Here is a 115343-nt window from a genome sequence, read left to right as displayed (position 1 = left end):
GACCAGCTCTGTTTAATTGCTGCGCTGCCGCCAATCCAGCAGGACCTGAACCAATAACAGCAACGGTTTTACCAGTTCTTGTTTTTGGTGGTTGAGGTTTGATCCATCCTTCGGCGAAACCTCTTTCAATAATGCTTTTTTCGATGTTTTCGATAGAAACAGGATCTTTGATGATTCCTAATACACATGATTTCTCACATGGAGCAGGGCATAAGCGTCCAGTGAATTCAGGAAAATTATTAGTAGATTGTAAAATCTCTAATGCACTCTGCCATTCTTCCTGATGTACCATGTCGTTGAAGTCAGGAATTAAATTTCCTAACGGACAACCACTGTGGCAAAAAGGAATTCCACAGTCCATACATCTTGATCCTTGTTCTTTTATTTTATCTTTTGGTACCGGAATAGTAAATTCGTTGTAGTTCGAAACACGTTCTGCTACTGCTAAATTACTTTCATCGGCTCTGTTATATTCTTTAAATCCGCCTATTTTACCCATGACATTTTAATTAGATTTAGTTGTGAGATGTGAGAGGTAAGAAGTGAGTTGAAAACTCAAAACTTAGTACCTCAGGAACTTAGTACCTCAGAACCTTTTTAATCAGCTATTAATTCTTCTATTTTTTTCTCTTCTGCAATTCTTTGTAATGCTTTTTTGTAATCAGTTGGCATTACTTTTACGAAGTGCTGTTGTTGGTTTTCCCAGTCTGCTAAAATTCTTTTTGCTAATGGACTGCTTGTGTACAATGAATGATTTTTGATCAGTTTTCTTAGTTTCGTAACGTCCTCTTCTTCCATTGGATCGAATGCAACCATTTCCATGTTGCAAACTGTAGCGTCGAATTTCTTATTTGGATCGTAAACATAAGCTACACCACCGCTCATACCAGCCGCGAAGTTTCTTCCTGTTTTTCCTAAAACTACTACTGTACCACCGGTCATGTACTCGCATCCGTGATCTCCAATTCCTTCAACAACTGCTGTTGCTCCAGAATTTCTCACGCAGAAACGCTCTCCGGCCATTCCATTAATATAAGCCTCTCCGGTAATAGCTCCGTAAAGGGCAACGTTTCCAATAATGATATTGTCTTCAGGTTTGAAAGTTGCAGTAGGAGGTACTTTTACAATTAGTTTTCCTCCAGACAGCCCTTTTCCTAAATAATCATTACAGTTTCCGTGAATTTTAAATGACAATCCGTTTGTTGCAAAAGCACCAAAACTTTGTCCGGCAGAACCTTCAAAATCAACTAAAATAGTGTCATCAGGTAATCCTTGCGCGCCGTAGATTTTTGAGATTTCATTACTCAAAATCGCACCTACAGAACGGTCTGTATTTTTAATTTTAAAAGTTACTCTTGTTTTTTCTTTTCTATAGATAGACGGAATCGCTTCTTTAATGATGTCAAAATCCAATACATTTTCAAGTTGGTGATCTTGAGTCGTTGTATTATGATTTGGCTCTGTTTTCGCTTTTTCCGGTTTGTATAGAATTGATGATAAGTCTAAACCATTTGCTTTATAATGTTTGATGGCTTTGTTCACATTTAATTTTTGTGACTGACCCACCATTTCTTTTAAAGTTCTGAAACCTAACTGCGCCATGATTTCTCTTAACTCCTCAGCAATAAAATACATGAAGTTGATTACGTGCTCTGGAGTTCCTTTGAAGTTTTTTCTCAATTCAGGATCCTGAGTTGCAATACCAACCGGACAAGTATTTAAGTGACAAGCTCTCATCATGATACATCCAGAAGCTACAAGCGGCGCCGTTGCGAAACCGAATTCTTCTGCACCTAATAAAGCTGCGATAGCAACGTCACGACCTGTTTTTAACTGTCCGTCACATTCTAAAACTACACGGCTTCTTAAGTCGTTTAAGATTAAAGTTTGCTGTGCTTCAGCTAAACCAAGTTCCCATGGAATACCTGTGTGCTGTAAAGATGTTAATGGTGCAGCTCCCGTTCCTCCGTCATAACCTGAAATTAAGATCACGTCAGCTTTTGCTTTAGCAACACCGGCAGCGATGGTTCCAACTCCAACTTCAGAAACTAATTTTACGTTGATACGAGCTTCACGGTTTGCATTTTTCAAATCGTAAATCAACTGAGATAAATCTTCAATTGAGTAAATATCATGGTGAGGAGGAGGCGAAATCAAACCTACATAAGGCGTAGAGTTTCTAGTTTCAGCAATCCAAGGCACTACTTTTTCTCCAGGTAACTGTCCACCTTCACCAGGTTTTGCACCTTGAGCCATTTTAATCTGGATTTCTTTAGCGTTTGTCAAATAGTTGATCGAAACACCAAAACGTCCTGATGCAACTTGTTTAATGGCACTGTTTCTAGAATCTCCGTTAATTTCTTTCTGGAAACGTTTTGGATCTTCTCCACCTTCTCCAGAGTTACTTTTTCCGCCAATTCTGTTCATTGCAATCGCTAAATTCTCGTGTGCTTCTCTACTGATAGATCCGTAAGACATTGCACCCGTTTTGAATTTCTTCACAATTTCTGTCCAAGGTTCTACTTCGTCAATAGAAATTGGATCTAAGTTGTTGAATTCAAATAAACCTCTAATAGTCATTAAGTTTGAGCTTTGCTCATTAACGGCATTTGAGTATTCTTTATAACTTTCTGGGCTGTTTAAACGAACAGCCTGTTGTAATTTAGAAATAGTGGTTGGGTTAAACATGTGTTTTTCGCCACCACGTCTCCATCTGTAAATACCTCCAATTTCAAGAGAAAGCAAACTTGCTACTTTTGAATTTGGGAAAGCTTTTTGGAAACGTTTCTTCACTTCTTTCTCCACTTCCATTAAACCAATTCCTTCAATTCTTGATGGCGTGTAAGGGAAGTATTTAGATGTAAATGTTTTGTTTAAACCTAAAATCTCGAAAATCTGAGCGGCTCTATACGAATGTAATGTAGAGATACCAATTTTGTTCATGATTTTCACGATTCCTTTTGCAATCGCTTTGTTGTAGTTTACAACTGCATAATCAGCTTTTACTTTTGTAATGAAACCTTTTTCAACCTGATCGTGAATAATTTCGTTTACCATGTAAGGGTTAATCGCACTTGCACCATATCCGAACAATAAAGCAAAATGATGAGGTTCGCGTGGTTCAGCAGATTCGATTATGATTCCGAATTTAGAACGAACTTGTAAAATGTTCAAAGAGTGGTGAATGTAAGAACAAGCCAATAACATTGGAATTGGAGCGAACTGTTCACTTACACCTCTATCAGATAAAATAATGATGTTGCATCCTTCTTCAACTGCTTTAAAAGTCGCTTGAACACATTTCTCAAGCGCACGCTCTAAACCGTTAACTCCTTTTTCTATTTTATATAAAGTAGAAATAGTAGCCGATTTGAAATCTGCGTGATCGATATTTCTGATTTTATCCAAATCCTCGTTAGAAATAACCGGATTTTGGATTTTTAATTTTTTACATTGTTTTGATTCAATTTCGAAAATATTGAAATCTCCACCAATCGCTAAACTGATATCAGTAATAATTTCTTCACGAATACCATCCAACGGCGGGTTCGTAACCTGAGCAAATAATTGTTTGAAGTAATTGTACAACAACTGTGGCTGATCTGATAAAACTGCCAAAGGAGTATCGTTACCCATAGAACTGATTGCTTCGGCTCCGTCGCTACCCATTGGGTTGATGATCGTTTTTAAATCTTCAATAGTGTAACCAAACAAACGCTGTCTTGTCAAGAAATCTAATTTTTCAACAGGAGTAGGGTTGTTTGTGTAAGGAATTTTTGCTAAAGGCAATAAGTTGGCATCGATCCATTCTTTATAAGGACGTTTTGTAACTATCGCTTTTTTAACTTCCTCGTCTTCGATAATACGACCTTCGTTCATATCAACCAAGAACATTTTTCCTGGTTCTAAACGACCGTGTTGAATTACATCTTCCGGATCGATATCTAGTACACCAATTTCTGATGACATGATTACGAACCCACTATGTGTTAAAGTATAACGAGAAGGACGCAATCCGTTTCTGTCTAATAAGGCACCAATTACGTTACCATCTGTAAACGGAATAGAAGCAGGACCATCCCAAGGCTCCATGATACAAGCGTTGAATTCATAGAAAGCTCTTTTCTCTTCAGACATTGTCTGGTGTTTTTCCCAAGCTTCAGGAACCACCATCATCATTGCCTCTGGAAGAGAACGGCCTGTCATTAATAAAAGCTCAATAACCATATCCATCGAAGCAGAATCTGATTTTCCTTCTAGGATAATAGGGAATAATTTTTTGATATCATCGCCAAAAACTTTGCTCTGCATAAGCTCTTCACGAGCACGCATGCGGCTTACGTTTCCACGAAGTGTGTTGATCTCACCATTATGACACATGTATCTAAACGGTTGAGCAAGTTCCCAAGAAGGGAAAGTATTGGTAGAGAAACGTTGGTGAACTAACGCCAAACGAGTCACTAAATCTGGATCTTTTAAGTCAACATAATATCGGCTGATGTCTTCCGGCATCAATAGACCTTTATATATTATGGTAGTTGTCGATAAACTAGAGAAATAAAACATATGGCTTTCTGAGGTTTTAGATCCTCTTACGGCATGTTCAGCAATTTTTCTAGCTGCAAAAAGTTTTGCATTAAATTCTTGTTCAGTTAAATCCTGTCCGTTTTTAGAAACGAAAACTTGTTTAACTGTTGGTTCTTTTTCTGCGGCAATTTGCCCTAAATTTTCAACGTCAACAGGTACATCTCTCCAACCTAAAACCTTTAAGTTTTGGTCTTTGATAGTTGCTTCAAATGCATTGATACAAAAAGAAACTTGGTTTTTGCTTTTTGGTAAAAAAACCATTCCTACTGCATACTCACGCGTTTCAGGGATTTCAAAGTCACAAACTTTCTTAAAAAAATTATGAGGGATGTCGAATAAAATTCCAGCCCCGTCTCCAGTTCTTCCATCAGAACTAACGGCACCACGATGTTCCAATTTAATTAAGATGTCTAATGCTTTGTGAATAATATCATTTGACTTAATACCATTCAAATTACAAATAAATCCTGCACCACAATTGTCGTGTTCAAATTCAGGCAGATAAAGCCCTTGTTCTTTAACTTTCATTCTTGATATTTTTTCTACAAAAATAGAGATTTCGTTAAACATAATGTAGTGAAATTATCATTTAGCTTACATTTTTACTGTAATATTAGAAAAAGGCTTCTTAAATGATAATAATATTATATTAGGCATTGCGAAATGATAAAATCATAATAACATTTAAATAATATTAGGAAAAATCGCCGTCAGGCCCATAATTCAATAGGTTTTTTTGTTAAATCTCAAACGATATAGTGGTTTTATGTTAACTTTTTCAATGCAATTCGTTAACGATTAATTTGCTTTGAAAAAGAATCTGTAATTAATAACAAATTGACTCATTTTTTAATTGGAAAAAGATTTTACTATTAAGTTGAATTTTGCTACTTTTGTCGCACTTTTATTCTGAAATAAATTCAGAACCAGACAAATTCTATATTATGAACATACACGAATATCAAGGAAAAGAAATTTTAGCTAGTTACGGAGTACGCATTCAACGCGGAATTGTGGCTAATAATGCGGTTGAAGCTGTGGCTGCTGCAAAACAATTAACTGCCGAAACTGGTACAGGATGGCACGTAATAAAAGCACAAATTCACGCAGGTGGACGTGGAAAAGGTGGTGGAGTTAAGTTGGCTAAAAATCTTCAACAAGTTGAAGAAATTGCAGGACAAATTATCGGAATGCAATTGATTACACCTCAAACTTCTGCTGAAGGTAAAAAAGTAAACAAAGTTTTAGTTGCTGAAGATGTATACTATCCTGGTGAAAGCGAAACTTCTGAGTTTTATGTTTCTGTTTTATTGAATAGAGGTACAGGACGTAACATGATTATGTATTCTACTGAAGGTGGAATGGATATCGAAGAAGTTGCTGAGCACACGCCACACTTAATCTTTACTGAAGAAATCGATCCTAATGTAGGATTACAAGGTTTTCAAGCAAGAAGAATTGCCTTTAACTTAGGTCTTTCTGGAAATGCTTTCAAAGAAATGGTTAAATTCATCGATTCATTATACAACGCTTATGTTGGTTCTGATGCATCTATGTTTGAAATCAACCCTGTTTTAAAAACATCTGACAACAAAATTATGGCTGTTGATGCTAAAGTAAATATCGATGATAATGCTTTATACAGACAACCAAAATATGCTGAAATGAGAGATATCCGTGAGGAGAATCCAATCGAAGTTGAAGCTAAAGAAGTAGGTCTGAACTATGTAGATCTTGACGGTACTGTAGGATGTATGGTAAACGGAGCTGGTCTTGCAATGGCAACTATGGATTTAATTAAATATGCTGGTTTTGAGCCTGCTAACTTCCTTGACGTAGGAGGAACTGCTGATGCTAAACGTGTTGAAACTGCTTTCAGAATTATCTTGAAAGATCCAAACGTAAAAGCTATCTTGATTAACATCTTTGGAGGAATCGTTCGTTGTGACCGTGTTGCTCAAGGTGTTGTTGATGCTTACAAAAACATGGGTGACGCTATCAATGTGCCAATTATCGTTCGTTTGCAAGGAACAAATGCTGAAATTGCAAAAGAATTAATTGACAATTCTGGTATGCCAATCTTATCTGCAGTTCAATTCCAAGAAGCTGCTGACCAAGTTAAAGCTGCACTTTCTTAATTAAATAAGAAATCAATTATATAGAAATCCCTCCAAGAAATTGGAGGGATTTTTTTTGGAGGCTACTTAACCGCAAAGTGCGCAAGGTTTTTAATTGTAAGGTTCAATATAAACGCAAAAGTTCGCAAAGCTTTATCAATATATAGCCTTGCGAACTTTGCGGTTAAATTAATTATTTCAAAACAGTAGACAATTCTATAAGTTCAAAAGTTGGATCATGTGCAATAAATTCTCTCAGCATTGCTGTATGACCGGCACCAAGTAAAACCATTATTTTATCATCCTTGCTTTCGGTTAGTTTTTGAATTAAAGAATACGTATAAAGATTTCTTCGATACCATTCTGAAACTAAATAAGCACCTACAAAATTGTCTGTTTTTCCTGCTTTGTTGGCAGTTCCAAGATACCAGTTAATATCCTGTTTATTAACATCCAAAAGTAATTGTGTCAAGGAATATTTTGCAATTTTTGTATTAAAATCTGTTTCATGATGTTTCATTATCTCTTCATTCTTCTTGATTAAATCAAACTGATTAGCGGTTTTCATTTCTTTTACCAAACTATCATATGGAAAATCAGTACCATTATAATCAATTGCATATAACTTTTTGTGATTTAATTTTTTAGCTGATCTTAAAGCTAATTGTACTATCTCATCTGAATCGTTCGTAAGTAAGCTATCAGTGTTTTTAGCATAAAATTGATCTAATTTGGCTTGTTTTTTATAATTCCATTCAACAAAAATTTTATCTGGTCCAAACTTTTTAACTTTATCGGTAATGTTTTCCAGTTCTTCTTGGCTTTTGTCTGTCATAACATTAAAAGTATTTACTTTGGCGACATCAAGTCCGGGATTTTCAAAATGGAAACTGCCAAATAATAATATTTGTTTCTTTTTTGTCTGAGCAGAAACGGTAGTTAATGCAATTGTAAAAATGAGTAATAAAGCGATTTTTTTCATGATGATTTGTTTTAAATTCATGACAAATCTATAGTAGCTTTTCAGGTGAATTTTTAGTTTTTGATAAACATCAGTTTTCAAATTACAAACAATAGGAATTTGCTGTTGAAAATTTTTGTGTACCGTTTTTGAATGTTCGTCACATATAATATAGGTTTTGTATAAATATAGTATTCATGTAATGTCATAGTTGTATTTTTGAAGTAACAACAATATATTATGAAGCTAAAAATTCCTTTTTATTATCATATTCTTCTTTTTTTAGTAGTGTTTTTTACTTTTTATCTCTGGGATATTGGAGTAAGTAATCGAAAATTGGATTCTGTTTTCAGCAGTAAGTATTTCTTTTTTAATACAAGTTTTGTTCTATCAATTTTTATCGTTTATCTTTTAAATTTTTACCTTTTTTGCGATTGGTTTTTGAATAAAAAAAAGATTTTTCTATATTTTTTTAGCATTGTCGTTTCCTTGCTAATTTTTGCTGGAGTTCGTTATTTTTTGCAAGAAGTTGTTGTTTTTCAGATTATTGGAATGCATAATTATAGTGAAGCGTCGCGAGAATTAAACTATTATGTGCGTGATAATTTCTTTTTTGGATTACCAGCAGTAATTTTTAGCGCTTTGAGTTATTTGTTTTGGCAATTTCATAGTTCACAGCTGCAAAATCAGGAATTGCTTTTAGAGAATAAAAAAGCAGAATTTCAAATGTTGAAATCTCAGGTTAGTCCGCATTTTTTATTTAATACCTTAAATTCGTTTTATAGCCAATTGATTTTGAAAGATGATGAAATGGCATCAGATATTTTAGTATTGTCTGATTTACTGCGTTATGTTATTACGGAGACTGAAAAGGATGAAGCGGTACTTTCAAAAGAAATTCAATTTATAGAAAATTATATTCATTTACAGAAAAAACGATTTGAAGATCAGCTGTATCTTGATTTTTCTGTTGAAGGAAATTATGCAGAAGAAAAGATTTTATCATCGGTATTAATTCATTTCATAGAAAATGTTTTTAAGCACGGAAAATTGAATAATCCAGAACAAAAAGCAGTTATTTCAATTCATATAAAAGAAGACTTTCTGGAGATCTCTACTTTTAATTACATTGTTAATGGCGAACATTATTCTTCAACCGGCATTGGATTTGAGAATCTTACTAAAAGATTAGAATATGCCTATGGATCTAAATTTAAGCTTGAAAAAATAGCAGAAAATAATACCTTTAAAACGTATTTGAAAATTCCTTTAAATAAATAATATGAAGTTTAAATGTATCATTATTGATGATGAACCGCCAGCAACGCGTATTTTAAAAAACTATGTAGAGAAAGTATCTTTTCTTGAAGAAGCTGGAATTTTTAATGATTCAATAAAAGCATTAGAGTTTCTGAATTCGAATAAAACTGATGTTGTTTTTCTGGATATTCAGATGCCGCAATTAACCGGATTACAACTCTCCAGAATTATTTCTAAAGATGTAAAAGTGATTTTTACGACGGCATACCCTGACTTTGCATTAGAAGGTTTTGAATTGAATGCGATTGATTATTTGCTAAAACCAATCTCTTTTGAACGTTTTTATCAGGCAGTTTCTAAATTGAATACGGAATCAAAAATAGAGGTTTCATCCAATAGTAATTCGTCTGATTTTATATTTGTTAAAACAGATGGTAAAAATAAGTTCCAGAAGTTGTTTTTAGATGAAATTCTATATGTCGAGAGTCTTCAGAATTATGTTTGTATCCATACTTTAAAACAACAGATTATAACTCATTCTTCTTTAAAAAATGTAATAGAATCATTGCCTGGAATGGATTTTATTCAAATACATAAATCTTATGTAATTGCCTTAAAACAGATTGAATCAACAGATAGTTTTTCGGTTTTTATTAATGCGAAAGAATTGCCAATAGGAGCAACTTTTAAAGATGCTTTTTTTGAACGCATCGATCAAAATAAAATGTAGAAAAAAATCATTTAACAGCAAAGAGCGCAAAGATTTTAATTTATAAGGTTCAATATAAACGCAAAAGTTCGCAAAGCTTTATCAAATAAAACTTTGCGAACTTTGCGTATGCCTTAGCGCCCTTTGCGGTTAAACTTTATAGGCGTTAATTATTTTTTATTCTTACCGTTTTTGTAAACTACTTTTTCTACAATAGATGGTTTTCCATTTCCTTTTGGGAATGCTTTCTTTTTAGGTTTTCCAGCTGATGAACCTGATTTTGATGAACTTTGATCACCTCTGTATTTTTCTGAATCTTTTGGAGCAGCTTTAAACTCAGGTCTTTCTTTAGTACTGTCTTTCTTCGGAATTTCTGCTTTATGTTTCGCTAAAACATCATTCGGGTTTTTTGGATTTTCTTTGGTTCCTCTTAAATGAATTACCAATCCATTCAGGAAGTTACGCAAAACCTGATCACCACATTCCATGTAATTCTCATGATCTTCGGCTCTGAAAAAAGCACCTAATTCTGATTTTGAAATTCTGAAATCTACTAATTCTAAAATTTCAACTATTTGATCATCACGGAGCATCAAAGCCACGCGAAGTTTTTTAAGTATATCGTTATTTGTCATCGTTTATTTTTTACAAAGGTACATTACAATCTGTTAAAGTTGTTGTTCACATTAAATTTTAATTGTGATAATTTTTGTTTCTCATAATTAAAATTAAGAGTTTTTCGAGCTTTTTAACTTGTTGATTATTGGGGAGTTAAATTATGATTGTTACTTGTTAATGCATTTTGTTGCATTAAAATGCGTTTTTTAAGAATATTTTTAATGTTTTTTCTTATAAAAACGCATTTAAATGAAAGAAAATGTTAAATTGCAACCTTACGAACCAATTTATTAACCATTTTTTTAACTAAAATTTATGAAACAAAAGAATTTTATCTTTTCATTCGTTTTGTTCTTATTTGCTTCGAGCATTTTGTTTGCGCAAAAAATAACGGTAAAAGGAACAGTAACAGATGAGACAGGAATGCCTATGCCAGGAGTTAACATTCAAGAAGAGGGAGGCTCAGGCGGAACTACGACTGGATTTGACGGAGATTATCAAATTAGTGCCAATAAAGGTTCTGTTTTAGTCTTTTCATATATCGGGTTCAAATCAACGAAAGCTACTGTAGCTGCTACAACATTAAATGTAAAGATGCTTTCTGATGCAAAAGAGCTTGACGGAGTTGTAGTAACTGCTTTGGGTCTAAAGAGAAGTGAAAAATCACTTGGTTATGCTACGCAAAAAGTAAGAGTTGCAGATGTTGTAACGGTGAGAGAAACAGATATTAATAATGCTTTGGCTGGAAAAATTGCAGGTGTTCAATTTCAAGGTTCTCCAAGCGGGGATTTTAGAACCTCTTTGCTTAGACTTCGTGGAGACACGGGAGTATTGTATGTGGTTGATAACATCAAAGTAAGCGCTATTAGTGATATTAACCCAGAAAGTATCGAAAGTATCAATACTTTGAAAGGTTTGTCTGCAACAGCACTTTACGGACCAGAAGGTAGAAATGGTGCAATTGTAATTACAACAAAAAGAGGAAAAAAAGGCACTGCAACAGTAGAGTTTAATGTAAGTTCTTCATTAGAAAATGCTTATGGTTTGCCTGAATTTCAAAATGAGTACGGTGGAGGTTATTCTCAAACTTTTCCAAAATATACTTTTAATGCAGCAACAGATCCAGCATCTTTCGCCGCTTTTAATGGTCAAGAAATTGTAGATTATACTGCTGACGAAAGTTGGGGGCCAAGAATGAATGGTCAAATGGTACGTGCTTGGAATAGCTGGGAAGAAGGTACTCCAGAATTTGGAAAACTAACTCCTTTTTCTCCAAACAAAAACAATGTTAAAGATTTTTACAATACTGGAGTTACCAAAAGATCTAGTTTATCTGCTAGTAAAGGTGGTGAAGATTATTCTATAAACTTTGGTATCACTAGAACAGATAAAGAAGGTATTGTACCAAATACAGCTAGAACCCAATATGATGTAAATCTTACTATGGAGGCTAGTTTGAGTAAGAAATTCAAAGTATTTTCAACTGTTTTATTTCAAGATAGACAAACTACAGGATATAATGATAAAAATTTAATCTTGCCAGCGGTTGCAAGTTTGAGGCAATGGTTTCAAAGACAACTAAACATGGACGATTTAAGAAATTATCGTATGAATGGTAAAATTGTCACTTGGAACAGAACCAGTCCAACAAATGGAAAATCTATAGGTTGGAATTCGCCATTTTTTGATCAATACGAGCAACCAAACAACGAAGAACAAAAATCATTCAATGGTAAAATTGGCGGTTCTTATCAAATTATTGATGATTTGGCAGCTACTGTAGAGCTTAGAAAAACATATATTGGAAACAATTATTATGATATCTACAAAGCTTGGGGTGGTGCGGAGGTTCCTGCTTATGAGGAAAGTCTTCAAATCACTAATAAAGATGAAATTTCAGGTATTTTAAATTATAAAAAGAAAATCAACAAATTTGATATAACAGGAAATTTAGGTTTCGAATATCAATTTTACGATAGAACATACATGAACAGTAGTACTGTTGGAGGCTTAGTTTCAGAAGGATTCTACAGCATCAGTACTTCTGTAGGAACGCCGCTTATCGATAATAAAAGATACAGAACAAAAAATCGGGCCTATTTTTTAACAGCTTCTGTAGGTTATGATGATTTCTTGTATGTTGATGGTTCTTATCGTAATGATTTTGCTTCTACTGCAGATGTAAACGATAATAAATTAGCTACTTATGGTATTTCTGGAAGTTTCGTTTTCTCTAAATTTATTCCAGAAAATAACGTTTTCACATTTGGTAAAATAAGAGCTGGTTATGCAATGGCACCTCAATTTCCTGGAGTTTATTTGACAAACCCTATTTACGGAATCGGAACGGCTTATGGTACTTATCCAACTTCATCAACACAATCAACACCTAGTAACCCAAGGCTGAAAGGTGGAAATCGTGAAGAAAAAGAATATGGTATAGATTTGAAATTCTTTAATAATAGACTTTCATTAGATGTTTCTTATTTTGACAGATTGGATAATGAATTACCATATAGAGTAGATTTGGATGCTTCAACAGGAATTGGTGGCGTTTTTCTAAACGGAGGAAAACAAACTTACAAAGGTTTTGAAATTGCATTATCTGGAACACCAATTAAAACAGATAAATTTGAATGGAATATTGGTGCAAACTATGCAACTCTTGACAGACAAGTACTAGCTATTGCTCCAGGAATTACAAGAAATATTATTCAGTCTGGAAACTCAAACATGGGTAACGTTCAGTTGGTTGAGCAAGTAGGTGAAAAATGGGGATCTATTTACGGAAGTAGAATTGCAAGAGATGAAAACGGAAAACCAAAATTAACTACTGCAGGAGCATACGTTAGAGAATTAGGTGTATTTTTAGGTAATGTTTTGCCAAACTATACAGGAGGGCTCACCACTTCATTTAAATACAAAAATTTTGATTTAAGTTTAGGATTTGATTTCCAGGAAGGTGGTAAATACTATTCTGTGTCTAACTCATTGGTTAATAGAACAGGAGTGGGTATTGAAACGGTTGGTGACAATGATTTAGGAAATCCCAAAAGAGATCCTATCGTAAACGCTACTACTGGCGCAAGTATTGCTACAGGTGCAATGCTAAATGCTGCAGTAACTCCAACTTCAGGAGGACTTTTGGTAAAAGGTGTAGATAGTACAACTGGTGCTGATGTTGCTTATCGTGTGAGTACTAGAACATATTGGTCAAACATTAGAGCAATTACTGAACCTTTCTTAGAAGATGCCTCGTATGTAAAATTAAGAACGCTTAGAGTTGGATATACTTTGGAAAGAAGCACTTTGCAAAAAACACCTTTCCAGAAAATTAATATTGCTGTTTATGCGAATAATCTTTGGCTGATTTATGCCGCAAATCGTGACATAGATCCATCTGAACTTCAATCGTATAATACATCAACTACACCATTTATAGAAACGGCTCAATTGCCAAACTCTAGATCTATTGGTTTAAATGTTGTTTTAACTTTATAATTATGAAAATGAAAAAAATAGTAATAACCTCAATTTTAGCACTAATAACTGCTTTGGTGTCAGTTTCTTGTGATAATGCTGACTTTGGCGATACCAACTTAAACCCAAATTATCCTAGTATCGCAAATACAGCTTCGTTACTTACAGGAGCCGAAAGATCAATGTCGCCTATTCTTACTGCAACTGAGCCGCTTTGTTATGTGCAGTATATCACAAATGGGCAATATCCTAAGGAAACGATTTATGATGTAGTAAATTTTGAATATACCAGCAATTATGTATCTATTCTAAACAACTTACAAGCTGTTATAAATTTAAACAAAGATGCTGCAACAGCTGGAGCAGCGTTAGCTAATGGTTCAAACAATAACCAAATTGCTGTAGCAATGATTTTGAAAGCTTATGTTTTTCAGCATATCACAGATCGTTGGGGAATGGTACCCTATACTGGAGCTTTACAAGGGTTAGATAATGCATTTCCGAAATTTGATACACAAGAAGCTATTTATGATGGATTGTTTAAAGATCTTACTGATGCAGTAGCACTTATGGATGCTGGTGCAGGACCAAAAGGTGATGTGATTTTCACCACAAAAGCGACTCAGATGTCTGAATGGAAACGTTTTGCAAATACTTTAAAGTTAAACATGGCGATGCGCTTATCAAAAAGATTTCCAGCTGCTGGAGGTTATGCTGCAACAAAATTTGTCGAGGCTTTAAACGCTGGAACTATTGCTTCAAATGCACAAAACTTTACATATCCTTATATTACTGATGAGGCTTATGATAATCCTTGGGAAGACCGTTTTGAAACTAGAACAGACTATTTAGTAAGTGAGCCTTTTGTAAATTTATTGATTGGTACAGGAACAAATCTTGCGCCACAAGATCCAAGATTGGCAAAATTTGCAGAAAAAGCGGCTAACGGTGGTGGAATTTACAAAGGTGGTCTTACTTCGGCTGTAGGAAATACAACCGTTGCAAATTATTCTTTTATAACGAATACTATTATCAAAAATAAAACTGCTCCTGCATTTTTCTATACTTATGCGCAAGTTTCTTTTGCTAAAGCTGAAGCTGCATCTTTAGGATGGATTCCGGGCTCAGCAGCAACTTTTTATGCTGAAGGTATTAGAGCTTCTATGGCACAATGGGGCGTTGCAACTGCGACGGCTGATGCTTATGTTTTGCAATTTCCTTACGTAAATTTAAAATCTATTGCTTACCAAAAACACATTGCTTTGTATATGCAAGGTTATGAAGGATGGAATGAATGGAGAAGATTTGGAAATGATGCTGTTGCTCTAACTGTTCCTGCAGGAGCGATTGGTTCTGCTACAATTCCGCAAAGACAAGCGTACGGAGCGAGTGTAAAAACATTGAATTTAGAAAATTACAATGCTGCAATCGCTACTCAAGGAGCTGACAAAATGGAAACAAAGGTTTGGTGGGCAAATTAATTTAGTGACTATAATTAAAAATAAAAAAGAGGAAATCTCACTATGAGATTTCCTCTTTTTTATTTTATAATTTGAAATAATTTCGAAATTAATGCGCATTTAATACCTCAATAATTTTATCTAAATCTTCTTTAATATGATTAGCAGTAATCACAATTCGATTTAATGGCTCGGCATCTTTGGTATATTTAAAACTGGCAATAATTATCTTTTCAGATTTTAATTTTTCAACTAAGTCATTTGATAAAAGGTAAATTAACGGATAGTTTTTATCAAATTTAATAGTACTATTTTTGATTAAAATCGAATCAATATAACTCAAATTCTCTTTAAGTTTTTGATACTGCTTTTTATAAATTTCCGAAGCATCAGAAAGCGTCTGTACAAATGCAGGATTCATCCCACCGGCGCTTGTAAAAACTTCCATTTCTTTTATTTGAGTAATGAATTCAGCATCACTTGCGATAACGCCGCCCGTTAAACCAAAAGCTTTTCCTAACGACGAAACCATTATTTTCCTTTTAATCGGATATTGAATCGAAGCATAAATTCCTGAACCATTTCTACCAACAATTCCTAATGAGTGCGATTCATCAACAATTAATGTGATTTCTTTATGATTCGGAATCTGTTCTAGAAAAGAGAAATCAACAGGTTTTATTTCAAAAGAAGGAATTCCATCAGTCAGAATGGTAATTTTTTCCGATTTTGAATCTAATAAACGATTGTTGAGCTTGCTATTTTCAAATAGAGGAAGACTGTTTTCTGTTTTGATCGCGGCATGAATATCATTAAAATGAAAAAAGCAATCTGTTTGTTTTTTCATTAAATCTACAACCAGTTTTCCGGCAAGCATTCCTGAAGAAGCCGTAACGGTACTTTCTGCATCAATGTGAGAAGCTAAAAATTTTTCGCCTGCATCATAAGCCGTTAATTGGATATTAGCCGTTCTCGAACTTCCGTAAGTAGTTCCCCATTTTAGAATGTTTTTTATCACAAGATCTTGAAATTCTTTGTTTGTTGGAAGCCCCAAATATGCAGTTCCGCCAAAATACAAATACTGTTCTTGGTCAATTTCAATAATTCGATCAGGAAATTTTTCGACTTTCATTTTTATAGAAGTGTAACTCCGGTTCCGTTAAGATTAGAATAATGTATAACACCGTCTTTTATAGTTACTCCTGTTGCAATATCTTCAGACAGAAGAAGTGCGCCGTCCATATCAACATAATCCAGTTGAGGCAGTAAATGAGCAATAGCAGAAATTCCTACTGTCGATTCGGTCATACAGCCCACCATAGTTTTTAAGCCTAATTTTTTGGCTTCTTCAATCATTCGTTTTCCTGGAGTTAAGCCACCGCATTTTACCAGTTTTACATTTACACCATGAAAATGATTGAAACATTTGGCAACATCTTCCTCGATAATACAGCTTTCATCAGCAATTACGGGAAGTACCGAATGTTTAAAAACTTCTTTATGTCCTTCCCAATTGTCAGCTTTCATAGGCTGTTCTAAGAATTCGACACCTAGTTTTTTTAGTTCAACAGCGTTATTAATTGTTTCTTCAACACCCCAGCCACAGTTGGCATCAATTCTAAAAATAGCATCAGTATGCTTGCGAAGTTCTTTGACAATCGCAATATCTTCTTTGGTTCCTAATTTGATTTTATAAATAGGCCAAGGAAGTTCCTGCATTTTTGAAACCATTTTTTCGATAGAAGCAATTCCGATCGTATAATCGGTCAGCGGATTTTTTTCAGTGCTATAATTCCACAAATCGTAAAGTTTTTTGCCTTTTATTCGGGCATATAAATCGTTATAAGCCAAATCAAGTGCGCATAAAGCAAACATATCGTCTTTTAAATACGGATGAATTTTAGACCAAAAAACATCAGGAGTTTCAATCTCTGAATTTTCAATAATCGATCTGATTTTTTCCAAATCTTCCATCATCATTGAAACTGTCGTTTTATAGTATGGATTTGAAGTGGCTTCACCAAAACCAGAATAACCATTGCTTTGTAATTCAACAATTAAAGAAGGCTGAAAATCAATAGATTCTCTTGAAATCGTGAAAGTATGTTTTAGTTTTAAGTTATACTCTCTTAAAATTAGTTTCATAATTTATGCTGTTTTTTATTTTTTTGCTCAATAACCAAGCCAAAGAACTGCTTTTACAAAGCCATCTCGCCAAAGTTTTTCGTTATGTTCGCCGCCTTTTACAATTTTTGTTTTGCTGAGATGAAGACAGTAACAACGATTTTTATCTAATAAACGTTCCATTTTTTCCAGATCTTTTACCATTTCGTCACTTTCTTTGTCGCCACATAAAAAGTAAAATCGGGTTTTGATTTTTGGCGACTTTTCTGTAAAAGTGTAAATTTCATTTGAAAACCAAAACGAAGGTGAAAAAACGCCTGCGTTTCCAAAAACTTGAGGGTATTTTACGGCTGCATAGTAGGAAACCAAACCGCCAAGAGAACTTCCCATGATAGTAGTATTTTTGGCTTTTGTTTTAGTTCTGTAATTTTTGTCGATATAGGGTTTTAATGTATTTACAATAAAATCAACATAATCATCAGCTTTTCCGCCTCCATATTTTTCGTTTTTATAAGGCGTCAGTTCGTCCATTCTTTTTTCATTTCCATGCTCAATTCCAACGACTATTACAGGCGCTTTCAAACTATCTAGTTTTTCATCTACATTCCATTCGCCGACAAAAGATGTTTTGGCATCAAATAAATTCTGGGCATCATGCATATAGATTACGCTATATTTTTTTTTGACAGAAGTCGAGTAGCCTTCGGGAAGATAAAGCCAGATTTTTTTAGTGGTTTTAAGTTGTGGCGATTCAATAGTAAAAGTGGATACGTTTTTAGATGCTGTGCTTTCCTGTGCATTTCCGATAGTAGCCAGCGACAATAGAATAAAAAAGAAGAATCCTCGAATCATTAGTTATTGTGTTTTAGATTTAAAGTAATATTTTAGCTAAAAATAACAAATTTGATGAATACCGAAGAAGAAAAAATTGGTTTACTTTTAGAAATGATTGCTTTCTCAACAGTTGATGGGCAATTGCATAAACGCGAACTGGAATTTTTGTGGAAAGTTGCTCAGGAACTTAATGTTAAGCAAGACCTTTTTCAGGATTTATTTCATCAGGAACATACAGTAAAAGTAATAAAATCTGAATTTCAGCGTATTCAGCAATTTTACAGATTAGCTCTGATTATGCATTGCGACGGCATTTTGCACGAAAAAGAATCAAAAGCAATTTATCAGATTGCACTTGAAATGGGATTAAATCCAACTGCCGTAAAGCGAGTTTTAGAATTGATGAAAAATGCACCAAATGCAATGATTGATCCTAAAATATTATTGAGGGTTTTTCAGGAACAGCACAATTAAGGCAGTTGTTCCTGAAGTTTTTTAATATCGTCACGAAGCTTGGCGGCCTGCATAAAATCTAGTTCTTTTGCTGCTTTTTCCATTGATTTTCGTTTTTCGCGAATCAGTTTTTCTAAATCAGTTTTTGACATATAAGCCGTTTCTGGTTCGGCTGCAACTGATAAAGTATGTCCTAATTCATATTCTACCAAAGGATTTTTTGTAAACGCGCTGTCGATTTTTTTGTTTAGAGCCTGAGGCGTAATGTTATTTTCTGTGTTGAAATTTATTTGTTTTGTTCGTCGATAATTTGTTTCATCTATAGTTTTTTGCATGCTTCCGGTCATTTTATCGGCATATAAAATGGCTTTACCGTTTAAATTTCTTGCAGCACGTCCAATAGTTTGTGTTAAAGATCTATGATTTCTTAAAAAACCTTCTTTGTCAGCATCGAGAATGGCAACAAGCGAAACTTCGGGTAAATCTAGACCTTCACGAAGTAAGTTGACACCAATCAAAACATCAAAAATACCTTTTCGTAAATCTTGCATAATTTCAATACGTTCTAATGTATCAACTTCAGAATGAATATAGCGACAACGAACACCTACTTTGGTTAAATATTTGGCCAATTCTTCGGCCATCCTTTTGGTCAAAGTTGTTACTAAAACACGTTCATCTAATTCGCATCGAACCTGAATTTCTTCAATCAGATCATCAATCTGATTTAAACTCGGACGAACTTCAATAATTGGATCTAATAGACCGGTTGGACGAATAATTTGTTCTACATAAATTCCGTCAGATTTCTGTAATTCATAATCGGCAGGAGTTGCCGAAACGTAAATTACCTGATTTTGAAGTGCTTCAAATTCTTCAAATTTCAAAGGCCTGTTATCCATTGCGGCAGGTAACCTGAAACCATATTCAACTAGATTTTCTTTACGGCTGCGGTCACCTCCGTACATGGCATGAACCTGCGAAACGGTAACGTGGCTTTCATCAACAACCATTAAAAAATCGCTCGGAAAATAATCTAATAAACAGAAAGGTCTCGTGCCGGCTTGTCTTCCATCAAGATAGCGGGAATAATTTTCAATTCCGGAGCAGTATCCTAATTCGCGAATCATTTCTAAATCAAAATTGGTTCGTTCTTCCAAACGTTTGGCTTCTAGATGTTTTCCTATTTCTTTGAAATAATCAACTTGTTTTACCAAATCCTGCTGAATTTCCCAGATTGCGCCTTGCAGAACTTCTGGCGAAGTCACAAACATATTGGCTGGATAAATAGTCAGCCTTTTAAATTTTTCAATTACTTGTGAAGTTTTAGCATCAAATGCTTCAATTTCTTCAATTTCATCTCCAAAGAAATGAATTCGATACGCATCATCAGCATAACTTGGATATACTTCGACAGTATCGCCTTTAATTCTGAAAGTGCCCGGATTAAAATCGGCTTCTGTTCTGGCGTATAAACTTTGAACCAGACTATGTAATAATTTTGTTCTCGAAATAACCTGATCTCGGGCAATCTCAATCACGTTTTTCTTAAATTCAACTGGATTTCCAATACCGTACAAACAAGAAACCGAGGCAACAACCAAAATATCTCTTCGTCCTGAAAGCAGGGAAGAAGTGGTGCTTAATCGCATCTTTTCAAGCTCTTCATTGATAGATAAATCTTTCTCAATGAAAACTCCCGTTACGGGCATAAACGCTTCCGGCTGGTAATAGTCGTAATACGAAACAAAGTATTCAACAGCATTATTTGGGAAAAACTGCTTGAATTCTGAATACAACTGTGCTGCCAAAGTTTTATTGTGGGCCAAAACTAAAGTGGGGCGCTGTACTTCCTGAATAACATTAGCAACGGTAAATGTTTTACCAGATCCTGTAACTCCTAATAAAGTTTGATATTTTTCTCCGTCGACTACGCCTTGTGCCAATTTTTGTATAGCTTGTGGCTGATCTCCTTTTGGACTATATTCTGAAGATACTTGAAAATTCATTTCTTACTGATGAAAAATTAGTTTTGTAAAGATACAAAGTTTACAGGCTTTTCAAGAAAATTAATAATCGCATCATTCGTAAATTTTGATTGATCGATACTTAAAAAATGACCAGCATCTGTAATCATTATTGTTTTGCTGTTCGTTAAATGTTTTTTTGCCCGTTCTAAACTTTCATCAGAATTTATGACGTCGTGATCACCAATCAAGACTAAAACAGGATTTTTTATCGACTCTAATTCAGTATCTGAAAAGGGCGTCATTTTGAGCATGCTTGAGTTGGATTTAGCATATTTATTGGCTAAATAAAATTGTCTGTTATAGATAGGGCTAATTTTTTCTGGATGCGTCGAAAATGTTTTTAATGTTTTGCTGAATTTCTTTTCACTAGGAAAAAGTTTTAAAAGTAAAGCCGATGATGTTTTTCTTGGCTTATCTATAAATTTAAAAGTCTGCGCTGGACTCAGCAGAACAATTTTATCAATTGAATTGTTTTTTTGAACGGCTAATAATGTCGCAATCCAGCCTCCGCGCGAAGCACCGACAATATCAAATTTCTTTAATTTGTAATGATCGAAAATTTCATTGTACAAGGCAACAATTTCTTCTGATGAAAGTGGTTTTGCAGTTAAAGTAGATTTGTTGGGTTCCATTAAAAAATCGATGGCATAAACGCGATGATTTTTGGCCAAAACTTTAATATTAGGATACCACATGGTAGAACTGGCATCCATTCCGTGAAGAAGCACTAGGTCTTTTCCGTTTTTTGGTCCGGCAATTACAACGTGGGCAGTTCCAAAACTAGTTTTTACATTTTCTTCTGTCAAAGGAATTTGCCAAAGTTTAAGGGCTTTATCGTAAGCGACAGTGTAATTTTGTTTGTCGCTTTTTGTTTTAAAAACGTAATCTTCAAATTTAGTTTTTTTTGAAGAAGCACAGCCTGCGAGAAATAAAATAAGGAATAAACCAACAAATGTTTTTGAAGTACTCATAAAATTTAATTTACTTTAAAGGTACGACAATCTAAATTCGAAGAAGTTTCAGAATTTTGCTCTAAAATAGCATAATTATAACTTCTAATTTTTTTTCACTGTCAGATGATAAACCTGTACAAAAGCTAAAATTGCATTCGGAATGATTACAGGCAAAAGCCATTGATTAAAATCGCGGTAATCTTTTAAGAAGATGCCATAAATTACAAAACAGATACAGCCAAACATATTAATAAATCGGATTGTTCTGAGATCTTTCAGCAAAAAAACTCCAACAATAAAAACGGATGCTAGGTAACCAATATACTCTGCCATGTCTTTGATATTAAATGAATTAGAATCAAATCTACCAAAAGCAAATTATAAAATCAAGTTTTGATCTTGAAAATCAGTATTTTAGATTTTCCAGGATTTTTGCTGTGCTTCACTTAAAAAAGTCCACGCTACAATTCGGCTTGTTTTTTGACCTTGAGCCATATCGATAGTTTTGATTGAAGCTGCGTTTACTTTATTTAGTATTTTGTAAATGCTGGAAAGATTTTCCTTTTTAGAAACCAAAGTGGTAAACCATTGACATTGCATCGCGTATTTAGCACTTTCGTAAATCATTTGAGTTACAAAACCAATTTCACCGCCGTCACACCATAATTCAGCGTTATGACCTCCAAAATTTAAAACCGGATTTGTTTTTTTCTTCTCTTTCGGATTCAAGTTTGAAACTTTACGAACCGTGCTTTGATTTGCATCTTCTGCAGAAGCATGAAAAGGAGGATTGCACATTGTGAAAGTAAAACGATCTTCTGGAGTAATAATGTTTTTGAAAATAAAGCGAGATTCAGTTTGTTGTTGTAAACTGATTGCATCTATTAATTTAGGGTTTTCTTCAATGATTTTTGCGCAGTTTTGAATTGCTTTAAGATCAATATCAGTTCCCACAAAACTCCAGTCGTAAATTGTATTTCCTAAAATAGGGTAGATGCAATTAGCACCCGTTCCGATATCTAAACCTAAAACAGAAGAACCAGTTGGAATAACTCCGTTGTTTGTTGCAGCTAATAAATCGGCTAGATAATGAATATAATCTGTTCTTCCTGGAATTGGCGGACAAAGATAATTTTTCGGAATATCCCAGTTTTGAATATTGTAATAGGTTTGTAATAAGGCTTTGTTAAGCGCTTTTACGGCATCTGGATTACTGAAATCAATTGTTTCAATTCCGTGAGGATTTATTGCAACATACTTTTTAAGTTCAGGACAATTCGTGATAAGAAGTTCGAAATCATAACGCGAACGATGAAGATTTCTTGGGTGTAAATTGTCTTTTTGTGAATTATCGTTCGGTTTCATTTTTATAGATTTCGTGCAAAGATAGGTATTCCTTTTTTGGAAAGAGCTTAACTAATTTTTATGCTTTTTTATTCAGATTTGCTATCCGATGGATAGGGAAGAGGCGAGCCACCCAAGCGACAGCGAATAGACGAAGTAAATCATCCTAATTACAAGAGCATTTTTCATTAAGATAATTGCTTAAATCAGTTGTAGGAGCTGTTCGTGATATTTTTTACCAATTTGGTTTGTCGTATGTCATTCCTTCTATTTTAATTTTTTTATAAATTTTCGGATTAAGGTTTGCTCTAAAAACAGATATTTCATTAATTTTTTTTCTAATTGCTTTTTCTGAATACCCAAGACAGAGGTCTGTTCTTGGATTTTCGTTTAACAAAATTAAGTCACTATTTTCATCAATAATTCCAAATTCCAATTGGTCTGAACCTGCATTAATATCCGTGTAAATTTGAAGTTTAACTACATTGCCTTTAATTTTAAAATACCCAACAATTCCATAATTCACATTATTTATCTCATCAATTTTAGGATATGTTTTTGATCCCTGCATTTTGAATTTTCCATTGGCATAAAAACGAATGTATCCGTCATTATTTTTGTACGCATCACTATCTCTGTAATAATTACTATTTGTCAAATAATATATTGCAGTTGTGTCAATTATTTTAGTGCTGGTTAGTTTTGCAGATTTTTTTTGATAACTAAATTTATAGTTTTTTGGTGGACGAGTAAATCCTTCATTATTCAGTAAATAATGTGAACAACTTGTCAATAATATTAGTAAAGTTAGTCCGAAAATTTTATTCATTTTTTTATAATATTATTTACAATGTTCTGTTACTACAGCGGGTTTGGGATTAAATTAATGCCATTCTTCAACACTATCTTTAAATTCAGCCTAAAACCCCAATCTCACTAAATGGCTTTTAGCGGATATTTTTTAACTTCCAATGTTTAACTATATAGTAATTCCAAATTCCTTTTTGTATAGTTATTTCTAATTCATAATCTTTTGGATTACGATTATAGTTTTCTCGATTCGTTTCAGAACTAACATTAAAAACTTCGGTTTGATTTTTAAATTCAAAACTCACATCTGGATTTTTTTTAGTGTAAAATCCTGTGACTTTACAAAATACTATTTCTGTCGGATTTTTTTCTGCTTCATTTTTATTTATGTAATTCCAAATTACGCCTGCAAGTTGTCCAAAACTTAAATAGGAAACCAAAATTCCTTGCAATAAATAAAACCCAATCACATATATTTTAGCGTATGTTTCTTTAAAACTTAAATATTTTTTAATTAAAAATTCTTTTCTATAAATTCCGAAAAATATTATTCCAATAATTGTCGGCAATAAAAATATATAGATTTCATATCTGTTATCGCCTCCAATCGTTTTACTTTCGATAAAAGATAAATTTACAACAGAAAAAATCATAGCGAAAATTAAAAGAGAGTAATGTATTCGCTCTGTTTTTTTTTCTTTGATTTTGAGTTTTCTCTTTTCTCTTTTGTTTTGGCTTTGTTTATCTCTCAAAAAATATTGTATTAATTATTTACTTTATAATAGGTTTTTGTTTTTTCGGTTTCTCGAAAATATCCGGTAACGTTCTTTTACTATAGCGGCACTAAATTAAGACTCATGCTAAATTAAAATTAAGCTAATTACCCAAATCAATTGTAGCAGTTTTAGAGGTTCGGGCTTTTTTCAATTGCTATTTTTAGTTTACTTATTACTAAGTTGTCTTCACTTTTGCATAAATGTCAAGACTTATAAACTTGCCATTTTTTATTTCACATTCTTTCATTGTTCCTTCGTGTTGGAAGTCCAGTTTAGCCATTGCGTTTTTACAATTCTTATTTTCTGAATCTACAAACCCTTCAATTCTATGAAGTTCTAAATTGTTAAATCCATAATTACAAATTAACGGCATTGCTTCTTTCATTATTCCGTTACCCCAAAACTCTGAAATTAACCAAAATCCTATTTCTGCTTTTTTATGTTCTTTATTTAAATTGTTTAGTCCACCTGCTCCGTAAAATGTCTTGTTGTCTGCGGAGCAAACAGCCCACCAAATTCCCGTTTCGTTTTTTTCAAGGTCAGCGAAAAAAGTCATTTGTTCTTTCGTTGCTTCCAATGTTTGAAAACTCACTCCGTAATATTTGATAATGTTTGGGTGCGAAAGTCCTTTGAAAACATTTTCAAGGTCGCTATCAACAAATTGTCGAAGTAAAAGTCTTTCGGTTTTTATTATTGGAAATTCTGTTGTCATTATACTTCTTTTCTTCAATTGATGGTTGTTTGCTTGGTCATCAAAGCTTGACCGCCAACGTTATGGCTCTTGGAGAGGTTGCGAACTTCGGAACTGATTATCTGCTGTTAAAGATAAAATTTCTTACGAAACGTAAATGTGAATTTATCACAAAATTCGCAATCTTGCCATACGGCTGTTGTGTGCTGTATTTTTATGAAACGATACAATCTGTAGACTCGAAATAAATTCCATTACTTTTGGATGAAAATTTTCCAGTTGTATCAATATTCGCTTTAATTGATTCCATTTTTACAGGACAATTATAATACTTCATTAAATAAAGCTCATAGCCATTTTTTGTTTTTTTATAAGCACCAGCTTTTATTTCTTCCGAGTCAAACCATAAATCATTTAATTTGGCAATCAAAATTGCTTCTTCAAGACTATTAATATTTCCAATGAAGTTTTTTAAGCCTTGTTCATCTGTGACGTAATTGACTTTGCCATTTTTTACATAAGCAATATATGAATAACACCAACTAGGCATACATTCATTAAAAAAGCCTTTTTTTGGATTTATTATTTTATATCTGCTCTTAATTAAACTATCACCAACATTTCTAAGAACTTTGTCTTTCCCACTTTGTAATCCCGGATTAGAAAAGACAAATTCCCAATATTGGTATTTTTCATTAGGCTCAATCTTATCAATTAATTTATTTCTATCTTGAAAATTTCTATCAATTTTTGTAAATCCTTTTTCGATATCAACATTGTATTTATGACAAGAGAAAAAAGAGAAAACTACAATTATTATGAATTTATTCATCGTTTGTGTTATTTTAATATGGTGTAAACGTACTGTTAGTCGATGTTTTTCTGATCTCAAAATGTTCTCGAACTACAGTCGGTTTAGTACTAAATTAAGCCCATTCTTCGGATTTGCCAAATGTCTCAAATACAAAATCAACTTTCAATTAAGTTAATTTCCCAGATCCTTTGTATTAGCTATTTTTTTTATTTCGAATTATACATTGGCATTTTTTATTTCTTTTTGTAGGCTCTTAGCTCTAATATTATATGTTTGATCAGATAAATAATCGTTACTATAAAAATTCCAATAAATATTGTGATTACGGTATTAGACCCGCTAAATGTACTATCACTTAAAAATAAAAAGAGGGCTTTTAATGAGAAATATAAACTAACTGTTAAAAATGCAATTGTAGAAAGTCCGGTGATAAATTTTAGATTATTTTTTTTGATAGAAATTCGAGGAAATATTAATAATAGTAAAATACTCATTATAGCAACTATAATTATTAAATAATGGTAGTAACTAAAAGTTGCTTTATGTCCATCACTTGCTTCACTAAGGATATACATAAAAAAGATACAGAATAGTACTATTCCGCTATATATTACAAAACTAATTTTATAACCTTTTTGCATTTTTGTTAGATTTCTTTATATGTAGTCGAAACTTGCCACCAACGTTGTAGAAGGTTTTACATGCAGGCCATTTGTTCATTTATCTTGAAATTAAGTTTGACCAAATTATGTTTTTCTTTTTCCGCTGTTCTATGAAGTCAAAGTCAAATTTTTTTTGATTGCTAGATACTTTCATTAAGTTGAAGCCAATTTTGAATTTTATTTCAGAAGCATTAATTCTCTGGCTTATTAATAGCCTATTTTCCACTGTTCTTGATTGTCTTGGTGCAAGTGTCAAAATTGTCGGGATATTTTTGTCGCAATCTTTTCCTTCAACTTGCAATTTATTACTATCAACCGAATAAAACTCTTGCCATGAACAAGACATGCTGTAATACTTTAATGTATCCTTAGTGTTGTTGGTCAGAGTTGTAGGGATTATCCAAAATGTTTGCTTATTTTCTTTTATAATTTTTCCTTTTTTGATTGTCAAAGCATAATTCTCTTTTTTTGCAGTTTGAGAAAAAGTCAAATAATTAAAAAGCAAAACCGCTATTGTCAATATTATTCTTGTCATTTTTACTTCATTCAAAATCATCAGCCCATTTTACAATATCAGTATTATGAGTTGAAAATATTATGGTCGCACTGTCACCAACGTTGTAATTTTTAGGATCTAAATCGTTAGTGTATTTTTTTCCATCCAAATAGAACTCGAAAAATGCATATCGACTTCCCTTTCCTTTGTAATGAATGTCATAAATCCTCACTTTTTGTAGACGCCCAAAGTTTTTTAATTGTTCTTTTTCGTATTTATTTAGAAAAGTAAATAAACCATATGCAGTACTTCCAAATATTATTAATGACAAAGAACAGTAAATTGTATTTATAACTTTTACTTTAGAAAAACCAATTGTTTCTTTTAGAATTTGATATTTTTTTGGGTTAGAAAGCGTTGTGAAATCAAAGTCTGTTTTGGTTGAAATAATAATTCTTGTTAATGAAACACCTAAAAGAAAGGAACCAAACGCAATAATGAAATAGCCAATAATGCCTAAATATTTTGCACCATCGTGTGTCCACCAAACTTTATAAAGAATGAAAACACCAATTAAAATTAGTAGGGAATTAAGTATTGAATATTTTATTGCTTGTCTTTTGGTCATTATTATGTTTTAGTTGCTCGACGGTTACCGTTAACGTTCTGGCGCTAAAGCGGGTTTGGCACTAAATTAAGCACTATTTTTTGGATTTGCTAAATTATTACAAATACAAAACCAAGTTTCCATTAAACCTATTGCCAAAATCCGTTGTAGTGGCTGTTGGCCGTAGTTTTTTATTCTACTTTAAAAGTGTCGTTGTCCTTGTTTTCAACCCAGTTATATTCTATTTCAAATGTAATTCGTCTTGCAAATTCAATGCCGTGTCGGTCGCTTATGAAACCCAATACCATGTCTATTCCAGCACTTACACCTGATGATGTATAATATTTATCGTCAATTGTCCAGCGCGCTTTTTTGTTCCAATTTACATTTATCCCATTTGTTATTACCCAGGCAAATGCTCGTTTATTTGATGTTGCTGTTTTGTGGTCTAAAAGCCCAGTCCGTGCAAGTAGCGCACTTCCCGTGCAAACTGTCAACACGAATTTGCTGAATGTTGAAATTTCTTTTATTTTGTCTATGAGTAATTTGTTTTCAACTTCTTTTCTTGTACCCAAGCCACCCGGAATTATAAATATTTCCAAGTTGTCGTTAAGGTCTTCCAATTTCTCGGTCAAGGCAGAAACCCCATGTCTGTTTTTTATTTGCCCACCATTTAGCGAATAAAACTTAATATTATATAATTCACCAAGTCGTCCAAAAACTTCTACTGGACCATAAACGTCTAAGGTCTCAAAGTCGTCAAATAATAAAACTGCTATGTTCATAGTCTGGTGTCTTTTAAAATTATCTCCAACGCTGTAGTAGATGTTATGTCTTCGCGCTTTCTTTTTCGATATTCATTTTAAGGTCAATAAGTCTCTGTCTTACGTTTGTTTGCAAAATTCTTTTTATAAATTTCTCTAATAAATTGAACGGAAATCTAAGTGAAAAAGAATATAGAAAGATAACTTCTGTTTTGTCGTTATGTATTTCTTTGAATGTCCAGGAACCCAAAAATGATTTAAATAGAAATGATTTATCTATCATTTTTATTGCGGTTACCTTTGGTCGATTATAAGTAACATATTCCGTTACCATACCAAGCCCATTTTTTGCCACACAATATGCTTTAACTCCTTTTTCAGCGGTTGTTGCACCGTCAATTAAGTCAGCTTTTCTCAAAAATGTGTCCCATTTTAATCGCTTATTATAATCTTGAGTAAAATCAAAAACCTGTTCTGGATTCTCGTTAATTAAAATAGTCTCTGTAAATTTAGTTGTTTTCATTATTCAGAGTTTTTTTTAATTGAAGTTAAAAGATAGCGCTGGAATGCTTTCAAAATTAGTCTTACTGGAATATTGAATAAAAAATAAAGTCGTCTATCAATACTATATGTTGTTGTAAGTTTTAAAGTTGTCGTTTGTCCAACTGTTGTTAAATAATAAGCGCCAAATGGTATTCGGAAAACTCCCTCCGATAGTTCAAAAAAGTAACAAACTCTGAATCCTTTTTCGGGATTAAATGAAAATGAATATTCAGTCAAAGGCTTCCAAACTAAAATTTCTTGCATGAATTTTTTCCCACTGTCAAAATATGCAATTCTTGTACCTCCTTGGCCTTCGGAAATAATCTCGGCTTTTAATGGTTTTGGTATGTCAAGAATTTTAAAAATAGTGGGATCCGAAAACTGTTCAATTTTTACATTTGTAATATTATCCCAAATAGTTTTTGGTCGTCCATTGATGTCAATTGCAGAACCAAGTGTCTTAACAATATGTTTGTTTTTGTTTATCAATTTAGCTTTGGTTAAGGTAGATCGCGTGAAGCATAACGCTCTTGTACTACAGCAGGTTTGGGACTAAATTATGCCCTATTATCGGATTTGCCAAATCATCCCAAATACAAGACCATTTTTTCCATTAAGCCAAATGCCCAAATCTGTTGTAGTGGCTGTTGGTGGCTGGCTTTTTATTTATCAATATATTTCCATTTTTCCATTTACTAACCATTCAGGAACAATAAATGATTTGGCGTGAGGATGTTGCTGAAATATATGTCTTAAATTTCTAAAAGTATGATATGCGTCTTTTATCATTTCTTTTTGTTTTTCTACAAATTTAAGGTCATATACGTTTTCGTCAATTCTGTGTGCGGGATTTTGTCTTTCTCTTCTTATTTTTTTTAAAATTTTGAACAAATCACTTAATGAATCATCGCCTTTAACTTTAAAAATAGAAGTTAACCATTCTTCAAAAAGTTGAAGTGTACCTTTTGAAATTCTTTCAACCATTCCATTTTCAATATCTTTTAAAATATAAAGTTCTACTTTTCCTTCAAAAAAGTCTTTATTGATATTTTCAGAAATCATTTTGTCTAATAGTAAAATGAAATCATTGTAGTTTTTTAAAGTTGGTGTGAAGAAAAATGTAAATTCTTTTGGTCTATTTTCGTTTTCAAATGTTTTGCGGAATAGTGGTTTTGAAAAAATTAATTCGGTTAAATCATTTAAACATTTGAGCTCGCCTAAAAAACCTGAAAAGATTGAATATGAAAATGTCCAATCTCCTTCAATTGTATTTTGGTAGTATTCTTCAAGCATTTTGCAGTTGCCGTTTTTTTCTCTACTTTTCCAAAACACCTGATGTTCACTAGTTAAGTCTTTTAAATATCTTAAATAAACTACGGCTAATCTATTTCCATTTTCATCAGCTCCCAAACCAAATGTATTCAAAAATATTTGGTCTTCTTCTCTTACTATTGGATTATTATTTTCGTCATATTTACAAGAGATTTTACCTGAATAGTCTTCAAAATTAAAATCAAATCTAGGGTCATTAAAATATCTATCTAAAACTTCTATTTCAAAGAATATAGGTTTCAAATGAGGTTCTCCAAGAGAAAGTTGTTGAGTGTATTTCGAATTGTTAAATTCCTCTAAATCTCTATTTTCAAGAAGATATTTTTTTGAAGGATAAAGACAAATTGGATAATCAGTGTTTTCAGAAACTATCGTTATACTGCCAATTTTTCTTTTTGTTTGTATATTTTTTTTTGCATCTTCAAGTATCTTGATTTGAATATCAGTAGGATAATGTTGAATTCTAATAATGTGAGGATTGCCACTCGATTGAATAGAAACTATTTCTTCGTTTACAAGTTCTTTTATTATATCTATGGAATCTTTATATTCAATGTTAAATTCTTCAGAGATATTTCTCAAAGAAATTCCGTTAAAATCAGAGGATGTTATAAAGAATTCATAAATTCTATTTCTAATTATTTCTTTCATTTCACGATTTCTGTTTTTGCTTGCCACCAACGTTCTGGAACTACAGCGGGTTTGGGACTAAATTAAGCCCTATTTCCGGATTAGCCAAATCGTCCCAAATACAAGACTATTTTTCCATTAAGCCAATTGCCCAAATCCGTTGTAGTGGCTGTTATGAGCAGTTTCTATTCTCTCAATGTTTTTTCTAATTCCTCAAACTTTAAATTTTCTCCAAACACTAAATCAAATTTCGGAATAATATTTTCAAACTTTTTAAGTTCTGTTTGGCTTTCTATATTCAAAGGCTCTTCTGGGTGGTAAATAATGTCGTATCGTTCTAATTTATTTGTTCTGTGCACATCTTGATTGTCATAAGCATAAAAGCCTAATTCCGCATACTTTTTCCAGTCATCATAGATACCGTCACTTTCTGTTTTTTGTATTGGGTTTGCTATTTTCGGTAACGTTTCCATGAACTCATCCAATTTTAAGAAATCTTCGAAAGATTTGGTCACAATCTTTGGTTTAAATCCTCTATTAAATGTGCTAAAAATTGCAAGTTGACCAATGCTATCAATTGCGACATAATCAAACTCGATATCACACCTTCCATTAACGATGTGTTCCCATTCCGTAATTTGTCGGTTAAATAACATCCGTTCTATTTTAGATTAAAGTTCTGTGAAATTGCTCATAACGTTCCGATACTACAGCGGGTTTGGGTCTAAATTAAGCCCATTATTCGGATCTGCCAAATCATCCCAAATAGAAAACCAACTTTCCATTAACCTATTGCCCAAATCCGTTGTAGTAGCTGTTATGGGCTGGTTGTTTTTGTCGAAATTACGATTTTAATCAGAAACTTTTCAGGTTTCTGTTTTGTGAATATTAGATGGAAACAAATGTTTAAGTTTCGCTCCTCAATCGTTTTATAATTTATTTAAACACGAATAAAAAAATTAATAATACAAACGTTCCAGATAGATGTTTGTTATGTATCATATTTTACTTTAAATTTTTCAAAAATATAAAAATTAGTAGTGAGATAAATGAAATAGTAATGCAAGTTTTTTTTTCGTTTTTCCATTTTTCTAATTCATTATTTATTGTTGTCATTACTATTTTTGAATTTCTAAATTTTACAACATCAATTTTCGTGACTTTATTTCCAATATCTGGATATGCATTATAAATTAGGTCTATTTCATCGTCAAATTTTGTAAAATAAACATTTTTATTTTCTACGATTCCAGAAAAAGTAATGCTTTTTCTTTTTGAAGAACTGTTATATTCTTTATTATTTACTACCATTTTTTTAACGGAGAAATCGTTTTTTAAATAATCTTCTATAATATTATATTCAAAAATAATGTGGAATAATATAATTATAATTGGCATTAAAAAGGTTGTAATTTTAAAAAATAGTAAAAATCCAGTTTTATTTTTCAATTCTTAGTTTTTTTTTGGTTAATGTTCTATATCCGCGTAAGTTCGGCACAACTAGCCCATAACGTCTTGGTACTACAGCGGGTTTGGGACTAAATTAAGCCCTGTTCTCGGATTTGCCAAATATTCCAAATACAAAACCAACTTCCCATTAAGCCCAATGCCCAAATCCGTTGTAGTGGCTGTTATAAGCCGTTTTTACTAGTGGAAACGAATTGGACTAAGAAAAACATTTTCTTTCTCTAATTTCATTTTTATGTTTTTATTTATTTTTATTCTTTTGTTTTCTACCATCAGTATCATCAAAAGTTCTATCTCTATATTTTCTGGTTTATCAGCTATATCGAAACTCCAGCTATAATCAAAATATGCTCTAATATCTTTATTGACAATCTTTAAATGCTCTGGCAGTTTATCAAAGGTTTCTGCTTTTCCATTTTTTTCTTCTACCCAATTGTAAAACCCATCTGTTGCACTAACTTCTTTTAGTTTTAAATCCTCATTGTTCAGAATATTAACTTTTGCAGAATCTAATAATATTGTTCTTTTCAAATTATCAAAAACTACATTTACGGTTAAAGATGAGTCGCTCGGCGTAGCATAAAGTTGTATTCTAAAATCGGAATTTTTGACTAATTCTATATTTTCTGTTTCAGCTACACTTTTATAAGAATATCTTGTTTCCAAACCAGAAATATATAACCATACAAGTGATAAAAGTATCGTCGAAATTATAATTAGGAATAGTTTTTTCATAAAATGGCTTATAACGTTGTGGCGCTACACTAGGTTTGGGATTAAAAATGCGAGGTTTTTCGGTTAAACACAAATTTTCCAAGTACAAAACCATCTTTAAATTCAACCTAATGCCCAAATCTTGTGTAACGGCTGTTAGCGTATGTTTTTTATTACCATTCTCTCCATAAGTCAGCAATTCCTTCACCGTCGGCATAATCTTTTGGTTTTAAACCTGACGCAAGAGTTATTTGGTCAATAAGTTCACATAAATCTTCTCTTTCACCTGTTTCAATAATTCCTTCATCTTTCCCATTCAATTTGTTTAGTGATTTAATCGCTATTTCAAAATATTGTTCCTTTTCATTCTTGTTTCCATTTTCACCTAATGTGATAAGTTTGAATATTAAATTGTCAAATATTCCTTTTGCTTCATTACAATTTTCCTCTGTATATTGTTCCATTTGATACTCAAAAAAATTCTCTCTCCATTTTGCGAATGGATATAATTCTTTGGTTTTGTTTAGTTTTTCAGAGTAAGTTAAACTATCATTTAGAGGATTCTCAAATTCAGTTCTAGGTTGAGCTTTTTCTGTTAAGTTATTTTCAACTTCAGGATTGTTGTTTGTTTTTTTTGAATTAGTATACAAATAAGCTATCACGCCGATTATTAAAGTTCCAATAATTAAATAAGTCATTTTTTTCATTTTTAATTTCGTGTCGTTTTTTCAAAATATCCGCTAACGTCTTGGCACTACAGCGGGTTTGGGACTAAATTAAGACCATTCCTCGGATTTGCCAAATCATCCCAAATACAAAACCATCTTTCCATTAAGCCAAATGCCCAAATCCGTTGTAGTGGCTGTTATGGGCAGTTATTCTTTTCGGTACTCAAATGTTCTTTTACCTCGAATCTTGAATTCATTCTCACTTAATACTCTTCCCAAATCTCTTATCTCAATGATTGAATCATTTTTATCATAATAGTATTCAGTAAGAAATTCGACGTATTCATTTGGATTTGTAGTTTTTGCATAACTACTATCTCTTTTACTAAATAACTTATTGTTTGAATAATACTTGTAAAAGCTTTTCATATCATATTTTTTACTGAAAGTCCAATTTTCGGTAACCAGCTTTCCAGTTTTATTATAAAAATAATTTGAAACTTTGGAAGTGTCATTATCTTCGATAATTATTTTCTTTGAGTTAAGATTGTCTTTGTACTCATAAATTATTTCTTCATAAGTATAAGCTTCTTTGATTATTTTTTGGTTTGAATTATAAGTGTATTTTGCGATTGTATCCTTATCACCTAATATAAATATAAGGTTTCCAAATGAATCATAAAATTGTTCTCGATTTATAATTTTCGCTAAACCTTTTCCTTTTCGTTTGTATATGGATTTGGTATTTATAAGCTTGCCATTTGAATTGTAAAACATAAATGAATTATCATTTATATTGATTAATCTATTAAGTTTATCAAAGACTTTAAAACTTTTCTGCTCTGATAAAAGAGAGTCTTTTTCTGTTAAGTTCCTTACAGTAATTACAATTCTAAATTTTTCGTCATTTTTTGAATTTGCAATAAGATAGTTTTCTTCAATGTTTCCACAAGATGTTAGAATTAAAAGTAAAATGGTAAAGACTAAATTTCTTTTCATTGCAGTTTTATAATTGCCCATAACTTGTATATATGTATGACAAAATCATACAAAGCCATCCAGTTTTGGATAGATAAGAATGACAGATGACATACTTTATTTAAACCAAATATATAGATAATTCCTTATAATTCATCAAAGGGACTTTTAATTTGTTGAATACTTTTCGTACTTACATGAGTGTAAATTTCAGTTGTTCTGCTACTGTTATGACCTAATAATTCTTGTATATAGCGAAGATCAGTTCCGCTTTCTAATAAATGCGTAGCATAGCTGTGGCGCAACCAATGAAGAGTGACTGGTTTTGTGTATCCAACTTTTTGAAGGGCTTGTTTCAAAACACTTTGTAAACTTTGTTCTGAATATTTTTCTCCAGAATTTTGACCTTCAAACAACCAAATGCCAGGTTTGAATATTCTATAATATTCTCTCAGCATTTCTAATATTTTAAGAGACAAAGGAGCAATTCGGTCTTTTTTGCCTTTACCTTGTTTAATGATTACAATTCCTCTTTTAGAATCAATATCGGCAGGTGTTAAATTTAAAAGTTCGCTTCGGCGTAACCCACAACTGTAAATCAACGAAAGCATTGTTTTGTGTTTGATGTTGGAATGGGCATTCAAAATCAATTTTATTTCTTCTTTACTCAAAACGTTAGGCAAAATTTTTGATCGTTTGGGACGATGAATTTTGTCAATCTCAATCTTGGTGCCTCTTATAGTACTGAAAAATAATTTTATAGCATTGACAATTTGATTTTGATAAGAAGAAGAAAGGTTGTTTTTAAGTATATATTCGTTGTTGTAAATAACTACATCTTCATTGGTAATTTCGGTAATCGGTTTCTCTCTATAAAATATCAAAAAAGATTTTAAAGCTTCAGAATATGTTTTGATGGTGTTTAGGCTGTATCTCTTAGAGGAAAGCCATTGGATGTATTTTTTTATCTGCTCAATACCTTCTTCTGATGGCAAAGAATAGGAAAGGGCAGCCAAATGAAATCGCTCCCTGTTTTCAACTGTATCGGGTAGGTGCCAAACTCCTAAAGCTTGACTCCACCGCGAGCCTGAGAGTTTTTTCATTCGAACTATTAATTCGGCATTTTTCTCAAAATATACTGCAATTCTTTTTTCTTTGTTATAAGTAATAATTTTGGCTTCCCATTTCATAGCGATACAATTTTATTGCTAAAATAAGAAAATAGCCACAAATTAAAAACAAGAACAACTGCGTTATTTTTTTGGCTTTTTTGAATTAATTATTTAAAAGTACATTAGATTCTCACATTACCAAAAAAAGACTTCTCCTGAAGCAATCGAAATGCTTGCTAAAACAATTTAATCAAAACATTCCATCATCAAAAGATCACCTTCACGATGAGATATAGTTACAATGCCATCTTGTTCAACAGAGTTGCTGCTTCCGGTTCTGTATCCCATTGTGAGTGTATCATTCTGCAGTTCGTATTTTAAATTATCAGAATAAATTCCGTTTACAATACCTATTGGAATTAGGGAAATTGGAGTTTTGGCAGTGTACCATTTTTCGAATTTCGCTGGCAGTAAAAATATTTTTGAGTGATCGTCAAGAATTACAATTTTAAGCAACTCGCGATAACGAACAATGTTGGTAAGGTTTGTAATCGTGTGATCGGCTCGTTTTCCTGTTGCCCAGACAACATTTACAGCCGGAATTTTTCTTTCAATTAAATAATCAAATGCTTTTTCAAGATCGGTTTTGTCTTGATCTGGTGTATGCACAATTTCTATAGGATATTGTGAAGTTTTATAAATTTCTGGATCAAAACCTCGGTCAAAATCGCCCAAAAGCACATCGATTTTTATGCCTAATTCAATAACGCGCTCAATTGCAGAGTCTAGAACAACAACAAGAGGCGACCACTCAAGTAATTGCCCCAGTAATTCACTGCTGCAGGAAGCACCGTTGGCAATTATTAAGGCAGGTTCCTGATCGTCGCGAACTATATGGTGTGATGACATGCTGAATTGTTTTTTTGAATGTGATGCAAAGGTACAGTTAGTATTTTAGATTTTAGGGTTCAGATTTTAGATTTAATGAAGAATCTACAATCTAAAATCTGAATTCTAAAATTTAATTTATTAATCGTCTATGATAATTGATTTGCCCTAAATGATAAGCCAAATGCGTTGCAAGATGTACTAGAAAAAATCCGGTTGTCATTTCTTTTTCAAAAACGATCTGTGGGTAAATTTCATTTAAATCGGCTTCAGATAGAGAATCTAATGCTGTATTTACAACTATAGTGGTTTCTTCAATTTTATTGATTAGCTCTGTTTTAGGAATATCTTTTGATGAAAATTCTAAAGGACGATTTCTAACATAGCCCGTTTTTCCAATTTCAGCTCCAATGTAAGTATTTAGGTTTCCAATTAAATGCAGACAAAGATTTCCAGCCGAATTTGAAATATTCTGATCAATTTCCCAAAGTTTCCTTTCGTTTTGATAGGATTCGATTTCTAATTTCAGTTTCTTTAAGTCTCGTTCAAATAACGATTTAAGAGTTTCTGTCAGCATATTGATTTTAATTGAGGAATTATTTGATTAGTCAAAACGATAAAAACTAACCTCTATTTTTTATAGGAATCCAGATTTCTTCTTCAGAGTCTGGATCGTCTTTTTTGTATTTTTCGTCCATCACAGCAAAATGCGGTCTGTCATCGACCGTGTATTCCGAATTTGGAAGCCATTCAGCAAAAATGGTGTGATAGGTTTTATGCGCATCACTGGCTGGGCCTTTATGAATAAAAACAGCATAAATTCCAGTTGGGAGTATCAGTGTTTCCATTTCCTGAGGCATAACAGGAAAGTTTTTGACTTCAACGGCCGCCCATTTTTGGAAGGTTTTACTAGCATCAAAATTGTCGAAATAGCCATTTGGAAAAACTTCAAGCGAGTATAAGTTTGAATTAATTGTATTTTTGATTTCCTTTCGCCTTGGCATAAATCCATTCCATAATTGAAAAGTATGATTCTCAATAAACGACATTTCAATATGTTTGCCGACCAATTTTTTTTCGGTTAAAATTTTAATTTGGGCTTCCATTTCAGTAAGTTTATTTTATGGTGTATTTTTTTAAATCGGTTTCACTGAGTGAAAAATAACCAAGCGGATAATTTTCTTTGGCAGTTGTATTGATGATATTTCCTTTTACGGTTGCCGGAGGTGATTGAAATGGCCCGCCAACGTTAGTGCCTGCAATACTTACCAAAATACTCATGTAATTGTAATATTGCTTTGAGATTCCGAAATGTGTAATTTCAATTTCGTCTCCAGATTTTAATTCGTCATCATCAGAAAGACTGAAAAATTCGTTGCCTTGAAAAAACGTATCATCGTCAACATAGTAGTTGGATTTAATTTTATTTGAATACACGTATTTGTACAAATAGAAATTAGCGGCATCTCCAGGATCATTATAATAGGCTCTTATTTCAATATCTTTTCCCGTAAATCCACCTTCGTTATTTTGCTCAATATGCGTTATAGGCGCAACAGATTTCATAGTTTCGACGGCAGTGTAGGTTTGTCCGTTAGTTTTTACAGTCAAAGTATATTCTGTATTTAAAACTGGTTTGAAGTTATTGCAGACATAACGGCCCGTTTTAGGGATTTCTGTAAAATTAAACTGTTCGTTAGCGCTGTTTTTTATAAAAATGGTCGCTCCAGAAACGGTCGGAATTACATTTTCAAAATAGCCTGTTGTCGTAGTCAGTTTAATGGTTTGTTGTCTGCCCGTAGTGCCTTTTTGCCAGTTTATAGCGGCTTCAATAACGAGTTTTGGTGGCGCTGTATCTAAATCAACATCAACAACTTCTTCACAGCTTGTAAAGAAAATGGATATAAAAAATACAATTAATAAAGCTGTTTTTTTCATAATATGCTTTTTAATAAAAAGGAATATTTTAAAATTTAAAATTGTAACTCACCGCAGGCACAATCCCAAAAATGGACGTTTTTACTGCTTCATTTTCGCCGGTATCAACATTTTGGCGGAAGTTTATTGAAGCGGCATTTTTACGGTTATATAAATTATAAATACTAAAAACCCATTCGCCTTTCCAGTTTCTGTCTTTGTTTTTTCTCGGAGTTAAAGTTGCCGAGACATCTAAATGATGATAAGCCGGCAATCGGTTTACGTTACGCAGGCCATAACTCGGAACCGTAATTCCTAAATATTCGTATTGACCGTTTGGGTAAGTGACTGGTTGTCCAGACTGTAATGCAAAGTTAGCACCAAAAGACCATTTTTCGTTCAAATTATAAGCCGAAGTTATGGCTAAATTGTGTGTTTTGTCGTAAGCCGAATTGTACCATTGCCCATTGTTGATTCCGGTTTCCTCTGGAGTCCTGCCTGGGGTCTGTTGTTCAGATTTTGATAAAGTATAAGAAATCCATCCGTTAAATTTGCCTTCATTCTTCTTTACCATAATTTCTAAACCATAAGCGCGCATCTGTCCGTTCAAAATTACTTGTTCAATGGCATTATTCGCAATTAAATCAGCTCCGTCAATATAATCTAATCTATTTTGAATTTCTTTATAATAGGTTTCAACTTCAAGAGAGTAAGCGCCGTTATTGATATTTCTGAAATAACCCACTGCAACTTGATCTGCAATTTGTGGTTTGATATAATTGTCGCTTGGCATCCAGACATCAAGTGGAGTAGGCGATGAGGTATTTGAAATCAGTTGAAGGTATTGCGCCATTCGGTTATAACTTGCTTTTAAAGCTTGCTCATCATTCAACTGATAGGAAATAGAAAAACGAGGTTCTAAATTATTATAACCTTTGATGGATTTGTTTTTGCCGTAATATTCTGTGCCAATAGGCGTTGCTTTTTCATAAATCTGCATGTCAGTATCGAATATAACTGGATTGTTGTTTTCGTAAAGATTTACCGAAGAAGGACCTAAACGATAAAACAAACTATATCGCAATCCGTACGCAATCGTAATTTTTTTCGAAAGTTGATTTTCGGCATCGATATAAATTGAAGGCTCAAAAGCATATTTTTTATCCAATTGATCGGGATTAATTCCTGAATCTGGTCCGCTTGGCTTAATAGTTCCGGGATTGAATTGGTAGTAAATTCCGTTTAAGCCATAACTCAATTTGAATTTATCTGAAATATAATGTTTGAAATCGTACTTAATGTTATAGTTTTTGATACCCGAATCCCATTTAAAACCAACAAAATCAAGATCTAAACCGTAATAATAATCACTATAAATCAAAGATAAATTTGAGAATAATTTGTCTGAGTATAAATGATTCCAACGAAGATTTAAAGTTGAATTTCCGTAAATATTAGTGAAGCTTTTGTTTAAACTGAAAACATCTCTTCCAAAATAACCTGACAAATACAAGCTATTATTGTCATTTAATTTGTAGCTCAATTTCGTATTCAGATCATAAAAATAAGCCGCATTATCTTTTTGATCTTCCGATAATTTTAAAAATAAATGGGCATAAGAAGCTCTTCCTCCAATTAAAAAAGAACCTTTGTCTTTTACAAGTGGGCCTTCAGCTAAAAGACGGCTTGAAATTAATCCGATTCCTCCGTTAATATGAAAATCTTTGCTGTTTCCGTCTTTCTGATAAATATCCAATACCGAGGAAGCTCGTCCACCAAAACGCGCCGGAATTCCTCCTTTGTATAATTTTAAATCTTTAATTGCGTCAGGATTAAAAACAGAGAAAAAGCCAAAAACGTGAGAAGAATTAAAAATCGTTGCTTCGTCTAATAAAATTAAATTCTGATCAGCGCCACCGCCGCGAACATTAAATCCAGATGCGCCTTCTCCTGCATTTGTAACACCGGGTAGCAATAAAATAGATTTCAAAACATCAACTTCTCCCAAAACTACTGGCATTTTTTTGATGGTTGCAATAGAGAGCTTGTTGGCACTCATTTCTGGAGACTTAATATTGATTTTGCCTTTGTTGTCTTTAATGACAACTTCCTGAAGTTCCTGGCCTTCGCCTTCGCTGAGGCTTAAATTCAGTTTAGTATTTTGGTTTAATAGTACAGTTTTCTGAAGTGTTTGGTAGCCAACATAACTAATTTCAACTTCGTATTCGCCTTTCGGAATTGTAAGGGAATAAAATCCGTATTCGTTTGTCGTAGTTCCAATTTTTAAAGATGGAATATAGATATTGACAGCAATTAGAGTTTCATTGCTTTTATTATCTTTTATAATACCGCTCAGAGTGAATTTTTCTTGAGAAAATGAAGTAAACGCCGTTAAAACTAAAATAATAAGGATGCCAAACTTTTTTATAATCATCTTTTTGATTTTGTTTTACATAGTTAAGAATTCTTATTAATATTTAGCACGGAAAATGTGTTAAACATTGGTTAAGATAAGCAAAAAAGACAACCTTTTAGGGTTGTCTTTTTTTATTTATCTCCAGCAATACATTTAGTTCTGCTTTGGAATTATTTGATTTTAGCAATAATACTATTGAATGTTTCACTAGGACGCATTGCTTTGCTTACTAATTCAGGAGTTGGCTGATAGTATCCTCCAATACTTTGAGCTTTTCCTTGAGCACCAATTAATTCGGCATCAATTTTAGTTTCGTTAGATTCTAATTCAGCTGCAATTGGAGTGAAGATTGCTTTTAATTCAGCATCTTTATTTTGAGCAGCTAAAGCCTGAGCCCAGTATAAAGATAAATAAAAGTGAGATCCACGGTTGTCAATCTGACCAACTTTACGAGCTGGAGATTTATCGTTTGCCAAGAATTTATCATTAGCCTGATCTAAAGTTTCAGATAAAACAATAGCCTTAGAATTGTCTAAAGTTTGTCCTAAATGCTCTAATGAAGCACCAAGAGCCAAAAATTCACCTAATGAATCCCAACGTAAATATCCTTCTTCAGTAAATTGCTCAACGTGTTTAGGAGCCGATCCTCCAGCACCAGTTTCGAACAATCCGCCACCATTCATTAAAGGAACGATAGATAACATTTTAGCTGAGGTTCCTAATTCTAAAATTGGGAATAAGTCAGTTAAATAATCACGTAATACGTTTCCTGTTACAGAGATAGTATCTAAACCTTTAATGATTCTGTCTAAAGTAAATTCAGTTGCAGCGATTGGGTTTAAAATACGGATATCTAAGTTTGTAGTATCGTAGTCTTTAAGATATTTTTGAACTTTTACGATCAATTCTCTATCGTGTGCTCTGTTTTCGTCTAACCAAAAAACAGCAGGCGTGCTAGATAAACGAGCTCTGTTTACAGCTAGTTTAACCCAGTCCTGAATAGGAGCGTCTTTTGCCTGACACATTCTGAAAATATCATTTGTTTCAACGTTTTGTTCCATTAAAACAGTTCCGTTTGCATCAACAACACGAACAACTCCGTCAGCTTTCATTTGGAAAGTTTTATCATGAGATCCGTATTCTTCTGCTTTTTGAGCCATTAAACCAACGTTTGGAACACTTCCCATTGTTTTTGGATCGAAAGCTCCGTGTTTTTTACAGAAGTCAATCGTTGCAGTATAAACTCCCGCATAGGAACGGTCTGGAATAACTGCAATTGTATCTTGTTGTTTTCCTTCCTTATTGTACATCTGTCCAGAAGTACGGATCATTGCCGGCATAGAAGCATCAACAATAACATCAGAAGGAACGTGTAAGTTTGTAATTCCTTTATCAGAGTTAACCATTGCAAGAGCTGGTCCGTTTTCGATAGCTTTAGTAATATCAGCTTCAACTTCAGCCTGTTCAGGTCTTCCAGCAATTTTTGCATAGATATCACCTAAACCATTTCTAGTGTCAATGTTTAATTCAGCAAATAAAGCTTCGTATTTTTTGAAAAGAGCAGCAAAATATACTTCAACGATAGCGCCGAAGATAATTGGATCTGACACTTTCATCATTGTAGCTTTTAAGTGTACAGAAAGCAATACACCTTCTTTTTTTGCTTCAGCGATTGCCTCAGCTGCAAAAGATTTTAATGTTTTTACGCTCAAAACAGCGCTGTCAATAATTTCACCCGCTTTAAGTGGTGTACTTGCTTTAAGAACAGTTGTAGAACCATCTTTAGCAACGAATTCGATTTTTACATCATTAGCTTCAGCAACAGTAAGTGATTTTTCGCTTCCGTAGAAATCACCGCCTGGCATAGAAGCAACTTTAGTTTTTGAGTCGGCAGACCAAGCACCCATTGAATGCGGATTTGCTTTTGCAAAGTTTTTAACTGCTCTTGGAGCTCTACGATCAGAGTTTCCTTCACGTAAAACTGGGTTTACGGCAGAACCTAAAACTTTTGCATATTTAGCTTTAATTTCTTTTTCAGCATCCGTTTGAGGATCTTCTGGGAAATTAGGAATATTGTATCCGTGAGATTGTAATTCAGCAATAGCTGCTTTTAATTGCGGTACAGATGCAGAAACGTTTGGCAATTTGATGATGTTAGCTTCAGGTTTTGTAGCTAGTTGGCCAAGTTCAGATAAAGCATCTCCTGTTTTTTGAGCATCTGTTAATGATTCAGGAAAGTTTGATAAAATTCTTCCTGCTAAAGAGATATCTCTGGTTTCAATAGCAATACCTGCTGTAGAAGTAAATGCTTGCACAATTGGTAACAAAGAATAAGTCGCTAATAATGGCGCCTCATCAGTTAAGGTGTAAAAAATTTTTGAATTCTGTGTCATTTTTTTTTTTTTTTTTATAAGCGTGTCGTCAAAAGATGACGATATGAAAAGTATAGTCGGCTCAAAATGAGCGGAGCAAATATAATAAAAACAGTCCGAAATCGGTGTAGTTTTACTCAGAAATACAGGAATTATCAGATTGTCATTTCGTGGTCTTTAAATTGTCAAATCAATTGTTTTGATATTAAAAAATTACGGTTTTGATATTGGTTAAAAAGAAGGCATAAAAAAAACTCGTTTCAAATGATATGAAACGAGTTTTTTATAACAAAGAGATAAATGATTATCTTCTTTTATCTTTAATCTTAGCTTTTTTACCAGTAAGTTCTCTGAAGTAGAAAATTCTAGCTCTACGAACTGCACCTTTTTTGTTGATTTCGATTTTTTGCAAAGCTGGCAAGTTTACTGGGAAGATACGCTCAACTCCAACAGCTCCAGACATTTTACGAATCGTGAAAGTTTCTGTGTTACCAGAACCTCTTCTTTGAATAACAACTCCTTTAAAAAACTGAGTTCTTGTTTTTTCACCCTCTTTAATTTCGTAGAAAACTGTGATAGTATCTCCAGCTCCAAAAACAGGGAAATCTTTTTTAGCAACGAATTCGTTTTGAACGAATTTTAATAAATCTGCCATGATAATTTTATTATTATAGTTTTATATAGAGTAACATTCACGGATCTCGCCAGAGGTTAGTCTAATTCGGGTGCAAATGTAGAAAATAATTATAAATTATGAATTATAAATTTGAAATTATTTTTTAAGTCATAAAGTTGAAAGTCATAAAGTCTTAATGATCTAAAAATGAAGATGCTAAATTGTTGGCTTTATGACTTTCGACTTTAAAAACTTTAAGACTATTCAAGTAAATCCGGACGTCTGTTTTTAGTATGTTCAAAAGCCATGTCTTCGCGCCATTTGTCAATTTTGGCAAAATGACCGCTGGTTAAAACTTCTGGGACTTTCCATCCTTTATAATCTGCCGGCCTTGTATATATAGGTCCAGAAAGCAAATTATCCTGAAAACTGTCAGTCAAAGCCGAAGTCTCGTCACTTAAAACGCCAGGAATCAATCTAATTAATGCATCAGATAAAACGATAGCACCTAATTCTCCGCCAGACAAAACATAATCACCAATCGAAATTTCTTTGGTAATAAAATGATCTCTTACTCTTTGGTCAACACCTTTATAATGGCCACATAAAATGATGATGTTTTCATACATTGACATGGTATTGGCCATTTTTTGATTCAGCGTTTCTCCGTCAGGCGACATATAAATTATTTCGTCATAATTGCGCTGACTTTTTAAATGTGTGATACAGTCGTCTATTGGCTGAATCGTCATCACCATTCCTGCGCCTCCACCAAACGGATAATCGTCGACACTTTTTTGTCTGTTAGTGCTATAATCACGAAGATTGTGAAAATGTACTTCGACTAAACCTTTGTCAATGGCACGTTTCATAATCGAAGCCTCAAACGGGCTTCTTAATAATTCAGGTAAAAGTGTAATAATGTCAATTCGCATTTTTCTCTTTCAAAAGTTTTAGGTGCAAAGATACAAAGTAAATATGGAAGAAATTTAGAACTGGAATTTAAAAAAATACCAGCCAAAATGAACTCAAATATTCATTAGAATTATATTTTTAATTTGTTGTTTTTCAATTAAATAAATAATAATTATATAACATTTGAAAGTTTTTATGTAATACTTTTTTTAGTAATTTTAAGTAGAATTACATGTTTTTAATATGTAAAACTTTTGCCTTAAATCTAAATCTTGATCTAATGAAAAAAATAATGGTATTGTGTGTTATAATGGTATTATGCGCATGCGTGAGTTCAAAAAACACTGGCGACAAATGGATTGGTAAATCAAAACAAAATCTAATAAAAAGCTGGGGAACTCCAATAAGGACATTTGACAACACAACAGATGGCGAAATACTGATTTATGCAGATCAAGTTTATGAAAAAGATAAAGATAAAGATTCTAGAATGGCAGGTCCATTATCTTGGAATTACGTTTATATTTATGTAGACAAATATGGGAAAGTAGTTTTGTATAGAAATGAAAAACAAAATTATTCACCGCAATCTATTGATTCTGATAAGTTAACGGGTATGGGTTTATTGACAGTGAAGTAAATGAAGTCCCTAACGGGACAAAATAACTATATCGCAAAAAAAAATGTTTCTACCGATATTTTGTTCCTAAAGGAACTTCGTCCAAACAAATCATTGTTTGGGATATTCTTTCAAAATTCAGAATATCGGATTTATTATAATTATTTTTTTGAATTGTTTCTTTTCTGTTTTCGACCAACTGGACTTATTCCCTTAGGAATAAAACATTGGCAGTTTCTAAGGAGATTTTGTTTGTAAAGGAACTTCGTCCAAACAAATCATTGTTTGGGATATTCTTTCAAAATTCAGAATATCAAAGTTATCACAAGATAATTTTTTGAGCGAAATTTCTTTCTTTTTTGTGTTTTTGACCAACTGGACTTATTCCGTTAGGAATAAAATATTGGTAGAAAAAAAACAATTAAGAATCAATGTCCCGTAGGGACTGCATACATAATAATGGCAAATACATACACTCAAATACATATTCATTTTGTCTTTGCTGTTAAATATAGAAAGGCAACAATACACAAAAGCTGGAAAGAGGAGTTGTACAAGTATATTTCAGGGATTATTAAAAATAATAATCATAAACTTTTGGCTATAAAAGGAGTTGCTGATCATGTTCATATTTTAATCGGAATAAGACCTGCGCAGTCTATATCTGAATTAATGAAAAGTGTAAAACAAAATTCATCGAAATGGATAAATGACAATAAATTTATTGGTAATCATTTTGAATGGCAAGAAGGATATGGAGCATTTTCGTATAGTAAATCACAGCTAAATGCCGTTGTAAATTATATTCAAAATCAAGAATTGCATCATAAAAAGAAATCATTTAGAGAAGAGTATATTAATTTTCTTAAAAAGTTTGAAGTAGATTATGATGAAAAGTTTATTTTTAAAGAATTAATTTAAAATTTTTAGCCTGAAAATGTCTTCTCAAAAAATAAAAATTTTTGCAATAAATGGCAGTACCAGAAAAAATGCCAGTAATTTTAAAATTTTAAAACATATTTCAGAAAATATAAAATCGGAATTTGAAATAGAAATTTTTGAAAAATTAGATCAGTTGCCTCATTTTAATCCCGATCTGGATCAAGAAAATCCACCAGAAAATGTGATTGATTTTAGAAATAAAATTGCTCAGTCAGATGGTGTTTTAATTTGCACACCAGAATATGTTTTCAGTTTGCCGGGAAGTTTAAAGAATGCTCTAGAATGGTGTGTTTCGAGTACTATTTTCTCAGGAAAAAAGACTGGTCTTATTACTGCTTCTGCTTTAGGAGAAATGGCGCACGAACAATTAATTTTGATAATGAAAACCTTGGAAGCGCAATTTCAAAATGAAAATTTGCTTTTAATAGAAGGTGTTCGTGGGAAAATTAATGAAGATGGAAAGATTATAAATGTTGAAACACGTACCGCTCTAAATCAACTTATTGAAAACTTCGAAAATCAATTTTTGATTGATTTGTAAAGAGTTTTAATAAAAAGAGTAGTTTTACTTTTAGATTTTTTAAAATTAAAATGATAACAAGAAGAAACTTTATTATAAATACAGGCTTAGTTGCGACTGCAGTTTTGGCCTTGCCTTCATTAGCTTTTACTATGAACAAAAATGAAATAGGTTTACAGTTATATACGTTGCGCGATGAACTTCCAAAAGATGTAAAATCAACTTTAGAGAAAGTGGCAAAAGCAGGATATACAACTGTCGAAACTTACGGCTTTTCTATAAAAGACCAATTTTGGGGATTGGCTCCAATCGAGCTAAAAAAAATCTTAGATGCAAATAACTTAAAAGCAGTAAGCGGGCATTATAATTTAGGAAGCTTTTTGTATGATGGAAATTTAGAAGAAGTTAAAGAAGCCATCGAAGCGGCTAAAATTTTAAAAAACGAATATTTGACCGTTCCCTGGGTTGATGAACCTTTTAGAAATGATTTTCATAAGATTGCCGCTCGTTTAAACGAAGCCGGAAAAATGTGTGCCGATGCGGGATTGAAACTAGCGTATCATAATCACGATTTTGAGTTTAAAAAGCAGGACGGTATCACAGGTTATGAGATTCTATTGAAAGAAACAGATAAAAATTTAGTTTGGTTTGAATTAGATTTATATTGGGTAGTTCGTTCCGGTAATGATCCACTTAAATTATTTAAGGAGAATGCGGGACGCTTTAAAATGTGGCATGTTAAAGATATGGATAAGATTAATCCTGCTTTGAATACTGAAATTGGTTCTGGTTCTATTGATTTTAAACCGTTTTTTGCAGAAATAAAACAATCAGGAATGGTTCATTTTTTTGTTGAACAGGAGAATAATTTTGCTGTTAACGCTTTTGAGTCCATTAAAACAAGTTGTGATTTTATTTCCAAAAATCTAATTTAATTCAGTTGTTAATTTATGAAGAAACTTCTTTTTCTGATAGTTGCAATTTTTTGTTCATGTCAATCAAATAAAAAAGAAAATTTAGGAACAAATCCAGAATTAAATTTACCTCCAAATCCCTATTTTGCCGAAATTAAAGTCAATGACGTAAAGCTTGGTACACCAGTTTTTGGTGATTGGCTATATTCTCATAAAGAAAAAGGACAGAGTTTTGAGCAATTTATAAATACACAACACATTGTACCAACAAAAGAAGAGAATATTATTTATTTGCAGCCAATTGGAGAATTCAATGCATTGCAAGTCAAGCAAATTGAATTGGTACGTCAATATTTAGAAATATTTTTTCAGTTGGAGACAAAGGTTTTGAAAGAGGTTTCAAATGATATTATTCCAAAACATGTTAGAAGGAGCGGAGAGCTTGGACAGGAACAATTTTTGGCGGGATATATTTTAGATAGTGTCCTAAAGAAAGAAAAACATAAAAATGGAATTGCTTTAATGGCAATAACAGAAAAGGATCTGTATCCAAAACCAGAATGGAATTATGTTTTTGGGCTTGCGTCTTACAGAGATAAAATCGCAGTAAGTTCGATTCATAGATTATATGACAAAAAAGTTGAAGGAGCAGATTTTAGTTTGTGTTTAGAAAGATTGCTTAAAATTTGTTCGCACGAAATTGGACATATGTTTGGTCTGCATCATTGCATTGAGGCAGATTGTGCTATGAACGGCACCAATAGCTTATCAGAAACAGATGAACATTCACTTAGATTGTGTTCGCTTTGTCAAAGAAAACTAAATTCCGGATTCAAATATGATAATGTAAAAAGGCTAAAAGAATTGGAAATGTATTTTAAAGAAAATAACTTAGCAGAAGGATTAGCATTAATGAAAAAAGATATTGAAAAAATTAAAAATGAATAAAATGGCAACTAGCAAAGAATTTATAAAAGGTGACGATATAGAATGGGAAGTAGTAGGAGAGGGAATTAAACGCAAAATTTTGGCCTTTGATGACCGAATTATGCTTGTAAATGTTCATTTTGAAAAAGGTGGTATTGGCGTTTTACACGATCATTACCATTCGCAGGTAACGTATATTGCCAGCGGAAAATTTGATGTAACGATCAGCGGTGTAACACAAACATTAAAAGAAGGCGACAGTTTTTACATTCCGCCTCACGCTGTTCATGGTGTTGTTTGTCTTGAAACCGGAATGCTGACGGATGTTTTTAGTCCGGTTAGAGAAGATTTTTTAAAAGCTTAAAAGTCAGTAATATTGATGCAGAAATATCCAGATCTTAACTTGAATTTGAAAAATTTATAGATTTTTTAAAGTTTTGATAAAGATTAGATTGGTATTTTTGCATCATGAATTTATCTAAAACCAATGTCTTGTTTATGGCAGTTTGCACTGGTCTTATAGTTGCAAATCTTTATTACTGCCAGCCTTTGATTGTTTTAATTGCCAACGAATTTAAAATTCCCCAGGCCAGTGCCGGAACAATAACGTATCTGACACAGGCTGGTTATGCGATAGGTCTCTTTTTTATGGTGCCTCTTGGTGATAAATTAGAACGCAAAAAACAAATTTTGATTACCACTTTTGCTTCTGTAATTGCTTTAATTTTAGCAGCTACAGCGCAAAGTTTCTTTCTTTTGCAAGTTTCTTCTTTATTAATCGGAATTACTTCAATAGTACCACAGCTTATTTTGCCTTTAGCTGCTTCCTTAAGTTCAGTAGAACAACGCGGAAAAGTTATCGGAACAATTATGAGTGGTTTATTGGTCGGGATTTTGCTTTCTAGAACTTTAAGTGGCTTTATTGGGCAAGTTTTAGGCTGGAGGTCGATGTTTTATATTGCTGCAGGGATTTGTCTTTTGATCTTTTTTGTGATTCAAAATAAATTCCCAGTTAATAAACCTCAATTTGAGGGAACTTATGGACAATTGATTCAATCATTATTTACACTTATAAAAACACAGCCCGTTTTGCGTGAAGCTACTGCAATCAATGTTTTCAGCTTTGCTCAATTTGGCGCTTTCTGGACAACTATGGTTTTACTGCTTTCAGGCGAACCATTTAACTTTAATAGTGCAACAATTGGTTTATTCGGTATTGTGGGTGCTTCTGGAGCTTTGGCGGCGCCTTTGGTTGGTAAAATTGGAGATAAAGGAAATTCTAGAATTGCAGTTGGATACGGCTGTTTATTAATCTTAATAAGCTTTTTGATTTTTTATTTTTCGATAGAAAGTGTAATAGGAATTGCAATTGGGATTGTATTTATTGATATAGGAATTCAGGGCGTTCATATTTCAAACCAAACGCGAGTTTATTCCTTATTGCCTGAAGCCAGAAACAGACTAAACACAGTTTTTATGTCGTTTAGCTTTTTAGGAACTGCAGCTGGATCTGCATACGGATTATTGCTTTGGAAACTTGGCGGATGGCATGCAGTCGCTCTAGGATGCGTTGGCTTATCGGCTTTGGCATTTACAGTTTATGGACTTACTTATAAATCCAAATCTAAAAATAGAAAGACAAATTGATAAATAATTAATTTGTAAATTTGCATTCGAATAAAAAAAAATACAACAATGGAAAACGGAATATACGCTAAATTTAATACTAGCAAAGGTTCGATTTTAGTAAAATTGACACACGATTTGACACCAGGAACTGTAGGAAACTTTGTAGCTCTTGCAGAAGGAAATATGGAAAATAAAGTGAAACCTCAAGGACAAAAATTCTATGACGGATTAAACTTTCACAGAGTAATTCCTGATTTCATGATTCAGGGAGGATGTCCTAAAGGAACTGGAACTGGAGATCCTGGATATAAATTTGATGATGAATTCATTCCAAGCTTGAAACACGATCGTCCGGGAGTTTTGTCTATGGCAAATTCAGGCCCTGGAACTAACGGTTCTCAATTTTTCATTACGCACGTTCCAACTCCTTGGTTAGATGGAAAACATACTGTTTTTGGCCATGTAGTAGAAGGACAAGATGTAGTTGATGCTGTTGCTCAAGGTGATGCTCTTGAAACTTTAGAAATTATCAGAGTGGGTGAAGAAGCTCAAAAATGGAATGCTATTGAGTCTTTTATTGGTTTAAAAGGTGCTCGTCTAAAAAGAGAAGCAGCTTTAAAAGCAGAATCTGAAGCAAAAATGGAACAATTAGCTGCTGGTTTTGATAAAACAGAAAGCGGTTTACGTTATAAAATGATTCAAAAAGGAGAAGGTAAAAGAGCTGAAGCTGGAAAAACAGTTTCTGTTCACTACGAAGGTTCTTTAGAAAACGGAAAAGTTTTTGATTCATCTTACCCAAGAAAAAAACCAATCGAATTTAAATTAGGGATTGGACAAGTTATCGAAGGATGGGACGAAGGTATTGCTTTATTGCAAGTTGGAGACAAAGCTCGTTTTGTAATTCCATCTGATTTAGGATACGGACCAGCAGGAGCAGGAGGAGTTATCCCGCCAAATGCAACTTTGATTTTTGACGTTGAATTAATGGATGTTAAATAAGAGTATAAGAACAATTTAGTATTGTTTTAAATAGTAATCCCATATGTCGCGGCATATGGGATTTTTTTATATTTACTTAAATTAAAAACGAAACCAAGCAATGAAAACAAAAATCTTAAGTTTAATGGTTGTAATGTTGCTTTTAGCATCATGTGGTACCAAAAAAACAGCTGTTGCATCTGCAGAAACTCCTCCTGTTAACAAAGAAGTTAAAGCAGCAGAATTAACGCCGGAATTAGCAGCAGGTAAAAATCTATATGAAAATAGCTGTGCAAAATGTCATAAGCTTTATGAACCAACTAAATTTTCAAAAGAAGAATGGCAACCAATTTTAGTTCGTATGCAGAAAAAAGCAAAACTGGACGACACTAATATGGCTTCAATAACAAATTATATTCACTCGCAATTATAATATTTGCATTTGATAAACATAAAAAAAAACTATTCAGTGTTGGTATTGAATAGTTTTTTTGTTTTTAGACAGATATAAAAAAACACCTTCATACAAATGAGGTGTTTATAAGTTTATAAAACTCGAACTTCGGCATTATTAACTGCAAGTATTTTTAAAGTTTTGATTCCGGCCGGCAATTCCCAATCGACTTGATCATTCTCTTTAAAACCAATAATGGCTACACTTAAAGGCGCGAGAATCGAAATTTTAGATTGTTTTAGATCAGCAGAGGAAGGCAGAACAATTTGTATTGTCATTTGTTTCTTCGCATTCACATCTTCAATAGTTATAACGGAATTGATTCTGATGACCGAAGGATCTAAATCAATTTCCTTGCTTATAACGGCTCGATCTAGCTCTTGCGACAGCTGATTTGCTTCTTTAGCATTTGTTGAATTTTTGCTTTTTAAAATCAATTCTCTAAGAAATTGATGTTCTGATTTACTGAAAGTGGGAATTGGTTTCATATCTGTTTGAATTTAGTATTATTTTTTTTGAATGAATTTTCTTCTTTTGAAATAGAGAAAGCAAGGTATTTCATAACCTGCGAAAGGCCGAAATCTTGAAATGCTTGAATGTGGAAAAACAAAAAAATACCTGACCAAAATTTGATTTTGTCAAATAAGATAAAGTTTTAAAAAAATGTAAATCCTCCGCCTGAAAGAAGAAATGAAATAGACGGAGGCCTAATTAATAAAGGCCTTACTATGTGAAATAAATACAGCCGAAAGCGGTTTTCTTGGAGAAGAAAACAGTAATGACAAAACTGTAAATAGTATTAGAGTGCTCACAATGAGTAATTTTTTGCTTGTTTTACAAAGATAACAAACTTTTTTGAAAGTCTATTTCCATTTAATATTACAGCCAATGCTTGGTTTCTGAATTTCACTCAAAGTTCGGTTGTAGATTAAAGCATCTATGGCGCTTCTTAAATCACTTCCGCTTAACGGAATACCGTTTCCTGGTCTTGAATCGTCTAATTGTCCTCTGTAAAAAAGTTTATTTTGGCTATCAAATAAAAAGAAATCGGGCGTGCATGCGGCATTATAGGCTTTTGCAATTTCCTGATTTTCATCGAAAAGATACGGAAAATCGATTTTGTTTTTAAAAGCAAAATCGGTCATCATTTCGGGCGAATCTTCAGGATACTTTTCAATATCATTGCTAGAAATGGCAACAATTCCTAATCCCTGAACACGATAATCATTGGCAATCATTACGATTTCTTTAATTACATGAAGCACAAAAGGACAATGATTGCACATAAAAATCACAAGCGTTCCTTTTGAACCTTTCAAATCTTCAAATGAATAGGTATTATTTGAATTGGTATCTTTTAAATAAAATTCGGGAGCTATAGTTCCAAGCGGAATCATATTTGAAGGAGTTCGTGCCATTTTTACAGAGAATTAAGTTATCAAAAATAGCTTTAAAAATCTGTAAATAAAAGAGCACAAGATAAAATGTCAGTTAGACTGCAGGTAATTTTTTTTAGCCACAGATTAGAGAGATTAAAAGTTTTTTTTGCACATTGTAATCTGCATGAAATTAAATAATCCAAATTAATCTATGTAATTTGTGGCTAAACTTATTTTTATGAATTCAAAAATTCAAGTAAATCTTTGTTTAATTTGTCTTTTTCGGTATAAAATAAGCCATGTGGTGCGCCTTCGTAAACAATGAAAGTATTGTTTTGAATTGCTTTTGCTGTTTTTTCTGAACTGATTTCAATAGGAACATTTTTATCATCGGTTCCATGAATTATCAAAGTTGGAACTTTAATAGTATGAAGTTCATCTCTAAAATCAGTCGTATTTAAAGATTCTGCACATTGCAAAGTTGCTCTTGGTGAAGCTACTGAACACAAATTTCTATAATATTCTAGTAAAGGCGTGCTTAAAGGTTTGTTGATAATATTTACCCCAAAAAAGATTTTGCCAAAATTATCTAGAAAACCAATTCTGTCTTCTTTTATTGAAGCGGCGGTTGTTTCGCTTTTTTCTTTTGGACGCCCTTCAGGATTATCTTCTGTTTTCAATAAAAATGGAATTATAGAAGAAATCAAAACGGCTTTAGTAACTCCTTTTCCATGATGTCTGCTAAAATAACGTACCACTTCTCCGCCTCCCATAGAAAAACCTACTAAGGTTACATCTTCTAACTGTAACTGCTCAATGATTTCGCTTAAATCATCAGTCAATGTATCATAATCGTATCCGTCCCAAGGCTGAGATGATTTGCCAAAACCACGTCGGTCATAAGCAATTACCCTGTAATTATTTTCGACCAGAAATTCGATTTGATACTCCCACATTTCGTTTGAAAGAGGCCAGCCGTGAATTAAAATGACTGGTTTTCCTTTTCCATAATCTCTTACATATAATTTTACATTTTTTGCAGTTTCAATATATTTATCGCTATTTGATTTATTAACCTCATAATCAAAATCTTTAAGAGAAATACCAGGAGCTATTATACTATTTTCCATTTTATATGTTTTTAGTGTTAGTTCATTATATTATCTAGTAAAATTAAATGTGACATCAGAAAAAACAGTTATAGAATTAGTGCAATTCATTACAAAATTATAGGTTTGTAAATAAACTAGATAGATTGCAAAATGGATTTAACTTGGAGTGAATTTGAAAGGACAGATATGCGTATAGGAACCATTGTTGAGGTAAATGATTTTCCGGAAGCAAGAAAACCAGCATTTCAATTAACAATAGATTTTGGTTCTGAAATTGGAATCAGAAAATCATCGGCACAAATTACCAAACGCTATCAAAAAGAAGATTTGATTAACCGACAAATTGTTGCGGTTGTCAATTTTCCTAAAAAACAAATTGGAAAATTTATGAGTGAATGTTTGGTTCTCGGCGCTGTAGGCGAGGAGGGAGATGTTATTTTATTAGCACCAGATTTTAAGATCCCTAATGGACTACGTATCGGTTAGTCTTCAGTCTCAGTCTTCAGTCTCAGTTTAAAACTGTAAACTGCGACTAAATACTGCGACTGCGACCGTATACTACTTAATTTTCTCAATTAACTTCTGTAAAATCAACTGTCCTTCTTCCCAATATTTTAAATCAGAATCAGAGTTGATATGTCCTTGTTTTCCAACGTTTACAAAATCACTTCCCCATTTTTCAGCAAAATATTGTTTTCTTTCGAAAGAAGCGTAAGGATCATTTTGGCTGGCAACAACTATTGAGGGGAATGGTAATTTGTAAAGAGGCATTGGCGAAAAATTCCTGATAATATCTGGAGTATGCTGAGGTGAATCAACGTCAGCTGGTGCAACTAATAATGCGCCGATAATATTTTTATTCGAATTGATTTCTGCCCAATGCAATACTAAAGAAACTGCTAGACTGTGCGCAACTAAAATTGTTGGATTTTCTAGTTTAGCAACTTCTTCATTCAAACGCGAAATCCAATCCTCGCGAAGTGGTTCGTCCCAATTGTCTTGAACTAAACGAATAGAATTTTTAAATTTTTCATGCCAAAAGGTCTGCCAGTGCTTGTCTCCAGAATTTCCCAATCCGGGTAAAATCAATAATTGTATGTCCATTGCCGTGGATTTTTATTGTGTTTATTTTTTGGTTTGTTTTTCTTTTAAAATTCGGTTTACTTCGTTTACAAGCAACGGAAAACCAGGTTCTGTCATACCATGACCGTAACCATCTAATTCATAAAGTTTAGTTTGTGTATGACCAACGAGTTTCATCATGCGTGCCATATAAGCGTTTTCTTCATAGCGTCCAAGCATTTCCAGCTCACGATCTCCAGTAATCAGTAAAAGCGGCGGTGCATCGGCACGAACGTGAAATAAAGGAGCAAAAGTATCTATTGTAGGTTGTTTTTCTGGAATTCCGTTTTCACGTCTAATCTCAAAATGCGTAATACATTGTCCGCTAAACGGAATAAGTCCAGCGATTTTATTGGCATCAATTCCTTCTTTTTGGAGCCATTTTTTATCTAATCCAGTCATTAAGGCTAAATAACCGCCAGCAGAATGTCCTGAAACGAAAATCTGCGAAGCATCACCTCCATAATTAGCAATATTGTTAAAAGTCCAAGCTATAGCCGCTGCTGCATCTTCAATAGCTTTTTCTGCTTTTACTTTCGGCGAAAGCCTGTAATTAACGCCAATAATGGCAAAACCTTTATTTTTTAAATCTTCTGGAATTTCTTTGCTTCCTCCAGTCAATCCTCCGCCATGAAACCAAATTATTGTAGCAAAGTTTTTAGTGTTTTTTGGGTAATAAATATCTAAAATACATCTTTCGTTAATGTAATTATCAGATTTATTGACTGCAACATTATAATATTGAATATTTGATTTGGTGTCGTATTCAATTTTTTGAGCAAAAGAATTTGCATAAAGAGAGAACAAAGTAAATAAGAGAATTATCTTTTTCATTTTCTAAAGTATTAGCTAGCAATTATGGTTTTAGAGAGAGTCTAAAAATCTAACAGTCTAAAATCTAAAAATCTAATTAAATATATAAAAAAAGTCCAAAATGCTGGACAAATTGGACTCGTACTTTTTAAAAAGCTATTTGGGACTAAATATCATCAAAATCAATATCAGTAAAACTAGATCTTTGTCCTTCAGTTTTATCAGAACCGTATTCTTTTTTAAAATCTTTTTGGTGTCTTTCAGAGATTACTTCTTCGCCTTTGTGGTTCAAGACGTATGAAGTCATTTCTTCTAGTATTTCGGCAAAAGCACTAAAATCTTCTTTGTACAAGTAAATTTTGTGTTTTTTAAAATGAAAAGAACCATCTTCTTCAGTAAATTTTTTACTTTCGGTAATTGTGATGTAATAATCGTCTGCTTTAGTAGCTCTCACATCAAAGAAATAAGTTCTTCTTCCTGCTCGTAATACTTTAGAAAAAATCTCTTCTTTTTCTAACATGTCATTTTCTCTCATAATACGTTCTATCATTTTTTGGAATTAATAGTACTCAAAAATCATAAAAAATTATCTATTACACAACAATTAAAGTAATTCTTTTTCCGAAAGTTGTTTTAAATATAACGATGAATAATAGCCTTCCTGATTTATTAATTGATTATGAGAGCCTTGTTGAATTATTTTGCCATCCTCTAAAATGATAATCTTGTCAGCATTTTTAGCCGATGAAACTCGGTGGCTTACAATTATAGTAGTTTTATTCTTGCAAATTTCAAACAAATTATTTAAGATCGTTTCTTCCGTTTCGGTATCTACTGCAGAAAGACAATCGTCAAAAAGTAAAATCGCCGGATTTTTAATTATAGCACGCGCAATTGATACGCGCTGTTTTTGTCCGCCCGAAAGCGTGATGCCTCGTTCGCCCAAAATAGTATCATATTGTTTGTTGAAAGCAATAATATTGTCATGTACTACAGCGTTTTTAGCAGCTTCAATAACTTCTTCATCTGTGGCATTTTGATTGCCAAATTTGATGTTGTTTTTAATAGTGTCTGAGAATAAAAAAGCATCCTGAGGCACAATTCCAATATTGTTTCTCAAATCATTTAGATTCAAAGTGCTGATTTCATTTTGGTCAATTGTTATTCTTCCTTCCGTAACATCATACAAACGCGAAATCAAAGATAGTATAGTCGATTTTCCAGAACCCGTTTTACCCAAAATGGCTAATGTTTCTCCGTTTTTAACTGAGAATGTTACATTTTTTAAAGCTTCAATATTTGTGTCTTCATATGTGTAACTTACATTTTCAAACGCAATTGAACCTAGGATTTCTGATGAATTTGGATTGTTATTTTTGATTTCTGGCTCAATTTTCAAAAATTCATTCAAACGTTTTTGAGAGGCTTCGGCTTCCTGAACCATCGATGAAACCCAGCCTAAAGAAGCTACTGGCCATGTTAGCATGTTTACGTACAGAATAAATTCGGCAATTGTTCCAATATTCGGAATCGTGCCATTGATGTACATGATACCGCCAAAATAAATTACAACCAAATTACTGATTCCGATCAATGCAATCATAAGCGGACCAAACAAGGACTGAACTTTGGCTAAATCTAAACTTTTGCGCTTGCTTTCGTCAGACAAATCAATCATATTATTTTGATGCTGATTTTCTAATGAATAGGCTTTTATAACTCTGATTCCAGAAAATATTTCCTGTGTAAAGCTCGAAACTTTTGAAAGATATTGCTGGAAAGTTGTGCTTCGTTTGTTGATTTCAGAACTTAATTTAAAAATGCAGTACGAAAGAATTGGAAGCGGAAGAATCGTATATAAAGTCAACAACGGCGAAACATTATACATATATATAATGACGATCGCAAAACGAATAAAAGTATTAATCGTGTACATAACGGCCGGACCAACATACATACGCACTTTTGAAACGTCCTCGCTAATACGGTTCATTAAATCTCCGGTACGGTTTTGTTTGTAAAAATTCTGCGAAAGCGTTTCGTATTGTTTAAAGACTTCATTTTTTAAATCGAACTCAATATGCCGTGACATTACAATTAAAGTCTGACGCATTAAAAAGGTCAGAAATCCAGCTACAATTGCACTTCCAATGATTAACAGCACATTATCAATCAAATCTTGTCTGTAAAAATTTCTGATGATAGCGGATTTTTGATCTGCCTCAGAGAGTTTTAGAAAGCGCTCAATAACGTCAAAAGAGTGGCTGACTAGTTTTGGTGTAAATAAAAAGAATATTTGTGCGATTATTGTGATTAAAATTCCGAATGAAAAACTGAATTTATATTTGACAAAATATTTATTTAAATAGCTTAATTCTTTCATTTTTTTAAGAAATGTGATATTGAATTGATTTAAAATTATGAATTATTATTAATTAAAATTATAATAAACTGCGTTTTAATCAAAACAATTATATTGTAAAATTGTTATTTTAAAGATAAAAAATTAGCACATGTGTATTTTTTAATTATGTTTGAGAAGTCTTTTTGACAAATTCATAATTTTAACTAATTAATACTAGCGCTATGGATGCAACTTTCGCAACTGGAAAGGAACTTCAAAAAATGGATCCTGTTTTTGGTCAATTATCTTTTGACGATCACGAACAAATTGTATTTTGCAATGACAAAGATACAGGTTTAAAAGCAATTATTGGTATTCATAATTCGGTTATGGGGCCAGCTTTAGGAGGTACTAGAATGTGGAATTACAATACCGAGTGGGAGGCACTAAACGATGTTTTGCGTCTTTCTAGAGGGATGACTTATAAATCTGCCATTACCGGACTTAATATTGGCGGTGGTAAAGCTGTTATTATTGGTGATGCTAAAACGCAGAAAACTCCTGAGTTGATGCGTAAGTTTGGAGAATTTGTTCACTCTTTAAGCGGAAGATATATTACTGCTGAAGATGTTGGAATGGAGACAAAAGACATGGACACAGTGAGAGATGTGACGCCTTATGTTACAGGAATCTCTGAAGAAAGAGGCGGTTCTGGAAATCCTTCTCCTGTAACAGCTTACGGAGTTTATTTAGGAATGAAAGCCGCAGCTAAAAGTCAGTTTGGTTCTGATGTTTTAGATGGCAAAAAAGTTTTGGTTCAGGGAATTGGACACGTAGGAGAAGCTTTAGTTGAGTATTTGACTAAAGAAGGAGCTAAGGTTACAATTTCTGATATCAATGAAGAAAAGTTATATGAAGTTGCTCAAAAATACAACGCAACAATTTATACAGGTGAAGATTTGTATACTGCTGATGTTGATATCTATGCGCCATGTGCGATGGGAGCAATTATCAATGATAATACTGTAGATAAAATTAAAGCTAAAGTTATTGCTGGTGCAGCAAATAATCAATTAGCAGACGAAAATGTTCACGGAGCAAGATTACAGGAAAGAGGAATTTTATATGCTCCTGATTTCTTGATCAACGCTGGTGGAATCATCAATGTTTATGCTGAATTAGCCAACTACGGTAAAGCCGAAATCATGACTAAAACCGAAAATATCTATAATACTACTTTAGAAATTATCGATTATGCTGTGAAAAACGGAATGACAACGCATAAAGCAGCGCTTACAATTGCTCAAAATCGTATTGATGCGAGAAGAATTGAGAACGCAGCGAAATAATTTAGTGTTCAGTGTTCACTTTTTTAGTGTTCAGTTTATAGTCTCAGTCTCAGTTTACAGTTTGTTTTGTAAACTGAGATTTTTTTTATAGGTATATTGTAACTGATCACTAAATGCTGAAAACTGACCAGTAAAAATGGAGACTGATTACTAAATTCTGAAAACAGACCACTAAAATCATGACTTTTTTATCGATTTAATTTTATTATAAGAATTGAAATACTTAATTTTGCAGACTAATTTTTAAAAGTTCTTACAAGGTGGTAAATAGAAGACACATACGCGTTAAAGTAATGCAATCCATTTATGCAATGCATCAAAGCGGTTCTGATAATATGGAAAAAGAAGAAAAATTTCTTTTTTACAGCATAGATAATATTCAGGACTTATATCTTATAATGCTTTCTTCATTGATTGAAATTTGCAAAAAAGAATCTGTTTTTTTACATCTTTCAAGCAAAAAACACCTTGCAACTGCAGCAGAACGTAACCCGAATGAAAAGTTTGTTAAAAACAAAATTTTTCAGCTTCTTGCCGAAAGCAACTCTCTTAGCATTGCTTTAGAAACTCGTAAAATCAATAACTGGTCTTTAAATGACGATTATATCATTTTGCTTTTAAATGATATTAAAGCAAGCGATTTGTATAAAAAATACATGAGCAATACTGTGAATACATTTGAAGAAGACAGACAATTTATAATTGATTTGTTTGAAAATGTTATTGTTCCGAATGAGAAATTATATGAATATCTTGAGGATGATAAATTGACTTGGGTTGATGATATTCCGGTAGTAAACACACATATCATCAAACAATTAAAAGCGATTAAAACGGAAGATCCAGATGCTTTTAGAGTTCCGAAATTATACAAAGATGTTGAAGATAAGGATTTTGCAAAAGATTTATTTAGACGTACTGTTTTAAACGAATCTGTTCTTGCAAAAGAATATGATGATAAAACGCCAAATTGGGACAGTGAAAGGATTGCTGAAATTGATACGATTATCTTGAAAATGGCAATTTGCGAATTTTTGAAATTCCCTTCGATTCCAGTAAAAGTAACTCTTAACGAATATTTAGAAATTGCAAAAGAGTATTCTACACCAAAAAGTAGTATTTTTATCAATGGAATTTTAGATAACCTTGTCAAAGAACTTGAAGCCAATAAAAAAATGGTGAAAGTAGGAAGAGGGTTAATGTAAATTTAAACTAAAAAATAAATTTTGGCTGTCAATCTGAGCAAAGTCGAAGTGAAAATATTAATATAAATCAAAAACAAACTTAAATTATGGGACAATTATCTCAATTTGCACCTTTTCTTTTAATGTTCGTGGTAATCTATTTCTTCATGATTAGACCACAGCAAAAAAGAGCAAAAAATGAAAAAGAATTTGAAAGCAGTCTAAAAGTTGGTGACAAAATAATTACAAAAAGTGGTTTTCACGGTAAAGTTGTTGAGCTTGCAGAAACTACAGTTGTCATTGAGACAATGTCTGGAAAATTAAAACTAGAGCGTTCAGCTATTTCTTTAGAATTAAGTGCTACTTTGAATAAAAAAGCTTAATTTTTTAGAAATTTCAAATAAAATATAAATCCCAAATTCCAATTATGGAGTTTGGGATTTTTTTTGTTTTAACTCGCGCGTTTTGTCATTGCGAGGAACGAAGCAATCTCATGTTGGTTATCACGAATACTTACATTAGTGTGGTTGCTTCGTTCCTCTCAATGACAATAGGACGAAAGAAAAAACCTTTGTCAAAGTTTAAAACTTTGACAAAGGTTTCGTATAGTTTGGAATTTGGAATTTTTAAATATTGGAATTTTCAGATAATTTACCTGTATTTATCATTCAACCCAACATTCGCTAAAATCATCGGAACTACTTTCTCGATTCTCGAAAGTTTCGTTTTTTCCTGTTTAGCGGTTTCAATATATTCTAAAAACTCGTATTGTTTATAAGGAGAGAATTTTTGAAAAGCTTCTTTTAAAGCTGGATTTTGCGCCATTTCTTTTTCAAGAAGTTCGGAAATAATCGCTTCTTTTTTTGAAGGTTTAATGACTTTTCCTTGTTTTTCATTTTCAATTGCTTCCGCAATATATTCTAGAATGACTGCCTCGTTTATTTCTTCTTTAGATGTAAATCTCCACTGACGCAAGGATTTCGTTACTTCTTCCTGTGCGTTTATTAATTTCTTTTTCTCATCTTTTAGAAAAACGCCGTTGAAAAACCACAAAGCAAAATAGTCTTTAAACCCTCCAATTCCAACAATATTTTTTTTGTCATACACATAAACGCATCCTCCCCATTTTGTGGTTTCGGTTAAGATTGTTTTGTCAATAATAGCTTTAAGCAGGATCAATTCTTCTTCCCACTGTCCGCCATATTTCCACATGCCTTTATTTTCTGGTTTAGGTTCCAATTATTTTGTTCTTTTAGGTTTTTCTGCAGTATCAAAAATTCCTGGAATCGCAGTCAATTCTGCAATTTTTACAATTACTTCTGTTGCTTTTTGGATGCTTTCTGCAGGAACATATTCGTATTTTCCATGAAAGTTATGTCCGCCCGCAAATATATTTGGGCATGGCAATCCCATAAATGACAATTGAGAACCGTCGGTGCCGCCTCGAATAGGTTTAATGATTGGTTTGATATTTAATTCTCTCATTGCTTTTTCGGCAATATCAACAATATGCTTTACAGGAAGCACCTTTTCTTTCATATTGTAATATTGGTCTTTTACTTCGGCTGTTACAATATCCTCACCAAATTTCTTCGCGAATTTTTTGTTGAATTGTTTAGCGATTTTATGAATCAGTTCTTTTCGTTTTTCGAATTTCTTTTTATTGTGATCGCGAATAATCAATTCTAAAACAGTTTCTTCAATATTTCCTTTTATATGATGAACGTGAAAAAAACCTTCGTAGCCTTTAGTTTCCTGTGGCGTTTCTCCTTTTGGAAGTTCGTTGATAAATTCATTTGCCAAAAGCATAGAATTGATCATTTTTCCTTTTGCATAACCCGGATGAACGCTTTTTCCTTTAAAAGTAATTTTGGCACCGGCCGCATTAAAATTTTCATATTCTAGTTCGCCAATCTGGCTTCCGTCCATGGTGTATGCCCATTGTGCGCCAAATTTTTCAACATCAAAATGATGTGCACCTCGGCCAATTTCTTCATCAGGAGTGAAGCCGATTCTTATTTTTCCGTGTTTAATTTCGGGATGTTGAACCAAATATTCCATTGCCGAAACAATTTCTGTAATTCCGGCTTTGTCATCGGCACCTAATAAAGTTGTTCCGTCCGTAGTTATGATGGTTTGGCCTTTATATAAAAGTAAATCTTTAAAGTAATCTGGAGATAAAATGATGTTTTTTTCAGCGTTTAAAACAATGTCTTTTCCGTCATAATTTTCAACGATCTGAGGTTTTACATTCGCTCCGCTGAAATCTGGAGAAGTGTCAAAATGAGAAACAAATCCAATTGTAGGCACTTCATGATCAACGTTGCTTGGCAAAGTAGCCATAATGTAGGCTTTGTCATCAATTGTAACATCTTGTAAACCAATTGCTTTTAAATCTTCGACTAATTTATTGGCAAGATTCCATTGTTTTTCTGTACTTGGAGTAGTTTGTGAATTTGGATCTGATTCTGTATCAATTGTTACATAACTGATAAAACGATCTATTATATGTTGCATTTTTTTGTTTTTTTAGCAAATATAGAAATTTTTCAATGGTATGATTTTAAAATTTTATTTGCAGTTTTGGGATAAAAAAAGAGATTTATAAATTTATAAATCTCTTTTAATTTGTCTGTTATTTGCTTTTGACGCATCTAAAGCCAAGATGATTGGCAGCAGATCGAATTTCGCCTTTTCCGCGGGTTCCAACCATGTAGCGTGTGCAGTATTGGTCGGTGCATAAAAAAGAACCTCCTCTATGAACTTTTTTTATCTGAGTTGGATCATTCGGATCATTATAAGCGCTCGGTCCTTGCGGATTTTTTGTTACTTCTCCGTTTTCGGTCAAAGTTTTATAGTAATCAACACTGTACCAGTCATTGACCCATTCCCAAACGTTTCCTGCCATATCATATAAACCATATGCATTTGGAGCAAACTGTCCAGTAGGAGCAATCCCTTTAAAGCCGTCTTCGCCAGTATCGCCATCTTTTATAGGGAAATGTCCTTGATAAATATTTGCTTGAAATTTTCCATTTGGTTTTAATGAATTTCCCCAAGCATAAAGATTTCCGGTTTTTCCGCCTCTTGCTGCAAATTCCCATTCCGCCTCCGTTGGCAGTCTTTTTCCTGCCCATTTTGCGTAGGCTGCTGCATCTTCATAAGCGATATGCACAACAGGATATTTTTCTCTTCCTTTAATACTGCTTTGCGGGCCTTCTGGATGTTTCCAGTCAGTATTTGGTTCGTAACGCCACCACTGCAAAAAGTCATTTAAATTAACCGCAGCAGGAGTAGGAGTAAAAATAACCGATCCCGTTACTAAGTCTTCTTCATTAGCAGTTGGGAATTCCTCTCTTGTTGGTTTTTGCTCAGCTACCGTAACATAGCCAGTCGCTTTTACAAATTTTTCGTATTCTTCATTTGTAACTTCCGTTTGGTCCATATAGTATCCATCAACATAAACGCGATGAATAGGAGCGGCGTCTTTTGTAACCCCTTTTATACTGCATAAGCTTTCATCTTCAACATTTGATCCCATTGAAAATTCACCGCCTGGAATCCACACCATTCCTTTTGGAGCTTTTCCCGCTGGCTTATTTTTGTTTTCAATAGTGGGTTTAAAAGCTGAGGCTTCTGCGGTATTTGGAGTTTCTGCACAATCCATTGCTATAGGTTTTTCATGCGTTGGAACAGCTAATTTAGTGTATCCGTAAGCAATCGAAATAATTGAAATGGTCAGCAGTGCAAAGATCCAATAGGTTTTATTGTTCATTATAGTAGTTTTTAATATAGAGTGGTTGTTAATTGGGAGATAAAATTATAAAAATAACATTATAATAGTCTATTTATTTTATAGAATTTATAGACTAATTTATTCTTAACTGTCTTTTTCAACCGAAACAACTTCATATTTATCTTTGCCATCAATTTGTACGGGCTGATAATACGTTTCACCAAATTTCACATATTTAGCATCACCAATCGTAACTTCTTCACCACCTTCGGGTAGATTGTCTACTATTGTTCCCGCTGTTGGTGCTACTACAGTGTACTTGCCTCCGTCTTTTTCATAGTACGTTCCTCCGTAATAATAATTATTAACTGTTCCTGTATTAACGGTTTCAGCGCCGCTTGGAATATTATTTACTGTACCGCCAACTGGAGCCGGAACTGCTGTATAACCTCCGCTTGTTGAAGAGTACCAAACGCCTTGGTCGTAATGATACTTCTGGTTTTCAACACTAACAATGATTGCTGTAGTTGCTAAGGTTGCTACGAAAAATCCCCATGGGTGCCAAACAGGTCCCCAATAAAATGGTCTATATGGGCGTGGATAATAAGGATGGTAGCAATTGTATCTATAACCGCCATGCACATAGGGAGGTCGAACGTATGGTCTATAGCCAGGTCTAACAACGGTGTTTCGATTGTTGCGTACGTGAACGCTGTTATTAACGTTAATATTTACATTGTTTCTGTTTCTATTAACTGTATTACCGCTTATGTTTGTATTTCTATTTCCGGAATTATTGATTTTGTTTCCGGAATTAGAATTTCTATTATTTACGGTATTTCTATTGTTATTGATTTTTGTATTAGAAGCATTAGATGGTCTGTTTATTTTTGTACCACTATTATTAGCTCCCGGTCTTGAAGCAGATTGGCTTATTGCTGGTCTGCTCTGTGTGGCTGGTCTCGCTTCTCTGGTTGGTCTGGCTTGAGATGCGTTGCCGGCTCTGTGTGTAGCGCCACCGCCACCAGCTCCGTGAAAACCGCCACGGCCACGTTGTGCAAAACTGTCAATTGAAATCATACAAAGCGATCCTACGAAAAGCATACAAACCGTTTTTCTAATTGTTTTGGTTATATTTTTCATTTTCAGAGTTTTAGTTTTATAAAGTTATTAAAAAAAAAATTCTTCGGTAAAATTTAACTATAATTCATTTAATATATCTTGCGTGTTATAATGAAATGTCCCATTGAATTCTAAAGCGCCAGCCTTGCTCTAAAGGCAATGTTTTATCTTGAAAACTAAAATAACTGACCTCTGAAGTCAATTTATTTTTATGACCGTTAAAAAACCAGTTAAAAGCAATAGTCGTTTCCTCTTGCGAGTTTTGTTTGATTGAATTATCGGGGCGATATCCTGCATGTCTAGCCGCCATTTCAAGTTTTTTGGGCCACCATTCAAACGCATTGCTAAAGAAATAACCCGCTTGAACATAATAACCTCTTAGTGTTGTAGTATCATCAAAATTTAATTTGTCGATGATCTTTTTTGTGTGCAATTCGCTTTGCCAAGAAAAACCACGATACATAAAAGCACTTTCTATATTCCATTGGTTTACGCGGTACTGTCCGGGAGCACCATTTTCAAAACCTTCTAAAGATCCTCCGCCAGATTGCGAAAAACGGGTATAAGGACTTCGGTTTGTTAAACCTGAGATGGCGATAATTGGAGTTGGTTTTTCGTGAAACTCTAAATCACTGCCTTCAAAATCTAGAAATCTTCCTAGGAAATTCCATTGTGCTCGACCAAAATACATCAAATTTGAATCGTCATTAGCTGTATTTCCTCGCCCAGTTCCCGTAAGTGCCGCGGCCCAATAATTAAAATCGGCAATTCCGGCGCCTTTTAGATGTCCGTAAATTTCAACTCCCATTTGCCTGTCGGCGGTGAAAGGACGGTTTATTAAAGATCGGTCAACGGTTTGTTGTTCACCGCTGCTTATAAAACGTTCTCGAGTGTATTCAACTTTCCATTGTCCGGCTTTAAAACTGAGCCATTCCCATTTTTCAACCATGAGTCTAAAATCTAATAAATTGGACTGACTAAGTTCGTATTCCCAATAATATTTCAGCCAAAGATGAAAAGCATGCCCGCCCACTTTTAATCGGGCTCTGTTAATTTTAAAAGTTGTTTTTGCTGTCTGACTATAGTCATCGTAAGTTAAAGGATCTGTATCATTGGGTGTAGAAAATCGGAATTGAAGTCTGCTCTGTAATTGGAAAAGAAACTTGTTGTCTCTGGTTCTTAGTTCGATTCCTTTTTTTCCGTAGCTTACATTGATCAGTTTGGTAGTGTCTTTTTCTAGTTGTGCATTAGAGCAAATGGGAATAAGGAACAATAAAAATGCAGGCAGGTATTTTTTGATTTGGTTATACATATGCTTGATTTGATTATTGAGTCTCTTTTTTTTGTCTGCTTGGTTATTTTTCTATCCAAATTCAAACTTTGGAATTGAATATTAGCTATTAAAATTTCTTCAATATTTCAAAATTAAATAGAAAAGACTTTAATAAGTTCAATATAAAGACTGACTTTGTTTCATTTTATAATTTGAAACGTTTTATAATTTGTTTTCAGTAAAAAAGCACCTTATTAAACTATAATATTTAAATTTGCATCCGAAAACAACACAACAAAATTCTTATGTATAAATTGATAATTCGTCCGATACTTTTTTGGTTTGATCCAGAAGAAGTGCATTACTTTACTTTTTCATTTGTAAAATTCATTTCAAAAATCCCAGGAGTTTCGTCAATTATAAGAACAATTTATGAAGTAAAAGACGCTCGATTAGAAAGAGAAGTTTTCGGAATTAAATTCAAAAATCCCGTTGGACTTGCTGCAGGATTTGATAAAGATGCCAAGCTATACAAGGAACTTGGAGATTTTGGTTTTGGTTTTATTGAAATTGGAACAGTTACCCCAGTTGGCCAGGAAGGAAATCCTAAAAAACGTTTATTTCGCTTAAAAGAAGACCAAGCCATTATTAACCGAATGGGATTTAATAACGGCGGTGTTATTGAAGCTGTAGAACGTTTGAAAAAGAATTCGGGAGTTTTGATTGGAGGAAATATTGGAAAAAATAAAGTAACGCCAAACGAAAATGCGGTTGATGATTATATCATTTGTTTTGACGCATTGTTTGATCATGTTGATTATTTTGTGGTCAATGTGAGTTCGCCGAATACGCCAAATTTAAGAGCGCTTCAAGATAAAGAACCTTTAACGGCTTTATTGCAGACATTGCAGGACAGAAATGTTGAAAAGCAAAAAACAAGCACTCAAAAAGTAAAACCGATTCTTTTAAAAATTGCTCCAGACTTAACAGACGAGCAATTATTGGATATTATCGACATTGTAAAAACGACTCAAATTGCAGGTGTAATTGCTACAAATACTACCATTTCTAGAGATGGTTTGCAATCTGCAAATCAGTCAGAAACTGGAGGATTGTCTGGAAAACCATTAACAAAACGCTCTACAGAAGTGATTCGTTTCCTTTCGGAAAAAAGCAATAATGCGTTTCCAATTATTGGAGTAGGAGGAATTCATTCAGCAGATGATGCCATCGAAAAACTAAATGCAGGTGCAAGTTTAGTGCAGCTGTACACTGGTTTTATTTATGAAGGGCCAGCTTTGATTAAAGCAATAAACAAGAAGGTTTTATCACAATTGTAAAAGAAGCGCCTGAATAATAAGTCCGGCCACAATTGCAATTCCGAAACTGATTAAAGTTCCAATCATCACATATTCAGTAAGTTTTCTGTCTTTGGCTTCTTTTAGATCTCCAAATCTAAAAATAGATTTCGCAGCCAATAAAAACCCGATTGCCTCAAAATGATTGGTTAAAATAAAACAAACGATAAGCAGACGTTCTAACACGCCAATGTAATTTCCTGCATTGGCAAGCGAATTATCTTGATGGCTGTTTTGACTTTCTGGACTCCAGATTGAAATTATCGTTTTAATGAATATAGAAGTAGGTTTGGTTACCAATAAAAAGCCGGTAAGCAAAATCCAAAATTCGTTAAAATTCAAAATAGGAATAATGCTATTTCTTTGATAAACGAGTGCAATTCCGATTAAAATCAAAAGATGTGCAATTTGATCCACCACAAACCAGGTGCGTTTTGTTTTTGCTTTCTGAAAATTCAATTTGATTAAATCAATAATTCCATGTGTGACAGCGATGAATATTGCATAAGGAATAAAACCGAAGTCAGCGACTAAAACTGCGGCTAAAACTCCATGAAGCAAAATATGGAGATACAAGTAAATACTTTTATGTTTCTTGATTTCTTTATCAGCAACCCATGAATTTGGCTGCCAGATAAAATCGCCGAGTAAATGTGCTAAAAGAAGTTTTACGAATAAAATCATGGGGCAGGTTGTTTTATTTGAGTTCTAAAATATCGGTCTAAATTCATGACTAAGTCATATTGAGCACGTTTTTGTCTTCGGCTTACAGCGGCTTGATTAATGCCTAATTTTTGTCCAAGTTCCTCCTGTGACAATGTCGGATTTTCAATTGCCAAGGCAACAAATTCTGCTGATTGTACCAGCCAGCTGTCCATAAATGTAAGCGCAAGCTGCAACATCAAATTCATTTTTTCATCAAAAGAAAAATCGCCAGTTCGCATGGCTAAAGTTACTTTTTGTTTTTTTAAAGTTTCAAAAAGTTCCCCCGAATTTATAAAAGCCGAGCCATTACTTTCGGATATTTTTTCAGCATGATGTGTTTTATCTCCAAAACCAATGCTCATGCGAGCATCTGATTTTATTGCGCGTAAATGTGCTTTTACTAAAATAGCTGTTAGTAAAGCATCTTCAGGATTTTTGATTTCAATTTGAAATTCATCGCCCCTGTAAATTTCCCATTGACTTGGTGATGCACCAAAGGGAGCTAAAATTTGTTTTAGGTCATCGACCCAATGCTTTGATTTCTGCTGTCTTGAACCAATAATGTCGCCTGTAATTACACTAGTCATAACCAAATATAATTAAAAAATAATAAACTTTCTATTACAAATATAAGTAATATTTTTTATTATTACGCTTTTTGGTAATATTTGCAGTTATTACGCTTTTTGGTAATTTTTTATGTTATTGCGGTTTTGTGTAATAATTTTGGATTGTGGTTAAATTGCTTTTATTTCTTTAAAAAAGAAACTAACTTAGCCTCTACAAAAGAAAAAGTTTTGAATAAAGAAATCAAGATTATCGAATGTCCGCGGGATGCTATGCAAGGCATCAAGGATTTTATTCCAACAAAAAATAAGGTTACTTATATTCAGGCATTGCTTCGCGTAGGTTTTGATACCATTGATTTTGGAAGTTTTGTATCTCCAAAAGCAATTCCGCAAATGCAGGATACCGCCGAAGTTTTAGCACAGCTGGATCTTTCGCAGACTTCGAGTAAATTACTTTCTATAATTGCCAATACACAAGGGGCGGCTTTAGCTTCAGAATTTGAATCTATTCAGTATTTAGGATTTCCTTTTTCGATATCTGAAAATTTTCAGATGCGTAATACACATAAAACCATTGCCGAATCGCTGATTACTTTAGAAGAAATTCTGGAGATTGCCGATAAAAAAAATAAAGAAGTGGTGACTTATCTTTCAATGGGTTTTGGAAATCCATATGGAGATCCTTGGAATGTTGAAATTGTAGGAGAGTGGACCGAAAAATTGGCCGGAATGGGCGCTAAAATTTTATCGCTTTCAGATACCGTAGGAAGTTCTACACCAGATGTAATTACGTATCTTTTTTCTAATTTAATTCCGAAATATCCTCAAATTGAGTTTGGAGCTCATTTGCATACTACCCCAGAAAGCTGGTTCGAAAAGATTGATGCTGCAGCAAAAGCTGGATGTACACGTTTTGACGGTGCGATTCAAGGATTTGGAGGTTGTCCTATGGCAACAGATAAATTGACAGGAAACATGCCTACAGAAAAACTAGTTTCGTATTTTACTGCCAATAAAAAAATAACAGGCTTAAATTCGTTAAGTTTTGAAAGCGCTTATAATGAAGCTTCAAAATTATTTGGTAAGTTTCATTAAAAAAAATCTTATATTTACTTATCTAAGCAATAAAAGCAACAGTCCCCAGTTGTTACTATTATTTTAAATTCTTTCAACCATGAAATTGAATTGCATCAATAGTATTCTAAAGATTTTTGCAGTAGCGACCTTGTTCTTTTCATGTTCAAGTGATTTAGATTTTGATCAGGTGAAAGATTTAAAATTGGAACCTGTTTTTGTTGCCAATCTCGTCTATTTTGATGTTCCCGCAAATGAATTAGCAGATAATGGTGGCAATCAGATTGGTTTTGATTCCAGATATTTTGACGTTTTTAAAAAACAGTTTCTTAAAGATTATTTAAGCAAAGCTGAATTTAATGTCGAAATCGATAACACTATTGAGCGCGGTTTTGTAATAAACATGCTGCTTCTAAATTCAAAAGATGAAATTCTTGTGACTCAAACTTTTAGTGTGCCCGCTTATAAAGGAAGTCCAAACGTTATTACATATCCTACTGTAGTTTTTGAAAATCAAAGATTAGAACTTTTAAAACAAACCGAGAGAATTGGTTTTGTTGTCCTAATGATGTCTGGTACCCCGCTAGACGAAAACAGTTTAGGAAACTTAAAGTTACGATCAAGTGCAACCGCTTATTTTGAGATCCAATGAGGATAAAACATTTAGTTTTGGGACTCCTTTTGCAGTTTTCTTGTTTTTCTCAAAATAAGGAAGTGCTGTACAATTTTACTACAATTCCTCAATCTTCATTGGTAAATCCCGGTGCCGACGTTTCTTATAAATTTTATTTTGGTTTTCCAGTATTGTCTGGAGTTTCTCTTAATACAGGATCGAGCAGTTTTTCAGCTTATGATTTATTTGCAGATAACGGAGTTGATTTTAATGCCAAAGTGAGAGATGTTGTCAATAAATCTTCGCGAAATGATAAAGTAGTTACGAATGAACAGTTGGAAATATTCTCTGGCGGATTCAGAGTTGGTGGGAGAGAAAGCCGTTCTTATATTTCTTTTGGACTTTATCAGGAATTTGATTTTTTTATGTATATGCCTAAAGATTTGGCAATATTGGCTTTAGATGGCAACAAAGATTACATTGGGAGGATGTTTCATCTGGACGATCTGAATGTTAAAGCGGAAGTTCTTTCCGTTTTTCATGTAGGTTTTCATAAAAAACTGAATGACAAATTAGTTCTTGGAGGTCGTGCTAAACTTTATTCCAGCGGTGCAAATGCAGTTTCGACTCACAATTCAGGTTTTATATATACCAATCAAGAACCGGGAACACCTAATCTTTATAATCAAATTATTTCATCTAATTTAGAGCTTAAAACTTCTGGAATTGCTCCTTTTACAAAAGATGAATATGATGGAAATATTGCAGAAGATATTGCACATAATACTTTTTTCAACGGAAGTTTGGGTTTAGGCCTAGATGCTGGAGTAACCTATTATTTAAAAGAAAATCTTCAGGTAACAGCCAGTGTAATTGATCTTGGTTTTGTAAAACAGTCAAAAGATATTGAAACCCTGACCTATAAAGGAACGTATCAATATCAAGGTGCAAATCCTGATTTTATGAATCCAGATGATCCAGAAAATGTTTTTGATGAATTTAAAAAAGCAATTCCCCGCGATACATTATATAATAAATATACCACTTGGCGTCCAACAAAAATATATACATCTGTTGAATATTCATTTGGAAAGTCTCGTTCAAATGAAGACTGCAACTGTAAAGAACAAGCAAAAGATCGATATAAAAATGCAGCCGGAATTCAGTTTTTTGCAATGTCGGCACCAAGAGAGCCGCTTGTTGCTCTAACTGCTTTTTACAAAAGAAATATTTTTGAAAAATTAGATTTAAAAGCAACTTACACGTTCGATACATTTTCGAGTACAAACATTGGTTTGGGACTCTCCGGGACTATTTGGAAACTAAATATTTATGCTTTGGCAAATAATGTTTTAGAATATAAAGATGTCTCAAAAGCCAGCAGTGCAGCGTTTCAGGTTGGTATAAATTTTGTTTTTCAAGACAAAGAAGAGTAATTTTTTTTCTTACTTCTAAAATAATAATTAGAAGCAATTTCCAGCTGTACATTTCAAGCACTCGAGCTAAAAAACTTTTTTTCAAGGTTTAAAAAGAGCTTCCGCTGGTCGCTTTTTTAAACCAAAAAAAAATGTTTTTTAGCTTTTCGTGGCTTTCCATTTCAATCTGGGCTAGGTTTTAAATTTTTGTAAGATGATTCGTGTAAATACAATTTTATGAATTAGTTAGTATTCAAGTTACCAATTTATTCACTATATTTGCACGCAATTCAACTAGAAATTGCACCATGATAGCACACAACTCCAAGATTATCGGCGAAGGTTTAACTTACGACGATGTATTATTAGTACCTAACTACTCGAATGTGCTTCCCCGCGAAGTGAGTATCAAATCAAAATTTTCAAGAAACATAACACTAAACGTTCCTATTGTATCTGCAGCTATGGATACAGTAACCGAAAGTGCAATGGCAATTGCTATGGCGCAAGAAGGCGGAATTGGTGTTTTACATAAAAATATGACCATCGAGCAACAAGCTGGAAAGGTTAGAAAAGTAAAGCGTGCAGAAGCTGGAATGATTATCGATCCGGTAACTTTGCCAATGAATTCTACTATTGCTGACGCTAAAAATGCTATGAAAGAATTCGGGATTGGCGGTATTCCAATCGTTGACGAAAACAGAATTTTAAAAGGAATTGTAACCAATCGTGACTTGCGTTTCGAAAAAAATGGTGCAAGACCAATCGCTGAGGTAATGACAAGTAAAAACTTGGTTACTGTTGCTGAAGGAACTTCACTAGAGCAAGCAGAAGTAGTTTTACAAGGACATAAAATTGAAAAACTGCCAGTTGTAAACGATAAAAATGAATTAGTAGGTTTAATTACTTTCAGAGATATTACAAAACTTACTCAAAAACCAATCGCAAATAAAGATTCTTTTGGACGTTTAAGAGTTGCTGCAGCTATTGGAGTTACTGGAGATGCGGTTCAAAGAGCTGAAGCTTTAGTAAACGCTGGAGTAGATGCAATTATTATCGATACAGCACACGGGCATACAGAAGGTGTTGTGAATACCTTAAAAGAAGTAAAATCAAAATTCCCTCAAATAGATGTAATTGTTGGAAACATTGCAACTCCAGAAGCGGCTAAATATTTAGTAGAAAATGGAGCTGATGGTGTAAAAGTTGGAATCGGACCTGGTTCTATCTGTACTACACGTATCGTTGCAGGTGTTGGTTTCCCTCAATTCTCAGCAGTTTTAGAAGTTGCTGCAGCTATCAAAGGAACTGGCGTACCAGTTATTGCTGATGGTGGAATTCGTTACACAGGAGATATTCCTAAAGCAATTGCTGCAGGTGCTGACTGTGTAATGTTAGGTTCATTATTAGCTGGAACTAAAGAATCTCCAGGAGAAACTATTATTTTTGAAGGAAGAAAATTCAAATCATACCGCGGAATGGGTTCTGTTGAGGCAATGCAAACAGGTTCTAAAGATCGTTATTTTCAAGATGTTGAAGATGACGTTAAAAAATTAGTTCCAGAAGGAATTGTTGGACGTGTTCCTTATAAAGGTGAATTAAACGAAAGTATGCTTCAGTTTATTGGTGGTCTTCGTGCCGGAATGGGATACTGTGGTTCAAAAGATATTCCGACTTTGCAAGAATCAGGACGTTTTGTTAGAATCACGTCAAGCGGAATTACTGAAAGTCACCCTCATAACGTAACTATTACAAAAGAAGCTCCAAATTATTCTAGATAATTTTTAGTTTTTATATAAAACAAAAGGCGTAAGATTTAAATCTTACGCCTTTTTTTATTTGATTTTCGCTATTATCGCTGTCTGTTTAAAATCGCTTTTTGATTTTAGCTGCAAAGCAAAATCGGTATGTTTTAAATCGAGATAAAAGTCCATCGCTAAATTATTTTCGGTTATAAAGTGATTTGAAATATCATAAATTAATGCTCCCTTTCCAGTGCCAGCTCCCTTCGTTTCAAATCTGCTGTCAGACATTTTCATTGTATAAATTTGGGTGATATCAAAAAAAGCATTTTTAGAATTCACACTTTTTAAACTGTACGTTGTGGTAATCAGCATTTCAATGCTAATTCCAGCAATTGGTATTACCAATGGGCTTTCCTGAACAAAAGATTCACCGATTTTTAATTTTTTTTGTGGCATAACCAATTGTGAAAAAGTGCTCTTAACCATCTGAAAAATGGTGTTTTTCAAATTTTCATCCATGCCTTTTGCCACAATTGAATCCATCTCAGGCATATTGAATAATGAAGTTTTACCATAAAGCAACGTTCCGTTTGGAATTATAGTTTTTCCATTTGCATCAGTAGATTTTACATACTCAATTGTTATCGGAAAATTTCCATTTTTATCTATTTTGCCAGTTTTAGAAAGTGTTTCTATATTAAAAATGTTTTTAATTTTAGTCGGATTTGACACTCCATTTTTCTCTAAATTTTCTAAAAGCTTTTCTGATCCTGAATAAGTAGCTTCATAGTCTGAAGAATTAATTGTTGTTTGATGGTAACTGGTTTCGGGAGAATAGCCTGATTTAAAGTCTATAACTTGATTCGACTGACTATAACTTAGAAATGTTAGAGAACTAAAAAGAAGTAGAAATATTTTTTTCATAAGTGCTTTCAAACGGCTTTTTCCGTTTATTTAAAACGAAAATAATAAATTAAAACGACTTTAATCATGTAGAATAGTTTTCTTTGAAAGTAAGATTATTCTTTTTTTTAAGCTATGGAAATTGTATAGTTTAATTGTCAATTCGGCTATTCAAAATATCTGCAGCTGAAATATCAGAATGCAATAAATCTTCCATTTTTTTTGTCATGCGCTGTGCTTCCAATGCGTAACCAAACATCTTTTTCTCATAATCAGCAATAGCATCATCAATTGTTTCAAATTTTCCATTGGTCAGGTTTTCAGTTAAATGAAAAGCATCAAATAAACCCATATTTACACCTTCACCTGCAAAAGGAGGCATTAAATGCGCGGCGTCGCCAACAAGCGTAATGTTTGAATGTTCTTTCCAAGGCTCTTCCAGTGAAAACAATCTAAGCGGTAAACCTGAGAATTCAGTCGAAACAGAAAAGAATTTTTTGTAATCATCACTCCAGTTTTTAAATTTTTCATTTAAAAAAGAAATCACAGCTTTGTCATCTTCAAAATTGATTCTGTTATTTAAAACCCAATCTTCATCGGCTTTAAAAGAAACTCCAAAATGCACCGAGCCATCGCCCATAGTATGTGTATAAAACATTTTTTGCTCGCCCATTGCCATTACATTTCCGTTGCCATATTTGGGTTTGAATTCTGGATAATCTTTGTTTGGATTTACAATTTCTCCCTGAATAATGTAAGTTCCAGAAAGTTGTGGTTCTTGATCGCTTACAAATTTTCGAGCATTTGATCTTCCGCCATTTGCAACAATGACAAAATCTGCTTTTGCTGTTTTACCATTTTTAAATTCTAAAAAATATTGATTTTCTACTTTTTCAATGTTTGTTAATTGGCTGTCCCAAACAACTGTATTTTCCTTAAGATTTTCAAGCATAATTTTTCGCAGATCATTGCGGTCAATTTCCGGTCTTGAATAGGCATTTGTTTCGTCTGGCATTTCATCAGAATTGATATTTCCATGCATATCAGCCATTTTCTCGCCAGTCGGACGCGCATATTTATAAAATTCTTCCATCAATTCGGCTTTCTGAATCGCATATTGTCCTGAGCCTGAATGTATGTCTAAAGTTCCACCTGAAGTTCTGGCCTGTGCATTGCTATCTCTTTCGTAAACTGTAACATCTGCGTCATTAATTTGTAAAATTCGAGCTGTTGTTAGTCCGACCGGGCCACCACCAATGATGGCAATTTTTTTATTTTCTATAAGTGAAGTTTTCATTTTGTTGTATTATGATATTATGATTGATATTGATTTTACTAAGGAACAAGCGCCTTTAAAACCACATTAAAAGCTTCTTCTCTAATTTCGTCTGTGAAAACAAAAGGCTTTCCAGACATCGATTTTCCTTCTCTGTGAAGTTCTAAAAGCGAGTAAAGAGATCCATAAGCAATGCTCCAGAAAATCTCAAATGTCATAGGAAGAAGTTCTTTTTTTTCAATCGATTTTGTGATGAATTTTGTCATTTCATCTCTGAAATCGGAAGTAATGTCGGCTAGAATTGCATCTCCGTAAGTTGAATGTTTTAAAAGTTCAAAACAGGAAGTTTCGAGAGAATGATTAATCGTGTAATTTGAACGGTTTTCCCATTGTTTGTGTAATCCGTCAACAAAAGACATTTCTGAAGAAAATCCGACCAACATTTCTTCGAAGAAATTTTGGCCTATTTCAGTTCCGATTTTCTTTATCAAATCTTCTTTATCTGAATAATAAATGTAAAGTGTTGCCACAGAAACCCCACATTCTCTTGCGAGCCGATTCATTCCGAAGCCTTCTACGCCTTGTGAAACCAGCATTTCTATTGCTTTTTGCTTTACAATTTCTTCTTTATTGGTATCTCTTGTTCTCATTTTATGATTTATTTCGGTACAAAGATATAAATAATAAATGAACGTTCGCTTATTTATTTTTTGTTTTTATTTTGTTTCAGCTTTTCTTTGTTTCAGGTTTTATGTTTTGTCTTTCTTTAACCGCAAGGTTCGCTAAGTTTTACGCAAAGAGCGCTAAATTATTTCACGCAAAGTCGCGGAGTCGGAGAGAAAATAAACTTTGCGCCTTTGCGACTTTGCGTGAGATTGCATTTGTATAAAAAAAAAAATCAGCCAAAACAATTGCTTTAGCTGATCTTAGAATGATATATTTATGTATAAATGAAGATTTATGACGTTGGAGTTTGATCTCCTTCTCTAAGTTTTTGATTGTCTAGAATCTTTTGTAAAAAAGGCTGAACCTGGCTTTCAATTTCCGATTCTGAAATATTTAAGGCTTTCGGATCATTCACTAATTCAAACCAAGGTTTTGGTCCGTCAAAATTATAACTTCCAAAAACAATTACTGGCGTTCCTTTGACTTTCACATTTTCACTGTCTTTCAAAATCCATTCATCGGCAAATTTATACAGGTATTTTGCATCTTTTTCCTGAAGTCTTAAGCAGGAATGTGAAGCTGGATAACCTGGTAATTCATATTGGTGAAAACCAACTCCAAGTTTATTTTCGATATTGAAATTCCATTTTAAATCCCATTCGTCATTAAAGGTGCTCGTTGTTTTTTCTGCTTTCCAATTGGTAAAAAACAAACCGGTTGGCGTAGGATCTTTTTTTCTTCCCATGTTTGTTGGTCCTGTATAAACTAGGTTTCCATTTTCGTAAGCACCAAAAGTTTGAGTAGGATAGGAGAAAATAATAATTTTTGAAACTTCTTCTAAAGTAGCGACATGAAGCGGAAACGGCATATAATAAACCAAATCACCACTAAAATCAGTCGGAATTACAACAGAATCCAGTTTCTTGAAATTTGCTTTATCGGTTCTGTTTATAGCGTAAGCAATATCCATTTTACTGCTGTCGGCTTCATTGATTTTTAGCCATTCTTTAGTATTTTGAATTTGATAAGAAATAGCAGAAGCAGGTTTCTTGTATTCAATTACTTTTTTTTCTTTTTTATTTTCAGATAGATGTACAGTTTCACTTTTTTTACAAGAACCTAGTAAAACAAGCATCAATAGAAGTAGGGCATTTGCTGAGTAATATAACTTTTTCATAGGTAGTAATTTTATATAAGTAAAGTTATAAAGAGGATAGCCGAAAAGGGTTACATAATTTTTTGAATTGGTTTCGGGATTTTCATCTCATAAGAGAAAAGCCAATTCGGATAGTTTTTATATTATATTTTCCTGATGAAGCGGCGAATAGAAAAAGCATTTTTACTTGATAATTAAATATTTTATAGGAAAGGTTTGATTACGTACAGTGGCTGTTCCATAAATAAAACCATCCTTTATTTTTTCAAATTTTACTTTCATAATTTCTCCCGGCTTGAAAGGGAAATTTGGCAAAGTGATTTCTGTCATTGTTGCATTATATTCACAGTCACTAATCCACTCCAGATCTGATTTTATGAAATATTTCCCATCTTCTAAACTTTCAACATGTTTATTGCCCTTTATAATGATGTAAGAGCGATCATCTTCTTTATGTGCATATTTTAATTTAATATCCTTAAGGATTTTACAGTCAAAGTTTTGATTGTTCTGAGCCATTGAAAGTGTTGTTGTGAGAAATAAGATTAAAAGAAGCAATGATTTGAATAATTTCATTTTTATAATATTAGATTGTTTTTTTATTTGCTAGAAAATCAGAAACATCTTTTTTCCATTCGACTTTGTTATTGATCAAATAATTTTCATGCCCAGTATTTTTGTAAATGCTTATTGTTTTAGAGCCTTTTAAATTAGAATATATTTCATCAATTTCTTTTCGGCTTACACTTTTATCTTTTTCGCCATAAAGTAATAAAGTTGGGCAATATATGTTTTTTGCATATTCAGTTGGGTTGTGATTAAATCCCCAAAATCCATTTTGAATACCGCCCCAGAAAAGTAAAATTCCTGCCATAAGAAAAGTTGGCGCATTCATTTTTTTAAATCTCGCACATACTGTTGTGTACATTGAACCAAATGGACATTCAATTATTATTCCTTTTGGTTTTATTTTGGTATCATTAATACATTTCATGATGGCCACAGCTCCCATTGAAGTGCCAAAGAGATATATGTTTTCTTCGCCTGATTTTTGCAAATAATCAAATGTTGTTTTTACTTCTTCAGCTTCTTTGTAGCCAATTGTAGTTTGATTTCCTTCAGAATTTCCGTTTCCCATAAAATCGACAAGCAAAGTACTAAAACCTAGTTTTATAAACTCATCCGATTTCGTAATCATCGAAGATTTTTCTCCGCCATAACCATGGAATAGGATAACTGTTCCTCTTGATTTTTCATTCTTAATGAACCAACATTCAATTTGTTTATTGCTGTGAAGACTTAAGGTTTTATATTTTTGAGAAGGAAATTTAGTATTCCTTGGTTTTGGATTATTCACACCAAAAAATAAAGTCTGAATTTTTTCAAATGAAGATAATCGCTCTGGACTTTTTGTTTTTTCAGATTTATCACTTGTAAAATGGGTGAATTTGTAAGCATGAAAAAAAGCGACAGTATTTATAAGTATAAATAGTGTCGCTATTATTATAAGTAGTATTTTTCGACTTTTAAGTATTTTCATTTGCTAAATTTCAGTAAACTAAAATACTTATTTTTTTTAAATCAACCCTTTTATTTTAGCATGCTGTAGCAAAATAATAGTTTTCGCATCCACAATTTCTCCAGATGCGATCATCGCATATGCTTCATCAAAAGAATATTCAAGAACTTCAATGTTTTCTTGTTCCAAAGCTAATCCTCCGCCTTCGCTAACTTTCATGCTTTCGTCGTATTCTCCGGTAAACAAATATAAAATTTCCGTAACAGCTCCGGGAGACATATACGTTTGTGTTACTTTTTCGACTTGTTTGATTCGGTAACCTGTTTCTTCTTCGGTTTCACGAATAATGCATTCTTCTGGATTATCTTCGTCTAAAAGTCCGGCGCAGACTTCGATCATCATTCCTGTTTTATTTCCGTTCAAGAAAGTTGGCAGACGAAATTGTCTTGTTAGAATAACCGTTTTTTTATTTGAGTTATATAATAAAATTCCAGCTCCATTGCCACGATCATAAACTTCACGAACATGTTTTTGAGGATTTTCATTTTCTTTCTGATAGCTGAAAGTAACTTTGTTTAAAACATACCAATTATCTGATAGTAAAGAAGTTTCGGTAATTTTGATTTCTGGATTTTTCATAAGGCGAATAGATTTGTATAAAAAAACGCCCTGATTATCAGAGCGTTTAAAATGTATTATTTTGTTATTGTTTGCTTTCTGTCTGGTCCAACCGATACAATTTTGATTGGCACTCCAACTTCAGCTTCAATAAATTCGATATATTCTTTTAGCTCAATTGGCAATTGATCATAAGTAGTTAAACCAGTTAAATCTGCTTGCCATCCTTTGAACTCTTTGTAAATAGGAGTTACATTTTCTGGTTCAATGTTGTAAGGGAAATGAGAAATGTTTTGTCCTTTATAGTTGTATTCCGTACAAACTTTTAAAGTTTCGAATCCAGAAAGAACATCGCCTTTCATCATCATTAACTGAGTAACTCCGTTAACTTGAACAGCATATTTTAAAGCAACAAGGTCTAACCATCCGCAACGTCTTTGTCTTCCTGTAACAGATCCAAATTCGTTACCAACTCTTGCCATTGTAGCGCCAACTTCATCAAAAAGTTCAGTTGGGAAAGGTCCGCTACCAACACGTGTAACGTAAGCTTTAAAAATTCCGTAAACTTCTTTGATTTTGTTAGGAGCAATTCCTAAACCAGTACAAGCACCTGCAGCAGTAGTATTTGATGAAGTTACGAAAGGGTAAGTTCCAAAATCAACATCTAACAATGAACCTTGAGCTCCTTCGCAAAGAATAGATTTACCTGCTTTTTGAGCTTGGTACATATATTCTTCACTGTCAATGAAATCTAATTTTTTAAGTTCTTCAATAGCTTCAAAGAATTCTTTTTCTAATTCAGCTAAATTATATTGAATAGCAACATCATAAAAAGCAATCATTGCCTCATGTTTATCAGCTAAAGCTCTGTAGCGTTCTTTAAAGTCTTCTAATTCAACATCTCCAACACGTAAACCGTTTCTACCCGTTTTGTCCATATAAGTTGGACCAATTCCTTTTAATGTAGAACCAATTTTTGCTTTTCCTTTTGATGCTTCAGAAGCAGCATCAAGTAAACGGTGCGTTGGTAAAATTAAATGCGCTTTTCTCGAAATGATCAATTTGCTTTTGATGTCAAGGTTGAATTTCTCTAAACCTTCAATTTCTTTTTGAAAAACTACAGGATCAATTACAACACCATTTCCGATGATGTTTACTGAATTTTTATGGAAAATTCCAGAAGGAATAGTTCTAAGTACGTGCTTAATTCCATCAAATTCTAATGTATGTCCTGCATTTGGTCCTCCTTGAAAACGTGCAATAATATCATAATTTGAGGTAAGAACGTCAACAATTTTTCCTTTACCTTCATCTCCCCATTGTAATCCTAGTAATAAATCTACGGTCATTCTGTTTTAATTTGCGTTGAGACAATTTAAGTTGCCCTACTGATTAATGTAGTTAATTTTCTTTTTTTTTATTTTTTTGAATAATTCCTTTCTGGATTATTGTTTTTGCTTTTTGTTTCCGTAGAAATAAAGTGAATGATTCGTAATTTCGATATCAAATATTTCTTCGATTGTTTTTTTGATGGTCTGAATTCTTGGATCGCAAAATTCAATAACTTCTCCAGAATCAGTCATGATAATATGGTCATGCTGTTTGTCGAAATACGATTTTTCGTAATAAGCCTGATTTTGTCCAAATTGATGTTTTCTAACCAAAGCGCAGTCTAACAATAACTCAATCGTGTTGTACAAAGTAGCTCTGCTCACACGATAGTTTTTGTTTTTCATTTTGATATATAAGTTTTCAATATCAAAATGCTCTTCGCTATCGTAAATTTCCTGAAGTATAGCATAACGCTCAGGAGTTTTGCGATGCCCTTTTTGTTCAAGATACATTGTAAAAACATTTTTTACAATTTCTTGATTCTTAGTGTTGTCAGTTGAAATGAGTGTCATATCCGGCAAAGATAATTTTTTATTTTTAATCAATAAAAGTTTCGGCTTTAAAGTTTAACGTTCAAAATCATATCAGAGTGGTAAAAACACAATATTTACAGGCTTTAGCAGTGATATGTTTTGGAGAATCTAAAAAACCTTAATTAACATAAATATTTTTAATTACAATAAAATTAACAAATTTCTATTTGCTTTTCGTCATGTACATGTACCAATTCCATTCCCAGGTTTTTCCGTTGTCATCAGACATTGCCTGACTCCAAACGGGATTGTACTCATCTCTGGCATCCCAGCGAAAAACCTGAATCACATTTTTTTCTTCAAAAATATCTTTTGAGAAAAAATGTCCAATATTATTTTCGAATGAACCAACAACAGGTTTGTCTAAAACTCCGGTATTCGAATCTGACCAATAAATGCTCCACAATCTCGTTTTTAGATTAAAAAGCCTAACGGTCATTCCTTCAAAAGGTTCTCCGTCAAAAGTGGCCAGGAAATTATCGATATTTCCAATTCCGTTCAGGATTTTATACATTTCCTGAGTCGATGGAAACTCAATCCATTCGCTACAATTTGCAAATCGTTGTTTTAATTTTTTATTTCGAATGAAAGACTTTCCCTGAAAAAAATCAAAATCATCTTTTGAAGAAGAATTAGAAGCGATTATGATAAGTTCGCCATTTTCATCAAAATGTATTTCAGGAATTGCTAAGTTTTCATTTTCCATAAAAAATATTTAAGTTCTTGCTTTCACTTTGAGCGTAATTATTTTAAACACATAGAAACATAGGTTTTATTTCTAAAAAAGTGGACAAAAAGAAACTAGTTTCTAACACATAGTCTATGTTTATAAGTGAAACGCCTTTTTTGCGCGTTCCAAATCTATGTTTCTATGTGTTAGAATATTTTTCATACACTCTTTAGTCGTGAATATTTATGTTCGATATTCTCTTGTAACTTTATCTACACCATCTATTTTCTTGATCGCATTAATCATTTTTTTCAAAATGGTGTTATTTTTCACAATGACAGCAACCTGTCCGTGAAAAATTCCAGCATCTGTACTCAAAGAAATGCTTTGAATATTCACGCTCATATTGTTCGAAATTACTTTTGTCAATTGATTTGTAAGTCCCAAAACATCCATTCCGGTAATGTTGATAATTGCTTTGAATTCTTCCTGAGAGGAATCAATCCATTTGGCGCTCATAATTCGGTACGCATAATTTGACTGCATTCCAATTGCATTTGGACAATCTTTTTTATGCACTTTTATTCCTTCGTTTATTGTAACAAAACCAAAAACATCGTCGCCCGGAATTGGGTTACAGCATTGCGAAAGCTTATAATCGAGTTTGTCATGTTCGGTTCCAAAAACCAACATGTCGTAATTGCTGCTGATAACTGGTTTATGAATATCCTCGTCTGCAGTATCTTTATTTCTTTTGATTTTATTTTTGAAGAAATTGATAAACGAATTGCTTTTTTGAGCGGCATAATCTTTTAGTTGCTGATTTTCAATTGCGCCAATTCCAACTCTATAAAATAAATCTAAGCTTGTTTTTAATTTAAAAAAGTTTACCAGCTCGTTTGTAACTTGCTCGTTAAGAGTGACTTTTAAATGTTTTAATTTTCGGGTAAGAAGTTCTTTTCCTTCCTCGCCAATTTTTTTCGTGTTCTCGTTAAGAACGTTTTTGATTTTATTTTTTGCTCTCGAAGTGGTAACATATTCCAGCCAGTTCACCGTTGGCTTTTGATTGGCAGATGTAATAACTTCAACTTGATCACCACTTTTTAATTCATGATTTAACGGAACGAGGCGTCCGTTTACACGGGTTCCTCTTGTTTTGATTCCAATTTCAGAGTGAATACTGAATGCGAAATCCAATGAAGTAGCGCCTTTAGGCAATGATTTTATTTCTCCTTTAGGTGTAAAAATGAAAATTTCTTTGGAATATAAATTCATTTTGAAATCTTCAACAAAATCTACGGCATTTGTTTCTGGATTTTCCAATGCTTCGCGAAGCAAGTTTAGCCAAGTATCAAGACCGCTTTCTTCGGTTGCACCATTTTTGTATTTATAATGTGCAGCATAACCTTTCTCAGCAATTTCATCCATACGTTCACTTCGCACCTGAACTTCCACCCAGCGACCTTTTGGTCCCATAACTGTAATGTGAAGTGCTTCATAACCAGTTGATTTTGGAGATGAAATCCAGTCGCGCAAACGACTCGGACTTGGTCTGTAATGATCCGTTACAATTGAATAGATTTTCCAGGCGATAAATTTTTCATCGTGAGGATCTGATTTATAGACAATTCTAAGTGCAAATTTGTCATAAACTTCATCAAAACTCACATTTTGAGCGCGCATTTTTCGGCGGATCGAATAAATAGATTTCGGACGGCCTTTTATGATGTAGTCAATATTTTCGACATCCAGAGATTTTTTCAAAACGTCCGAAATATCTTTTATGTAAGCATCTTGTTCCTCTTTTGTTTCCCTGATTTTGCTTACGATATCATTGTAAACAGCAGGTTCTGTATATTTTAAACCTAAATCTTCTAACTTGGTTTTTATATTATAAAGTCCTAAACGATGGGCAAGAGGGGCATAAATATAAAGCGTTTCCGAAGCAATTTTCGTTTGTTTATATTCAGCCATCGAATCCATGGTCTGCATATTATGAAGCCTGTCGGCCAGTTTTATCAAAATAACTCGAACATCATCATTCAGTGTCAAGATCATTTTTCTAAAATTCTCCGCCTGCATTGAAGCATTTAAATCTTTTTGAACCAAAGAGATTTTAGTCAAACCTTCAACTAATTGGGCCACTTTTGGGTTGAATAAACGCTCAATTTCTTCAACAGTCATTGGTGTATCTTCGACAACATCGTGTAATAAGGCCGCAGCAATAGAGGTCGCACCCAGACCAATTTCTGAGGCAACAATTTTCGCAACTGCAATAGGATGAAAGATATACGCTTCGCCAGATTTGCGTCTTTGCTCTTTGTGAGCGTCAACGGCAACATCAAAAGCTTTCCGAATCAGTTTTTTATCGGCGGGGGTTAAAGTTTGATAACTTATTCGAAGTAATTCCTTGTATTCCTGCGCAATCGCTTTGTTTTCTTTCTCAATATCTATTTCTATCATAACGGCATATTCAAGTACTAAAAATAAGCATTAGTTTGAATATACGCAAGGAATCTACAGAATGAAATTATTTTGTTTCAGGTTTCAGGTTTCAAGTTTTTGACCACGGCATTCAACGTGAAACCTGAAACCTGAAACCTGAAACAAAAACTATTCTTTAGAAAAATCTAAATCTTGAAAATCATAACTAAAATCAGTCAGCTCAGAAATTGGAAGCATTTTTAGATTAGTGGCTTTTCCGTTTTCGTCGTATTTGAAAAGTAAATGGGCGTCAGCATGAAAGAAAGCATTATTCCATTTTACGACATAATTTCCATCTTTATAAAAAGAAACTTCGCCTGCCAATTGCGGGGAGCGTTTAGAGGCAAAATATAATTTTCCTTTTTTCTCTGTAATCGTAACTTCTCCAAACCAATTGTCTTTATAAGTACCAACTATTTTAGAAAAATCAGTTTTTATTTTGTCTTTTTTATTCTTAGCAACAACTGCCCAAACTTCGTCTGTAACTTTATCGGCTTTTTCTTCGTTGGCCTTCATTTTGTTGCTGTAAACCGTCACATAATCATCTGATTTAATGCCTAAATAACTGTCTTTTATAGTGTTTGTAATTGCATTAAAAGCAGCTCCAGACTGCTGATTTGTTAAAACAATAATTCCTAAACCAATTTCAGGAATCAAAGTTGTCTGTGTAACATTTCCTTCTAAACCTCCCGTATGCGAGACTTGCTTGTATCCTTTTACATCACTCAAAAACCATCCTAATCCATAGCCAGAAAAATGAGTGTTATAAGGCGGTCTTGTTTTAGCCGGAATAATAGTTTGCAGCTGCCACATTTCGTCATGTTCTTTTTCTGAAAACAACTGTTTATTATCGCCGTATTTTCCGTTATTGATTTGTAAAATGGCCCATTTGCTCAAGTCGTTTACACTGGAATAAATTCCGGCAGCGCCATCAAAAAGCTGATTTTCGTAGCGTTTTATCGTTTTTAGTTTTCCGTCAATAGGAACATGAGGCGTAATTACATTTGAAGTGTCTTTTAAGCGCTTAATTGAAGCGACGCTGTTGTTCATTTCCAACGGTTTCATAATGCGCTCTTCAACAAAATCGGCCCAGGTTTTGTCGCTTACAACGTGAACAATTTCACCTGCAATAATATACATTAAATTGTCATAATCATATTTTGTTCTAAAGCTAGAAACAGGTTTTAAATAACGTAGATTATGAATAATATCTGTTGCTTTAAAATCACTTCCGTCAGGCCAGATCATTAAATCTCCTGCACCAAGTCCAAGTCCGCTTCTATGTGTCAGCAAATCGCGAATGGTGAATTCACGCGTTACATAATCATCATACATTTTAAAATCCGGAAGGTATTTAATGACTTTGTCGTCCCATTTAATTTTACCTTCGTCAACCAACATTGCTAAAGCTGCAGAGGTAAATGCTTTGCTATTTGATGCAATTCCGAAAAGTGTATTGGCATCTACTTTTTGCTGTGTTAGAGTTGATTTTACGCCATAACCTTTTGCCAGAACTACTTTTCCATCTTTTACAATCGCAACTGCTATTCCTGGAACATCAAAAGTTTTAATAGTTCTGTTTACCAATTCATCAACTTCCTGATTAGTGATTTGAGCAGAAAGGGAAAAACAGAAAAATAATGCTAAAAGTGATAGTTTAAAATTCATAGTTTTTAATTTATAATTAATTAAATCCTCTTTGGCGTTTTGCCTCGAAAATTAAAATGGCAGCCGCAACCGAAACGTTCATGCTATCAATTTCGCCCTGCATTGGGATAATGATGTTTTGAGTTGCTTCGTCACGCCATTGCTGTGTTAGGCCTGTCGCTTCAGTTCCTACAACTAAAGCCGTTGGAGCGGTAAAATTTTGTGTATGATAGGAAGTTGAATTTTGTAAAGTTGCGCTGTAAAAATTGATCTTTTTTTCTTTTAAAAAAGCAATAATTTCTTCTGATGTTCCAGTTGCAATTTGGTTGGTAAAAAGACAGCCAACGCTTGAACGCACGATATTCGGGTTGTATAAATCACTTTTTGGATTAGCGATTAAAACAGCATCTAGATTAGCCGCATCAGCAGTACGTAAAACAGCGCCAATATTCCCTGGTTTTTCCAAAGATTCAACAACAAGAATTAATGGATTTTCAGATAATTTCAAATCAGATAATTTCAGCGATTTGGTTTTGGCTATAGCCAAAATACCTTCGGTAGTATCACGATAAGCCAGTTTTTGATAAACTTCTTTATTAATTTCGATGATTTGAAACGGATTCTGAATCAGTTTGTTTATTTCTTTTTCAGAAATTAATTCGGGTAAAAACAAAACCGTTTCAATTTCGTAACCGCCTTTTATGGCTAATGAAATTTCACGTTGTCCTTCAATTAAAAATGTTCCGGTCTGTTTTCTTGCTTTGGATTTTTCCTGAAGTAAAACAAGTGATTTTATAAACGGATTTTGTACTGAAGTGATTTGTTTCATTTTTTTAAGGCTCAAAGTTGCAAAGAAGCAAAGGTACAAAGGTATATGAGTTCCTGCAAGGTTTTTAAAACCTTGTAGGTTTATGAAAAAAGTTAGCCACGAATTTCACAAATTTCCACTAATTTTTTTTTAATAATACAAAAGAATTAATTCGTGAAAATTTGTGGAATTCGTGGCAAAAAAAACTATTCCTCAGTAGAATTGTTTTCTTCTAAAAGAGCTGTTTCTTCTTCAGGTTTTCTTGCAACTTGATCTTTGCTTCCAAAAAAGAATTTCTTTACAGCTGCAAAAGCGGCTACAATTCCAATCACAATTACTTTTGCGAATTTTGCCACAATAGCAAAGAAACCAACTTTAGCCAGTACTTTTCCCGCAACTAAACCGCCAATTGTCCAGGCAGCAACAGTGTCTGTGTCGGCATCAAAATCTAGGTATTTGTTTCCGTCATTAAATTCAACACTTTGAATAATTCCCGGAATACTTGCTTTTACTTCCGCAAGCTGGTTAACTCCTGCTACGGCAGAAATATTGTACATTCCTTTTCTTCCCAAGACTCTTAAATCGTAGTTAAGAGTATGCTCTTTATCTTGACCAAACTGCAACTCTTTTGCCCAGTGAAGCACCTTTAAAGTATTGTCATAATAAGGTTTTGATGCCCACCCAATTAATTGAACTTCTGGATAGCCGCCTTTTTTTCTTTCGGCATTTTCAGTTGCAACGTCTTCTTTCATAGTTTTCAGAAGATCATCATAATCAATTTCGCCCGCATCGTCGTCTTTTACATAGCCATCTCCTTGATAGCTTATTACAAACATCCAGCTGTCCGCGTGTGTAAGTCCTTTTCCGTCAGGAACAAGGGAACCAAGTATTGTTTTGTCCTCTGGATTTCCCCATAAGTTGCTTAAAACATCTTGAGTTTGTTTGCCGTTTAGGAATTTAAATCCTTTAGGAACATTTAAAGTTCCGTCGCCTTCAGGAAGTTTAATTTTTCCAGATTCATAAGTAAAAGATTTTTCAATCTTGTCATAAAAAGCAGCGAGTGTATCTGCTTGTGCATTGATTTTAGAAATGGAAATCATCCATAAAAATAGAAAAAGAACAGTTTTTTTCATTTGGGGTTAGTTAAAAATGGTTAATTATTTTTGGTTTTATTTGGTTTCGAATAATTCTGAAATCTCTTTTTCGACAGGATGTTCAGCAGTAAAATTGTAGCCTAAAATTTTTGCAATAGTCTGAGCAAATTGCTTTTGATAAATTTGAGATTCCGTTATGATTTCGCCTTTTGGAGCAATTTCAGGTCCGATTGCGGCAAACCAAATTTGAGATGCGCCTGCAACATCAGCACCATGATCTGTCCATTGCGTTTTTACTTTGTCGCCACGGCCGTGATCAACCGTTATAAATATTGTGGTTTTGTTTTTGTATTGAGGATCGCTCTGAACAAAATTCCAGATTTCCTGAAGCCATTTATCAACTTGATTTGCAGCATCCAGATACGAACGATATTGCCCATGATGTGCCCATTCATCGGTTTCGCCATAGGCGATATATAGGATTTTTGGTTTCTTGGTTTTGAGTTCGTCCATTGCCTGATAATGTGTAAAAACATCCAGACACTCATCTTCATGAAAAGGCTTAAACGAGTTATCGCGCATTTCATTCAATAAATTTTGAGATGCAGTTGGTTTATTTCCGCCCACTTTATCAAAAGCAGAAATTACTGGAAAACCGCTTCGTTGTTCATTTAATATTCGGTCAAAAGCATCCCACGCGCCAAAAGCGGCCACTTTTCCTTTGAGCTTGGACTGATGATTTAAAAACTCTAAAACATTTACATTCGGATTGGCTTTATAACCGTTTGAATTCACTTTTAAATCAACATTTCCGGTCATGATTTCGCTGTATCCCGGATAACTGAACCAATACGGATTGGCAACATCAACTTTATTTCCTAAATCCCTGTTTCCATAAATTTGTCCTTTCGAAGCTATTTCTGTCCAAAGAAAAGGCATTAATTTTTTACGCGCTTCTTTGATTTCAGGACTTCCATATTTTTTATAAATATAAGCGCTGTCTCCCTGATTGAATTTTTTGTCATTGGCAATCGCAGGATCTAAACCTTTAAAAACTTCTTGCCATCTAAAACCGTCAGTAGTTATGATGATTATATTTTCTGTTTTCTGTGCAAAAGATTTTCCACTTAATAAAATGAACAGAAATAGGATTGCTTTTTTCATTTTTTATTAGTTTGAAATTGTAAATTTTATTTCAAAACTAATTAATTTAATCAAGCAATTTTTACGGAATGACGTAATGTAACGGTAAATTAATAGAGGGTAAAAATCAGATAAAAACAAAAGCTTTTAAAGTTATCTTTTTCATGATCTGTTTTTTTTAACTAATTTTTCATTTTACATTTCACAAAAAACATTTCACAACACCCTACAAAATCCCACGCGCTTTAATTTCCAAATATTTATTAATAGCGTCCAAAGTCAGATTTTCAGGCTGGGTTAAAACCGAATGAATTCCGTATTTCTTTAATTCATTTGCAATTAGGCGTTTTTCGAACATGAATTTTTCGGCAATCACTTTATCATAAACTTCCTGAATAGTGTCTGTCTTTTTATTGATGATCGCATTTAATTCTGTATTCTGAAAGAAAACGACAACTAATAAATGGCTTTTCGCAATTCCTTTTAAATAAGGCAATTGTCGGTTTAAGCCGTCCATAGTTTCAAAATTAGTATAAAGAATAATCAAACTTCTCTGATTGATATTTTTCTTAATATCAACATATAATCGGCTGTAATCGCTTTCAAAAAAGTCAGTTTTTATATTGTAAAGCGTTTCAAGGATTTTTTGCATCTGCGAACCTCTTTTTTCGGCATAAACTCGGTTTTCTACTTTTTTAGAGAAAGAGAAAAGACCCGCTTTATCTTGTTTTTTCAGAATTACATTAGATAAAACCAAAGTCGAATTTATCGCGTAATCCAATAAACTTAAGCCGTCAAAAGGCATTTGCATCACGCGCCCTTTATCAATCGCCATATAAACCGACTGCGATTTTTCGTCTTGAAATTGGTTAACCATCAAGGCATTTTTCTTCGCTGTTGCTTTCCAGTTTATAGTTCGCAAATCGTCGCCCTGAACATATTCTTTAATTTGTTCGAATTCCATTGTATGGCCAATTCGGCGGATTTTCTTGATTCCGTATTGATATAAATTATTTGAAAAGGCCAATAAATCGTATTTTCTAAGCTGAATATACGAAGGATACGTAGGAACCATCTGTTCATTATTAAACGTAAATCTTCTTGAAATTAATCTCAAAGGCGAAGAAACGTAAATATTTAGATAGCCAAAATAATATTCACCACGTTCGGTTGGACGCAGGTCGTAACTGATTTCTTTTTGTTCCGAAGCTTTTACCGATCTTATAAGTTTAAAATCACGAACCTGAAACTGAACTGGAATTTCATCAATTATTTTTACTGAAACCGAGAAAGTATAATGATTTTTCAGAATGAGCGTTATTGGATTCAAATCGCCATTTGATAATTTTTCAGGTGTAACCCGATCCGCTTCAAATCCTGTTCTGGTCAAATACAAAAGCAAAATATCGAGAGCCAAAAAAGTAATTAACACCAAAACCCCAAACCAAACCGCATTATAGATATTCGGAAAAATAAAAGCACAGACAAACAATCCTATAATGCCCGCAAACACATAGAAAAAGAAGTTGTTGAGATATAGACTTTTTATGAATTTCACTTTTTTGTTTGTTTAATGTTTCAAGTTTCAGGTTTCAAGTTTGCTTCGACTTCGCTCAGCATGACAAAAAATAAAAAGGTTCATTAAAAACAGCTGTCATCCTGAGCAGAGTCGAAGGCTCGTTTTTCTTTTTACCATTCATCATTAACAATTCACAATTAATAATTAACAATTACCTAGGTATTTCTACAGTTTCAATAATCTGTTTAATAATTTCTGAACTTGTAATTCCTTCCATTTCTCTTTCTGGTGCAACAATTACACGATGCTGTAAAACTGGAATTGCAGCATCTTTAATATCTTCAGGAGTTACAAAATCGCGTCCTCTAATTGCTGCGAAACCTTTAGCCGCGTTCAAAATCGCGATTGAGGCACGAGGCGAAGCTCCTAAGTATAAAAACGCATTTTCTCTCGTATTTACTACAATTCGAGCAATGTATTCTAATAAATTTGGTTCTACTCTGATTTGTTTTACCAAAGCCTGATATTCTTTAATTTCTGAAGCAGAAAGAACAGCTTTTATAGCTTCTAATTTGCCGTGATTCTGCAATAAATGCTCACGCTGAATAATCAGAATTTCTTCACTTAATTTTGGATAATCAATCGCAATTTTGAATAAAAAACGGTCTAATTGGGCTTCTGGCAAACGATATGTTCCTTCCTGCTCAATTGGGTTTTGCGTTGCGATTACTAAAAACGGAGCATCCAGCTGATAAACAGAACCATCAATTGTAATTTGACGTTCTTCCATAACTTCAAAAAGAGCAGCCTGTGTTTTTGCCGGAGCACGATTTATCTCGTCAATTAAAATTAAATTCGAGAAAATCGGGCCTTTTTTGAATTCAAATTCCGAACTTTTTAAATTAAAAATTGAAGTTCCTAAAATGTCTGAAGGCATTAAATCAGGCGTAAACTGAATTCGGCTAAAATCAATATTTATAGCTTTTGCCAACAGTTTTGCTGTAATTGTTTTAGCAACTCCAGGAACACCTTCTAGTAATACGTGTCCGTTTGATAAAACAGCAACCAAAAGCTGATCAACCATTTTATGTTGTCCCACAATTACGGTTTCGATTTCTTTTTTAATAGCAGTAACGTGCTCTAAAAGCGGTGCTAAATTTATTCGGGTTTCAAAATTCACATTTTCGTTTGTGATTTCGTTTTCTGTGATGTTATTTTCGTCCATGTTTGGTAGGTTTTCTTATGAATTTATTATTTTCTTTTTGCCACAGATTAAAAGTATCAAAATGATTTTCAGCCTTTTAATCGGAGACAAAATTTTATCTAATGTATAATTTTTTCGATCGCATTATTAATTCGTATTAAATCTTCTTCAAGACTTCCGTGATAACTTTTTCTATGTTCATTGATTAAAAAAACAAGATCTTGAATATCGGCAATGTTTTTCCCCGTTTTAAGATGCAGTTTTTTAATAAAATCGTCATCAAGTTTTGCGGTATCAATTAAATATTCATTTCGCATTTTTTCAAGGAAATAGATGATTTTCTTATCAATAATAGTAGTGTGATCACCTTCCTGATAATATAAATTCCCGATTGTTTTGGTAAAATCAACTGTTAAATTACTGAGCGGTTTTATAATTGGAACAATACGTTGTTTTCTTTTCGCATTGAAAAATATGAAAATTAAAAGCCCGAATAAACTCAGTAAATATGCCCATTTTAACGCCGGCTGGCTAAAAATATAGCGCAATGGCGAATTTGAAACCGACTCATTATTTTGTCCTTTGGTGTACCAAAAAACGTCTCCTTTTGGAATATAGGACAACACATCCTCAGCATATTGATAATGATTGTCTTTTAACAAATGATAATTTGTAAAAGTAGCAGGCTGGGTGTGCAGATAAAAATAACCGCCGTTGTATTTGACTTTTATAAAATTAACATGCTTTTTATTTTTTTCTTTGCTTTGATAACCCAAAACAGTAGTCTGTAAAGTATCGATTTTTGAAAAATAATCTTCAACGGACTGTTTAAAAAGATATTTTTTACCGCTTATTTTCGGATTTGCCACCCAGATTGATGTATTATTGTAGCGTTTCAAATCTGTTTGGGTCTCCAATTTTAAGCTGTCGAGCAAAATTTTAGGGAAAACCCTCATGCTTAAAAAGGCATTGTTTCCTCTCGATACAAAATAAAAAAGCTCTTTTACTGATTGTTCATCAATATCGCCTTCTGCAGCAATGTTCAAAAATGTACCTTTTATCCGGTAATCTTCAACTAATGAATCAGCATTGTATTTTGAATCTAAATATTCGTAAGGAGTGATGGCTGAGATTCTTTCAATTTTTTGATTCTTCAAAAGGCCTTTAATTTCATGGTCAAAAACATATAGTCCATAAGGGATTTTGTCATGTACAGAAAAAGTAGGACGCCAGTCAATTGGTTTTGGCTCTCCTTTGTCAACGATTAAAATTAAGGCCATAAGAAAAACCAGAACGCCTATGTAAATTTTGATAGATTTATTCATGGCTAAAGGTTTTTATGGCATTTTTAAATCGGTTTTCGGCTTTTAAGAAAATGGATGTGTTAATGTCAAATTCACCATACCAAATGTAATTATACAAGTAGGATAAATAAGTGAATTCTTCTTTATGAACAGGACTTTGAATCTCGTATAAATAATCTGAATTTGTTTTTTCGATATCCCATTCGATATAATGATTTTGCGCCATTACTTTCAGCAACCATAAATAATAGTAGCGAATAGCAATTCGTTTTTGATCTGACTCAATATTTTCCTTAATCAGTTTTTCGAAATCTAAAAGATGAATATTTTTCTCAGTGTCTGAATAATAAATAGTTCGTTTTTGCGAATTTTTGCCAAAAATCCATTGGCCTTCTCTGTTGATTAAGGCTTTTACAATCAGAAATATGACAACGATAACAAGTATAGCAGCCAAGGTTTTAAAAAGAATAGCGACAAAATTAACTGACGCCTCAGGATTGCTAAAAGTGAATATTCTTCTAAAAATGCTCGCCAGCCATTCCATAAAATCGTCCCAAAATGTTTTTTCGGGAGTTTTAGTCTCGTAAACAAAATCAGAGCCTTTATAGTTTTCTTTGAAATCTTTTTTAAATGTTTTTACAGGAATTGCAGCCGAATCAACCTGAATATCTTTTTCGGTGTATTTAATAGAAAGGACTTTTGGCGGTTCTTCGGTAACAAGAGAATCTTGTGCATTTGAAAAACTGCAGCAAAAAACAAAAAGTAAAATGAAGAAAATTTTATTCATTATGGTTTCCGGTTAAGTCGATTTAGGCTGTTAATTGTTGTGTTTTTTTGTAGACGATAAAAGGATAAACCAAATAATAAAATGAAATTATTCCTAACGTAAATAATATGATAAAACTGCTGAGCCAATTTGGCATATCAATAGAATATCGAGTAATAAAACCTTCTAGAAAACCCGCAGCAATTGTAAAAGGAAACGTGCTTAAGTAGATTTTGAAACTGTTTTTGAAACCAATTTTAAAAGAATTTATTCTCGAAAAAGTCTTTGGGAATAATATGGAAGCTCCTAGAATAAATCCGGCAGCGGTTTCGATTACAATTCCGAAGATTTCCATTGCGCCGTGAATCCAAATTCCTCTCACACTTTTCCAGAAAACGCCCTGTTCATAAAAGAAATATTGAAAAGATCCCAGCATAATACAGTTGCTTAGACAGATATAAAAAGTTCCTAATCCGGCAAAAAGTCCGAAAAAGTAGCATTTTGCACCCACAAAAAGATTATTCATTGTAATAGAAATAAAACTTCCCCAATTGCTTCCAGAACCGTAAACAGCCATCGGATTTCCTTTTTTTATATTTTCTAAAGTTTCATTAACGTAATTATCGCCAAGAATAAGACGAACAAAATTAGGATCATATTTTGCCGAAATCACGCCAATAGCAACCGTTGCAAAAAACAAAACGAAAGCGTAAACTAAATAGCGCCTGTATTCGTAAACAAGAAGCGGTACTTCGGTGACAAAAAATTCTGCAATTCTGTTTTTTTCAGTTCTTTTGGTTTTATAAATCTTCTGATAAATTTGCGACGCAAGGTGGTTTAAGTAAATAACTGTTTTACTTTTAGGGTAATACGTTTGCGCGTACGACAAATCATTCATCATTTGAATGTATAAATTAGCTAACTCGTCAGGATTTTTTTTAGCTTTACCAAAAATAGCTAGCTCAAATTCCAGCCATTTTTCTTTATTTTGTTTTATAAAAGCAACTTCTCTCATTGCAGGCTAAAATATAAAATATGTCAGAATTATCTATTAATACAACACAAAATGTTAAAATAAATTTTATCGCAGCTTCTATTGGCGAGCGATTAGGGGCATATTTTATTGATGCATCGATAAAAATAGCCTATATAATTATAGTTTGGCTTGTGTTTTTTTATTGGCTCAAAGTGGGTATTCTAATGGATGGATTAGATGACTGGTCGAGTAGAGCCTTGATGTTATTTTTTGCTATTCCTTTAATGTTTTACTCCCTTACCTTAGAAAGTATTTTTGAAGGGCAGTCAATAGGAAAAATTCTGCTCAAAATAAAAGTGGTTAAAATTGACGGCTATCAGGCAGGATTTGGCGATTATTTAATTCGTTGGTTTTTTGGAATCATTGATTTTTTTATTCCAATAATTTACGGACTTGTAGCTTTAATTACAGTAATATCAAGTAAAAATGCACAGCGTTTGGGCGACATGGCGGCAGGTACGGCCGTGATTACTTTAAAAAACAATATCAATATTAGTCATACTATTTTAGAAGAAATTGGAACCGCATATGTGCCAACTTATCCTCTTGTTATTAAATTATCGGATAACGATATGCGAATTATCAAGGAAACTTTCAATAAAGCAGCGGAGAAAAACGATCATGAAATCATCGCCAAGCTAACAGCAAAAATTGAAAGCGTTACCGGCATTAAAAATCAGTCAGGAAACAACAGTGATTTTATTAGAGTAGTTTTAAAAGACTATAACTTTTATACTCAGAATATGTAGTTTTTAGAAGATGCTAAGATTCTAAGATACTAAGTTCTTTGGTTTATAAAACTTTGCGATTTTGCGTCTTTGCGAGATTTTTTCATTAGTATTTTTCATTTTACAGCGAATCCTTGACATTGCTTTGGATTTAATTTTTTAAATTTAACAAGTTTAATATTTAGAAAAGGAGTATCCGAAAAGCCAAAGAGTAGGACAATTTAAACGTAAATACCATGAAAATTAAAAAAAATGCCGCGTTATTAATACTGTTTTTTGTTTCTGTTTTTTCTTTCGCTCAAGGCGGAAAAAAATTGGATAAAATTATAAAAAGAGATTATACAATTATTGAAGGTACAGTTTCTAAAATATCTGATAAAACTGTCGAATATTCATTGCCAGGAGAAACGCTTCTAATAGTTTTAGATGTTTCACAAGTTGCCCGAATTGATTTTGCAAGCGGACGATCGCAGACATTTGATGTAAGTCAAGGAAGCAGTTCGCCATCAGCATCAAATTCGGCTGTCGCTGTTTCTTCAGAAATGAAACCAAATACAATTGCTGTACTGCCGGTTCCGTATGTAAATTCAGATAATCAGGAAGGATCTGAGGATATGGCTAAATTTGCGCAAAATGATATTTATAATAAATTATTAGACAAGTCATCTAATATTTTCCCGCTTACAGTTCAGGATTTAAGAACAACTAATACGCTGCTTCATAAGGCTGGAATTGATCATAATAATGTTGATGAAACTTCGATCGAAGATCTTCAAAAAATATTAGGTGTTGATAATATCATAGCTGCAAAAATCTCCTATACAATTGGATCTGCCACAACAGCAACTACTTACAATAGCGGAAATGCAAAAGTGAGCGACAATAATAAAAAGGTCACTACAAATGATTATTCGACAACTACAGCAAATAATCAGCTTTATTATTACTACACAGTATATTTTGATATGTACAAAAATGCTTCAAAAATATACTCACAAACCCGTAAACCATTTTTGGCAGTAAAAGACAGCTGGATAGATTCGGTTCAGTATTTATTGAAAAGAAGTCCTATTTATGTAAAAAAATAAATCGAATTAATTACAACTTTATAGCTAGAAAACCTTTGTACCTTTGCTCTTCTGAACCTTTGCAACTTTAAACAAAAATGTTTCATATTTTAGATCTTATTGGTACGATGGCTTTTGCCATGTCTGGCGCTTTAACGGCAATGCACAAAAAACTCGATCCTTTTGGGGTTTTTATTATTGCATTTGTAACTGCCGTTGGTGGTGGAACGCTTCGCGATGTTTTGATTGGCAGAACTCCTGTAGGCTGGATGCGCGATATGCAGTATGTTTATGTAATTATTTTAGGTTTTTTTCTGGCCATAATTTTCAGAAAAAGATTTGATAAATTGAGAACGTCTTTGTTTTTATTTGATACAATTGGTCTTGGCGTTTTTACTTTAATTGGTCTTGAAAAAGGACTTACAACGGGGCTTCATCCTGTAATTTGCATTGCTTTAGGAACTATGACAGCCTGTTTTGGCGGTGTAATCAGAGATATTTTATGCAATGAAATCCCAAATGTTTTTAGAGAAGAAATTTATGCGACAATTTGTATTTTGGGAGGAATAGTTTTCTTTGGTTTACGAAAATTAAATCTAAATGTTGATGTTTTATATCTAGTGACTTCATTGGTTATTATTGTAGTTCGATTAATGGCGGTTAAATACAAATGGCATTTAAAGGCATTTGATCATAAATAACTTTAAATATGGCATTTACCGTAAAAATATACGATCAAAACGATTATAAGCTTTGGAACGATTTTATCACCGAAGCCAAAAATGCTACGTTTTTGTTTCACCGCGATTTTATGGATTACCATAAAGATCGTTTTGACGATTTTTCCCTTTTAATTTTTGAAAACGAAAAATTGAAAGCGATTCTTCCAGCTAATAAAAAAGGAAAATCAGTTCATTCGCATCAAGGTCTTACTTACGGCGGATTGGTTTTTTTATCTAAATTAAAAGCAGAAAAAGCGGAAATTATTTTAGATGAAATTTTATTTTTTTTGAAAGAAAACAAAATCGAAACCTTTCATTATAAACCAATTCCCGATTTTTATTTTTCGAAAGGAAATCAGGAAATTGACTTTTTTTTGTTTAAAAGAAATGCTGTTCCGGAAAGAAAAGAAATGAATCTGGCCGTTAATCTGCAAGTACCATTAAAGATTTCAAAAAGCAAAATGAAACATTTCAGGCGAATTGAAAATCTTGATTTGGATATAGTCGAAGAACAGGATTTTCAGCCTTTTTGGGAATTGATTCTAGAACCAAGATTATTAGAAAAATTCGATTCAAAACCGGTTCACAGTAAAGAAGAAATTACGCTTTTAAAACAAAATTTTCCTCAAAATATCAGACAATATTCTGTTTATCAAAACGATGAAATTATTGCCGGAATAACGATTTTTGAAACCGAAAATGTGATAAAATCGCAATACGGCGCAACTTCAAAAAAAGGTGAAGAAGTTAGAGCGCTTGATTTTTTATTCATTAATCTGATTCATAAATACAAACGAAAAGGCAAGCACTTTTTTGATATGGGAATTGTCAATGAAGACAACGAAAGCGGTTATCATCCTGGACTTTTAAAACAAAAAGAAGAATTGGGCTGTGCGGTTTACAATCAGGATTTTTATAAAATCGATTTAAAATGATACCATTTCTCGATCTTAAAAAAATAAACGAACTGTATGAGACTGTTTTTCACGAAAAACTGAAATTAGTTTTAGAGAATGGCTGGTACATTTTAGGAAAAGAAGTAGAAACTTTTGAAAAGGCTTTCGCCGAATACAATCAAACGAAATATTGCATAGGAGTAGGGAATGGTTTTGATGCTTTAGTTTTAATTTTCAAAGGCTTTTAAAGGTCACGCGCAATTCGGAAAAGACTATTTTGTTTTTATTGGAGAAAATGGATATTGCGAATTTGGAAATATGTCTTCAATGGCATCAAACGCAAAATTGATTTGTCTGGAAAAAGTTGTTTTAGGAAATTACGTTCGTTTAGGCGCTGAAAGCCAGATTATAGATACTAATTTTCATGATATGATTGATACCACAAATGGTGAAAAACAGAAAAAAACGGCTCCAGTTTTTATAGGAAACTATAATTTTAGCGGAAGCAGAATTTCGATAATGAAAAATACCATAACGCCTGATTTTTGCAGTATTGCGACTAATTCCTTCTGTAATAAAGATTATACTTCTTGGGGACATAATATTTTAATTGGAGGCATTCCTGCGAAGTTAATACGTGAAAATATTTCAAGAGACTGGGAAGGCGAAAAACAACAATTAGATGATTTTTTGACAATATAAAAATGGACTCAGATGACACAGATTCGCTAAAGCGAAGACGCGGATGAAACGGATTTTTTTAATGCATTAATCAAAAAAAAATCTGTTTTTATCCGCGTCTTTACGAAGTAAATCCGTGTTCTGTTATAATATGGATACGTTGTTTAATTTCCAATAAAATATATTTCAATAGTAATTTAAAATTCGAAGTTTTAAAAGCCAAAATCATTTCAAAATGTATTCGTTTCAAAATGGCTTTATGCTCTTCTTTTGTCTTATTTAAAGCAATCGCTTTTTTGATAATCAAATAAGTAGAGTAATTTATTTTCCTGGATCTTTCGTCGTTTTTGAGAAAAAAATGAGTTCCCAAAGAAGTTGTTGAGATTCTTTTTTTGATTAAAATTTCATCAATATAATCAAAATCATATTTTCTTGAGGCCCGAATCCAAAGGTCTAAATCTTCATAAGCCAGATTTTCATCATAACCGTCCAGATCATCAAAAACCGATTTTTTAACCATTGAAGAAACGGAGCAAATACTATTTCCACCAGAAATAACGCTTAAATAAATATCTCCGGTTTGCCTTTTTTCGATTGTCTTTTTCGATTCATCAACAGGAAAATAATAAAAATAAAAATTTCCTTTTTCATTGATTAATTCGGCATTTCCGTAAACAATACCAAGGTTTTTAAAACAGGTTTCGCCGAACGCTTTTAGCTGTAATGAAACACAATTTGGCAACAAAATATCATCGCAGGCCAGATCAATTATAAAATCGCCTTTTGCCAGTTTTAGTGCTTTATTGAAAGATTTTGTACTACCTAAATTTTTTTCATTGGCAATAAATTGGATTTGAGGATAATCAACAAGCCAGTTTTCAATCGTTTTTTTAGAATTATCGGTACTAAAATCATCAACAATAATTAACTCAATAAACGGATAATCCTGATTTATTGCCGAAAATAAACTTTCAGCGACAAACTTTTCCTGATTATAGCACAAGCAAATAATAGTTACTACTGAATTATCCTGCATATTGTTTTTAGAGTGTTTACTATTCTTATTTTTAATCTCGCAAAGTCGCGAAGTCGCAAAGATTTTTCTTTTTTTAAGTTTTATAAAACTTTGCGTCTTTGCTACTTTGCGAGCAATTTTCGTTACTAAAGAAAAAAGATTTATAAAATGATCTCGTTGACATTGAATACTTTTTTGCACATTTTAATCTATGTTTCTATGTGTTAAAAAGATATATTTGATACGAAAATAAGAAATCACGAATGATATCGACTCACAAAAAAAAGAAAATTGCTTTAATTGGCTATCGCTTGAGCGGAGGCGGTAGCGACAGGGTGATGGCAAATTTGTCAATCTTTTTTCAGCATCAAGGTTTTGAAGTCGATATTATTATTGTTTTAGACGAAGTAAGTTTTCCGTATTTGGGTAAATTGGTAAATCTCGGTTTACTCAAAAATAAAAGCAACGGAATTTTTAATAAAGCCAAAAGATTATGGGCTTTGCGAAAATATTTGAATGAAAATGAATTCGATTTTATTATCGATTTTCGTTTTCGAACCAAGATAATTCAGGAACTTGTTCTAGCTCGATTTATTTATAATACCAAGACGATTTTTACCGTTCACAGTTTTTTGATCGATCATTATATGCCGAATAATTCGTGGTTGACGAGATTAATGTACAATCATTGTTTTGCCAATGTGGCGATTACAAATGAAATGAAAACATTGATTGAAAAAAAGCATCAGTTAAAAAATGTCGTCACGATTCATAATCCAATTTATTTAGAGGAAATTATAAAAAAACAAAATGAAAAAATTGATTTAGAATTTGATTTTATAATTGCTATTGGTCAATATGAAAATGAAATAAAGCAGTTTGATAAACTTATTTCAGCTTACGCTCAATCTGATTTACCTCAAAAACAAATTCATTTTGTGATTATTGGAAATGGCGACGAAGCGAAGCTTAAAAAAGCAATTTTAGAAAATAATATTTCAGGATTTGTACATCTTTTGGGCTATCAAAACAATCCTTTTAAATACCTAAGCAGAGCAAAATTTTTAGTTTTAAGCAGTAAAAATGAAGGTTTTCCGAATGTTATTTTAGAAGCTTTGGCGTGTGAAATTCCTGTTGTTTCTTTTGACTGTAATTTCGGGCCGAGAGATATGATTTCTTCTTTTAAAAATGGCATTTTAGTAGAAAATCAAAATTGGAAGAAGCTTTCAGAAGCAATGAATTTATTGATTTCTGATACAGTTTTGTATCAAAATATCAAGAAAAATACACTCAAAAGTATTGATCCTTTTTTATTGGAAAAAATTGGACAACAATGGTTAAATTTGTTGCAAGCACGTTAAAATATGTAATGATGATTTTTCGACTTTGGACTTACGACTTTACGACTTACTTATGACAACAATTCAAGATATAACATTACTTCAAATTCCGGTTGTAGAAGATCTAAAAGGAAATTTGGCTTTTATTCAAAATGATATTTTGCCATTTGAATTCAAGCGTGTTTATTATCTTTTTGATGTTCCGAGTTCTGCTTTTCGCGGAGGTCATTCGCACATTGAACAACACGAAGTTTTAATCGCTTTAAGCGGCAGTTTTGAAGTGAAAGTCAATGACGGAATCGATAAAAAAAGCTTTTTGCTCAACAAACCCAATATTGGATTGCATTTGCCAAAAGGAATTTGGAGAGAACTAGAAAACTTTTCTTCGGGCGCTGTTTGTCTCGTTTTAGCTTCGGATGTTTTTGAAGAATCAGATTATATTAGGGATTTTGGAACTTTCTTGATTTCCAAAAAATGAAACTGCTTTACTTTGTTCCCAAAATTAAAAATGCTGGTGGCGTCGCCCGCGTACTTTCGATAAAAGCGAATTATTTTGTCGAAAATTTTGGATATGAAGTTCATGTTTTATCTCAGAATGAAGAAGATGATTTGTTTTTTTATGAATTTAATTCTAAAATTGTCTTTCATAATGTGACTTTAAACGGAAAAGGTTTTACTTTTTTTAAAGCTTTTCGAGAACAAATAAATCGACAAATAAGCGAAATAAACCCAGATATTATTTTAGTCGCAGATAATGGTTTAAAGGCTTTTAGCTTTCCTTTTATTACGAAAACAAAAGTTCCAATTGTATTTGAATGTCATGGCTCTAAATTTATCGAAGAGAAATTTCAGAAAACTGATTTACTATCAAAATTTGTTTCAAGTACAAAATATCGTTTTAAAGATTTTAGTGCCGGAAAGTTTACCAAAATAGTTGCTTTATCTGAAGAAAGTTTGAACGAATGGAATGTTGAAAATGGAATTGTAATTCCGAATCCGTCATGGATTCAGACAACAGTTGTTTCTAATTTAAAGGAGAAAAGAATAATTGCAATTGCTAGAAATTCTTATGAAAAAGGATTAGATAGATTGCTGTTAATTTGGGAAAAAGTAATCAAGAAACATCCGGATTGGACTTTAGATATTTATACGGATGATGTTGAATCTTTAAAAAATACAATCATTGATGTAAGAATACAATCAAACACAAATATTTGTCCTTTCGTCAAAAATATTGAAGAAAAATACCTGGAATATTCGATTTACGCCATGACTTCAAGAACAGAAGGTTTTCCGATGGTTTTGTTGGAAGCAATGGCCTCCGGTTTGCCTTGTATCGCGTATGATTGCCCAATTGGCCCAAGAACGATTATTACAAATGCCGAAAACGGCTTTTTGATTCCGGATAATAATATTGAAATGTATGTTGAAAAACTTTCTTTTTTAATTGAAAATGAAGAAGTTAGAATGAAATTTGGTCGTGATGCAAAAGAAACATCTGAAAATTATTCGGTGGAAAAAATAATGGAGCAGTGGGAGGAGTTTTTAGAAAAACTTTAGTTCCGTTATCGTGCAAGGTTTCCAAAACCTTGTAGGTATGTTATCTTCCACATATAAAGTAGTTTATACCTACAAGGTTTTGGAAACCTTGCAGGAATGCAAAAAACAAAAACATCCCAATTTATAAAGATCAAAAAGAAATAAAGACGGTTTTTCAGAAAGTAAATTTCGTTCGATTTTATTTTTATTCTTTTTGAAAACAGAAACCGTAAAACGAATCAATTTTAGCTTTTTTAGAAACTCAAAAGCTTTAATTATTTTACTTTCTTCCGAAGAAATTTTCCCTGAATTATAAAGAAAAACTAAATTTTCTAAAGCTGTTTTTGTCTTCTTCAAAAAGAATTCGGAAGTTTCTAAATTCAGATGAAAAGTTGGATTTTCGATTTGAGAAATTCTGAAATTGTTCTTTCTTAAAATAGAGAAAAAACACAAATCTTCATAGCCATATTTTGTAATAGAATCGTCGAAAGGATATTGTAGAAAAATTTCTTTTTTAATCAATAAATTAGAAGTCAAAATTGACACAGTTTCTCTTTTTTGACCGTAAATCCAACGTAAAAGTTGTTCTTTTTCTGGCTTTTTATCTTCATAAATAATACCGCCAAAAATGATTTTTTCCTCGGAATTTGAAATTGTAGAAATATAGTTTTGAATAAAATTGTCTTTCGCAGGAAATGTATCGCAATCTAAAATTAACAGCCAATCGTATTTTGCTTTTTGAGCTAATAAATTGATGTTTTTTCCCCTTCCTAAATTGATCTCATTTATAAAAAAGGAACAATCATAAAAAGAGTTAATTTCTTGGTTTAGAGTATTTTCATTTGAATTTGAAGCGTCGTCCTGACATAGAATTTCAAAAGCAATTCCGAATAAATTACATTGCTTTACAAGTTCTTCAACAAGAGGAAAAGCATTATAATGATAAACCGGAATTAAAATGGAAAGCATTACACCGAACGTTGCACCACTTCGAAGATTCTTTCATCCTCGCACTTCAATGTTTTTGATGGAAATTTCATCAACAAAGCATAATCGTGCGTAGCCATGATAACCGTTTTACCAAGAGCATTAATGTTTTTTAATACTTCAAGAACTTCAGAACTCGTTTGTGGATCAAGGTTTCCTGTTGGTTCATCGGCCAAAATAAATTCAGGATCATTAAGCAAAGCACGAGCAATTGCAACACGCTGTTGTTCACCGCCAGAAAGCTGATGAGGCATTTTATTAACGAAATCTTTCATGCCAACTTTATCTAGAACTTCGTCAATTTTGCGTTCCATTCCTTCTTTGTCCACCCATCCTGTTGCTTTTAGAACAAAAAGCATATTGTCTTTTACGGAGCGATCTGGAAGCAATTTGAAATCCTGAAATACAATCCCGATTTTACGTCTTAAATACGGAATGTCATTTTCTTTTAAAGTTGCCAAATCAAATTCAACTATATGACCTTCACCTTCTGTAAGAGGCAAATCTGCGTATAAAGTTTTTAAGAAACTACTTTTTCCGGAACCTGTTTTCCCAATGATGTAGATAAATTCACCATGTTCAACATCTAAATTAATATGAGATATAATTTTTCTTCCTTCTTGATATATAGTGACTTCTTTAAGAGACAGTACGGTTTGTGACATAATAAAATTGATTTGATTGGTAAAAGTAATAAGATAACGGTTGGATTCAAAATAAATTTCAATCATTTCTTATAAAATATTAAAATGAGAATTTTCACCATATAAGCCATGCAAGGCCATTTTAGCAGATAGTGGAAAAGATTTTATTGCGAAAAATTTTCACCATATAAGTGATATAAGTTCATTTTAATGGAATTTGATATAAGTTTTTAGTTCGAAAAACTTATATGACCTTCGGAGTTGCATAAGTTGCTAAAAACGGCTAGCTTATAATTACTTATATGACTTATATGGTGAAAAATCGCTATTACGAATAAGAGTAATTATATTGCTAAAAATCTCTAACTTATAATTACTTATATGACTTATATGGTGGAAAATCGCTATTACGAATAAGAGTAATTATATTGCTAAAAACACCTAGTTTATAATTACTTATATGACTTATATGGTTGAAAAATACCATTTCAGAAGCTGTTAAATAACGCTTGTTAAATTTTTTGTTCATAATAAATGCGCGAAACGTTTCGTTATAAACGGTATAAAATGATAAATTTGAATACTAAATATAATTAAAATGCGTAGACTTTCCTGGTTCTTATTATTCCAAATTATCCTCCTTTCGACCACGGTTTCGGCACAAAAATCAGCAATATATACATATGATTTAAAAGATTTTGATAAAGCCTTGTCTTTATACAATGATAAGCAATACAAGTCGGCACAACATATTTTTGAATATGTAAAAAATAATACGGCGCCAACTGAAGAAGTGAAATCTGACTGTGCTTACTATATAGCAAACTGTGCTATTAGAACCAATCAGCCAAATGCTGATGCTTTGATGGAAAAATTTGTTGACGATTATCCAACAAGTACAAAACAAAATCAAGCTTATATTGAAGTTGCTCAATATTTCTTCGAACAAGGAAATTATCCAAAAGCTTTGCAATGGTTTGATAAGGTTGACGAAAGTTATATGAGTAAATCCGATTCGGATAAATTTAATTTCCAAAAAGGGTACAGCTATTTTACTGCAAAAAAGAAAAAAGAAGCCACAACGTATTTCAATAAAGTCGTAAATTCTCCTGAATTTGGTTCGCAAGCCAAATATTATTTAGGATTTATGGCGTATGAAGGCGACGATTATAAAGAAGCAACCAAATATTTTGATGAAGTTTCAGGAGAAGAAAAATACAAAGAAAAGCTTTCGTATTATCAGGCCGATATGAATTTCAAACTAGGAAATTTCCAAAAAGCAATTGATTTGGGCCAAAAAGCAATGGGAAAATCCAATGAAATTGAAAAATCAGAATTGAATAAAATTATTGGAGAAAGTTATTTCAATTTAAAACAATATGGAAAAGCGATTCCGTTTTTAGAACAATATGCCGGTAAAAAAGGAAAATGGAATAATACCGATTTCTACCAATTGGGTTATGCGTATTATGAACAAAAAGAATACGAAAAAGCGATTTCTCAGTTCAATAAAATCATTGAAGGAAAAGATTTCGTTGCTCAAAATGCCTATTACCATTTAGGTTTAAGTTATTTAAATACAGGCAAAAAACAAGAAGCTTTGAATGCTTTTAAAAATGCTTCTGAAATGGAATTCAATGCTCAAATTCAGGAAGATGCTGCGTTGAATTATGCAAAATTGAGTTATGAAATTGGAAATGCTTACCAAACTGTTCCTGGAATTTTGCTTGATTTCTTAAAAAAATACCCTAACAATTCAAGCAAAGCCGAAGTTGAAAAATTATTAGTTGATTCTTATATTTCGACTAAAAATTATAAAGAAGCTTTGGTTTTATTAGAAAAAAACAGATCGGCTGAAAATAAAGCGGCATATCAAAAAGTGTTGTTTTACAGAGGATTGGAATTGTACAATGAATCTAATTATACCGAAGCTGGAAAAATGTTCAAAAGCGCCATCAGCGAACAAAAAACACCTGAATTTACTGCACGCGCAACTTTCTGGAAAGCAGAAACTGAATATTTAAATGACGATATGCAAAATGCATTATTGACTTACAAGCAATTTGCAGGTCAAGCAGCGGCAAAATCGACAGAAGAGTATAAAAACATCAATTATAATATTGGTTATACGTATTTTAAATTGAAAGAATACGATCAGGCAGCAAACTCATTTCAGGCACAAATTGATAATTCACCATCAGATAAAGTTCGTTTAAACGATTCTTATTTACGTTTGGGAGATTGTCGTTTTGTGACTTCAAAATACAGCGCAGCAAACGAAGCATACGCAAAAGCGATTGCTGCAAAAGGTGTTGATGCTGATTATGCGCAGTTTCAAAAAGCACTTTCTTACGGATTCATGTCAAATAATGCGAAGAAAGTGGAAGAATTGAACAACTTTATTCAGATGTACAAAAAATCATCTTACCGTGATGATGCTTTATTTGAATTAGGAAACACTTATGTTGCAGAAAAGAAAAATGATCAGGCGATAAAAACGTATGAGCAATTAATTTCAGAGTTTAAAGAAGGATCTTTTACCTCTAAAGCAATTCTAAAACAAGGTTTGATTTATTATAATTCAGATCGCGATGAATTGGCTTTAGCGAAATTTAAAAAAGTAGCTGCAGAATTTCCAAAAAGTCCAGAGGCTTTAGAAGCTGTTTCGACCGCAAGATTAATTTATGTTGATTCAGGAAAAGTAGATGAATATGCAACCTGGGTTAGAACACTGGATTTCGTTTCGGTTACAGATGCAGAATTGGATAATGATACTTATGATGCCGCTTTTAAGCAATACAGCCAAAATAATAGCAAAGCTGCAATTACTGGTTTTACTGGTTATGTGAGCAAATTCTCCTCTGGATTGCATGCTTTAGAAGCTAATTTTTATTTGGCACAACTGTATTATGCTGATGGATCAGAAATGAAATCGGTTTCAAATTATCTATATGTAATTGATCAGCCAAGAAATGAATTTACAGAACAAGCATTGAACAGATTAGCTCAGATTTTCTTAAAAGCAAAAGATTGTGATAAAGCGATTCCAGTTTTAGTCCGTTTAGAAAAGGAAGCTGATTTTCCTCAGAATAAAACTTTTGCTCAAGCAAACTTGATGAAATGTTATTACGACAAAAAAGATTATGATAATTCGGTTATTGCTGCTGAAAAAGTTTTAGAAAACCCAAAATCAGATGCAGGAGTTAAAGCCGATGCACAGATTATTGTTGCCCGCGCCGCAATGCAGACAGGAAATGAAGACAAAGCAAAAACGGCTTATGCTAAACTTTCGGCAACGTCAAAAGGAGAATTAGCTGCCGAAGCGCTTTACTATGACGCCTATTTTAAAACTAAAGAAGGAAAATTTGATGCGTCGAATGTTTCTGTACAAAAACTGGCAAAAAGTTATTCGGCTTACAAATATTACGGAGCGAAAGGTTTGGTCTTAATGGCTAAAAACTTTTACGGATTAAAAGACAGCTATCAGGCAACTTACATTTTAGATAATGTAATAAACAATTTTACAGATTATCCAGATGTTGTTGAAGAAGCAAAAAGAGAATTGAGCGCGATTAAATTAGAAGAGTCTAAAACGAATTCGTCGATTAATAAATAAGAATAAAGAAGCAAGAATAAAGAAGCAAGAAGCAAGAAGCAGGAAATCTATTGTCTTGCATCTTGCATCTTTTCTCTAAAAAAAAAAAACAAGAACAATGAGTTTACCTTTTTATATAGTTGATGTTTTTGCCGATAAAAAATATGCCGGAAATCAGTTGGCAGTTTTTATGGATGCAGGAAATTTGAGTTCAGAAGAAATGCAGCAAATCGCGCGCGAAATTAATTTTGCCGAAAGCACTTTTGTTACCAAACTTGACAAGGAAAATAATAAAGCAGAGATTAGAATATTTACTCCGGCTCATGAAATGCAGTTTGCAGGTCATCCGATAATTGGGACTTCATGGGTTTTGATGAACAAAATTTTTGAAAATTCAACAAACGAAATTAAACTAGAAGTTCCGATTGGGCCAATTGCGATTCATAAATCGGATGATTTGATTTGGTTAAAAGCAGCGCAGCCAAAATTTTGGGATGTTTTTTCGAAAGAGGACTTTACGTTATTCAGTAATTTGAAAGTGAGTGATTTTGAAAACCAATTTCCAATTCAGGAAGTTACGACAGGAAGTGCTTTTGTAATGGTTGGACTGAGCAGTAAAAAAGCTTTAGAAAACTTGGCTTTAGATAAAGACAAAGCAGATCAGTGGATGAAAAATCATTGTAAAACAGATCATAGAGGCTTGTATTTTTATTATCTGGAAGGTTCAAAACTTTTTAGCCGAATGTTATGCGTTGAGCATAATCAATTGGTAGAAGATGCCGCAACAGGAAGCGCAAGTACTTGTTTGCAAGCTTTTCTTTTAAAATATCACATACCTCAATTTGAATTGATTAATTATCAGGGAGATTATATTGGACGTCCGTCACAGATTTATTTTAAAGGAAAACTAACCGATACTAATTTTGATATTAAAATAGGCGGGAAAGCGCAGTTTGTTGCTAAAGGCGAGTGGGAAGCTTAGATTTTAGAAAATAGAGAAAAGAACAAAGAAGAAAGATATTAGAAAATAGAAGAAAGATTAAAGAGTCAAGAAATTGAAAGAGAAAAATTAGAAATGTGGAAGAAGTCTTTCTTCCTTTCTTCTTTCTTCTTTTCTCTAAAAAAGAAAGAAATATGAAAATTAAGTGCCGAAATAAAATCATCGTTTTACTAGTGTTGTTTGCCTGTCAGCTTTCGTTTTCTCAAAAGAAAAATGAAACTATTGGAACTGAAACGGTAAACGTAGTAAAACCTTATTCGCCAACAATATCAGATGCTTTTAAAGTGAAAGAAACTCCTTCGCTTGATGATTCTGGAAATCAGCCAAAAGAAACTATTAAATATAGTATTTTGTCGGTTCCAGTTGCATCGACTTTTACACCTTCAAAAGGAAATGCACAAGCTGTTGATAAATCTAAAAAAGAAAGATTATTCAATAATTACGCGACCTTGGGAGTTGGAAATTACGGAACATTAAATGCGGAATTATTCGTAACACAGGATTTGGGGAATAATGATTATATAGCTGGAATGCTTCGTCATCATTCCTCACAAGGCGGTATAAAAGATGTAAACTTGAATGATGAATTTTATGACACAGCCTTAAATGTTGGTTACGGAGTAATCAATCGCGATATGTCTTGGGGTGTTGATTTAGGTTATCAAAATCAATTGTACAATTGGTATGGTCTCCCAACTGATTTCGGAATGACTTTGCCACCAGATACACAGGAAGATTTGATAAGAGGAATTAACCCAAATCACTCTTATAATACAATTTCATTAGGCGGAAATGTTGCATTTAATGAAGGGATTTTTAGCAAAATTTCATCTCGTTTTACGCACTTTTCAGATAGTTTTTCATCTTCTGAAAATCGTTTTTACCTAAAACCGACTTTTAAAGTTGATGTGATGGATCAGTCAATAAACACAAATGTAATCGTAGATCATGTGAGCGGTTCTTTCGAGCATAATTATGCATATGACAATACTGAACCAGTGAAATATAGTTTAACTAATTTCGGGATTGAGCCAAGCTTTGTGATTCATGAAAATGATTGGACACTTGAATTAGGCGCTGGTTTATACTATGCTTTGGATTCTGAAAACAGCGGAAACAAGTTTTATATTTATCCAAAAGTAGATGCTTCGTATAAATTAGTAGGCGATTTGATGATTTTCTACACGGGTGTAAACGGAGGTTTAAATCAGAATTCTTATGCTGATTTTGTGACGGAAAACCCATTTTTATCGCCGACTTTAAATATGAGGCCGAGCAGTACGCAATACAATGTTTTTGCTGGATTAAAGGGTAAATTGGCAAATAATATCAGTTATAATTTGACAGGTTCATTCTTAAATGAAAAAGAAAAAGCACTGTTTAAAAGCAATGATTATACAGAAGATTTTTCAAACCAGAATTATGCTTTCGGGAACTCTTTTGGAGTGGTTTATGATGACGTAAGAACCTTGCGTTTTTATGGAGAATTAAAAGCTGATTTTTCTCAAAATGTTTCTTTCGGAATCAACGGAACTTTTAATAGTTATAAAACAGATGGTTTAGAAGCTTGGAACTTACCATCGATGAAAATAAGTTCAAATTTAGATGTAAATATTACCAAACAATGGTACGCGGGTCTGAATGTTTTCTTTGTGGGAGAACGTAAAGACATGCAGACTAATTTTGATGTTGCAACTATTGGCGTTCCAGTTACATTAAAAAGCTATTTTGATGCCAATGCGCATTTAGGATATAAATATAGTGAGCGCTTGACTTTTTTCTTAAAACTAAACAATATTGGAAATCAAGCTTACGAAAGATGGCTTAATTATCCTGTTCAGGGATTCCAGGTTTTAGTGGGAGGAAATTATAAATTCGACTTTTAGGTTTATTGTTATAAAGACATTAGGGCACAAAGTTTTATACAAGTGCCTTTTTTAGCCATGTTTTCATGAATTTTTTGGAGTAAATTCGTGAATTCATGGCTAATTTTTTTGCATCAACAAAAAACTTTGCACCTTTGTCACTTAGAACCTCAGTACCTTAAAAAAATGACTTTCAAACAAAAAATACATTCTCATTATTCACAAATGGTTCAGGACCGAATCGATGTTTTTAAAGACATGATATCGGGATTGACAGAAGATTCTAAAAACGATGCTAAAGGTTCTGCCGGCGACAAACACGAAACCGCTTTGTCGATGATGCATATCGAACAAGAAAAACTGACTAATAAATTAAAAGAAGCTATTGCTCAAAAAGCGATTTTAGATAAAATTGATTCTTCAAAAAATACAGAAAACATTATTTCTGGTAGTTTGGTAAAAGCGAACGGAATCTATTTATATGTAAGTGTAGCGCTTCCTAAAATTGCAATCGACGGTATAAATGTAATTGCACTTTCTCCACAATCTCCATTAGGAAATCATTTAATGGGAAATAAAGTCGGGTTTCAATTTGAGATTAATAAGACGCATTATACAATTCAAAGTGTTGAGTAGTCTATAATAGCTTTGTCAAAGTTTTTCACAATCTTGTTATTTCGATTTCTATGAGAAACTGAATGTGAATATCTAATGGTAAGATTGAACATAGAATAATTTCTGAACAGCTTTTTATGTTTTGTTTGTCAATCTTTCATGAATACTCGAATATCTCAAAATTTAATTCAAAGATTTCTTTAAAACATTAAATTTTACTCGCATTTCCTCTTCAAAATTGAAATTTTCAAGTTTAGACCTTTTTTTTGTGTTAAAATTTTACATTTTATATGTAAAATTAAAATTATGGTTTTAAATTATAACTGAAATAAGTATTTGTGTTTTTCAATTATAACCATTACCGCATCTTTGCCTTGTCAAATTAAAATTTACAAAATAAAAATATATAATTATGTGTGGAATCGTATGTGCCTTTGATCTAAAACAAAAAGCCGAAACCTTAAGACCTCAAGTATTAGAAATGTCTAAAATCATTCGTCACCGTGGACCAGACTGGAGCGGGATCTATAGTAATGATAAAGCAATTCTTTCTCATGAGCGTTTGGCTATTGTTGATCCAGCGTCGGGAAAACAACCTTTATTTACAGAAGATAAAAAGTTGGTTTTGGCAGCAAACGGTGAAATTTACAATCACAGAGATCTTCGCAAACAATTTGAAGGAAAATACAACTTTCAAACAGAAAGCGATTGCGAAGTTATTTTGGCACTTTATAAAGAAAAAGGACCTCATTTTGTTGATGAAATGAACGGAATCTTCGGATTTGCAATTTATGATGTTGATAAAGATGAGTATTTTGTTGCTCGTGACCATATGGGAATTATTCCATTATATATTGGTTGGGATCAGCATGGAACTTTTTATGTAGCATCAGAATTAAAAGCTTTAGAAGGATATTGTACAAAAATCGAATTATTTCCTCCAGGACATTATTTATCAAGTAAAGACGGCGAATTTGTACAATGGTACAAAAGAGACTGGGTTGATTATGATGCGGTTAAAGACAACGAAACAAGTATTCCTGAAATCAAAAAAGCACTTGAAGCTGCAGTTCACAGACAATTAATGAGTGACGTTCCTTACGGAGTTTTACTTTCAGGAGGTTTAGATTCTTCTATTACTTCGGCTGTAGCAAAAAAATATGCAAAAAACAGAATTGAGTCTGATGATACAACAGAAGCTTGGTATCCGCAATTGCACTCGTTTTCAGTTGGTTTAGAAGGTTCACCTGATTTAGCAGCTGCAAGAAAAGTGGCAGATCATATTGGAACCATCCACCACGAAATTAAATTTACTATTCAGGAAGGTTTAGATGCTGTTCGCGATGTAATTTACAACCTTGAAACATATGATGTAACTACAGTAAGAGCTTCAACTCCAATGTGGTTAATGGCAAGAGTTATCAAATCGATGGGAATCAAAATGGTACTTTCTGGTGAAGGTGCAGATGAGTTGTTTGGAGGATATTTATATTTCCACAAAGCGCCAAACGCTAGAGAATTTCACGAAGAAAACGTTCGTAAATTAAGTAAACTTCACATGTATGACTGTTTGCGCGCAAACAAAAGTTTAGCTGCATGGGGAATTGAGGGGCGTGTTCCTTTCTTAGATAAAGAATTTATGGATGTTGCCATGCGCATCAACCCACAGGATAAAATGATCAACAAAGAACACCCAATGGAAAAATGGGTTGTTCGTAAAGCTTTTGAAGAAATGCTACCAGAAAGTGTTGCATGGAGACAAAAGGAACAATTTTCTGACGGAGTTGGATACAGCTGGATTGATACTTTAAAAGAAGTTGTAGGAAGAGAAGTTTCGGATGAGCAATTAGCAAATGCGAAATATAAATTCCCATTACAGACACCAACTTCAAAAGAA

Annotated in this window: 109 protein-coding genes and 1 pseudogene (2 of these 110 only partly in view); 38 read left to right on the top strand and 72 right to left on the bottom strand. The window is 33.0% G+C overall.

The window, feature by feature from the left end; all coding sequences use genetic code 11:
* Both EV145_RS10805 and gltB read right to left on the bottom strand, forming a co-directional pair.
* Window positions 1-499, bottom strand: partial view of a glutamate synthase subunit beta gene (locus EV145_RS10805; protein WP_133525231.1) — the 5' end (the start) only. Its footprint begins 956 nt before the window's first position; only the first 499 of its 1455 coding nucleotides appear in the window; it begins with the start codon at window positions 497-499; its stop codon lies beyond the left edge, outside the window.
* Window positions 500-597: 98 nt separating this feature from the next.
* Window positions 598-5115 carry a glutamate synthase large subunit gene (gltB, locus tag EV145_RS10800; protein WP_133525230.1) on the bottom strand — a complete coding sequence of 1506 codons (4518 nt, stop codon included), beginning with the start codon at window positions 5113-5115 and terminating at the stop codon, window positions 598-600.
* A gap of 416 nt (window positions 5116-5531) precedes the next feature.
* Between gltB and sucC the strand changes: the two genes are divergently transcribed.
* The gene (sucC, locus tag EV145_RS10795) at window positions 5532-6725 is read left to right on the top strand and encodes an ADP-forming succinate--CoA ligase subunit beta (RefSeq protein WP_133525229.1); all 1194 of its coding nucleotides are present in this window, start codon (window positions 5532-5534) and stop codon (window positions 6723-6725) included.
* 172 nt (window positions 6726-6897) lie between these two features.
* On the opposite strand, the gene EV145_RS10790 is transcribed toward sucC, so the two are convergent.
* Window positions 6898-7686 carry a DUF5694 domain-containing protein gene (locus EV145_RS10790; protein WP_133525228.1) on the bottom strand — a complete coding sequence of 263 codons (789 nt, stop codon included), beginning with the start codon at window positions 7684-7686 and terminating at the stop codon, window positions 6898-6900.
* Between the two features lie 468 nt (window positions 7687-8154).
* Here EV145_RS10790 and EV145_RS10785 point away from each other — a divergent pair, with 468 nt between their 5' ends.
* Both EV145_RS10785 and EV145_RS10780 read left to right on the top strand, forming a co-directional pair.
* Window positions 8155-8946, top strand: a complete 792-nt coding sequence (locus EV145_RS10785) for a sensor histidine kinase (protein ID WP_243739246.1) — start codon at window positions 8155-8157, stop codon at window positions 8944-8946.
* A gap of 1 nt (window position 8947) precedes the next feature.
* Window positions 8948-9655, top strand: coding sequence for a LytR/AlgR family response regulator transcription factor (locus tag EV145_RS10780; protein ID WP_133525226.1), 708 nt, complete (start codon window positions 8948-8950; stop codon window positions 9653-9655).
* A 149-nt stretch (window positions 9656-9804) separates the two neighbouring features.
* Here EV145_RS10780 and EV145_RS10775 read toward each other — a convergent pair whose 3' ends face one another.
* Window positions 9805-10269: a DUF1456 family protein gene (locus tag EV145_RS10775; protein ID WP_133525225.1), complete on the bottom strand. Its 465-nt coding sequence runs from the start codon at window positions 10267-10269 to the stop codon at window positions 9805-9807.
* 298 nt (window positions 10270-10567) lie between these two features.
* On the opposite strand from EV145_RS10775, the gene EV145_RS10770 reads away from it, so the two are divergent.
* Entirely contained in the window at window positions 10568-13753 is a 3186-nt protein-coding gene (locus EV145_RS10770; protein WP_133525224.1) for a SusC/RagA family TonB-linked outer membrane protein, read from the top strand.
* An 8-nt stretch (window positions 13754-13761) separates the two neighbouring features.
* Complete coding sequence (locus EV145_RS10765; protein ID WP_166638437.1) at window positions 13762-15213, top strand: SusD/RagB family nutrient-binding outer membrane lipoprotein; 1452 nt, start codon at window positions 13762-13764, stop codon at window positions 15211-15213.
* Window positions 15214-15301: 88 nt separating this feature from the next.
* On the opposite strand, the gene EV145_RS10760 is transcribed toward EV145_RS10765, so the two are convergent.
* The 3 genes from EV145_RS10760 to EV145_RS10750 are packed head-to-tail and all read right to left on the bottom strand — an operon-like array spanning window position 15302 to window position 18168.
* Window positions 15302-16324, bottom strand: a complete 1023-nt coding sequence (locus tag EV145_RS10760) for an aminotransferase class I/II-fold pyridoxal phosphate-dependent enzyme (protein ID WP_133525222.1) — start codon at window positions 16322-16324, stop codon at window positions 15302-15304.
* 2 nt (window positions 16325-16326) lie between these two features.
* Window positions 16327-17337 (bottom strand): dipeptide epimerase, encoded by a 1011-nt coding sequence (locus EV145_RS10755; protein WP_133525221.1) that lies wholly within the window; start codon window positions 17335-17337, stop codon window positions 16327-16329.
* Between the two features lie 27 nt (window positions 17338-17364).
* On the bottom strand, window positions 17365-18168 hold the full coding sequence (locus EV145_RS10750; RefSeq protein ID WP_133525220.1) for an alpha/beta hydrolase: 804 nt from the start codon (window positions 18166-18168) through the stop codon (window positions 17365-17367).
* Window positions 18169-18222: 54 nt separating this feature from the next.
* Here EV145_RS10750 and EV145_RS10745 point away from each other — a divergent pair, with 54 nt between their 5' ends.
* Window positions 18223-18624: an excinuclease ABC subunit B gene (locus tag EV145_RS10745; protein ID WP_133525219.1), complete on the top strand. Its 402-nt coding sequence runs from the start codon at window positions 18223-18225 to the stop codon at window positions 18622-18624.
* On the opposite strand, the gene uvrB is transcribed toward EV145_RS10745, so the two are convergent.
* From uvrB to trmD, 28 genes are all read right to left on the bottom strand, one after another.
* Entirely contained in the window at window positions 18621-20612 is a 1992-nt protein-coding gene (gene uvrB, locus EV145_RS10740) for an excinuclease ABC subunit UvrB (RefSeq protein WP_133525218.1), read from the bottom strand. The genes EV145_RS10745 and uvrB overlap by 4 nt on opposite strands.
* Before the next feature lie 17 nt (window positions 20613-20629).
* Window positions 20630-21604 carry an alpha/beta fold hydrolase gene (locus tag EV145_RS10735; RefSeq protein ID WP_133525217.1) on the bottom strand — a complete coding sequence of 325 codons (975 nt, stop codon included), beginning with the start codon at window positions 21602-21604 and terminating at the stop codon, window positions 20630-20632.
* 84 nt (window positions 21605-21688) lie between these two features.
* Window positions 21689-21919: a uroporphyrinogen decarboxylase gene (locus EV145_RS10730; protein ID WP_133525216.1), complete on the bottom strand. Its 231-nt coding sequence runs from the start codon at window positions 21917-21919 to the stop codon at window positions 21689-21691.
* An 81-nt stretch (window positions 21920-22000) separates the two neighbouring features.
* Window positions 22001-22951: a 23S rRNA (adenine(1618)-N(6))-methyltransferase RlmF gene (gene rlmF, locus EV145_RS10725; RefSeq protein ID WP_133525215.1), complete on the bottom strand. Its 951-nt coding sequence runs from the start codon at window positions 22949-22951 to the stop codon at window positions 22001-22003.
* Window positions 22952-23165: 214 nt separating this feature from the next.
* Window positions 23166-23759 carry a hypothetical protein gene (locus EV145_RS10720; protein WP_133525214.1) on the bottom strand — a complete coding sequence of 198 codons (594 nt, stop codon included), beginning with the start codon at window positions 23757-23759 and terminating at the stop codon, window positions 23166-23168.
* Between the two features lie 118 nt (window positions 23760-23877).
* Window positions 23878-24492 carry a hypothetical protein gene (locus tag EV145_RS10715; RefSeq protein ID WP_133525213.1) on the bottom strand — a complete coding sequence of 205 codons (615 nt, stop codon included), beginning with the start codon at window positions 24490-24492 and terminating at the stop codon, window positions 23878-23880.
* Window positions 24493-24691: 199 nt separating this feature from the next.
* Window positions 24692-25228 (bottom strand): GNAT family N-acetyltransferase, encoded by a 537-nt coding sequence (locus EV145_RS10710; protein WP_133525212.1) that lies wholly within the window; start codon window positions 25226-25228, stop codon window positions 24692-24694.
* A gap of 193 nt (window positions 25229-25421) precedes the next feature.
* Window positions 25422-26039, bottom strand: a complete 618-nt coding sequence (locus EV145_RS10705) for a hypothetical protein (RefSeq protein ID WP_133525211.1) — start codon at window positions 26037-26039, stop codon at window positions 25422-25424.
* A gap of 702 nt (window positions 26040-26741) precedes the next feature.
* On the bottom strand, window positions 26742-27218 hold the full coding sequence (locus EV145_RS10700; protein ID WP_133525210.1) for a hypothetical protein: 477 nt from the start codon (window positions 27216-27218) through the stop codon (window positions 26742-26744).
* Between the two features lie 7 nt (window positions 27219-27225).
* A complete protein-coding gene (locus EV145_RS10695; RefSeq protein WP_133525209.1) occupies window positions 27226-27807 on the bottom strand; it encodes a hypothetical protein in 582 nt (193 codons plus the stop codon).
* A 170-nt stretch (window positions 27808-27977) separates the two neighbouring features.
* Window positions 27978-28571 (bottom strand): DJ-1/PfpI family protein, encoded by a 594-nt coding sequence (locus EV145_RS10690; RefSeq protein WP_133525208.1) that lies wholly within the window; start codon window positions 28569-28571, stop codon window positions 27978-27980.
* Window positions 28572-28614: 43 nt separating this feature from the next.
* The gene (locus EV145_RS10685; protein WP_133525207.1) at window positions 28615-29073 is read right to left on the bottom strand and encodes a type II toxin-antitoxin system RatA family toxin; all 459 of its coding nucleotides are present in this window, start codon (window positions 29071-29073) and stop codon (window positions 28615-28617) included.
* Window positions 29073-29582, bottom strand: coding sequence for a hypothetical protein (locus EV145_RS10680; protein WP_133525206.1), 510 nt, complete (start codon window positions 29580-29582; stop codon window positions 29073-29075). The genes EV145_RS10685 and EV145_RS10680 overlap by 1 nt, the downstream gene beginning before the upstream one ends.
* Window positions 29583-29762: 180 nt before the next feature.
* Window positions 29763-31076 carry a hypothetical protein gene (locus EV145_RS10675; protein WP_133525205.1) on the bottom strand — a complete coding sequence of 438 codons (1314 nt, stop codon included), beginning with the start codon at window positions 31074-31076 and terminating at the stop codon, window positions 29763-29765.
* Between the two features lie 164 nt (window positions 31077-31240).
* A complete protein-coding gene (locus EV145_RS10670) occupies window positions 31241-31711 on the bottom strand; it encodes a hypothetical protein (protein ID WP_133525204.1) in 471 nt (156 codons plus the stop codon).
* Between the two features lie 349 nt (window positions 31712-32060).
* Window positions 32061-32504 carry a hypothetical protein gene (locus tag EV145_RS10665; protein ID WP_133525203.1) on the bottom strand — a complete coding sequence of 148 codons (444 nt, stop codon included), beginning with the start codon at window positions 32502-32504 and terminating at the stop codon, window positions 32061-32063.
* Window positions 32505-32702: 198 nt separating this feature from the next.
* Complete coding sequence (locus EV145_RS10660) at window positions 32703-33257, bottom strand: hypothetical protein (RefSeq protein ID WP_133525202.1); 555 nt, start codon at window positions 33255-33257, stop codon at window positions 32703-32705.
* Window positions 33258-33409: 152 nt separating this feature from the next.
* Window positions 33410-33934 carry a hypothetical protein gene (locus EV145_RS10655; protein WP_133525201.1) on the bottom strand — a complete coding sequence of 175 codons (525 nt, stop codon included), beginning with the start codon at window positions 33932-33934 and terminating at the stop codon, window positions 33410-33412.
* A gap of 177 nt (window positions 33935-34111) precedes the next feature.
* Window positions 34112-34903: a hypothetical protein gene (locus EV145_RS10650; protein ID WP_133525200.1), complete on the bottom strand. Its 792-nt coding sequence runs from the start codon at window positions 34901-34903 to the stop codon at window positions 34112-34114.
* A 125-nt stretch (window positions 34904-35028) separates the two neighbouring features.
* A complete protein-coding gene (gene xerA, locus EV145_RS10645; protein ID WP_133525199.1) occupies window positions 35029-36072 on the bottom strand; it encodes a site-specific tyrosine recombinase/integron integrase in 1044 nt (347 codons plus the stop codon).
* Between the two features lie 168 nt (window positions 36073-36240).
* Window positions 36241-36903, bottom strand: a complete 663-nt coding sequence (locus EV145_RS10640; RefSeq protein ID WP_133525198.1) for a thiamine diphosphokinase — start codon at window positions 36901-36903, stop codon at window positions 36241-36243.
* Window positions 36904-37015: 112 nt separating this feature from the next.
* Window positions 37016-37459: a DinB family protein gene (locus tag EV145_RS10635; RefSeq protein ID WP_133525197.1), complete on the bottom strand. Its 444-nt coding sequence runs from the start codon at window positions 37457-37459 to the stop codon at window positions 37016-37018.
* Window positions 37460-37505: 46 nt separating this feature from the next.
* On the bottom strand, window positions 37506-37988 hold the full coding sequence (locus tag EV145_RS10630; protein WP_133525196.1) for a GyrI-like domain-containing protein: 483 nt from the start codon (window positions 37986-37988) through the stop codon (window positions 37506-37508).
* 10 nt (window positions 37989-37998) lie between these two features.
* Window positions 37999-38820 carry a DUF4249 domain-containing protein gene (locus tag EV145_RS10625; protein WP_133525195.1) on the bottom strand — a complete coding sequence of 274 codons (822 nt, stop codon included), beginning with the start codon at window positions 38818-38820 and terminating at the stop codon, window positions 37999-38001.
* 28 nt (window positions 38821-38848) lie between these two features.
* Window positions 38849-41233 carry a TonB-dependent receptor gene (locus EV145_RS10620; RefSeq protein ID WP_133525194.1) on the bottom strand — a complete coding sequence of 795 codons (2385 nt, stop codon included), beginning with the start codon at window positions 41231-41233 and terminating at the stop codon, window positions 38849-38851.
* Window positions 41234-41385: 152 nt separating this feature from the next.
* A complete protein-coding gene (locus EV145_RS10615) occupies window positions 41386-43608 on the bottom strand; it encodes an NADP-dependent isocitrate dehydrogenase (RefSeq protein WP_133525193.1) in 2223 nt (740 codons plus the stop codon).
* A 283-nt stretch (window positions 43609-43891) separates the two neighbouring features.
* A complete protein-coding gene (gene rplS, locus EV145_RS10610) occupies window positions 43892-44242 on the bottom strand; it encodes a 50S ribosomal protein L19 (RefSeq protein ID WP_133525192.1) in 351 nt (116 codons plus the stop codon).
* A 221-nt stretch (window positions 44243-44463) separates the two neighbouring features.
* A complete protein-coding gene (gene trmD, locus EV145_RS10605) occupies window positions 44464-45138 on the bottom strand; it encodes a tRNA (guanosine(37)-N1)-methyltransferase TrmD (RefSeq protein WP_133525191.1) in 675 nt (224 codons plus the stop codon).
* A 260-nt stretch (window positions 45139-45398) separates the two neighbouring features.
* On the opposite strand from trmD, the gene EV145_RS10600 reads away from it, so the two are divergent.
* The 9 genes from EV145_RS10600 (at window position 45399) to EV145_RS10560 (ending at window position 52080) form a co-directional block, all read left to right on the top strand.
* Window positions 45399-45758, top strand: a complete 360-nt coding sequence (locus tag EV145_RS10600) for a hypothetical protein (RefSeq protein WP_133525190.1) — start codon at window positions 45399-45401, stop codon at window positions 45756-45758.
* Window positions 45759-46196: 438 nt separating this feature from the next.
* Window positions 46197-46658: an IS200/IS605 family transposase gene (gene tnpA / locus EV145_RS10595; RefSeq protein ID WP_133525189.1), complete on the top strand. Its 462-nt coding sequence runs from the start codon at window positions 46197-46199 to the stop codon at window positions 46656-46658.
* Window positions 46659-46674: 16 nt separating this feature from the next.
* Entirely contained in the window at window positions 46675-47220 is a 546-nt protein-coding gene (locus tag EV145_RS10590) for an NADPH-dependent FMN reductase (RefSeq protein WP_133525188.1), read from the top strand.
* A gap of 50 nt (window positions 47221-47270) precedes the next feature.
* Window positions 47271-48134, top strand: a complete 864-nt coding sequence (locus tag EV145_RS10585; protein WP_133525187.1) for a sugar phosphate isomerase/epimerase family protein — start codon at window positions 47271-47273, stop codon at window positions 48132-48134.
* 15 nt (window positions 48135-48149) lie between these two features.
* Window positions 48150-49061, top strand: coding sequence for a Zn-dependent protease (locus EV145_RS10580; protein WP_133525186.1), 912 nt, complete (start codon window positions 48150-48152; stop codon window positions 49059-49061).
* Entirely contained in the window at window positions 49054-49404 is a 351-nt protein-coding gene (locus EV145_RS10575; RefSeq protein ID WP_133525185.1) for a cupin domain-containing protein, read from the top strand. Before EV145_RS10580 ends, EV145_RS10575 begins: the two co-directional genes overlap by 8 nt.
* A gap of 134 nt (window positions 49405-49538) precedes the next feature.
* A complete protein-coding gene (locus EV145_RS10570; RefSeq protein ID WP_243739245.1) occupies window positions 49539-50687 on the top strand; it encodes an MFS transporter in 1149 nt (382 codons plus the stop codon).
* A gap of 48 nt (window positions 50688-50735) precedes the next feature.
* Window positions 50736-51668, top strand: a complete 933-nt coding sequence (locus tag EV145_RS10565; protein WP_133525183.1) for a peptidylprolyl isomerase — start codon at window positions 50736-50738, stop codon at window positions 51666-51668.
* A 100-nt stretch (window positions 51669-51768) separates the two neighbouring features.
* A complete protein-coding gene (locus tag EV145_RS10560) occupies window positions 51769-52080 on the top strand; it encodes a cytochrome c (RefSeq protein ID WP_133525182.1) in 312 nt (103 codons plus the stop codon).
* Window positions 52081-52193: 113 nt separating this feature from the next.
* Here the strand turns inward: EV145_RS10560 and EV145_RS10555 are convergent, their stop codons facing one another.
* The 3 genes from EV145_RS10555 to EV145_RS10545 form a co-directional block, all read right to left on the bottom strand.
* On the bottom strand, window positions 52194-52589 hold the full coding sequence (locus tag EV145_RS10555) for a GreA/GreB family elongation factor (protein WP_133525181.1): 396 nt from the start codon (window positions 52587-52589) through the stop codon (window positions 52194-52196).
* A 375-nt stretch (window positions 52590-52964) separates the two neighbouring features.
* Window positions 52965-53519 carry a thioredoxin family protein gene (locus tag EV145_RS10550; protein ID WP_133525180.1) on the bottom strand — a complete coding sequence of 185 codons (555 nt, stop codon included), beginning with the start codon at window positions 53517-53519 and terminating at the stop codon, window positions 52965-52967.
* 197 nt (window positions 53520-53716) lie between these two features.
* On the bottom strand, window positions 53717-54610 hold the full coding sequence (locus tag EV145_RS10545) for an alpha/beta fold hydrolase (RefSeq protein WP_133525179.1): 894 nt from the start codon (window positions 54608-54610) through the stop codon (window positions 53717-53719).
* 132 nt (window positions 54611-54742) lie between these two features.
* Here EV145_RS10545 and EV145_RS10540 point away from each other — a divergent pair, with 132 nt between their 5' ends.
* The gene (locus EV145_RS10540; protein WP_133525178.1) at window positions 54743-55078 is read left to right on the top strand and encodes a tRNA-binding protein; all 336 of its coding nucleotides are present in this window, start codon (window positions 54743-54745) and stop codon (window positions 55076-55078) included.
* Between the two features lie 72 nt (window positions 55079-55150).
* Here the strand turns inward: EV145_RS10540 and EV145_RS10535 are convergent, their stop codons facing one another.
* The 4 genes from EV145_RS10535 to EV145_RS10520 form a co-directional block, all read right to left on the bottom strand.
* On the bottom strand, window positions 55151-55696 hold the full coding sequence (locus EV145_RS10535; protein ID WP_133525177.1) for an RBBP9/YdeN family alpha/beta hydrolase: 546 nt from the start codon (window positions 55694-55696) through the stop codon (window positions 55151-55153).
* 21 nt (window positions 55697-55717) lie between these two features.
* Window positions 55718-56548, bottom strand: coding sequence for an alpha/beta hydrolase (locus EV145_RS10530; protein WP_133525176.1), 831 nt, complete (start codon window positions 56546-56548; stop codon window positions 55718-55720).
* Window positions 56549-56693: 145 nt separating this feature from the next.
* The gene (locus EV145_RS10525) at window positions 56694-57062 is read right to left on the bottom strand and encodes a PUR family DNA/RNA-binding protein (RefSeq protein WP_133525240.1); all 369 of its coding nucleotides are present in this window, start codon (window positions 57060-57062) and stop codon (window positions 56694-56696) included.
* 69 nt (window positions 57063-57131) lie between these two features.
* Window positions 57132-58910 carry an ABC transporter ATP-binding protein gene (locus tag EV145_RS10520; RefSeq protein WP_133525175.1) on the bottom strand — a complete coding sequence of 593 codons (1779 nt, stop codon included), beginning with the start codon at window positions 58908-58910 and terminating at the stop codon, window positions 57132-57134.
* Window positions 58911-59113: 203 nt separating this feature from the next.
* Here EV145_RS10520 and EV145_RS10515 point away from each other — a divergent pair, with 203 nt between their 5' ends.
* From EV145_RS10515 to yajC, 3 genes are all read left to right on the top strand, one after another.
* The gene (locus tag EV145_RS10515; protein ID WP_133525174.1) at window positions 59114-60220 is read left to right on the top strand and encodes a Glu/Leu/Phe/Val family dehydrogenase; all 1107 of its coding nucleotides are present in this window, start codon (window positions 59114-59116) and stop codon (window positions 60218-60220) included.
* A gap of 293 nt (window positions 60221-60513) precedes the next feature.
* Window positions 60514-61425: a transcription antitermination factor NusB gene (nusB, locus tag EV145_RS10510; protein WP_133525173.1), complete on the top strand. Its 912-nt coding sequence runs from the start codon at window positions 60514-60516 to the stop codon at window positions 61423-61425.
* Window positions 61426-61511: 86 nt separating this feature from the next.
* On the top strand, window positions 61512-61787 hold the full coding sequence (gene yajC, locus EV145_RS10505) for a preprotein translocase subunit YajC (RefSeq protein ID WP_133525172.1): 276 nt from the start codon (window positions 61512-61514) through the stop codon (window positions 61785-61787).
* A 268-nt stretch (window positions 61788-62055) separates the two neighbouring features.
* Here the strand turns inward: yajC and EV145_RS10500 are convergent, their stop codons facing one another.
* The 5 genes from EV145_RS10500 to EV145_RS10480 all read right to left on the bottom strand — a co-directional run bounded on the left by EV145_RS10500 (window position 62056) and on the right by EV145_RS10480 (window position 67574).
* Complete coding sequence (locus EV145_RS10500; RefSeq protein WP_243739244.1) at window positions 62056-62643, bottom strand: YdeI/OmpD-associated family protein; 588 nt, start codon at window positions 62641-62643, stop codon at window positions 62056-62058.
* The gene (pepT, locus tag EV145_RS10495) at window positions 62644-63921 is read right to left on the bottom strand and encodes a peptidase T (RefSeq protein ID WP_133525171.1); all 1278 of its coding nucleotides are present in this window, start codon (window positions 63919-63921) and stop codon (window positions 62644-62646) included. It abuts the gene before it with no gap.
* A 118-nt stretch (window positions 63922-64039) separates the two neighbouring features.
* Complete coding sequence (locus EV145_RS10490) at window positions 64040-65179, bottom strand: formylglycine-generating enzyme family protein (RefSeq protein WP_133525170.1); 1140 nt, start codon at window positions 65177-65179, stop codon at window positions 64040-64042.
* Between the two features lie 105 nt (window positions 65180-65284).
* A complete protein-coding gene (locus EV145_RS10485) occupies window positions 65285-66283 on the bottom strand; it encodes a DUF6515 family protein (RefSeq protein WP_133525169.1) in 999 nt (332 codons plus the stop codon).
* 85 nt (window positions 66284-66368) lie between these two features.
* A complete protein-coding gene (locus tag EV145_RS10480) occupies window positions 66369-67574 on the bottom strand; it encodes an OprO/OprP family phosphate-selective porin (RefSeq protein ID WP_133525168.1) in 1206 nt (401 codons plus the stop codon).
* Window positions 67575-67840: 266 nt separating this feature from the next.
* Here EV145_RS10480 and EV145_RS10475 point away from each other — a divergent pair, with 266 nt between their 5' ends.
* On the top strand, window positions 67841-68875 hold the full coding sequence (locus EV145_RS10475) for a quinone-dependent dihydroorotate dehydrogenase (protein WP_133525167.1): 1035 nt from the start codon (window positions 67841-67843) through the stop codon (window positions 68873-68875).
* On the opposite strand, the gene EV145_RS10470 is transcribed toward EV145_RS10475, so the two are convergent.
* On the bottom strand, window positions 68864-69577 hold the full coding sequence (locus tag EV145_RS10470) for a DUF3307 domain-containing protein (RefSeq protein WP_133525166.1): 714 nt from the start codon (window positions 69575-69577) through the stop codon (window positions 68864-68866). The two genes, EV145_RS10475 and EV145_RS10470, sit on opposite strands and share 12 nt — an antisense overlap.
* Window positions 69574-70185, bottom strand: coding sequence for a hypothetical protein (locus EV145_RS10465; protein WP_133525165.1), 612 nt, complete (start codon window positions 70183-70185; stop codon window positions 69574-69576). The genes EV145_RS10470 and EV145_RS10465 overlap by 4 nt, the downstream gene beginning before the upstream one ends.
* Window positions 70186-70395: 210 nt before the next feature.
* Here EV145_RS10465 and EV145_RS10460 point away from each other — a divergent pair, with 210 nt between their 5' ends.
* From EV145_RS10460 to guaB, 4 genes are all read left to right on the top strand, one after another.
* Complete coding sequence (locus EV145_RS10460; protein WP_133525164.1) at window positions 70396-71262, top strand: hydroxymethylglutaryl-CoA lyase; 867 nt, start codon at window positions 70396-70398, stop codon at window positions 71260-71262.
* Window positions 71263-71341: 79 nt separating this feature from the next.
* Complete coding sequence (locus tag EV145_RS10455; protein WP_133525163.1) at window positions 71342-71893, top strand: hypothetical protein; 552 nt, start codon at window positions 71342-71344, stop codon at window positions 71891-71893.
* Complete coding sequence (locus EV145_RS10450; protein ID WP_133525162.1) at window positions 71890-73290, top strand: DUF5723 family protein; 1401 nt, start codon at window positions 71890-71892, stop codon at window positions 73288-73290. The genes EV145_RS10455 and EV145_RS10450 overlap by 4 nt, the downstream gene beginning before the upstream one ends.
* Window positions 73291-73577: 287 nt before the next feature.
* Window positions 73578-75050 (top strand): IMP dehydrogenase, encoded by a 1473-nt coding sequence (gene guaB / locus EV145_RS10445; RefSeq protein WP_133525161.1) that lies wholly within the window; start codon window positions 73578-73580, stop codon window positions 75048-75050.
* 54 nt (window positions 75051-75104) lie between these two features.
* Here guaB and EV145_RS10440 read toward each other — a convergent pair whose 3' ends face one another.
* From EV145_RS10440 to EV145_RS10345, 20 genes are all read right to left on the bottom strand, one after another.
* Window positions 75105-75938, bottom strand: a complete 834-nt coding sequence (locus tag EV145_RS10440; protein WP_133525160.1) for a hypothetical protein — start codon at window positions 75936-75938, stop codon at window positions 75105-75107.
* Window positions 75939-76068: 130 nt separating this feature from the next.
* Complete coding sequence (locus tag EV145_RS10435; RefSeq protein ID WP_133525159.1) at window positions 76069-77214, bottom strand: FAD-dependent oxidoreductase; 1146 nt, start codon at window positions 77212-77214, stop codon at window positions 76069-76071.
* A gap of 38 nt (window positions 77215-77252) precedes the next feature.
* The gene (locus tag EV145_RS10430; protein WP_133525158.1) at window positions 77253-77843 is read right to left on the bottom strand and encodes a TetR/AcrR family transcriptional regulator; all 591 of its coding nucleotides are present in this window, start codon (window positions 77841-77843) and stop codon (window positions 77253-77255) included.
* Between the two features lie 308 nt (window positions 77844-78151).
* Complete coding sequence (locus EV145_RS10425) at window positions 78152-79036, bottom strand: L,D-transpeptidase (protein WP_133525157.1); 885 nt, start codon at window positions 79034-79036, stop codon at window positions 78152-78154.
* A 162-nt stretch (window positions 79037-79198) separates the two neighbouring features.
* The gene (locus tag EV145_RS10420) at window positions 79199-79591 is read right to left on the bottom strand and encodes a hypothetical protein (protein ID WP_133525156.1); all 393 of its coding nucleotides are present in this window, start codon (window positions 79589-79591) and stop codon (window positions 79199-79201) included.
* Window positions 79592-79601: 10 nt separating this feature from the next.
* Window positions 79602-80555 (bottom strand): alpha/beta hydrolase, encoded by a 954-nt coding sequence (locus EV145_RS10415; protein WP_133525155.1) that lies wholly within the window; start codon window positions 80553-80555, stop codon window positions 79602-79604.
* Between the two features lie 36 nt (window positions 80556-80591).
* A complete protein-coding gene (locus EV145_RS10410; protein WP_133525154.1) occupies window positions 80592-81173 on the bottom strand; it encodes an NUDIX domain-containing protein in 582 nt (193 codons plus the stop codon).
* 56 nt (window positions 81174-81229) lie between these two features.
* Complete coding sequence (locus EV145_RS10405; protein ID WP_133525153.1) at window positions 81230-82501, bottom strand: adenylosuccinate synthase; 1272 nt, start codon at window positions 82499-82501, stop codon at window positions 81230-81232.
* Between the two features lie 96 nt (window positions 82502-82597).
* Entirely contained in the window at window positions 82598-83056 is a 459-nt protein-coding gene (locus EV145_RS10400; protein WP_026981862.1) for a Fur family transcriptional regulator, read from the bottom strand.
* A 184-nt stretch (window positions 83057-83240) separates the two neighbouring features.
* Complete coding sequence (locus EV145_RS10395; protein WP_133525152.1) at window positions 83241-83783, bottom strand: hypothetical protein; 543 nt, start codon at window positions 83781-83783, stop codon at window positions 83241-83243.
* A 207-nt stretch (window positions 83784-83990) separates the two neighbouring features.
* Entirely contained in the window at window positions 83991-86210 is a 2220-nt protein-coding gene (locus EV145_RS10390) for a RelA/SpoT family protein (RefSeq protein WP_133525151.1), read from the bottom strand.
* Between the two features lie 150 nt (window positions 86211-86360).
* Window positions 86361-87899 carry a serine hydrolase gene (locus EV145_RS10385; RefSeq protein ID WP_133525150.1) on the bottom strand — a complete coding sequence of 513 codons (1539 nt, stop codon included), beginning with the start codon at window positions 87897-87899 and terminating at the stop codon, window positions 86361-86363.
* Between the two features lie 16 nt (window positions 87900-87915).
* On the bottom strand, window positions 87916-88707 hold the full coding sequence (locus EV145_RS10380; RefSeq protein ID WP_133525149.1) for a TrmH family RNA methyltransferase: 792 nt from the start codon (window positions 88705-88707) through the stop codon (window positions 87916-87918).
* A 185-nt stretch (window positions 88708-88892) separates the two neighbouring features.
* A complete protein-coding gene (locus EV145_RS10375) occupies window positions 88893-89819 on the bottom strand; it encodes a DUF2167 domain-containing protein (RefSeq protein WP_133525148.1) in 927 nt (308 codons plus the stop codon).
* Window positions 89820-89855: 36 nt separating this feature from the next.
* Window positions 89856-90944: a phosphoglyceromutase gene (locus EV145_RS10370; protein ID WP_133525147.1), complete on the bottom strand. Its 1089-nt coding sequence runs from the start codon at window positions 90942-90944 to the stop codon at window positions 89856-89858.
* Between the two features lie 205 nt (window positions 90945-91149).
* Window positions 91150-92481 carry a DUF58 domain-containing protein gene (locus tag EV145_RS10365; RefSeq protein ID WP_133525146.1) on the bottom strand — a complete coding sequence of 444 codons (1332 nt, stop codon included), beginning with the start codon at window positions 92479-92481 and terminating at the stop codon, window positions 91150-91152.
* A 172-nt stretch (window positions 92482-92653) separates the two neighbouring features.
* Window positions 92654-93667 (bottom strand): AAA family ATPase, encoded by a 1014-nt coding sequence (locus EV145_RS10360; RefSeq protein ID WP_133525145.1) that lies wholly within the window; start codon window positions 93665-93667, stop codon window positions 92654-92656.
* A 98-nt stretch (window positions 93668-93765) separates the two neighbouring features.
* Entirely contained in the window at window positions 93766-94971 is a 1206-nt protein-coding gene (locus tag EV145_RS10355; RefSeq protein ID WP_133525144.1) for a DUF4350 domain-containing protein, read from the bottom strand.
* On the bottom strand, window positions 94964-95737 hold the full coding sequence (locus tag EV145_RS10350) for a DUF4129 domain-containing protein (RefSeq protein WP_133525143.1): 774 nt from the start codon (window positions 95735-95737) through the stop codon (window positions 94964-94966). The genes EV145_RS10355 and EV145_RS10350 overlap by 8 nt, the downstream gene beginning before the upstream one ends.
* Window positions 95738-95759: 22 nt before the next feature.
* Window positions 95760-96731 (bottom strand): stage II sporulation protein M, encoded by a 972-nt coding sequence (locus tag EV145_RS10345; protein ID WP_133525142.1) that lies wholly within the window; start codon window positions 96729-96731, stop codon window positions 95760-95762.
* Window positions 96732-96751: 20 nt separating this feature from the next.
* Here EV145_RS10345 and EV145_RS10340 point away from each other — a divergent pair, with 20 nt between their 5' ends.
* The 6 genes and pseudogenes from EV145_RS10340 to EV145_RS10315 all read left to right on the top strand — a co-directional run bounded on the left by EV145_RS10340 (window position 96752) and on the right by EV145_RS10315 (window position 100867).
* On the top strand, window positions 96752-97501 hold the full coding sequence (locus tag EV145_RS10340; RefSeq protein WP_133525141.1) for an RDD family protein: 750 nt from the start codon (window positions 96752-96754) through the stop codon (window positions 97499-97501).
* A gap of 215 nt (window positions 97502-97716) precedes the next feature.
* Window positions 97717-98568, top strand: coding sequence for a hypothetical protein (locus tag EV145_RS10335; protein WP_133525140.1), 852 nt, complete (start codon window positions 97717-97719; stop codon window positions 98566-98568).
* 77 nt (window positions 98569-98645) lie between these two features.
* Entirely contained in the window at window positions 98646-99248 is a 603-nt protein-coding gene (locus tag EV145_RS10330) for a trimeric intracellular cation channel family protein (protein WP_133525139.1), read from the top strand.
* An 8-nt stretch (window positions 99249-99256) separates the two neighbouring features.
* Window positions 99257-100204 (top strand): GNAT family N-acetyltransferase, encoded by a 948-nt coding sequence (locus EV145_RS10325; RefSeq protein WP_133525138.1) that lies wholly within the window; start codon window positions 99257-99259, stop codon window positions 100202-100204.
* Window positions 100201-100410, top strand: a pseudogene (locus tag EV145_RS10320) (DegT/DnrJ/EryC1/StrS family aminotransferase); the annotation flags it as partial. The gene EV145_RS10325 and the pseudogene EV145_RS10320, both read left to right, overlap by 4 nt.
* 82 nt (window positions 100411-100492) lie before the next feature.
* Window positions 100493-100867 carry a hypothetical protein gene (locus EV145_RS10315; protein ID WP_133525137.1) on the top strand — a complete coding sequence of 125 codons (375 nt, stop codon included), beginning with the start codon at window positions 100493-100495 and terminating at the stop codon, window positions 100865-100867.
* Window positions 100868-100967: 100 nt separating this feature from the next.
* Here the strand turns inward: EV145_RS10315 and EV145_RS10310 are convergent, their stop codons facing one another.
* Entirely contained in the window at window positions 100968-101882 is a 915-nt protein-coding gene (locus EV145_RS10310; protein ID WP_133525136.1) for a glycosyltransferase, read from the bottom strand.
* A gap of 242 nt (window positions 101883-102124) precedes the next feature.
* Here EV145_RS10310 and EV145_RS10305 point away from each other — a divergent pair, with 242 nt between their 5' ends.
* From EV145_RS10305 to EV145_RS10295, 3 genes are read left to right on the top strand one after another with little or no spacing between them, the layout of a single operon-like run.
* Window positions 102125-103222, top strand: a complete 1098-nt coding sequence (locus tag EV145_RS10305; RefSeq protein WP_133525135.1) for a glycosyltransferase — start codon at window positions 102125-102127, stop codon at window positions 103220-103222.
* A gap of 52 nt (window positions 103223-103274) precedes the next feature.
* Window positions 103275-103679, top strand: coding sequence for a sugar 3,4-ketoisomerase (locus tag EV145_RS10300; RefSeq protein ID WP_133525134.1), 405 nt, complete (start codon window positions 103275-103277; stop codon window positions 103677-103679).
* Window positions 103676-104761, top strand: a complete 1086-nt coding sequence (locus EV145_RS10295; RefSeq protein WP_133525133.1) for a glycosyltransferase family 4 protein — start codon at window positions 103676-103678, stop codon at window positions 104759-104761. Before EV145_RS10300 ends, EV145_RS10295 begins: the two co-directional genes overlap by 4 nt.
* Window positions 104762-104830: 69 nt before the next feature.
* Here the strand turns inward: EV145_RS10295 and EV145_RS10290 are convergent, their stop codons facing one another.
* Complete coding sequence (locus EV145_RS10290; protein WP_133525132.1) at window positions 104831-105709, bottom strand: glycosyltransferase family 2 protein; 879 nt, start codon at window positions 105707-105709, stop codon at window positions 104831-104833.
* Window positions 105709-106392 carry a cell division ATP-binding protein FtsE gene (locus EV145_RS10285; protein ID WP_133525131.1) on the bottom strand — a complete coding sequence of 228 codons (684 nt, stop codon included), beginning with the start codon at window positions 106390-106392 and terminating at the stop codon, window positions 105709-105711. The genes EV145_RS10290 and EV145_RS10285 overlap by 1 nt, the downstream gene beginning before the upstream one ends.
* A gap of 577 nt (window positions 106393-106969) precedes the next feature.
* On the opposite strand from EV145_RS10285, the gene EV145_RS10280 reads away from it, so the two are divergent.
* The 5 genes from EV145_RS10280 to asnB form a co-directional block, all read left to right on the top strand.
* Window positions 106970-109987, top strand: a complete 3018-nt coding sequence (locus EV145_RS10280) for a tetratricopeptide repeat protein (RefSeq protein ID WP_133525130.1) — start codon at window positions 106970-106972, stop codon at window positions 109985-109987.
* Between the two features lie 97 nt (window positions 109988-110084).
* Window positions 110085-110948, top strand: a complete 864-nt coding sequence (locus EV145_RS10275; protein ID WP_133525129.1) for a PhzF family phenazine biosynthesis protein — start codon at window positions 110085-110087, stop codon at window positions 110946-110948.
* A gap of 152 nt (window positions 110949-111100) precedes the next feature.
* Window positions 111101-112852, top strand: coding sequence for a TonB-dependent receptor (locus EV145_RS10270; RefSeq protein ID WP_133525128.1), 1752 nt, complete (start codon window positions 111101-111103; stop codon window positions 112850-112852).
* A gap of 165 nt (window positions 112853-113017) precedes the next feature.
* Window positions 113018-113467: a hypothetical protein gene (locus EV145_RS10265; RefSeq protein WP_133525127.1), complete on the top strand. Its 450-nt coding sequence runs from the start codon at window positions 113018-113020 to the stop codon at window positions 113465-113467.
* Between the two features lie 391 nt (window positions 113468-113858).
* Window positions 113859-115343 carry the 5' portion of an asparagine synthase B gene (gene asnB / locus EV145_RS10260; protein ID WP_133525126.1) on the top strand. The gene runs 192 nt beyond the window's last position, so 1485 of the gene's 1677 nt are visible here — the first part of the coding sequence; the start codon lies at window positions 113859-113861; the stop codon falls past the right edge of the window.

The organism is Flavobacterium sp. 245 (assembly GCF_004362055.1).
In the GTDB taxonomy this organism is placed as follows: Bacteria; Bacteroidota; Bacteroidia; order Flavobacteriales; family Flavobacteriaceae; genus Flavobacterium.
Note: the sequence above shows the minus strand (reverse complement) of the source record. Positions and strands in the feature narration are given on the sequence as shown.

Excerpts from the sequence above, each read along its gene's own strand:
- EV145_RS10710 (WP_133525212.1), bottom strand. The coding sequence starts at position 25,228 with ATGACAACAGAATTTCCAATAATAAAAACCGAAAGACTTTTACTTCGA.
- EV145_RS10540 (WP_133525178.1), top strand. The coding sequence starts at position 54,743 with ATGGATTTAACTTGGAGTGAATTTGAAAGGACAGATATGCGTATAGGA.
- EV145_RS10720 (WP_133525214.1), bottom strand. The coding sequence starts at position 23,759 with ATGAATAAAATTTTCGGACTAACTTTACTAATATTATTGACAAGTTGT.
- pepT (WP_133525171.1), bottom strand. The coding sequence starts at position 63,921 with ATGCAACATATAATAGATCGTTTTATCAGTTATGTAACAATTGATACA.
- EV145_RS10485 (WP_133525169.1), bottom strand. The coding sequence starts at position 66,283 with ATGAAAAATATAACCAAAACAATTAGAAAAACGGTTTGTATGCTTTTC.
- EV145_RS10310 (WP_133525136.1), bottom strand. The coding sequence starts at position 101,882 with ATGCAGGATAATTCAGTAGTAACTATTATTTGCTTGTGCTATAATCAG.
- EV145_RS10555 (WP_133525181.1), bottom strand. The coding sequence starts at position 52,589 with ATGAAACCAATTCCCACTTTCAGTAAATCAGAACATCAATTTCTTAGA.
- EV145_RS10685 (WP_133525207.1), bottom strand. The coding sequence starts at position 29,073 with ATGAAAACAACTAAATTTACAGAGACTATTTTAATTAACGAGAATCCA.
- EV145_RS10430 (WP_133525158.1), bottom strand. The coding sequence starts at position 77,843 with ATGAGAACAAGAGATACCAATAAAGAAGAAATTGTAAAGCAAAAAGCA.
- EV145_RS10315 (WP_133525137.1), top strand. The coding sequence starts at position 100,493 with ATGGCATCAAACGCAAAATTGATTTGTCTGGAAAAAGTTGTTTTAGGA.
- EV145_RS10270 (WP_133525128.1), top strand. The coding sequence starts at position 111,101 with ATGAAAATTAAGTGCCGAAATAAAATCATCGTTTTACTAGTGTTGTTT.
- xerA (WP_133525199.1), bottom strand. The coding sequence starts at position 36,072 with ATGAAATGGGAAGCCAAAATTATTACTTATAACAAAGAAAAAAGAATT.
- EV145_RS10450 (WP_133525162.1), top strand. The coding sequence starts at position 71,890 with ATGAGGATAAAACATTTAGTTTTGGGACTCCTTTTGCAGTTTTCTTGT.
- EV145_RS10525 (WP_133525240.1), bottom strand. The coding sequence starts at position 57,062 with ATGAGAGAAAATGACATGTTAGAAAAAGAAGAGATTTTTTCTAAAGTA.
- nusB (WP_133525173.1), top strand. The coding sequence starts at position 60,514 with ATGCAATCCATTTATGCAATGCATCAAAGCGGTTCTGATAATATGGAA.
- EV145_RS10515 (WP_133525174.1), top strand. The coding sequence starts at position 59,114 with ATGGATGCAACTTTCGCAACTGGAAAGGAACTTCAAAAAATGGATCCT.
- EV145_RS10670 (WP_133525204.1), bottom strand. The coding sequence starts at position 31,711 with ATGTTATTTAACCGACAAATTACGGAATGGGAACACATCGTTAATGGA.
- EV145_RS10400 (WP_026981862.1), bottom strand. The coding sequence starts at position 83,056 with ATGACACTCATTTCAACTGACAACACTAAGAATCAAGAAATTGTAAAA.
- EV145_RS10565 (WP_133525183.1), top strand. The coding sequence starts at position 50,736 with ATGGAAAACGGAATATACGCTAAATTTAATACTAGCAAAGGTTCGATT.
- EV145_RS10305 (WP_133525135.1), top strand. The coding sequence starts at position 102,125 with ATGATATCGACTCACAAAAAAAAGAAAATTGCTTTAATTGGCTATCGC.
- EV145_RS10325 (WP_133525138.1), top strand. The coding sequence starts at position 99,257 with ATGGCATTTACCGTAAAAATATACGATCAAAACGATTATAAGCTTTGG.
- trmD (WP_133525191.1), bottom strand. The coding sequence starts at position 45,138 with ATGCGAATTGACATTATTACACTTTTACCTGAATTATTAAGAAGCCCG.
- EV145_RS10705 (WP_133525211.1), bottom strand. The coding sequence starts at position 26,039 with ATGAATAAATTCATAATAATTGTAGTTTTCTCTTTTTTCTCTTGTCAT.
- EV145_RS10290 (WP_133525132.1), bottom strand. The coding sequence starts at position 105,709 with ATGCTTTCCATTTTAATTCCGGTTTATCATTATAATGCTTTTCCTCTT.
- EV145_RS10520 (WP_133525175.1), bottom strand. The coding sequence starts at position 58,910 with ATGAAAGAATTAAGCTATTTAAATAAATATTTTGTCAAATATAAATTC.
- EV145_RS10730 (WP_133525216.1), bottom strand. The coding sequence starts at position 21,919 with ATGGCAGAGTATATTGGTTACCTAGCATCCGTTTTTATTGTTGGAGTT.
- EV145_RS10355 (WP_133525144.1), bottom strand. The coding sequence starts at position 94,971 with ATGAATAAATCTATCAAAATTTACATAGGCGTTCTGGTTTTTCTTATG.
- EV145_RS10300 (WP_133525134.1), top strand. The coding sequence starts at position 103,275 with ATGACAACAATTCAAGATATAACATTACTTCAAATTCCGGTTGTAGAA.
- rlmF (WP_133525215.1), bottom strand. The coding sequence starts at position 22,951 with ATGAAACCGAACGATAATTCACAAAAAGACAATTTACACCCAAGAAAT.
- EV145_RS10580 (WP_133525186.1), top strand. The coding sequence starts at position 48,150 with ATGAAGAAACTTCTTTTTCTGATAGTTGCAATTTTTTGTTCATGTCAA.
- uvrB (WP_133525218.1), bottom strand. The coding sequence starts at position 20,612 with ATGAATTTTCAAGTATCTTCAGAATATAGTCCAAAAGGAGATCAGCCA.
- EV145_RS10440 (WP_133525160.1), bottom strand. The coding sequence starts at position 75,938 with ATGAAAAAAATATTTCTACTTCTTTTTAGTTCTCTAACATTTCTAAGT.
- EV145_RS10265 (WP_133525127.1), top strand. The coding sequence starts at position 113,018 with ATGACTTTCAAACAAAAAATACATTCTCATTATTCACAAATGGTTCAG.
- EV145_RS10575 (WP_133525185.1), top strand. The coding sequence starts at position 49,054 with ATGAATAAAATGGCAACTAGCAAAGAATTTATAAAAGGTGACGATATA.
- EV145_RS10600 (WP_133525190.1), top strand. The coding sequence starts at position 45,399 with ATGAAAAAAATAATGGTATTGTGTGTTATAATGGTATTATGCGCATGC.
- EV145_RS10790 (WP_133525228.1), bottom strand. The coding sequence starts at position 7,686 with ATGAAAAAAATCGCTTTATTACTCATTTTTACAATTGCATTAACTACC.
- EV145_RS10390 (WP_133525151.1), bottom strand. The coding sequence starts at position 86,210 with ATGATAGAAATAGATATTGAGAAAGAAAACAAAGCGATTGCGCAGGAA.
- EV145_RS10695 (WP_133525209.1), bottom strand. The coding sequence starts at position 27,807 with ATGACCAAAAGACAAGCAATAAAATATTCAATACTTAATTCCCTACTA.
- guaB (WP_133525161.1), top strand. The coding sequence starts at position 73,578 with ATGATAGCACACAACTCCAAGATTATCGGCGAAGGTTTAACTTACGAC.
- EV145_RS10340 (WP_133525141.1), top strand. The coding sequence starts at position 96,752 with ATGTCAGAATTATCTATTAATACAACACAAAATGTTAAAATAAATTTT.
- EV145_RS10655 (WP_133525201.1), bottom strand. The coding sequence starts at position 33,934 with ATGACTTATTTAATTATTGGAACTTTAATAATCGGCGTGATAGCTTAT.
- EV145_RS10480 (WP_133525168.1), bottom strand. The coding sequence starts at position 67,574 with ATGTATAACCAAATCAAAAAATACCTGCCTGCATTTTTATTGTTCCTT.
- EV145_RS10395 (WP_133525152.1), bottom strand. The coding sequence starts at position 83,783 with ATGGAAAATGAAAACTTAGCAATTCCTGAAATACATTTTGATGAAAAT.
- EV145_RS10775 (WP_133525225.1), bottom strand. The coding sequence starts at position 10,269 with ATGACAAATAACGATATACTTAAAAAACTTCGCGTGGCTTTGATGCTC.
- EV145_RS10545 (WP_133525179.1), bottom strand. The coding sequence starts at position 54,610 with ATGGAAAATAGTATAATAGCTCCTGGTATTTCTCTTAAAGATTTTGAT.
- EV145_RS10635 (WP_133525197.1), bottom strand. The coding sequence starts at position 37,459 with ATGCTGACAGAAACTCTTAAATCGTTATTTGAACGAGACTTAAAGAAA.
- EV145_RS10350 (WP_133525143.1), bottom strand. The coding sequence starts at position 95,737 with ATGAATAAAATTTTCTTCATTTTACTTTTTGTTTTTTGCTGCAGTTTT.
- EV145_RS10570 (WP_243739245.1), top strand. The coding sequence starts at position 49,539 with ATGGCAGTTTGCACTGGTCTTATAGTTGCAAATCTTTATTACTGCCAG.
- EV145_RS10765 (WP_166638437.1), top strand. The coding sequence starts at position 13,762 with ATGAAAAAAATAGTAATAACCTCAATTTTAGCACTAATAACTGCTTTG.
- EV145_RS10405 (WP_133525153.1), bottom strand. The coding sequence starts at position 82,501 with ATGACCGTAGATTTATTACTAGGATTACAATGGGGAGATGAAGGTAAA.
- EV145_RS10385 (WP_133525150.1), bottom strand. The coding sequence starts at position 87,899 with ATGAATTTTAAACTATCACTTTTAGCATTATTTTTCTGTTTTTCCCTT.
- EV145_RS10590 (WP_133525188.1), top strand. The coding sequence starts at position 46,675 with ATGTCTTCTCAAAAAATAAAAATTTTTGCAATAAATGGCAGTACCAGA.
- EV145_RS10470 (WP_133525166.1), bottom strand. The coding sequence starts at position 69,577 with ATGATTTTATTCGTAAAACTTCTTTTAGCACATTTACTCGGCGATTTT.
- EV145_RS10535 (WP_133525177.1), bottom strand. The coding sequence starts at position 55,696 with ATGGACATACAATTATTGATTTTACCCGGATTGGGAAATTCTGGAGAC.
- EV145_RS10425 (WP_133525157.1), bottom strand. The coding sequence starts at position 79,036 with ATGAAAAAGTTATATTACTCAGCAAATGCCCTACTTCTATTGATGCTT.
- EV145_RS10420 (WP_133525156.1), bottom strand. The coding sequence starts at position 79,591 with ATGAAATTATTCAAATCATTGCTTCTTTTAATCTTATTTCTCACAACA.
- EV145_RS10465 (WP_133525165.1), bottom strand. The coding sequence starts at position 70,185 with ATGACTAGTGTAATTACAGGCGACATTATTGGTTCAAGACAGCAGAAA.
- EV145_RS10360 (WP_133525145.1), bottom strand. The coding sequence starts at position 93,667 with ATGGACGAAAATAACATCACAGAAAACGAAATCACAAACGAAAATGTG.
- EV145_RS10410 (WP_133525154.1), bottom strand. The coding sequence starts at position 81,173 with ATGAAAAATCCAGAAATCAAAATTACCGAAACTTCTTTACTATCAGAT.
- sucC (WP_133525229.1), top strand. The coding sequence starts at position 5,532 with ATGAACATACACGAATATCAAGGAAAAGAAATTTTAGCTAGTTACGGA.
- EV145_RS10750 (WP_133525220.1), bottom strand. The coding sequence starts at position 18,168 with ATGATTCGAGGATTCTTCTTTTTTATTCTATTGTCGCTGGCTACTATC.
- EV145_RS10780 (WP_133525226.1), top strand. The coding sequence starts at position 8,948 with ATGAAGTTTAAATGTATCATTATTGATGATGAACCGCCAGCAACGCGT.
- gltB (WP_133525230.1), bottom strand. The coding sequence starts at position 5,115 with ATGAAAGTTAAAGAACAAGGGCTTTATCTGCCTGAATTTGAACACGAC.
- EV145_RS10640 (WP_133525198.1), bottom strand. The coding sequence starts at position 36,903 with ATGTCATCACACCATATAGTTCGCGACGATCAGGAACCTGCCTTAATA.
- EV145_RS10380 (WP_133525149.1), bottom strand. The coding sequence starts at position 88,707 with ATGAAACAAATCACTTCAGTACAAAATCCGTTTATAAAATCACTTGTT.
- EV145_RS10280 (WP_133525130.1), top strand. The coding sequence starts at position 106,970 with ATGCGTAGACTTTCCTGGTTCTTATTATTCCAAATTATCCTCCTTTCG.
- EV145_RS10650 (WP_133525200.1), bottom strand. The coding sequence starts at position 34,903 with ATGAAAAGAAATTTAGTCTTTACCATTTTACTTTTAATTCTAACATCT.
- EV145_RS10690 (WP_133525208.1), bottom strand. The coding sequence starts at position 28,571 with ATGAACATAGCAGTTTTATTATTTGACGACTTTGAGACCTTAGACGTT.
- EV145_RS10770 (WP_133525224.1), top strand. The coding sequence starts at position 10,568 with ATGAAACAAAAGAATTTTATCTTTTCATTCGTTTTGTTCTTATTTGCT.
- EV145_RS10615 (WP_133525193.1), bottom strand. The coding sequence starts at position 43,608 with ATGACACAGAATTCAAAAATTTTTTACACCTTAACTGATGAGGCGCCA.
- EV145_RS10330 (WP_133525139.1), top strand. The coding sequence starts at position 98,646 with ATGTTTCATATTTTAGATCTTATTGGTACGATGGCTTTTGCCATGTCT.
- EV145_RS10335 (WP_133525140.1), top strand. The coding sequence starts at position 97,717 with ATGAAAATTAAAAAAAATGCCGCGTTATTAATACTGTTTTTTGTTTCT.
- EV145_RS10625 (WP_133525195.1), bottom strand. The coding sequence starts at position 38,820 with ATGAAAAAAACAGCTTTATTAATTGTATTTTTTATATCCATTTTCTTT.
- EV145_RS10375 (WP_133525148.1), bottom strand. The coding sequence starts at position 89,819 with ATGAAAAAAACTGTTCTTTTTCTATTTTTATGGATGATTTCCATTTCT.
- EV145_RS10735 (WP_133525217.1), bottom strand. The coding sequence starts at position 21,604 with ATGAGTACTTCAAAAACATTTGTTGGTTTATTCCTTATTTTATTTCTC.
- yajC (WP_133525172.1), top strand. The coding sequence starts at position 61,512 with ATGGGACAATTATCTCAATTTGCACCTTTTCTTTTAATGTTCGTGGTA.
- EV145_RS10455 (WP_133525163.1), top strand. The coding sequence starts at position 71,342 with ATGAAATTGAATTGCATCAATAGTATTCTAAAGATTTTTGCAGTAGCG.
- EV145_RS10530 (WP_133525176.1), bottom strand. The coding sequence starts at position 56,548 with ATGAAAAAGATAATTCTCTTATTTACTTTGTTCTCTCTTTATGCAAAT.
- EV145_RS10630 (WP_133525196.1), bottom strand. The coding sequence starts at position 37,988 with ATGGAAGCCCAAATTAAAATTTTAACCGAAAAAAAATTGGTCGGCAAA.
- EV145_RS10550 (WP_133525180.1), bottom strand. The coding sequence starts at position 53,519 with ATGGCACGAACTCCTTCAAATATGATTCCGCTTGGAACTATAGCTCCC.
- EV145_RS10415 (WP_133525155.1), bottom strand. The coding sequence starts at position 80,555 with ATGAAAATACTTAAAAGTCGAAAAATACTACTTATAATAATAGCGACA.
- EV145_RS10275 (WP_133525129.1), top strand. The coding sequence starts at position 110,085 with ATGAGTTTACCTTTTTATATAGTTGATGTTTTTGCCGATAAAAAATAT.
- EV145_RS10435 (WP_133525159.1), bottom strand. The coding sequence starts at position 77,214 with ATGAAAACTTCACTTATAGAAAATAAAAAAATTGCCATCATTGGTGGT.
- EV145_RS10585 (WP_133525187.1), top strand. The coding sequence starts at position 47,271 with ATGATAACAAGAAGAAACTTTATTATAAATACAGGCTTAGTTGCGACT.
- tnpA (WP_133525189.1), top strand. The coding sequence starts at position 46,197 with ATGGCAAATACATACACTCAAATACATATTCATTTTGTCTTTGCTGTT.
- EV145_RS10285 (WP_133525131.1), bottom strand. The coding sequence starts at position 106,392 with ATGTCACAAACCGTACTGTCTCTTAAAGAAGTCACTATATATCAAGAA.
- EV145_RS10755 (WP_133525221.1), bottom strand. The coding sequence starts at position 17,337 with ATGAAACTAATTTTAAGAGAGTATAACTTAAAACTAAAACATACTTTC.
- EV145_RS10370 (WP_133525147.1), bottom strand. The coding sequence starts at position 90,944 with ATGAAAAAAGCAATCCTATTTCTGTTCATTTTATTAAGTGGAAAATCT.
- EV145_RS10475 (WP_133525167.1), top strand. The coding sequence starts at position 67,841 with ATGTATAAATTGATAATTCGTCCGATACTTTTTTGGTTTGATCCAGAA.
- rplS (WP_133525192.1), bottom strand. The coding sequence starts at position 44,242 with ATGGCAGATTTATTAAAATTCGTTCAAAACGAATTCGTTGCTAAAAAA.
- EV145_RS10345 (WP_133525142.1), bottom strand. The coding sequence starts at position 96,731 with ATGAGAGAAGTTGCTTTTATAAAACAAAATAAAGAAAAATGGCTGGAA.
- EV145_RS10660 (WP_133525202.1), bottom strand. The coding sequence starts at position 33,257 with ATGAAAAAACTATTCCTAATTATAATTTCGACGATACTTTTATCACTT.
- EV145_RS10560 (WP_133525182.1), top strand. The coding sequence starts at position 51,769 with ATGAAAACAAAAATCTTAAGTTTAATGGTTGTAATGTTGCTTTTAGCA.
- EV145_RS10295 (WP_133525133.1), top strand. The coding sequence starts at position 103,676 with ATGAAACTGCTTTACTTTGTTCCCAAAATTAAAAATGCTGGTGGCGTC.
- EV145_RS10700 (WP_133525210.1), bottom strand. The coding sequence starts at position 27,218 with ATGACAAGAATAATATTGACAATAGCGGTTTTGCTTTTTAATTATTTG.
- EV145_RS10490 (WP_133525170.1), bottom strand. The coding sequence starts at position 65,179 with ATGAACAATAAAACCTATTGGATCTTTGCACTGCTGACCATTTCAATT.
- EV145_RS10675 (WP_133525205.1), bottom strand. The coding sequence starts at position 31,076 with ATGAAAGAAATAATTAGAAATAGAATTTATGAATTCTTTATAACATCC.
- EV145_RS10745 (WP_133525219.1), top strand. The coding sequence starts at position 18,223 with ATGAATACCGAAGAAGAAAAAATTGGTTTACTTTTAGAAATGATTGCT.
- EV145_RS10620 (WP_133525194.1), bottom strand. The coding sequence starts at position 41,233 with ATGATTATAAAAAAGTTTGGCATCCTTATTATTTTAGTTTTAACGGCG.
- EV145_RS10760 (WP_133525222.1), bottom strand. The coding sequence starts at position 16,324 with ATGAAAGTCGAAAAATTTCCTGATCGAATTATTGAAATTGACCAAGAA.